A 115,343-nucleotide genomic window follows, 5' to 3' on the forward strand; every position below is an offset into this window, starting at 1 on the left:
AGGACAGCGAACAACCGAGCACAAAACCCACGAAGTCCTCCTGCCAGATCGCGGAGATATCTTCCAGCTCCTCCACGAGCACGCCATCGCGCCAGACCAGATAGCGTGGAATGTCGGTGCGCAGGTCGATGTCGTCGCCCAGCATCGGAACAAGACTGCTCCCCACCTCGGTCATGCCGATGAGCGGACAAGGCGTGGGATTGGCACGGCAATACTCGATGAATTCGCCAGCCCACGACTGCGGCAGAATCACGAGGTTGCCCTGTGCGAAGCCGGGCGCCATACCGCTCGTGTTGCCGTTGAAGCCGGCGCGAATGCGAGCTCTTGCGCCGCGAGGCGTAGATGCCCAGCCGGGCAAGGTTCTCCCGGGCGGCGATTCGCTGATTGCCTGGTTCATAACCGCGTCTTCAAGTCGGAGTGGGTTGATATTGGGTTGAAGTTCGCACAGTGCGATTGCCTTTACAGCAACGAGGCATCCGCCGTTTCGCGGGTCCTGGCAAGCGTCAACAAACCGACTGCCACGGCGCCGACGAGCAGGAACGCGGGACTCAGCAGATTGCCGGTCTTTCCGATCAGCGCGGTCGCAATGTAAGGCGTCACGCCGCCGCCGAGAATGGCGCCGAAATTGAAGCTGAAGGCCATCCCGGTGTAACGCACCCGTGTCGGGAATTGCTCGGCGTAGGTCGGATATCCCACCGATTGAACGACCGGCATCGGCAGCGCGACGATAAACATCGCGAGGAAGGCGAGAGCGAGATTCTGATGGTTCATGAGCATCATCATCGGGAACACCAGCACGATGTATCCGACAAAGCCGATCGCAAGCACGCGACGGCGTCCGATGCGGTCGGAAAGCCCTCCCCACACCGGCATCAGCACAGCCATCGAGATGCTGACGATCGACATGATCCAGTAGACGCTCGTCTTGTCGTACTTCAGGTACGTGGTCATGTAGATGTTCATGAAGACGAAACCCACCCAGTAGCCGGCGTTCTGTCCAAACGAAATCAGGAACACTTTCAGCATGGCGGCACGATGGTGCGCGAACACTTCCGTGAGCGGCGCTTTCAGCGGCTCGCTGTGTTCGAGGGTCTTCCTGAAGGCGACGGACTCCTCCACGCGTTTGCGCACATAGGCCGACACCAGCACAAGCGGAACAGCCGCAAGGAATGGAATCCGCCAGCCCCAGTCGTGCAACTGCGACGAACTGATGGCAGCCGTAGTCAGCCCGCACACTGCCGCGGCAAGCGCGCCACCCAGCGCCACACCGACCGGCGTGAACGCGCCATAAAATCCGCGGCGTCCGCGAGGCGCCGATTCAGCGACATAAGCGGCTGCCCCGGTCACTTCCGCGCCCGAGAAAAACCCCTGCGCGAGACGCACGACCAGAAGCGCAGCCGGAGCGAAGACACCTGCGCTCGCCGCCGTCGGCAGCAGGCCGACGACAGCGGTCGCAATACCCATGCCGATAACGGTCACCAGCAAGATGGCGCGGCGCCCGAGCTTGTCGCCAAGGCGTCCCAGCACGATTCCGCCGACGGGTCGCATGAGGAATGCGCTGCCGAAGATCGCGAGGATCGAGAGCAGCGCTGCGGTCGGATTGTCCGACGGGAAGAACAGCGGTCCGATTACCGCGGCCATGTAACCGTAGACGCCGAATTCGTAGTACTCGATCGCGGTTCCGACGGCCGCAGCGGTCGCGGCCTTGCGAGCGACGTGTTTGGTCGAAAGAGATGCGGGCGGAATGTCTGCGTCAAAAGTGGCGGTTGGGACGTGGGGCATTTTGCGTTCCGTTGTGAGGATGAAAGATGGACTACGTCCCGCCGAGGTTGCGGATGAAATCGCGATTGAAGCCGCGATTCAGATCGCGATCACGCGCGGCACAGTTGCTCCAGTTGCGCGAAGCTACGCTCCTGGGACAGAAGAAGGCGCTGCGCCTCTACGAGATCGACCAGCTCGAAGCGCACGGTGTCGCCGGGTATCTGTTGGGCGAGACGCGGCAGGTCGACGGTGCATACGTGCGCGATCTTCGGATAGCCGCCGGTCGTCTGGCGGTCCGCCATCAGGACGATCGGCTGACCGTCGGCAGGCACCTGTATCGCGCCGAAACCCACTGCCTCGGACGCCATTTCCCGAGGCTCGATGAGACTGAGTCCAGGGCCTTGCAGGCGATAACCCATGCGGTCGGACTGCGCGGTGATCCGGTACGGTTCCCGCTCGAGCGCCCGCCTTGCGTTCGCCGTGAAATACCGCCATTCGCGCCCCGGCGTGATCCTGATCGGCGCGTCATTCGATAACAGCACGTCTTCGGCGAAAACCGCTTCTGGAAAGAGCGAGACGCTATGGCACGCCGCGCTTTCCTGCGTGAACAGCATGTCGCCTTTCTTCAGCGGCCGGCCGGCGTGCCCGCCGTAACCGCCGCGTGCAAAGGTGCTCGTGCTGCCCATGACCGGCTCGATCGAGAAGCCGCCGCGCACGGCGAGGTAGGTACGCAGCCCTGCATGGCGATCGCCGAACGATATCTCGCAGCCTGCCGGCACATTCAACGAGCAATTGCTGAAGAGCGGCTGTCCGTCGAGCTGGCAGTCGAGATTGCCGCCACAGAACGCAATCGTTGCCTTCTCGTGAAACCTGAGCGTCGGCCCCATCAGCGTAATTTCGAGCGTCGGCGTAACGGGCGCGTTGCCGACCAGTGCGTTGGCCAGCCGATGCGCCCGTTCATCCATCACACCGTTCACCGGAATGCCAAGATGCTGATGGCCCACGCGGCCGAGATCCTGAAACGTGCTCAACGCCCCCGGCTTGATGACCTCGATGCTCATCGCGCCTCCTCTGCATGCCGACTCGCCGGCCCATACGCCTGAAACTGCGCCGGCGTGATCGGCATGAAGCGGATCCGGTCGCCTGCGTTCACAAGACACGGCGTATCGCGCGACGGATCGAACATCAGACAGGGCGTCCGGCCGATCAGATTCCAGCCGCCCGGCAGGGTCATCGGATAGATGACGGTTTGCCGGTTGGCGAGACCAATGGAACCGGGAGCAACCGCCATGCGAGGTGTCGCGCGCCGGGCCGGCGACAGGCGTTCGTCGAACATGCCGATGTACGGATGCCCAGGAGCAAAGCCGAGCAGCATCACATCCACCAGCGAACCGCTGTGCAGCGCGACGATTTCGTCGGTGGAGAGACCGCACGAGCGCGCCACCTCTTCAAGATCCGGCCCGTGTTCCCCGCCATAGCACACGGGGATTTCCACGACGCGCGCCGACTCGGGCAGCGCTGCGGATGCGCTTTCCAGCAGGCCGGCCACCACCTTCGCCAGCGCGTCGTAAGGCGCCTGCGTTTCATGCGAAAGCGGAACGCGCGACGGCGCGTAGTGAATGCCGACAGTCGTCATCGCAGGTGCGATGTCGATCACAAAGGCGAGCTGCGCGGCTGCGACGCGCGCCGCCAGGTCCCGAGCTCGCCGGTTCTGCTCGACGCGGTCGGCGCCTGCCACGTCGATGATCAGAAGGCTCTCGCCCGACGGAAAGAGCGACCATGAACACTCAGGAACAGCTTCCGGCAGGAAAGGCTCGCTTTTCATGGGGCAGATCCAGCTTCAGGGAAGAGTTCGGCGCAATAAGCGGCACAACGAGCAACGCTATGACAACGCCGCCATTCGGAAAGTGAACAGCCGGCTGAACGCTTACTTCGCGAACAGCGATTCGATATTGGCGAACGCCTTGATTTCGAGCGCGTTGCCCGACGGATCGAGGAAGAACATCGTGGCCTGTTCGCCCACTTCGCCCTTGAAACGAACGTGCGGCTCGATGATGAATTCGATGCCGGCCGCGGTCAGCTTGTTCGACGCGGCATGCCACTGCTCCATCGGCAGCACGACGCCAAAGTGCCTGACCGGCACGGCGTCGCCGTCTACCGCACTGGTCGCGCGGTGACCGGCTTCTTCCGGTGCCAGATGGGCCACAATCTGGTGACCGTAGAAATTGAAGTCCACCCAGTCGGCGGCGCTGCGGCCTTCTGGACAGCCCAGCAGATCGCCGTAGAATTCGCGGGCTGCGGAGATGCTGTGAACCGGAAAGGCAAGATGAAAAGGAGAGATGACGGCAGTCGTGTCGCTCATGGTCGGATCGATACAGGTTGGATGATTTAGCCGGCGACGGGACCGAAACCGCTTCATCCCGCCGTGCTGGAACGACCCGAAGGTCACGCCATGAAGGGCAGTCTAGGGATGACAAAAATAGTGCAAAAGCGATATATTTTTACCCTCAGCAACAATAATTTCGATCAATAAGCCCATGATGCGAGAGCTCAAAACCTTCCTGGCTGTCGTGCGCTACGGCACCTTTGCCAGTGCCGGCTCTCATATCGGACTGACGCAGTCAGCCGTCTCCGCGCAAATTCAGCGACTGGAAGAAGACCTCGGATTTGCGCTCTTCGACCGAACGGGGCGATCCGCGACACTCAACGAGGCCGGCAAGCAAACGGTCAAACTGGCTGAAGATGTGTTGTCCGCTTATGCGCGGCTGGCGGAGAAAAGCGGCGATGCGGAGCGCTCCGGCATCCTGCGCATCGGCGCCATTGCATCGGCGCAGGCGTCGTTTCTCATCGGCGCGATTCAGCAATTCCGGCGGCATTCACCCGGATGGAGGATTCGTGTCGTCCCCGGCGTGTCGCTCAACCTGCTGACACAGGTGGACTCGGGCGAGGTGGATGTCGCGGTGATCATCAAACCGCCCTTCGCATTACCCGCCGAGTTGCAGTGGCGCACCCTGATTACGGAGGCCTTTGCGCTGCTGGTTCCCCGCGAGCTTGCGGATCAGCCATGGCGCACGCTGCTGAAGACGGAACCCTTTGTCAGGTACGACCGGAATTCCTTCGGGGGCCGGCTTGTCGATCGCTTCCTGAGAAGGATCCGGGTCACGGTGCACGACGTGGTCGAACTGGATGAATTGCAGGGGATCGTGGGGCTCGTCTCTCACGGCGTCGGCATTTCGCTGGTTCCCGAGGCTGCGGCGCTCCACCTGCCTGACAACGTCGTCGCGCTGTCCTTGGGAGAAGACACGTTCAACCGTGAAATTGGACTTGTTCAGCGAGGCACACAACATCAGCAACCCGCGATCGCGCAGTTTTCGGCTTGCCTGTGTTCCGCGGTCGACGGAATCGCGCGCACCAGATAAAGATGCGTCGTTGTGGCTGAGGAATGATTCGGAATGCATTGTGACATGGCCCGTTTTCGTGCGGCGATACGTACTACGCCAGCGATCCAGTCACCATCGAGCTAATTGAGCTTGATCACGGAAGAGACGTTCCCTTGTCAACCAGGCTCCCGTAAACTGATCTCCCAGACTCCCCCCTTCCTTCGAGGATTCAGAATGCGCCTCACCCTACGGCGAGCTTTCGCTTCTGTCATATTGCTTGTTACTACTCAAGCTGTCCTCGCGCAGACACCTAAAACGGTGCAGCTGGAGGACCTCACCTGGACCGAGCTGCGCGATCAGATTCACGCGGGCAAGACCACCATCATCATTCCCATTGGCGGAACCGAGCAAAGCGGGCCCGACGTTGCGCTCGGCAAGCACAATGCGCGGGTGAAGGTGCTGTCCCAGCGTATTGCAGAGGGCCTGGGTAATGCGCTCGTCGCGCCAGTGATTGCCTATGTGCCTGAGGGAGGCTACGCACCGCCGACCTCGCACATGCGTTTTCCCGGCACGATCACGGTGCCCGACGACGTGTTCGAAAAGACGCTGGAATCCGCAGCCAACAGCTTCAAGGTCCACGGCTTCAGGAACATCGTTTTTCTCGGTGATCACGGCGGCTATCAGAACGACATCAAGCGGGCGGTAGCCCAGCTCAACAAGGCATGGGCCGGCTCCGGCGCGCGGGCATTCGTGCCGCCCGAGTATTACGGCGCCAGCTCCGACGGATACGCACAAATCCTGCGCCAGCACGGCTACCGCGACGACGAGATAGGTACTCACGCGGGACTCGCGGATACGTCGCTGTTGCTGGCGGTGGCGCCCCAGATGGTGCGGCTCGAGCACCTGCGAAGCGGCCCGAAACTCGGGGCCGCCGATGGTGTCTACGGGGGCGATCCGCGTCGCTCGAGCGTCGATCTCGGTCAGTTGGGCATCGATGCGATCGTGTCGCAGACAATTGACAGCGTCAGGAAAGAAATCGCCGGCCGCTGACGGGTTCGCCGGCGCCCAGGCTTAGTTTTCAATTCCCCCCCTCGATAACGGAAGTCGACATGCATTCGTGTTCCCGTCGTTTGTCACGCCTTGCCTCGTCAATCGGTGCCGCGTTGGCCGGCTTATGTATGGCCGGCGCTGTGTCCGCCGCACCGGCCGTTGCCACGGTAGCCGGCATGCCGCCCGTGGTGAATGCCGGCAACCTCTATAGCGAAGCAGGCACCGGCCACTTCAGTCCAGCGGTGTCGGGCGCCTTGCCACGGGTCTATGTGCCCAATCTGCGTTCGAACGATGTCTATGTGATCGATCCGGCGACGTTCAAGGTGGTCGACCGTTTTCATGTCGGACTCAGCCCGCAGCACGTCGTCCCGGCGTGGGATCTGCAGGCGCTGTGGGTGGCCAACAATGCGGAAGGCCGACCCGATGGCAGCCTGACGCCCATCGATCCGAAGACCGGAAAGCCCGGCAAGGCGATCATGGTCGACGATCCCTACAACATGTACTTCACTCCGGACGGCAAGGAAGCGATCGTGGTGGCAGAAGCGCACGCACGGCTGGACTTTCGCGATCCGCGTACGATGACGCTGAAGTCGAGCCTTTCCGTACCGGAGTGCAAGGGTATCAATCACGCTGATTTTTCGATTGACGGCAGGTACGCGCTGTTCACCTGCGAATTCGGCGGGAAGCTGGCGAAGATCGATCTCGTCGACCGGAAGGTCGTGGGCTACCTTCAACTCGACAAAAAGGGCATGCCGCAGGATATTCGCGTCTCGCCGGACGGCAAGGTGTTCTATGTCGCCGACATGATGGCCGACGGCGTTTTCATGGTCGACGGCGATAGCTTCACGAACATCGGCTTCATCAAGACCGGCGTCGGTACACACGGCCTGTACCCGAGCCGGGACGGCACCAGACTATACGTCGCCAATCGGGGCTCCAATCTGATCCACGGACCGCGCCACGGCAAGGGAAGCGTGTCGATCATCGACTTCGCCACACGCAAGGTCGTCGCGAACTGGCCGATTCCGGGCGGCGGCAGTCCCGACATGGGCAACGTGAGCGCGGATGGCAAGATGCTGTGGCTGTCCGGCCGGTTCGACGACGTGGTCTACGCGATCGACACGACCACCGGCGCGGTCAGGTCCATTCCGGTTGGCGCGGAACCGCACGGCCTCACCGTCTGGCCGCAGCCCGGGCGCTATTCGCTGGGCCACACCGGGAACATGCGTTGACAAGTGACGCGTGACGACCGGATGAGCCGCATACATTTTCATGGTCACCTTGGCAGTGCTTGATGAAGGATCGGTTAGCGCGACTTCGGTGCAAACCCGAATCGCAAATTGCGATGTTGCGTGAATTTTTTTTGGGTTAATGCCCAAGCCCGCGCAAACGTTAGCGAATCGAAAGAACCGGTTCATCTGCACGACTCAATTCCGTTGCACAGTTGCACATTCACCCTGCATTACAAAAAATTTCGTGACTACTTTCTTAGGACAGGACATGAAGACGATCAGGAGATGGACGCGTGTACAGAGTGCCGTCGGCGCCGGCATTGTCGTACTCGCGGGCCTGCATGCGCCAGGCGCAGCAGCGCGTGATGCGAACGAACATGAACATGATCACGACGCAGTGAAGCACGTGCTGCTGATCAGCTTCGACGGGTTGCACGAGCAGGATGTCGCACGCTGCATCAGTTCGAACGCGTGCCCCAACATCGCGTTGCTGGCGAAGGCCGGCACCACGTACACCAACGCGCACACGCCTGGACTATCGGATTCATTCCCGGGTCTCGCCGCATTAGTCACGGGCGGCTCGCCGAAGACAGCGGGCCTGTTCTATGACGTGTCTTATGACCGCACGCTCTACGCACCGACCGATACCCATTGCACCGGCAAGCAGGGGTGGAACGTCGTGTTCGACGAGACTGCTGGCATCGATGGAGAGAACGGCGGTGCGCTGACGCATCTCGACGGCGGCGGCGCATTCAATCCGCAGGCCATCCCGAACGCGTTGATCAACGGCGTCTGTACGCCCGTGTATCCGCACAACTACGTGAAGACGAACACGATTTTCGAGGTGGTCAAGCAAAACGTGAAAGGTGCTCGGACCGCCTGGGCGGACAAGCATGCGTGGGGCTACGACTGGCTCAATGGCCCGTCGGGCACAGGCGTTGACGATCTGTCCCGCACCGAGATCAACTCGATCGATCCTGCTACTCAATCGAGCTACACCGATCTCTATACGCACACGGAACAGTTCGACGAACTTCATGTGCAGTCGGTGATCAACGAAATTGACGGCAAGGATTCAACCGGCAAACCCGGCGCCGGCGTACCCACCGTTTTCGGCACCAACTTCCAGACCTTGAGCGTCGCACAAAAGGCGCTGGTGACAAAGGGTGGCGGCTATCTGGACGCGAGCTTTACACCGGGGCCGGCTGTGACGGGAGCGATTGCTTACATCGACAACGCCTTGGGCCGCATCGTCTCCGAGCTCAAGCAGCGTAACCTTTACTCGTCCACGGCGATCATCGTCACCGCGAAGCATGGCCAGTCCCCGACAGACCATTCGAAGCTGATCAAGAACGGCGACACGCTCACGAAGCTGCTTGAAGCAAACAACTATCTGGATCCGAACGGCAACTTTGGGCAGAACAACACAACGAGCAGCAATCTGAATGACGGGACGGGTCTCGTCAATACGGGCATGGTGCAGACCGACGACGTCGGCCTGATCTGGTTGCGCGATCAAACCCAGCTGTCAGCCGTGGTGAAAACGCTGAAAGACAACCTGAGCTGCAATGCGCCCGGCATTTGCGCGGATGGCCCGCAAGCGTACATTCTGTACGGCCCGCAGATCGCTGCCCGATTCGGCGATCCCGCGAGCGGACGCACGCCCGATATCATCGTGCAGCCGAACCCGGGCGTCATCTATACGTCGAGTAAGAGCAAGGACGAGGAACACGGCGGCAACGCACCCGACGACAACCATCTCGGTCTCGTGGTCTACATGCCCGGTGCCCATCACGCTGGACGGACCGTCGACGAACGGGTGCTGACGACGCAAGTCGCGCCGACCATCCTGCGCATGCTCGACCTCGAACCCGAACTGCTGCATTCGGTGGCAATCGAAGGAACGCGCACATTGCCCGGCTTCGATAGCGAACGCGACCACTTCTAAGTACGCAAAGCCGTCATCAGCAGCGGCGAGCGGCACACAACCGGCGCGGCGCGACTCCCGAGACGTCTAACGATCTCAAGTCGCGCCGTGGCCGGTTTTTGTCGACTGCCGGACGACGAGGACCGGGATCTGACTGTGCGTCAGGACCTTCTGGGTCTCGCTGCCGAGCAAAAATGCCCGCATGCCGCTTCGACCGTGGGACGCCATGACGACGAGATCACAGTTGCGCTGTTCTGCAACGCTGATAATCGCCTCGTAAGGATGGGCACGATTCATGGCAACCGTATCGCACGCGACACCTGCTTGCGCAGCAGCTCGGGTGATGACCGCGAGGTAGTCATCCGCACGCTGCCGCGCAGCTTGAATGACTCGCTCCTCATTGTCCGCGATCATCTCCGTGCCATACGCGAGGACATGAAATTCCGGAATGACATGGAGCCCCGTGACTCTGGCTCCGCTTTCCGCGGCGAGCGTCACCGTCATGTGAATGGCGGCTTCAGATAGCGCCGAGCCGTCGGTCGGCACCAGCAGATGTTTGAACATACGTTTCTCCCCGCAACCAGGCCTGGTCGCAGTGCCATCCCGTTCGGAGCTTACCGCCTGAAACCTGGCACACCTGAATCAAAGGCGACCTCTTTGAGTATAGTCACCCTGACGCGGTGCCGGGAGGCAACCAGTTTGCACGAGCGCTGGCGGCCGCTGCACTGCGTATCGTCAATACGAAACCTCCAACGCTGGTCATGACCGGCTCGCCAGTTATTTTAAGTATCGAAATACAGGTAAAACTCCCAGGGATGCGGACGCAGTTTGATCGTGTCGATCTCGCGTTTGCGCTTATATTCGATCCAGGTCCTGATCACGTCTTCGGTGAAAACATCGCCTTTGCGCAAAAACGCGTTATCGGCCTCCAGTGCCGCGAGCGCCGCGTCGAGCGAGCCCGGGACCTGCCGGATGTTGCTGGCTTCTTCAGGCGGAAGGTCGTAGATGTTCCGGTCGAGCGGATCGCCCGGATCGGTCCTGTTTTCAATACCGTCGAGACCGGCCATCAGCATCGCCGCGAAAGCGAGGTACGCGTTGGCCGACGGGTCCGGACAGCGGAACTCGACGCGCCTCGCATTCGGCGAATCCGAATACATCGGGATGCGCGCCGCGGCCGAACGGTTGCGCTGTGACATTGCGAGATTGACGGGCGCCTCGTACCCCGGGACCAGGCGCTTGTATGAATTGGTGGTGGGCGCACAAAAAGCCATTAGCGCAGGCGCGTGTTGCAGCAAGCCGCCGATGTACCAGCGGCACATGTCGGACGTCAGCGCCCAACCGCTTGCGTCGTAAAACAGATTCTGTTCGTCTTTCCACAGGCTCTGGTGACAATGCATGCCGCTCGCATTGTCGGCAAACAACGGCTTCGGCATGAAAGTCGCCACTTTTCCGTGCCGGCGCGCGACGTTCTTGCAGACATACTTGTAGATCATCACGTTGTCGGCCATGCGCGTAAGCGTTGCAAAGCGCATGTCGATCTCATTCTGGCCTGCTGTCGCTACCTCGTGGTGATGCACTTCAATCTGTACGCCGGCCTGCTGCAGCGTCAGCGCGATCTCCGAGCGGATCTCCTGCAGCGTGTCGTGAGGCGGCACCGGGAAATAACCCTCCTTGTAGCGCTGTTTGTAGCCGAGATTGCCGCCGCCATATGCGCCCTCGTCGCGACCTGCGTTCCAGTCGCCCTCGGCCGACTCGACATAGTAGAAACCGCAATGCTGGTCCTGACCGAAGCGAATGGAGTCGAAGATAAAGAACTCAAGTTCGGGTCCGAAATAGCATGTCGTCGCCATACCGGTCTGGCGCAGGTAGTTCTCCGCTTTTTTCGCCACATAGCGCGGATCGCGCGAATACGGCTGCTGCAACACCGGATCGACCACGTCGCAGATGAGCGACAGAGTCGGCGTGTCGCAAACCGGATCGACGAAGGCGGTCGCCGGATCGGGTCTGAGCAGCATGTCCGATTCGTGAATCTCCTGAAAGCCGCGAATCGACGAGCCGTCGAAGCCGATTCCGGCGCCAAAGAGGTCCGGGTGAACTTCCGGAAGTGTGATCGAGAAGTGCTGCCAGAGCCCGGGTAAGTCGGTGAATTTCAGATCGACGATCTGGATATTTGTTCTCTCCAGCAGTTCTATCACGTCGCTCGCGCTTGCTGGCCGAGTGACGCGGTAGCACCCTGCGTCGACAGACACCGCGAAAGGCGATCCAGAAGCATCTTGCGTAGTGGACATTGGCTTGCTCCTCTTCCGACCCTCTGCCTCTGATCCAACTTTAGTCTGTCCGCTTACGAAAACAAGGCGCCAGCCGGCCTGGCTACCGGTCTTCCTCCAGCGCTTTCAGATAAGCGTCGCCGGCGTCTTGAGCCGCAGCGCGCATGGCGTATGTTTCGTCCGAAACGAGCGAACGTTTGACCTTTTGTGCCCCAAAGTCGACCAGCGTGATGACCCAGACATAGGCGCCAGACTGCTCGGCCGTTTGCACGAAAGCGCGCACCTCATCGCTGTCGTTTACCTTCGCTTTCATAGTGACCTCCAGAGAAACTGTCGCGGAAAGAAAACGGTTCGTGTGCCGGATGCCGGCGTAATTTATGGGAGTCTGGTAAGACTCGCGCTGAATTCGTCCTTCGTGAACGCACGGAGCGTTTGCGTGCGGACATTGCCTGCGGAGCCGAGCGCGTAGCCGAATGACATGAAGCTTTGCTCATCCGGTGCTTCCACGATCGTGACAATGTCATATTGGCCCATCGTCCAGTAGATCTCTTTCATTTCACAGCCAAAACCCTTGGCCTGCTCCATCGCCAGACCGGCCCGCTGTGGGCTGTTTTTGATGTTGCGTATACCTTGATCAGTGAATTGTGCAAGAACCACATAAGTTGCCATGACGATTCCCCTTACGATTGGTACGAGTCGGGATTCACACGCGCAGACAGACCGCGACCGCTACAGCGATCGCGTTGCTCGAAAGCGTTCTGCGCGTAACCTGATTTTAGGCAATGGAATCACGAGCCACTGACTGTTTGGATGCCCTCATTGAGTGCGATCAGTCTGGACCGTATGTCGTCTCGAGTACGGCAAGGGTAGCTTTGCGAAGCTTCCGTGCCCGCTCAGTGGCCTTCGTCGTCTTCGCCCAGCCTTCCATCGGCACTTCGATGCTGATCGGCAGATCGTCCGGCAGCGCACGCAGGATTCCGGCCAGATCGAGGCCACCCTCGCCCGGAATCAGCCGCTCGCAACGCGCCTGATAGAGCAGCGTTTCGAGGTCCTTCGGACGCTCCGCGGGTGCGTCGCAGAACTGCAGGTAGCGGAAGTATTCGCGCGGCAACGCACGCAGTTCGTCGGTCGACGAACCTGCGCGATCGAAGTGGATCGGATCGACGAGCAGTCCAACATTCGCCCTCTCCGCTGCCTTCACGATACGCGCGGCTTGCGTGATGTTCCTGGCGTCGGTCCATGGCATCGGTTCGATCGACGGCGTGAGTCCGAGGGGCGCGGCAAGGTCACACAGCTTCGCCAGGTTATCGGCGGTACGCGCTTCGTCGGGATCGTTGCCCGCGACTAGCACGTAGCGCGCGCCAAGCTCAGCCGCCGTTTCGAGTATCGGCTCGTAGGCGGCCACATCGGTATCGGGTTTGAGGCGCAGGATCTCGGCATCGAGCGCGCCCACGCCGGTGTCCTTCAGGCGCGCGAGCGTCTCGCGTTTCAATGGCGTATCGCCAACGAAGTCGTAACGCATCTCTTGATCCGTAGCGGGCAGAAGCCGCAAGCCGACGAAATCGTAGCCGGCGTCAGCTGCGCACTGGACCATCTGCGGCGGCGTCAATTCGATGACCGTCAATGCGGCAAGCGACAACGGGCGATTTTGCTGTGACATGTCCTTCTCGTATATTCAGGATGGCGAAGGTTCAGAAGCTGCCGTGGAACATCTTGATCGCGTTAGTCAACAGTTGGTGCGTTGCACTGCGGGGAATCCGCAGATCTTCCGACATAGCACTCAGCGCGCGATCCGTCCACGCTTTCTGCCAGCAATTCGATGATTGCCACACCTCGATCCAGGGCGCCCGGGTCGCTGCGCTCCTGCGAAGGACTTGCCCTGCCTGTCCCGGTTCGCGTGTCGCCCGCCGGGTAAACACCGAGCGGAATTCCATCCCACACTATATGGAAGACTATTCCACACACAACGGACTTGGATCAATATGGGTCCCAGCACCTCACCGACCGCGCGCTACTGATCGGAACAAAGAAGCCGAGGAACGCCCGGCCTCAACAAGCCAATTTCGGAGACGACATGGAAGCCCAATCGCAAGGCGCATCCAGCCCAGACGACGTGCAACATCACCGCAAGCAGACCAGAAAGGCGACCGCGAGCGGCTGGATCGGCTCGGCGCTGGAGTACTACGATTTCTTCATCTATGCGCAGGCCGCGGCGCTGATCTTCCCGCAGTTGTTCTTTCCGTCAGGCAATCCGAAAGTGGCGATCATCGCGTCGCTGGCAACCTATGGCGTCGGTTACGTTGCACGGCCGATCGGCGCGTTCTTCCTCGGACACTGGGGCGACACCCACGGCCGCAAAACCGTACTCCTCGTATGCATGTTCCTGATGGGCGCAGCGACGATGGCCGTCGGTCTCCTGCCGACGTACCACCAGATCGGCATGCTGGCCCCGACGCTTCTCGTCATCGTGCGTCTGGTCCAGGGCTTCGCGGTGGCCGGTGAAATCTCCGGCGCGAGTTCGATGATTCTCGAGCACGCGCCATTCGGCCGCCGGGGGTATTACGCGAGCTTCACACTGCAGGGCGTGCAGGCCGGGCAGATTCTCGCCGCGGCCGTCTTCCTGCCGCTCGCGTATTTCATGCCGGAAGACGCGTTCAATTCGTGGGGCTGGCGCATTCCGTTCCTGCTCTCCGCTGGCGTACTGGTCGCGGGCTACATCATCCGCCGTGAAGTCGAGGAAACGCCCGCGTTTACCAAGGAAGCCGGCGAAGCGGAAGTGCCGAAGGCGCCGATCAGCGAAGCGTTCAAGTACGGTTGGAAGGACATGATTCGCGTCGTCTGCATGGCGCTGATGAACGTGATCCCCGTCGTCGCTACGATCTTCGGCGCGGCCTACGCGGTGCAGGCCGCCTACGGTATCGGCTTTCACAAGAGCGTGTATCTGTGGATTCCAGTTGTCGGCAATATCGTCGCGGTGCTGGTAATTCCGTTCGTCGGTAATCTGTCGGACCGCATCGGCCGCAAGCTGCCGATCGCAGTCGGCGCGATCGGCTCGGGGCTGCTTTCGTTCGGCTATCTCTACGCGATCAGCATTCACAACGTGCCGGTCGCGTTCATCATGTCGCTGCTGATGTGGGGCATCGTCTACCAGGGGTATAACGCGATCTTCCCGAGCTTCTACCCGGAACTCTTCCCGACGCGCTCCCGCGTTTCGGCGATGGCGATCGCGCAGAACATCGGCACGCTCATTACAGCGCTGCTGCCAGCGCTGTTCGCGACTGTCGCGCCTCCGGGATCAGCCAACATTCCGCTCACCGTCGGCTCGATCACGCTTGGCGTGACGATCGTCGCAGCGCTCGCGGCATGGAGCGCACGCGAGACGTATCGCATCCCGATGAGCCGGCTCGGCGAGCCCGACGCCGTTCCCATCGACAAAGCCGAATATGACCGGCTGCGCGGACAAACCGTAGCGGACGAGAAGCTGGCAAAGGCGTCCGCCTGACCAACCTTCACGGCGCGCTCGTCACGATGCCGCACACGGCCGCGACGACCGCGCGTGTCGACGAACTGACGCCGACAGCGCCGATTCGCTTCAACGCTGACGACGATAGGCTTCGGCCATGAGCGCGCTAACCTCGGCGCGGGTCCTCAATGCATCCCGGATTGCGTCGGGAAGCCGCGAGAACCATTCGAAAACGGCTGGAGCAAGAACGGTGGCGGCAATTGCCGCTGTAATGAGCGATTTCATGAGTGGGGACCCGAGTAGGTTCTTCCGGCTAGCAGCCTGCTGTAGCGGAGGCGATGAAGCGCTTTCTTAAAACGCTGCCCGAGAGCAAACCGGGCGGGGGTTTCAGAAAATTGTCCGTCAAAGCATAAGTATAAACCCTAATGCCTGACAGGCTTCACCAAGCTTCACCAGGCTGAACCGCCCCGCGTCTCGCACCAATCATGCATAGCGCGCAAGAAACATATCCGCGGCGGATTCCGCTACCTGCTTCTGTTCCTCTTTGCTGAGAGGCGGCTGCCCCATCGTCACTTGCGGCCAGAAAGCGAACGCTTTCACGAGGCCCTGCAACTGCTGCGAGGCGAACATCGGGTCCGATGTCTTGAGACGGCCATCGGCAGCGGCTGCACGTATCCACACGGTCAGGTCTTCTTCGCGCTCACCCATGCGGGCCACCATGTCGCGCGCGCGCTCCGGCGAATGAATGCCTGCCGCGATCGCAACGCGCGCGAGCGACAGGAATGCCTCGTCGTTTAAAAGACTTAGCTTTTTCAACAGCAACTGGAGCAATTGCGCGCGCAACGGCTGAGAGCCGGAATAAACGGGCGCCTCTCCCGTGTCACTCGAGTCCCACAACTGCCGCAGGATGGCTGCGAACAGCGCTTCCTTGCTTGGAAAATGGTTGTAGACCGTACGCTTTGAGACGCTCGCGCGGGCTGCGATGCGGTCCATGCTGGTGGCGTCGAAGCCGGCCCCGAGAAATTCTTCGATAGCCGCGCTGATCACGGCGGCGCGCTTGCGATCGGTCAGGCGTAGACGGGTATCACTGGTATCCATAGCTAAATTTTACACCGGGCAGTTTACTTTTCCTGACGATAAACTACACTGCATAGTCTACTTTCCGCATCGGGACGCCCCACATGACATTGTTCACCGCTTCTATCCGCCGCGCTTTGGGCCTGACGGCAGCGCGACGCGGGCGTGAATTCTTCGACTCGTCAGCACAGCATGACGGCGAGCGCTTTCGTAACGTCAAGCCGCGGCCCGTCGAAGGAATCGGCAAAATGTTGAGCATCGCGTGGAATATGTTGCTCAATAAACCGGACGGCACTGCGCCTGCCAGCACTCTGCCCGTCGATGCGCTGACACGCGAACAGCTTGACGCGGCACCTGAGCGCAGCCTGTATCGCCTCGGGCATTCGACCATGCTGCTCAAACTGCGCGGTCAGTTCTGGCTGACCGACCCGGTCTTCGCCGAACGTGCATCGCCGTTCAAGCGGTTCGGTCCAAAACGCTTTCATGCACCGCCCATTGCGCTCGCTGATTTGCCGCCACTGCGCGGCGTGATTCTGTCGCATGACCACTACGACCACCTGGACCGCGAGACGGTGCTTGCACTCGCCAGTAAAACGAGCGTGTTTCTGACGCCGCTGGGTGTCGGCGACCGGCTGATCGAGTGGGGTATCGACGCGTCGAAGGTGCGCCAGTTCGACTGGTGGCAGGGTGTAGAGATCGACGGTGTGGCGTTCACGGCGACACCTGCCCAGCATTTCTCCGGCCGCAGTCTTTTCGACGGCAACAGCACCTTGTGGGCCTCGTGGGTCATCGTCGACGGCGATCTGCGCGTGTTCTTCAGCGGCGACACGGGCTACTTCGACGGTTTCAGGACCATCGGCGAGCGGCTCGGTCCATTCAACGTGACGCTGCTCGAAACGGGCGCCTACGACGCCCAATGGCCGTACGTTCACATGCAGCCGGACGAAACCGTCCAGGCGCACCTCGATCTGCGCGGCCGCTGGCTGGCGCCGATTCACAACGGGACGTTCGATCTGGCGATGCATCGCTGGCAGGAACCGTTTGAGCGCGTAATGGGGCTCGCCGCCGCGCGTGGCATTCCGCTCGCGACGCCGCGCATGGGCGAGCGGCTGGATCTGGCCGCGCCGCACCGCGGTGAGCGGTGGTGGCGCGAGGTCGCCGAGATCGCCGAGATCGTGCAGGAGCCCAGGACGTTGCGGCGCTGGTTTGCCTGCCGCAATGCTGGGCAAGCAAATTCGCAGGGCTAACTATCTACGCTCGCCGATACGGCGAACCAAGGCGCCTTGCCGCTCCGCGATCGCTCTGGTTGGCCGGGCGGCGAGCTTACCCCCGCTTGCTCCTGGGCGTTTTCGGGGGCGGCAGCACGATCGTGTCTTCTAACTTGCACCCGTCCTGGGACCGAAGCTCCAGCGTTCGGACTGGAGGGCCCTTCTGGACAACCACTTCGCGACTAATGCCGGTTTTCCCACACACCGGAAATTGACGCTCTGTCATACTGACCGTCCAGGCGTATGTTGGGAGATCGCCATGCCGGTATATGTCGATGAAGGATTCAGACCCTGTGTCACGGAATGCGCGACCGTCGCCTTTCGTGTCTGCTTCGACGATCGCGCCCAGATCTTCGAGGTGAGCGCTGAGGCACTGATCAGATATTGCGGAGCCGCGAGCAGACGGCGGATGGACCTTCTGATCGCATTCGAAGACGCGCAGCTTGAAATATTGAAGGTGGCGGAGCTCAAACAATCTTTCAAGCCGGCGGAGCCCATCAAGCTGGGCCTCGACGAATTCAGAATGGTCATGCACTAGGGTCTGGCGGAAACGGCACGGCCCAAGGCAACGACGGCGCGTGCCACCGAGGCAGCTACCTTCCAGCAGACTCTGGCATCCCGACAAAACGCTTTCCGCGCGATACTCGATACGCAATACGCGGATGTCAGGGCTATCTCTCCCGATACGCCGATCCCAATGAGAAGACCGCGGGAATGGCGTGCGCGTGCACCCAATTTTTTTAAATCGGCGTCGATTTCAGGTAGCCCGATTCGTCGTAGTATCAGAGCCGCCCGCCGATCCTGAATCGACTTCGGGGCCGTGCGGCTCCCACAACTCACTCAAGGAAAAACGACGATGAAAGTCATGGTGATGGTGAAGGCTACGAGCGAGTCGGAGGCCGGGAAAATGCCCAGCACGGAGTTGCTTACCGCAATGGGCAATTTCAATGAAGAACTCGTCAAGGCAGGCGTGATGCTCTCGGGCGAGGGCTTGCACCCGAGCGCAAGAGGCAAACGGGTGCGCTTCTCGGGCAGCCAGCGGACCGTGATCGACGGACCGTTCGCAGAGACCAAGGAACTCGTCGCCGGGTTCTGGCTGTGGCAAGTCAAGTCGATGGAGGAAGCCGTCGAATGGGTCAGGCGCTGCCCCAATCCCATGGAAGGCGAATCGGAGATCGAAATTCGCCCGCTTTTCGAGGCCGCCGATTTCGGCGCTGAATTCACGCCCGAGCTGCAGGCCCAGGAAGAAGGCCTGCGCGCTGCGGTCGAAGACGCGGCGAACAAGCCGCGCTGACGTGGGCGCGCGGCCCCGGAATCCCGAGAAGCGCGCGTCGTGAGGCTTGGCGCATCAGATTTCCACGCGTGCGCCCAACTCGATGACGCGATTGGCAGGCAGCTTCAGATAGGCCGCGACGTTGCCGACGTTGTGCAGCATGACCGCGAACAGCCGCTCGCGCCACATCGCCATGCCGCTGTCGCGCGTGGGTACCACGGTCGCCCGGCTGAGGAAATAAGACGTCTCTGCTGACTCGAAGGCGAGACCCGACGCCTTCAGCGCGCGTGGCAGATCGACCTCATCCATGAACCCATATGTGATCGTGATCTGGTAGCAGTCTGAGTCGAGCGAGTGCACGGTCACGCGCTCGCTCGCCGGAACCCACGGTATCTCCTCATTATTCACCGTCACGAAAACCACGCGATCGTGCAGCACGCGGTTGTGCATCAGATTGTTTATCAGCGAGTGCGGCACGCCGTCAGGATCCGCCGACAGGAAGATCGCCGTACCGCCGACCCGTATCGGCGAGCGGGCCAGCAGCTTCGCCAGGAATGGCTTGAGAGGCGTCGCCCCGGCCCTCACGCGCGCTTCGGCACGCATCATCTCCCAGCCGCGTCCCCAGGTCGCCATGATCGTGTAGATGATCAGCCCGACCAGAAGCGGGAACCAGCCGCCTTGCATCAGCTTCAGCAGATTCGCGGAGAAGAACGTCGCGTCGATGATGAAGAAAAATACGGTGGCGAAAACACACAGCAGCCAGTTGTAATGCCACGCGTAGCGCACGACGAAGAACGTGAGAACTGTGGTGATCAGCATCGTGCCGGTTACGGCGATACCGTATGCGGAGCCGAGCGCCGTCGATGAGCCGAAGCCGAGCACCGCGGCCACGACGGCAGCCAGCAGCGTCCAGTTGATGCCGGGCACGTAAATCTGCCCCATCTCCCTTTCCGACGTATAGACGACGTTCATGCGCGGCAGGAAGCCGAGTTGCATCGCCTGCTTCGTCATCGAATACGTACCCGAGATGACGGCTTGAGACGCGATGACGGTCGCGATCGTCGACAACACGATCATCGGATACAGCGCCCATTGCGGGAACAGCCGGTAGAACGGATTCTGCAGCGCCCCCGGATCGGCAAGCAGCAACGCGCCCTGCCCCAGGTAGTTCAATGCGAGCGCCGGGAACACCAGGCCGAACCAGGTCAACCTGATCGGCTTCGCGCCGAAATGTCCCATATCGGCATACAGCGCCTCGGCGCCCGTCAGCGACAGCACGACCGCCCCCAACGCAACGAAGGCCAGCCACCGGTGACGCAGGCAGAATGCGAGCCCGGTGAACGGATCGAGCGCGACCAGTATCGCGGGCGCCCTCGTCATATTGACGACACCCACCACGGCAAGCACGATGAACCAGAGCACCATCACAGGTCCGAAGATATTGCCGATGCCGGCGGTACCGCGCTTCTGCATCACGAACAGCGTGACCAGCGCAACCAGTGTCACCGGTATCACGTACGTCTTCAGAAACGGCGCGGCGACCTCCAGACCTTCGACCGCGCTCAGCACCGAGATTGCCGGCGTGATCACGCTGTCGCCGTAGAAGAGCGCTGCGCCCATGATGCCGACGCCCAGCAGCGTACGACGCAGCCGTGGCCGTGTCGCTACTGACGAAGCAGCGAGCGCCAGCAGCGCCATGATGCCGCCCTCGCCGTGATTGTTCGCGCGGAGAATCAGCGCGACATACTTGAGCGAGACGACGACAATCAGCGACCAGACGATCAACGACACGATGCCGACCACGTTCAGCGCGTTCAGCGTGAGTCCATTGGCCGGATCGAACACCGTCTGCAGCGTATAGAGCGGGCTGGTCCCGATGTCGCCATACACGATACCCAGCGCCGCAAGTGCGAGCGCGGCCATCGCCGGCCGGTGAGGCGCGGGTTCGCCGGGATGGCCAGCCTTGGCCCTGGCGGATACGGACTGGCTCATGTCTCGCTCCAGATTGGCGCTCCGGCGATGCAACGCACGCGATGTGCCGCTGCGCCGTGAGGAACAGATCGTCGCGTGTTCGCTCCGGATCGATCTGAAAGCACGATCAATGATCAGTTGATTGGCTTGCTGCCTTAGTTGTTCAAAGTATAGGGAAGCAACAGCCGAAAAGCAGGTTCGATGTGACAGCGAAAAAAAGCGTACCGCGACGGCCCGTCAGCGTCGGAACGCCGCCGCATGCCGGTCGATTGCCGCTGTTCGGCCGATAAAGTCCGCCAAGCGATTCGGATGTCGGCGGCACGCCTAGAACTTCGCGAAGAAAGCCCGTGCGGCGACCATGCAGAACGGCGCGACGAGTTCGGCATGGTAGGCCTGAAGCACCGCGGAGGCGCCGCCGTCGGTGGCACCTGCGGCAACGGCCTGGCTGGCGAGCGTCGATTTGGCGAGCGCAAAACCTTGCTTGATCGGAGCGTAGGCGTCGTTGGGCCCGGAGATCGGCGCGTCGACATCCAGCACGGACGTGAGCCCTGCCGGCACTTTGGCGTTCTGCCAGTAGGCCTGTTCGATCAGTGCGTTGAAGAAGAACACCATGGGATCCGACTGGCCGCCGCAGAGCAGAACCGGCGAACGCGGAAGCCAGTTTCGCAAATCGTTTCGCTTGAATGCCTGACGCAAGGGGTGGGTCGGATTGGCAGCCGGCGCCAAGGCAACGGTTGCATTGGGGAAGGCGCCATCGGGATTGACGGATGCGTCTTCGAGAAGGCTCAGCCGATACTCGTTGCGCACGAGGTTTGCGCTGCCGAACCCTGAAGCAAACAGCGGCGTCAGTGCGGGCGGCACGAGGGGCGGAGAAGTCGGCGGCGTCATGGATGCGAACTGCGGTGCGGGAGAAACGCTGCTGAAGAGTTGTGTCGCAGGCAGTTTCCCCTTCGCAAACAGGGTGTCGAGCGGCGTCACGTTGGGCAGCAGATTCTCGATGCCGGGCGCATAGGCAGCTTCGTAAAAGTCGCCGGGCTTGCGATAGATGTTCTGATACGCATGCTGGTAGCCCGTCACGACCAGCGTCGTGAACAGCGTAGAGCCCAGGTTCACTTCGCCTTCGATGAGCGCGTCGGCCGTGGCAGCGAGCGCATAGGGCCCCGATCCCGGCGCGGCAGCTGTCACGGTGACGCCCGCCGCTTGCAGCGCACGTTGCGTCGCCATCGCAACGTAGCCGCCTTGCGAATAACCAGTGACAAAGAGTTTGCCGTTTTCCCGCGTTTTTCTTTCCGACCTTTCCGTCTTCGCTTCGCTCAAGGCGATGCGCGCCGCCCGAAGCGAGTCGATCACATCGGTCGATTGCTGGTCGGCGTTCAGGTAGGGGTGGTACGGCAGATCGGAGCCGGCATAACCCGCGTAGTTGCTCGCGACCACGATATAGCCTTGGGCTGCGTACATGGCAGCGACGCTGATGCCCTCCGACGCGCCGTCTCCGTTGGCAGAATCTCTTTGCGTCACGTCGGCGATGTTGTAGTTGCGATAGGCGGTGGTGCCGTGCGCGTAGAGCATGAGCGGGCGCCGGCCGCTACAAGCCTGACGTCCGCCAGGAATCATCAGGGCGGCGCTGGCCGTGGTGGGCTCGCCTGCGGCGCCGATCGTGCGGTAGCGGAGATACACGATCTCCACGTTGCAAGCGGGGGCGCCGGCGACCTGGGCGAGTTGCTTTCCGGAGGCGGTCGATGCCAGCAGCTTCGAGAATGCCGCTGCGCTCAGGCGTAGTGTGGTGCGTTGATCGAGGAGTTGGCCGCGGGGATGGCAACGTGCGGCATTGCATCTGGAATCATCTTGTCCGTAGGCGGTGGCGCTCAACATGGAGCAGGTCAGAAATGCCAAGGCCGCGTTTCGCAAAGCTACAGGCATGTGAGGCTCCGTGTTGTTCGTGTGACAGCAGTTGGGGGTGCCTTCCAAGGTGAGATGAGTATAGGTAAAGAGGTCATGCAGGGCTAGCGTCGTCTTTGGCGACTTTTGCAATGAAATGCTTCAGAAAGGTTGGCCGGTATGCGCGGTTTGAAGCGGCCGACACGCCGCGCTCGTCGGCGGCGGGCAATGCGACGACGCGACACGGACCCGAACAGACAACGCATCGCTGAATACAACGCATCGGCACTACATCCGGTCTCGCATGGACAAAGCTAGAATCCGCTGGAATGCTTCAGGCCGCATGGCACGCTCCAGCAAATCGCGAGACAACCGGAACCAGGCACTACATGAAATCCTACGACGACGACCTCGAACATTTCGAAGCGCATGGCGCCGCGCCTCTGCCTGCCTCAAGCGACCGGGGCTACGTAGAGCACGATGGGGCGCGCATCCTGTATATGACATACGGAACCGGCTCTCCGGTGATTCTGCTGCATGGCGGTCTCGGCCATAGCGGCAACTGGGGCTATCAGGTGCCCGCGCTGGTCAGTTCGGGGCATCGCGTGGTGCTCATCGATAGCCGCGGCCATGCCCGCAGTACGCGCGATTCGCGCGCCTACACGTATGAGTTGATGGCGTCCGACGTTCTGGCCGTGATGGACACATTGCAGCTTGAACGAGCGGCCATCGTGGGCTGGAGCGATGGCGCATGCGTCGCCATGATCCTCGGCATGAAATCCCCCGAGCGAGTGGCGGGCGTATTTTTCTTTGGCTGCAACATGGACCCCAGCGGCACCAGGGAATTCAAACCGAGCCCGGTCATCGACCGGTGTTTCAGCCGGCATGCCAAAGACTATGCGCAACTCTCGGCCACGCCGGACGACTTCAATGCGTTTGTCGGCGCGGTCAGCAAGATGATGAAAACCGAGCCCAATTATTCCGCGCGCGATCTGGCTGAGATCCGTGTGCCGGTTGCGATCGTGCAAAGCGAGCATGACGAATTCATCAAACACGAACATGCCGACTACCTCGCCCGCAGCATTCCCGGCGCGGAATTGATTCTGCTTCCTGGCGTGAGCCACTTCGCGCCGCTGCAAAGGCCGGATCAATTCAACAGCGTGATGCTGGCTTTTCTCAGCAGGGTTCTTGTCGAACGGAATGGCGCGCAGGATTGCGCTTCGTCTTGACTCCGCGATGGCTTAGGTCACACCAATCAAGCCAAATTTCACGATGTGGCATGGCGCCTTGCTCTGTAAAAAATCGTGGTGCAAGGCACAAATTCGCCATTTCGCAATGTCGCCCCACGTTGCACATTGCAAAATGAAACGCATATATCATTGTTTTTAAATGATATTTTTTGATCGAATGAACCGTCTAACAACGCCTTGCGACGCGAGCCGCTGTCGTAGACTCTTTTACATGAGTTAGCGCTTCATGCGGTCGGGTCGAAACGGATAGGACGAAAACGCTGCTGAGTTTGTCCCCGCCTCCCGCAAGAAGCCGCCACGACATCGCGGTTTTTAATGGCAATTGGGAGACTAAAAATGAAAGGCTTTCGTTTTGGTTCGACGCAGGGAGCGTTCTACATTTTGCCGGGACAGGATGGTTGGGAAGCAACCTTCGGCAACGAGACGCTCGGTGAATTTTCCAGCCCGCAACATGCGGCCGACGACCTCGCGCGCGGCTTGACCTGCCCGCATCTGTCCGAAGTCGACACATCCACGCTCGAAATTCCGGAAAAAATCGGCGATTGGGAAATCGTTCACGTGTGATGACGGCAGGCATGCCAGCCGTCTACGTGCAAGTGGCAGCGACGATGGCGCTCACGAGCGCCATCGTCGTGTTTGCCGCCTTCAGTGCTTTAGGCGACAGCGTCCACGATCTTGTTCAACGTCGAGCTCGGGCGCATTGCCTTGCTCGTCAGTTCAACGCTCGGGCGATAGTAGCCGCCGATATCCGCCGGCTTGCCTTGCGCTGCGCCCAACTCTTCGAGAATCTTCGCTTCGTTGTCGGCCATCGCCTTCGCAACGCCAGCGAACTGCGCCTGCAGCGCCGCGTCTTCGGTTTGTGCAGCCAGTGCCTCAGCCCAGTACATCGCCAGGTAAAAGTGGCTGCCGCGGTTGTCGATACCGCCAACCTTGCGCGCCGGCGACTTGTCGTTGTCGAGGAACTTGCCCGTTGCCTGATCCAGCGTCCTGGCCAAAACCTGCGCCTTCGGATTGTGATACGCGCCGCTCAGGTGTTCGAGCGACGCAGCCAGCGCGAGGAATTCGCCGAGCGAATCCCAGCGCAGGAAACCTTCTTCGACCAGTTGCTGAACGTGCTTCGGCGCCGAACCGCCGGCACCGGTTTCGAACATGCCACCACCTGCCATCAGCGGGACGATCGACAGCATCTTCGCGCTGGTGCCCAGTTCCATGATCGGGAACAGGTCGGTCAGGTAGTCGCGCAGCACGTTGCCGGTGACCGAAATCGTGTCCTTGCCGGCGCGAATGCGCTCGAGCGAGAAACGGGTCGCTTCGACCGGCGTCATGATGCGGATATCCAGACCGCTGGTGTCGTGATCCTTCAGGTATTGCTCGACCTTCCTGATGATCTGCGAGTCATGCGCGCGAGCCGCGTCCAGCCAGAAAATAGCGGGCGTGCCCGTAGCGCGCGCGCGGTTGACCGCCAGCTTGACCCAATCCTGGACCGGTGCGTCCTTGGTCTGGCACATGCGCCAGACGTCCCCTGCTTCGACCGGTTGCTCGAGCAGAACCTGACCCGCCGTATCGATCACGCGAACCACGCCGTTCGCCGGAATCTGGAACGTCTTGTCGTGTGAGCCGTATTCTTCCGCTGCTTGCGCCATCAGGCCGACGTTGGGCACGGTGCCCATCGTGACCGGGTCGAACGCGCCGTGTTTCTTGCAGTCTTCGATCACAGCCTGGTAGACGCCCGCGTAGCAACGGTCCGGAATGACCGCCTTGGCGTCGTGCAGCGCGCCGTCCGCGCCCCACATCTTGCCCGACTCGCGAATCATGGCCGGCATCGACGCGTCGACGATCACGTCGCTCGGCACGTGCAGGCTCGTGATGCCCTTGTCCGAATTGACCATCGCCAGCGGCGGGCGCTGTTCATACTGCGCCTTGATATCCGCTTCGATCGCTTCGCGCGTTTCGGCCGGCAGGTCTTTCAGGCGCGCGTACAGATCGCCGATGCCGTTGTTCGGATTGAAGCCCACTTGCGCCAATGCGTCCGCGTGCCTGGTCAGTACATCCTTGTAGAACACCGACACCACGTGACCGAAGATGATCGGATCCGACACCTTCATCATGGTGGCTTTCAGGTGCACGGAGAACAGCACACCCTTGCTCTTCGCATCGGCGATCTCTGCTTCGATGAAGCTGCGCAGCGCGTTCTTGCTGATCACCGAAGCGTCGATGATCTCGCCCGCTTGCACGGCCGTTTTTTCTTTCAGGACCGTCTTCGTGCCGTCAGCTGCCGTCAATTCGATCTTCACGCTGCCGGCCGCCGCGATCAGCGCGGATTTTTCGCTGCCGTAGAAATCGCCGCCGCTCATGTGCGCCACGTGCGACTTCGAGTCCGCGGTCCACGCGCCCATCTTGTGCGGGTGCTTGCGCGCGTAGTTCTTCACCGACAACGGCGCGCGGCGATCCGAATTGCCTTCGCGCAGCACCGGGTTCACCGCGCTGCCCTTGATCTTGTCGTAGCGCGCCTTGACGTCTTTTTCAGCGTCGGTCTTCGCCTCGTCCGGATAGGCCGGCAGCTTGTAGCCCTGGTCGCGCAGTTCGGTGATCGCGGCCTTCAGTTGCGGCACCGACGCGCTGATGTTCGGCAGCTTGATGATGTTCGCTTCCGGGCGCGTGGTGAGTCCACCCAGTTCCGCCAGATCGTCGGAACCCTTTTGTTCCGCGGTCAGGTAGTCCGGAAATGCAGCGATGATCCGGCCGGCAAGCGAGATATCACGCGTTTCAACGATCACGCCGGACGAGCGCGTGAAAGCCTTGACGATCGGGAGCAGCGAGTAAGTCGCCAGTGCAGGCGCTTCGTCGGTAAGGGTGTAGATGATCTTTGGCGTGGACATGTTTAATGCTTTGCTTGGTGAAATGAAAGACAGAGCGTTGTAGCGCTGAGCCAGCGAGGTTGCGACGAACGGCGCAAAGGCAGCGCGACCCACGGCACTACTTTTTACGGCCCGCACGTGAGTATATGCGTGTTTTCCAGTACGCGCTGCTAGATAAACATATGCCGCAGACGTCCCAAACCGGCCCGACGCCCGCCAGGCATGGGTTTGAGGACATTCCCCCAAGTCTTTTGTCAGATGTCTTATAGATGACTTGCCACGATCAAATTGTTAATGCGAATCATATGCATTAACATTCACACGAATTTGCCGTTTTTTTGCGCACGTTCAACCAACCACTCGCTCAACCGATGCCTTCCCGCACACCTTTGGCGCAGGAAGGCGTTACGCCGCCCAATTCAAAGAATATGCAGAATCAATTTCTTGCCGGCCGCCCTGCGTTTGCGCGCGGCCAACGCCGCACTCCGTCGCTTCTCAGTGCAGGGCTCCTTGTGAGCCTCGGTCTTTCGCTATCCACGCTGTCGTCGTCCGGATGGGCGCAGGCGGTGGTAACGGATGCCGCCACGCTTCCCTCGGTGAGCGTATCGGCGTCGCGCGACGACTCCGCGGCGCAGGCCGACACCGTCAGCGCCGGCGCGCTGGGTTCGCGCAAGCAGGTCGATACGCCGTTTTCGACCCACGTCGTGACGAGCGAAGAGGCGCAGGATCTGATGGCCACGACCGCCAACGATCTGTTCAAGTACGATCCGGCGGTGTCGGTCAGCAGCGAGAACTCGGTGAGCGAAAACTCGATGTTCAACGTGCGCGGCATGCCGATCGACACGCTGAACAGCATCAAGGTGGACGGCCAGAGCTTTCCGTCGTGGGACACCGACCTCCCGCTCGAGCCGTTCGAGCAGGTCGAATTGCTCAAGGGCTTGTCCGGCTTCATGTATGGCTTCGGCTCGCCGGGCGGCATCGTCAACTACGTGCTGAAACGGCCGACCGACGATCCGTACCGCAGCGTTTCGATCGACTATCAGTCTGCCGGCGTATTTAGCGAAAAGGTCGATCTGGGCGGCCGCTTCGGCAACGACAACCGCTTTGGCTACCGCCTCAACCTCGTCAACGAAGACGGCAACACCGCCGAGTCCAACGGTCACGTGCGCCGCAAGGTGGCGTCGCTCGCGGTCGACTTCCGCGTGACGCCTGACCTGACCTGGTCCGCCGACGCGTTCTACCAGAAGCGCAAGACCAACGGCACGCTGTTCGGCCTGATGTTCGCCAGCGGGCTCAGCATTCCTGACGCGAGCACGGTCAGCCATTCGCTGACGCAGCCGCAGAATTACTACCAGACCGAGATGGCCTCGTTCGGCACGGGGCTCGACTACCGCATCTCCGATAACTGGCATGCGAGCCTGAAGTACCGCTTCGCCAAGGAGAATCGCACCAATTCGGACAGCTTCCTGTATGTCAGCGACGACGCGGGCAATTACTCGAACACGCTCTACGCCGCGATGACGCGTTACTTCTATCAGAACGTCGACGCGATGGTGCAAGGCAAGTTCAGCACCGGCAGCATCAAGCACGACGTGGTCGTGGGCGCGGGCTTTCAGACGCAAACCAGCGAGTACAGCAATAGCGTCGGCTGGAACGACGGCTACTTCCTCGGCAACGGCAATCTTTACAGCAGCACGTTGTTGACCAACGACGAAGTCAGCATTGGCTCCGACCTGTACCGCCAGCAACGCACCACGCAGGCCGCGTTGTACGCGAGCGATACCGTGCAACTCACTTCGCGGCTGTCCGCGCTGGTCGGCGTGCGATATACGCAATACCGCCAGCATGTCTACGACACGACCGGCGCTGTCTCGTCGCAATACAGTGCGGATCCGGTCACGCCGACATTGGCGCTGATGTTCAAGACCGATCCCTATTCGACGTTGTACGCGAGCTATGTCGAATCGTTGGAACAAGGCGGTTCGGCGTCGAACACCAACGCCAATTACCCGGCCACGTTCGGCCCGCTCAAGAGCAAGCAGTATGAAATCGGCTTCAAGTCGGATCACAGCAAGTGGGGCGCCAATCTTGCGCTGTTCCGCGTCGATCAGGGGTACAACTACACGAATTCGGCCAACGTGTTCGTGCAGGACGGCACCAAGCGGTATACGGGCGTCGACGCGAGCGGCTGGCTCGCGCTGACCAGCGAATGGCGCGTGGTGGGCGGGGTGATGTGGCTCGATACCAAGGCAGTGGACGTCGACGATGTTTCCGTCGAAGGTAAGCGGGTGTATGGGGCACCGCGGTTTACTGTGACTGGACGTGTTGAATACAACCCCGCGTATTTGCGCCCCTTGACGCTCGCGTTTGGTGGGAAATATGTCGGCAGCGAGGCGGTCAATGCGGATAACTCGCAGTTCGTGCCGGCTTATGTCACCTACGATCTGAGCGGCCGGTATGAGACGAAAATCGCAGGGAAGGACGTGACGCTTCGTGCGGGAATCAATAACCTGTTCAACCGCCGGTATTGGACCACTGCGTGGGGGTACTATGTGTCGCCTTCGCCGACACGGACTTTTGTGGCTAGCGCTACGGTGCAGTTTTAATTCGGCACGAACCGAGGGGGCCCAAACCAGGAGCGGGCCCCAAACCGGCGGCGTTTTTTACGAAGCACCGTCACGGCGCACGCAGCGCCGCCAAAACTCAATCGGGTGCTTGCTTATGCGGAAAAAGTCGCGCGGACGCTGCCGAAACCGTCTATCTGCGCGCTGAAAACGCCCGGCTCGGTCACCGCGACCATCGGACCGAGTGCGCCGGTCATCAGCACGTCGCCCGCCCGCAGCGGCGTGCCGAGTTGCACCATCTGGTCCGCGAGCCACGCGGCCGCGTTCAGCGGATTGCCGAGACACGCGGCGCCGTTGCCGCGCGACAGCACGTTGGCGTCGTTCGACAGCGTCATCGCGCACCCGAAGAGATCCACGTCGCGCAGCAGCATCGGACGGCTGCCGAGCACGAAGCGCGCGCTCGACGCGTTGTCGGCGACGGTATCGACGAAGCGGATGTTCCAGCCGTCGATCCGGCTATCCACGACTTCGATCGCCGCAACCGCGTAGGCGGTGGCGCGAATCAGGTCCGCGTAGGTGTTCCTTTCGTGGATGAGGTCATGTTCGAGCACTAGCGCGATCTCCGCTTCGACCTTCGGTTGAATCAGTTCGCCAAGCGGAATCGGCTGGTTGTCGCCGTATGCCATCGACGCGAACAGCGCGCCGAAGTCCGGCTGATCGACGCCGATCTGGCGCTGCACGGCGGGCGAAGTCAGCCCGATCTTGCGCCCGACGATGCGCTCGCCGGCCGCCACGCGCGTCTCGGCATTGATCCGTTGCACCGCGTAGGCGAGTTCGGCTGCGTCGGCGGCGTTGGCTGCCTGAGCGAATCGTTCGTCATCGCGCAGCGGCGCGACGGTCCAGCGCGCGCGCTCGGCTTCGCGCAGCCGCAGGGCTAGCGCTTCAGCATGGTTTCGGTTGATCATGATGGGCTCCCAGGTTCGGTTGGGTAGACGGATTCGGCGACAGGCCGCGCGTGATCGCATTGTCGGTCAAACCGTCGAGCGCGGCCAGCTCGCCCTCTGCGAGCAGATTCAGAAACGCCCGGTCCCATCCGGGATTGCGCGGATGCAATGGCTTTCGCCGGCGGCGCATGAAGGCCGCAGCCCACCTTACGCCTCGGCCTGAACGACATGCCCCGCCAGCATCGCAAGCCCTTCATGCAATGCCGGAAACAGGCTGCGGTTGAAGTTGTTCCAGCGTAGCTCAAGAATCGTGTCGTCCTTGTCGATCTCGGTGTTCAGCGCGTCGTGGATCACTTCGCCGGAATCGATACCGTTGTCGACGTAATGAAACGACGCGCCCGTCAGATATAACGGCGTCACCGGCACGGTCTCCATCGTCTTCCAGTCGACCACTTTCTTGCCGCGCGCGCCGTAGAGCGCATCGAGCGTCGCATAGGCGCCGCGCCGCTCATACGGCGATTCGGCACGTGTCACGCCCGGATGAATATTGACGATCTTGCGATAGAACGGCGCGTCCGGCCGCACCAGTTCGTCGAGAATGATCAGCAGCCCATCGAGCACGACGAGATCGGCCTTCAACTCGACCAGCGTATCGAGCAGGTGCTTTTCGAAACGACTCTTGCCGGCCGCGCGTCCTGCGGCGCCGAGCGGCTCGCGGCGGTATGTCGAGGGAATCGCGAGCAGCAGATCGTTGACGGGCTTGCCTTGCACACGCAGATTCGGCGGATAGAACCAGTGTTTTCCCGGTTTTCCAGGTTCGCCAGGCTCGTACGAGAAGCCATATTCCTTCAGCTTCTCGCGATCCGGAGCGGAGCCCGCATCGTCGTCGTAGATGACCTTTTCCAGCGAGTACAGATCGCCGAGACCGGTTTCGTTGAGCGCCTCGACGAGCGATTCGAGCACCGACTTCATGTAGCGCGTGCCGCTCTTGTAAGCGATGTCCTGCCCCGCCTTGTCGGCGGCGGCGTTTCTCAGAGACCAGATATAAACGAGTTTTTTCTTCGGCATAGTCGGTTCGAGTATGGGTGAGTCGTTGCAATGTTGAACATGGCAATGGCTGTTCGGACGGCGCTCGAAACTCAGCTGCCCGCCCGAACGCCTGCCGCTTACCAGTCGTACTTCGCCGTCGCGATCACCGTGCGCGGATTACCGTAGAAGCATGTGTTCACCGACTGGCAACCGCTCACAAAGCGGCGATTGAAAATGTTCTGACCGTTGATCGCGAAGCGCCAGTTGCGCATCTCGTAGTGAATCGTCGCGTCGTACACGGTGTAGCTCGGCACGTACAGCGAGTTGTCGGCGGCCCCCGCCGAGCCGCTCTGATAGCGAATGCCGGCGCCCATACCGAAGCCCGCGAGCGGCCCGGCGTGCCACGTCCAGTCGCCCCACAGCGATGCCATCTGACGCGGCCGAGGAATATCGACCGGCCATTTGCCCAGCGTATCGTCGCCGGCCTTGATGTTCTTTACGTCCTGGTACACGTAAGCGGCCATCACCGACAAGTTGCGCGTGACATTACCCACCGCGCTCAACTCGATGCCGCGCGAGCGCACTTCACCGGTTTGCACCGGCGTGCTGCCGGTCGGATCGAGCGCGAGATCGGGTGTTATGACGTTGGTCTGATTGATCTGGTAGACCGCCGCGCTCAATAGCAGATTCTTGCCGGCCGGTTGCCAGCGCAAACCCGCTTCGATCTGCTTGCCCCTGGTCGGCTGGGCAATTCCGCCGCCCGCGATTTTCACGCCGACGAGCGGGTTGAACGACGTCGAATAGCTGATATACGGCGAGAGACCATAGTCGCCGAGATAGACGATCCCGACGCGCCCCGAGAACGCATGATCGTTCTGCTCCAGTTGCGTGCCGCCCGCGATGTCGTTCTGTTTCGTATTGCTCCAGTCCTGACGGCCGCCGAGTGTCAGCACCCAGCGCTGCCACTTGATCTGGTCCTGCGCGTACAGGCCGAACGTGTTGAGCGTCGACTTCGTATCGGTGCGCGGAAACGCGGTGGGGCCGGAGAAAATCGCGTTGGTGATCGGCGTATACACCGGGTTGTACATGTTCAGACTCGGCGCGGTCGCCATCCACTCGCTATCGGTCGTGGACTGCCGGTTGTATTCGAAACCGAGCAGCACCGTATGCTCGAGCGGACCCGTGCCGAATCTGGCCAGCGCCTGGTTGTCGACGTCGAAGCGGCTGTAGTTCAACTGGTAGAGACCGGCGTAGCGCAGCAGCGACGCCTCGGTCGGATCGGCCGGATCGAGACCGCCGCCGAACACCTGCCCCTGGTCGAGCGAAAGATGCATCAAGCGGGTGTTCTGCCGGAAAGTCCAGACCGAATCGGGCTTGTATTCGAACTGGTAACCGGCCGACCATTGCTTCTTGCGGTAATGAGAAAACGCCGGGTCCCCCGTGTACAGATCCGGCGAAATCTTGCCGTTCGGATTCGGCAGGATCGTGCCCTGTGCCGGCAAGAAGTTGTTCGACGCGTCGCCCCAATCCTGCAGATAGCTCGCCTCGACAGTGAGCGAAGTCCTGGCGTTCGGCTGCCATTTGATCGAAGGCGCGATGGCGACGCGCTGCTCCGGATTCGGCCCGGTCTGCGAATTGCCGTCACGTCCCACGCCGACGAAACGATAAGACAGCGTGCCGTCCTTATCGATCTTGTCGCCCACGTCGAACGCCAGTTGCTTGCGCGCGTAGTCGCCGAGTTGCATTTCGACTTCGCGGATGCGTTCGCCATTCGCGAGCTTGCTCTGCACGTCGATGATCGCGCCCGGATCGCCCTGCCCATAGAGCACCGAAGTTGGACCGCGCAGCACGGTGATGCTGTCGATCATGTATGGATCGACGCGCCAGCTCGAAAGATTCAGCGTGTTGGGCACCTGCAGGCCGTCGACGAACACGGTCGGCGTGAAGCCGCGCAGCACCGAATACCAGTCGGAGCGCACATCCGCGCCATACGACGAAAAACCCGGAATGTAGCGCAGCGCCTCGTTGATGCTGGTCGCGCCGGTTTCCTCGATCTGCGCGGCGGTCACGACGTTGATCGTCTGCGGAATCTCATTCAGCGCGGTGTCGGTCTTGGTGCCGGTGCTGCTGCGGCGTGCGACGAGGCCCACGGTCCCTTCGTTTTCAGCCGAGGCTTTAACGCTGATCGAAGGCAGCGTGCTGGCTGGCGTGGCGTCCTGTTGACTCTGATTGTTCTGCTGCTGTGCGTCGCCAGCCGGCTGTGCGGCCGGTTGTGTCACCTGCTGCGCCTGCGCGTGGCCGGCTGCCGCCGCGCAAAACGCCACGCTTGTCGCGGCTGCGATCGCACGCCGACGCGTGCCTATTGCCCACTCCATCTCTCGATGCTCCAGGTTTTTATGCGGCCTTCCCGCCGCGCTGTGTCAAAGAGCGAAGGCCATGCGGCCTGCACTCGTCCCGTTTTCTTGTTGCTGCTTCCGGCTGGTCAACCGGTCTTGTGTGGTGTGCTGCGCGAGCGACGCGACGATTTCGTCCGCGCGCAGCGCGAGAACCGACAGCAGCGTGTCGGAAAGCCCGTGGCTGTCTTCGCAGCAGCCTTGCAGGTAAATGCGCGGTTTGAAGCTCGCGGGCGTAGCGAGCCGGTAATCGCGTTCGACATTGCCTTGCGCGAGCGCCTCGCCCAGCTGCGGCGCGAGCCCTTCGAGCAGCGCGAAATGCGTGTCGCGGCGGTAGCCGGTCGCGAGCACGAGCGCATCGAATTGTTCGGCGCGAGCGTGGCCGCTCAGGCGGTCGCGCAGCGTAAGTTCGATCTGGCCGCTCGCCGTGCGCACCGCGGTCTCGATACCGGTATTCGCCAGCAGGCGATGACGCCGCTCAGCCGACACGCTTTGCAGATAGAGCATTTCGTAGATCTGCTCGATCAGCGGACGATCGACCACCGCGTAGTTGGTATCGCGAAAGCGCTCGATCAGCGAGCGGCGGCCGTCTTTCGGCTGCGCGTAGACGATGTCGGTAAAAGCCGGGCTGAAGATCTCGTTGACGAACGGGCTGTCGTCGGCGGGTTTGAGCGCGCTCGAACGGATCACGAGGCTCGCGTCGACGTGCGGAAAGCGGCGCGTCAGATCGATGAACACTTCGGCCGCGCTCTGCCCCGCGCCGATCACCGCTACGCGCTTACGCGCACCGCTTGCCGCGCCGACCACGCGGTCGATCGAACTCAGATACTTCGACGAATGCACGATGTTGTGCGAGCCGAGTGCGGCAAACGCCTCCGGCACCTGAGCGCCGCCGCCGATGCCGATCGACAGCGCACGCGTCACACGCTGCCATTCGCGGCCGTCGTCGTCGCGCGAGAACACGCGTAGCGCTTCGACTTCGGCTGGCTTGCCGGCAACTGTAACCGGCTCGATGCCGATGACGGTCTGGCCGTAGTGCACGCGTTCGTCGAATGCGGCGGCGACCCAGCTGAGGTAATCGTGAAACTCGACCCGCGTCGGATAAAAGCTCTTCAGATTGACGAAATCGGCCAGACGTCCGCGTTCGAACAGGTAGTTGATGAACGTGAAGCGGCTCTTCGGATCGCGCAGCGTGACGAGATCCTTGAGGAAAGAAATCTGCATCCGGCAGTCGTCGAGCAGCATGCCGCGATGCCAGCCGAATTCCGGCTGCCGCTCGATGAAGCAATGCACGAGATTCGACACGCCTGCCTCTTCGGCGAGGCGCACGGCAAGCGCAAGATTCGACGGCCCGAAGCCGACGCCGATCAGATCAAATACGGTATCTCTGTGCATGTCGCAGGTCCTTATCGGTGTGAGCCGGCGCGCCGGATGCGCTGACCGGGGAAAAATGTCTTGTGTGTGGCGCGGGTTTCAATCGGCATCCCGCATCTCGGCGACGGCCGATGCGTGCGCGGCAAGCCGCGCGCCCAGTTCGACGAAGTTCGGCGCGGCGAATACATCGGCAATCGATAGCAAGTGGCCAGCCGCTTGCGCCGCATCGACGAAGCGCACGACGTCGAACGACGTCGCGCCGGCTTCGAACAGATCGTCGTGATGGGCTGGTGTATTGCCTTCGAAGAGATCGCTCCACACGCGTTCGAGTGCCTGGGCGTGTCGGGTTGCTGCTTCGCATACCGTGCCCGTGCGCGTAGCCGCGGAACCTTGCGCGTTCAGCACATAACGCGCTTGCGCCGCGCCCAGCTCTTCATGCGGCGCATCGACAAAGCGCTGCACCACATCGAGGTAATCCGCCGTCAACGCCTCGACGAAGCCGCGGTCGACCAGTTCGTTCGCATACGAAAACGCACCCGTCACACGGCCGTCCGGATGCTCGACCACGTCGAGTTCCAACTCGAACACGACCCGATGCCGGACGTCGTTGAAATCGTCGAGCGTGAGACCGGCCCAGTCGCGCTCCGTCGTGCCCGCCGGGCGCAGGTAGTTGAACATCACCTGAAACAAGGGATTGCCGAGCCCCGTGCGCGGCGCGCGCAACGCCGCCACGACCTCGTCGAAAGGCGTATCGGCATGCGCATAGGCGGCGAGCGCCGCATCGCGGACGTGGGCGAGCAGCGTCGCGGGCGAATCCGTTTTCGCGAGTCGCGTGCGCACGACTACCGCGTTGATGAAAAGCCCAAGCGCGCGACGCGCCGCTTCGCCGGTCAGTTCGCGGGTCGATGCGAGCACGCCGACCGGCTGATCGGTTGCGCCGGTCGTCCGGTAGAACGCGACGTTCAGCGCCGCGTGCAGCAGCATCGGCAAGGTCGCATGGACCTCGAGCGCCATCGAGCGGGCGCGCCGCACCAATGCCGGGGCGAATTCGAATGCGAAGCGGCCGGCGGCCCACAGCGGTGCGGCGGCCCGGCCCGATGGCGGTGCCGGCAAGACATGAGCGGGCGCATCGGCAAGCACGTCACGCCAGAACGACAGCCGTGCGCGTGGCGCTGCAACGGGCAGAACCGGTGTGATGTGTGAAGACAACGACGCGTTGACAGCCGCGGATACGCCATGCACCGGCACTGCGCCGCGCACGATCGCCACATAAATCGTGCGGACCTCGTCCAGCCACAGATCGATCGACTGTCCATCCGACACGATGTGATGCACGACCAGCGACAGCACATGATCCTGCTCGCCAAGACGCAACAGCCGCGCGCGCCAGAGTGGTGCGTCGTCGAGCAAACCGAACGGCGCCAGTGCGTCTTCGTCGGTCAGCGCAACGGCGGCGGCCTCGCGGGCCGCATCGTCGCGCTCAACCGGGAGATCGATCACCGGAAGTTCGACCGGCCACATCGCCGCGATCCGTTGGCCCGGCAATTGACCCGCGCGAACGACCAGGCGCGTGCGCAATGCCGGATGCCGCGCAGCGGCCTCGGCAAATGCTTCGCGCAACGCATTGGCGTCGAGCGGCCCGCGCAGACGCAACGCGACCGGAATGTTGTAGGCCGCGCTGTCCGGCTGCGCGCGCCACAGGAACCACAGGCTCGATTGCGCGGACGACAGCGGCAACACGCCTCGCGCATCGGCAACCAGAAGCGGATTCGCCGCGCCGCTGTCCGCTTGCGACGTCATCTCGGCCACCGCGTCGCTACGTGGCGCGGCCATCACGCGCTGCGAATATTGAGCGAGCGTCGGCGCTTCGAAGAGCGTGCGCACCGGCACGTCCCGCGCGAGCCGTTCGGCCACGCGTGTCGCCACACGCACCGCGGCAAGTGAATGTCCACCGAGTTCGAAGAAGTGATCGGCCCGGCCGACGCGCTCCACGCCCAGCACTTCGCGGAAAATCGCTGCAAGCGCTGTTTCGAGCCCGGCCGCAGGCGCCTGATACGCACGCGCGACGCGCTGCGGCTCCGGCAACGCCGCTCGATCGACCTTGCTGTTCGCGTTGCGCGGCAACGCGTCGAGCACGACGATATGCGCGGGCACCATGTAATCGGGCAGCGTGTGACGCAGATGCGCGTCGAGTTCGGCGGCGTCCGCTCGCGTGTTGCGCTCGCGCGCTTCGGCGCTCAACTCGACATACGCGATGAGCGCCGCTTGCGTGCCCTTGCCGCGCACGATCGCCACGGCTTCGCGCACGTCGTCGTGCGCGGCGAGTTGCGCTTCGATCTCGCCCAGTTCGATGCGCAGCCCGCGCAGTTTCACCTGATGATCGACCCGGCCGATGAAATCGAACACGCCATCCGCGCGGCGCTTGACGAGATCGCCCGTGCGGTAGAGCCGCGCGCCCGGCGCGCCGAATGGATCGGGCACGAAACGCTCGGCGGTGAGCGCCGGGCGGTCGAGATAACCGCGCGCGAGCCCGACGCCCTCGCCGCCCAGATACAGCTCGCCGATTACACCGACGGGTAGCGGATTCAGCCGGGCATCGAGCACATGCGCTGTGCGCGCGCCGACCAATGTGCCGATCGGCAGGTATGCACTGTCGGCGAACCTGGCGGCATCGTCGGTGGGATTGAACATCCACAGCATCGGCGTGATCACGGTCTCGGTCGGACCATAACCGTTGACGATGCGCGCGTTCGGAAACGCGCGGCGCATCAGTGCGAAAGCTTCGCGCGAGGTGGCTTCGCCGCCTACCGTCAGCGATCGCAAGGTGGGCGGCGCACCGTGTGAGAGCGCCCATTCTGCGAGTTGCGTCGCGCAACCGGGCGGCACGTAGGTCATCGTCACGCCTTCGCGGACCATCATCCGGCAGGTTTGCGCGGGCGGCCACAGCGTGTCGGCGGTGACGGCCACCGCTGCGCCTGACATGTACTGCGAGAACCAGCCTTCATGCGCACCGTCGAAATTGACCGACTGGAACAACAGGAAGACGTCGCTTTCGCCCGCCCCGTAGCGCGCTGCAATCGCCGCGCAGTGCAACGCGAACGAGCCGTGATCGACCACCACGCCCTTCGGTTTGCCGGTCGAGCCGGATGTGTAGATCACGTAGGCCGCCTGGTGCGGCGAGACACCGGGAAGCTCGACCGGCGCCGTCTCTAGCTCGTCACGCGGCGTTTCTTCGTCGATCAACCAAAGGCGCAGGTGGTTCGACGCCGGCAGCGCGGCGCGGCTCGCCCGTTCGGTAACGACGTGGGTGATCTGCGCGTCGTCGAGAACCTGCGCGAGGCGCTCGCGCGGATGGCTCGGATCGAGCGGCACGAACGCGCCGCCGGATTTCAGCGCGGCGATCAGGCCCACCAGTAAATCGACGGAGCGGCTCAGCGCCACGCCCACGCGCATCTCGGCTTTCACGCCCGCTGCAACGAGCCGCTGAGCAAGCCGTGTGGCGCGCGCGTCCACTTCACCGCGCGTGAGCGATCGGTTGAGATCGGCCACACCGCGCGCATCGGGCCTGGCGTATGCGTGCTCAGCAACACGCTGATGAACGGGCCTGAACGCTTCGTCGTTGTTCAGCGTGGTGCTGTTCCATGCATCGAGCTGAACGCGCTCCGCTTCAGGCAACCATTGCAAATCGCCAACCGGGGTTTCAGGCGCAACAGCCGCATTCGACAGCAGTTCGATAAAGCGCCCTGCTAACCGCTCCACCGCATCTGTGTCGAACAGGTCGAGCGCGTAAATGAAGTACGCATCGATGGAACCGTCGTCGCGCTCTTCAAAGCTGAGCGTCAGATCGAATTTGGCAAAGGGCGCGCCCGATGGCAACTCCGTCACGCGCATCTCGGCAAGCGATGGCAGCGCGCGGCGTGCGCCATACGCCGCCATGACCTGAAACAGCGGATGGTGGCTCGCGCTGCGCACCACGCCGAGCGCTTCGACCACCTGCTCGAACGGTACGTCCTGGTGCGATTGGGCATCGATCAGAGTTCGCTGCGTCGCGCCGACCAATTCGGCGAACGGCTGCGTGGCTGGCACCGGCGTGGCGAGCGTCAGCGTGTTGACGAAGAAGCCCACCAGCCCCGCCACTTCGCTCCGCTCGCGATTCGCAGCGGGCACGCCGATCTGAATCCGCACGTCACCTGAAGAGCGCGCAAGCAATGCGTTCAGCGCTGCAAGCAGCACGGCGAACGGCGTCGCGCGCTGTGCGTTGGCAAGTGTCCTGACTTGTTGCGCGAGCGCTGCCTCCAAAGCGAAACGATGCCGCCCGCCGTGCGCACTACGCTGAGCAGGACGCGGTGCAGCGCCCGGCAGCATCAACACATCGCGGCTCGCGTCCAACCGCGCACGCCAGAATTCAAGCTGACGATCACGCTCGCCGGCATCGAGCCAACGACGCTGCCATAACGCGTAGTCGGCGTACTGGATGGGCAGCGGCGCCAGCGACACCGCTTCGCTCTTCGCATAGGCGCGATAAAACGACGCCAGTTCGGCGAGCATCACGTCCGCCGACCAGCCGTCGGACACAATGTGATGCGTCGTTAGCGCGAGCCAGTGCGTCGTCGCGTCGAGACGGATCAGGTGCGCGCGCATCAGCGGGCCGAGCGCCAGATCGAAGAGCAGTGCCTCGTCGGCCTGCGCGACGGCTGCGGCGCGTGCCTCGCGTTCATGCAAGGGCAGCGTGCTGATATCGGTAGCATGCCAGGGGCAGCGAGACGGCGCGTGCACGGTCTGCATCACGCCGTCCGCACTTTCCGCGAACGTGGTGCGCAAAGCCTCGTGCCGCGCGATCAGCGCATCGCACGAGAGGCGCAGCGCATTTGCATCGAGCGCGCCATCGAGCCGCAGACGTTCGGTGATGTGATACGCCGCCGGTTCGTCGATCATCCGTGCGTGCAGCCACAAACGCGTCTGCGCGAACGATGCCGGCACGCTCGCGGCCCGCTCAGCGCGCGGCGGAATCGGCAGCACGCGAAAATCGATACCGGCCGCGTCGAGCTTCGTGAGGAACGCCGTGCGCTGCGCGTCCGGCAAAAGCGCGAAGCGTGCCGCGAGGGAAAGCAGATCCGGTTTGGCTGTCGTCATGCTGGGTTGTCTCAGTACTGATTGCGTATCGGCTTGGTGGCTTATTGCAGTTCTAGCTCCCCGAGCAGCGCATCGATCGCGCTCGCGGTGTCTTGTCCTGCATGCGTGTCGCGCTCCGCCAACGCGCGGTCGATCGCTGCAGCGCAGCGTTGCAGCGTGCGTTCGTCGAACAGCGTGCGCAGCGGCAGGATCAGCGTCCAATGCAGATTGGCTTGCGCATTCGCCTGCGTCGCGAGCAGCGAGTGACCGCCGAGAGCGAAGAAGTCGTCATCGCGGCCAATCGAATCCAGACGCAGCACGCGTTGCCAGATCGCGGCGAGTTGGCGCTCCGTATCGGTTTCCGGCGACGCGACGTGCTTGCCTTCGGCGAGACTGCGAACAGGCGCCGGCAGCGCATGGCGATCGCACTTGCCGTTCGGCGTGACCGGCAGCACGTTCATCCCGATCAGATGCGCGGGCACCATGTACGACGGCAATTGCGCGCGCAATGCGTCGAGCAGCGCTTGTGTGTCGACCGTGTTGTCCGCGCCCCGTGCGACATAGCCGATCAGTTGCTCATCGCGCACGATCACCACCGCGTCGCGCACGCCTTGCGCGGCACGCAGCAAGGCTTCGATCTCACCGGGCTCGATGCGCTGGCCGCGCAGCTTCACCTGGGTATCGATGCGGCCGAGATAATCGAGCGCGCCGTCCGCTCGCCGGCGTGCAAGGTCGCCGGTCCGATAAACACGCGCGCCGCTCACGAACGGATCGGGCACGAAGCGCTCGGCAGTCAGCGCCGCACGGCCGAGATAGCCGCGCGCGAGTCCCACGCCGCCGAGGTACAGTTCGCCGATCGCGCCTGGTGGAAGCGGTTGCAACGCCCCGTCGAGCACGTGCATTTGCAGATTCGCAATCGGATGACCGATGGGTATGGACGCCGCGTCGGCGTCGCGCGCTTCGCAAGTCCAGTGCGACACGTCGATGGCGGCTTCGGTTGGACCGTAGAGGTTGTACAGCCGCGCATCAGGCAGATGCTGCGCGACGCGCGCCACCAGTTCCGGCGCGAGCGCTTCACCGCTTGCCACGATCCGCTTAATGCTCAAGCAACGGCCGGCGGCCTTGAAATCGTCGAGATACGCGACGAAGGCCGCGAGCATCGACGGCACGAAATGCAGCGTGGTGACGCGATGCGCTTCGATCGTGGCAACCAGCCGTGCCGGATCGCGATGATCGCCTGGCGCCGCGATCGCGAGCTTCGCGCCGACGGCGAGCGGCCAGACGAATTCCCATACCGACACGTCGAAGCCAAACGGCGTCTTGTGCAGCACCACATCGCCGGCGTTCAGGCGATACGCGTCCTGCATCCACGCGATCCGGTTGGCGAGCGCGCGATGTGTATTGCCCGCGCCCTTCGGCTTGCCGGTCGATCCGGAGGTGTAAAGCAGATAGGCGAGCTGATCGGGTGTGGCGTCGACTTTATGATCGAGTGTCGCATCGGCGTTCAATAGTTCGTCGACGGTCAGGATCTTTACGTCGGCGCGGTCGACCGCCGCTACGACACGTTCGCGCAGATGCGGCTGTGTCAGCACGACTGCCGGTTTCGCGTCGTTGAGCAGGTAGCCGATGCGCTCGGCCGGGTAATCAGGATCGATGGGCAGATAGGCCGCACCCGCCTTCAGCACGCCGATGAGCGCCACCACCATGTCGAACGAACGCTCGACGCACAGCGCAACCGCCGTATCCGGTTGCACGCCCGCTTCGATGAGCGCAGCGGCGACACGGTTGGCGTTCGCGTCGAGTGCGCGGTAGGACATCTGTTGCGTGCGGCCTTGCGGATCGACGAATTCGAGCGCGACCGCGTCAGGCGACGCTTGCGCGGCTTGTTCGAACTGACGCTGCAGTGGTTGTTGCTGCGCGCGCGGCCACGCCACCGTCGTCTCATTGACGCGCCTCAGAGCGGCGAGATCATTCGCCGTCGCGATCGAAATCGTGCCGAGCGGCGCATCAGGATTGGCGATCAATCCATCGAGGCACGCTGCAAACGCACGATGCAAAGCGGCAACGCGCGCTTCGTCGATCTGCGCGGCGTCATAACCGTAGTCGATCGTGAGCGTCGCACCCGCTTCGATGACCAGCGTCAGCGCGAAATCGGTTGCTTCGATATTGCGCAGATCGCGCAGCTTGAGCGCGCGTTCGTCGCGCCCTTCCCATGCCTCGTCGACCGGATAGTTTTCGAAAACGACCAGCGTGTCGAACAACGCACCGCCGCCTTGCCCCGCCCATTGCTGGATTTCATAGAGCGGCGTATGCGCGTGCTCCGCGGCGGCGGCGCTGTCGCGCTGCAATTCATGCAACCACGTCGACGCAGTACGTTGCGGCAACGGCGCGGTAATGACCGGCAGCGTGTTGATGAACAGGCCAAGTACGGTGTCGGCATCGGGCAGCGCATCGGGGCGGCCTGCCACTGTTGCGCCGAACACAACCGCCGTGTGATTCGTCATCCGTTGCAGCGCGAGCGCCCATGCGCCCTGCACCATCGTGTTGACCGTCACCTTCAGACGGCGTGCCGCATCGGTCAGCCGCGCGGTAGTGTCGGCGGTAAGGCGCTCGCGGCGCGTGAGATGTTCGGTCTCGCTGGTGGTTTCGGCTTCGCGATTGGCAATCAGCGTCGGTTCGTCGAGGCGCGCGAGACGTTGCAGCCAGAACGCGCGTTCCGCTTCGACATCACGCGCCGCGAGCCACGCGATGAAATCGCGGTAGCGGGCTTTCGCTGGCGCGGCGAACGGTTGTGGACGGGGCGGCTCGATATAGTCGCGCAGCACGTCGGCAAAGAAACGCGCGGTGCTCCAGCCGTCGAGCAGCAGATGGTGGCGAGTCCAGACGAGACGCCATTGTTCATCCGTGATCCGGATCAGCGCGATGCGCATCAGCGGTGCAGTAGTCAGATCGAAACCGCGCGCTCTGTCAGCACCGAGCCAGGTTTCAAAGGCATTGAGCGCGCCCTCGCTCTGGTCGCGCCAATCGAGAATCTCGACCGGCATACGCGCCTGGCGATGCACGATCTGCATCGGCGTGGCTTCTTCGGGCGTGAAGCTCGTGCGCAGAATGTCGTGTCGCGGCACGGCGGATTCAAACGCCTTGCGCAAACACTCCACGTCCGGGTCGATCAGCGTCGCGACCAGTTGATTCACATAAGTCGATTGCTCGGGCGCGAACAGCGAGTGAAACAAGATGCCCTGCTGCATCGGCGAGAGCGGATAGATGTCGTCGATGGTGCGCAGATCGAGCGGCAGGCGCTCCAACGCGGCCTGCGTGAGACCCGCGGCGCGAGCGAGCGGATAGTCGCCCGGTGTCGCACCGCCGCCGCGTTGCGCGAGACGCGCGGCGCAAGCGGCCGTCAGTTCGGCGAGCGCGGTTTCGAAATGCTGCGCGAGCGCTTCGACGGTCGTGCGGTCGAACTGCGTCGCGCCGTACACCCAGTGGACCTTTAGCGTGCGAGTGACCTCACCGTCGATGTATGCGTGAATCGCCAGCGCATTGCCGATCGGCCCGGCCGGATCGCGTTCGCGGCCCGCGCCGCCAAAGCGCGGCACGAGCGCTGCGTCGCGCGGCGCATCGAACTGGCCGAGGTAGTTGAAGGTGACATGCGGACGCGGCACGGCGGCGAGCGCCTCGCGCGTCGCGGCGTCGCCGTAATGACGCAACACGCCGAAACCGAGCCCTTTGTTCGGCACCGCGCGCAGCGTGTCCTTGACCGCGCCGAGCGTCGCTACCGGCGTGCTTTCGATGGCGAACTCCACCGGATAGTGGCTCGTCAGCCAACCAGGCGTGCGGCTCACGTCGACATCGTCGAACAACGCCTCGCGGCCATGGCCTTCGAGTTCGATGCGGCAAACGGACTGAATGGTCTGCTTGCCGAGCGACTGGGCCAGCGCGGCGATCAGCAGCTCGATCATCTGCGTGCGGTAAGCGGCATTGGCTTCCGTCAAAGCGGCACGCGTAAGATCGGCGCCGATCGTCTGTATGACCACCTGCGCATCGGCATTGGTCGCCGAGGCTTGCGGACGATCGAGCGGCAGATCGTCGTACGGTGTAGCAAGCGCGGACCAATACGGCACTTCCGCGGCAAACGGCGAGTGGGTCGCATCGCGCGCCGAACGGGCGAGCCGCGCGGCCCATTCCTGCACGCTCGCGCCCGTCGACGAAAGACGCACGCTACGGCGTTCGCCTGCGGCGCGATAGGCGGCATCGAGATCGTCGAGCAGTACGCGCCACGACACGCCGTCGACGATCACGTGATGGATCGCCACATAAAGCCTGGTCGAGCCGTCCGGCAGCATGGCGGCGCATGCGCAAGCGAGCGGACCCTGCGTCAGATCGAGCGTGCTTTGCAACGCGTCGAACTGCGCGAGCGCGTCGGCTTCGTCGCGTGCAGAAGCGGCTGCGAGTGGCAGCGTCTCGAACGCGCGCGGGGCGAGCGTGAGTTGCCATTCGCCTCGCGGACCACTCGGCGCGAAACGTTGCCGGAAAATCTCGTGATGCGTCAGCAGCGCCTCGAATGCGCGCGCGAACGCGTCGAAATCGAACGGTGCCGGCGTATCGAGTTCGATCGATTGATTCCAGTGGCCGCGCTGCGGAATATCCAGCGCGAAAAAGCGCAGTTGGGCTGGCGTGAGGGTGGCGATCGCGTCTTCACGCCTTGAAGACGCCGGCTGCGCTTTCGTTGCAGTCGGCGTGGCGGCATCCACCGCGGTCGCAACTCGCGCGAGCTGCGCGAGCGTCGGTGCGTCGAACAACTGTTTCGGCGTGAAGCGCACACCACGCTTGCGCGAACGCGCGATCACCTGCAACACGAGAATCGAATCGCCGCCCAGTTCGAAGAAGTTGTCGTCACGACCGACACGCTCCGCTTTGAGCACCTCTTTCCAGACGGTGGCAAGCGTTTCCTCAGTCGCCCCTTGCGGCGCATCGCCTTCAGCAACAGATGGCGCAGGCGCGGCGGCAAGCGCCCGCAATGCAGCGCGATCGATCTTGCCGTTTGCGGTCACGGGCAGTGCAGCCACGACCACCAGCACGGCAGGCACCATGTAATCCGGCAGACGAACGGCTAACGAAGCGCGCAACGTCGCCTCGTCGAGACGTGCCCCGCCTGCGGGTGACGCAAACGATGCCAGCCGCAAACGTCCTTCATGCTCTACCGCCAATGTTTCCGCTTGCGCGACGCCATCGAGCTCACGCAGTGCCGCGCTCACCTCGCCAGGTTCGACGCGATAGCCGCGAATCTTCACCTGATCGTCCAGACGTCCAAGGAAATCCAGCCGACGATCGGCGCGCAGTCGTACGCGATCACCCGTCCAATAGAGACGCTCGCCCCGTGCGAACGGGTGCGGCACAAAACGCTCAGCGGTCGCGGCTGCGCGGTTCAAGTAACCACGCGCGAGCCCCGGCCCGCCGAGATACAGTTCGCCGATCCCGCCAGGCGGCACGCTCGCACCGTGACGATCGAGCACGCACGCGTACGCGTTCGGCAACGGTCGGCCGAGCGGGACGGCCTGCGCTGCGTGTCCGCGCAAGACTGTCTGCGCCGCCGGGGCCGACGTGTCGCACGTGAGTGCGCCGACTGTCGCTTCCGTCGGACCGTAGTGATTGATGACGCGGCAAGCAGGCTTAAGCGCCGCGATCCGTTCGACCAGCGACCACGGCAGCGTTTCGCCACCAGTCACCAGCGCGTGTGCGGGCAGCACGTCGGCAGGCTGTTGCGCGTCGAGCAGCGCGTGCAAATGGCTCGGCACGATCTTCAGCACGCCGACCTTGCGCGTACGCATTTCGTGGGCGAAGCGATCGGGATCGAACGCGCATTGCGCGGGCAGCAAATGCAGCGTGCGGCCCGAGCACAACGCGCCGAACAGCGTCGTATGACCGAGATCGGCGGCGACCGTCGAGACCATCGCCATCGAGGCATCGGCGGCGAACGCGAGTTCGTCCAGCATCCCTTCGACATAGTCGGCCAGCGCGCGATGCGAGATCACGACGCCCTTGGGCGAGCCCGTCGAACCGGACGTGAAAATCAGATACGCGGCCTGGTCCGGCAGTGGCGCGATGCGCGGCACGGCGGCATTGGCGAGCGACGGGTCTTGCGTGAGGGTGTCGAGGTCGAGCGTCTGGGCCTTGCCGAAATTGGCCGTTGCATGCGCGCGGGCCGCCGTCAGCATCCATTGCGCGCCGCAGACATCGACAGCGGCCGCTATCCGCTCGCGCGGTGCTGCCGGGTCGAGTGGCACGGCATAGGCGCCCGACTTCATGACGCCAATGAGCGCCACGGCAAAGCGCGCCGAACGTTCGATGCATACAGCAACCGGCTTCTCCGTGCCCACGTTCCGTTGACGCAACGCGATCGCGATGCGGTCCGACGCATCGTCGAGTTCGGCGAAGGTGATCTGCGTGTCGGCGTCCGCAAGCGCCACGCGATGCGGCGTTTCACTCGCATGACGCGCGAACAGCGCGAGTACATTGTCGGCTGCCGAATGAAGCGTGCGACCGTGTTGCGCCGCGCGATACTCAGCGCTATCCGAGCAATCCAGCTCGGTGATTGCTCGCTGCGGATCGCGCACCGCGTCGGTCACGAGCGCCGCGAAACTATCGAGCCAGGCCTGAGCCGTTGCTTCGTCAATGCCGTCGAGCGCAAAGGCGGCGACCAGTTCGATGCCGCGTTGATCGTCGGTGAAATCGAGCGCGAAATCGAAGCGCGCGGCGAGATCCAGTCCCGGCGACATCCGCACCGATGCATCCGGCAAGTCAGCCGTCAGTTCGAGATCGAACTGCTGCGCGAACTTGACCCTCAGCCATTCTTCACCGCGTCGTACAGGCGGCTTCACGGCATCGAACACCTGATCGAACGGCACGTCCTGATGCGCGAAAGCATCGAAGGCCGAACGGCGCACGCCGTCGAGCAAGCCGGCGAACGATTGACTCGGCTCGACGCGCGTGCGCAACGCGAGCGTGTTGAGAAACAGGCCGACCAGCGGCGCGGTTTCCGCGCGCTGCCGATGGGCGATCGGCGCGGCCACCACGATATCGGTCGCGCCTGTCAGTCGATAGAGCCATGCGTCGAAAGCGGCCAGCAGCACGGTGAACGGCGACGTGTGTGTACGCCGCGCCAGTTCGCGCACGGCGTTGGACGTTGCCGCCGGAAGCCTCATCGCGAGGCGGCCGCCGCGATAGTCGCGTTGCGGCGAGCGTTGGCGGTCGAGCGGCAACGCGAGCGGTTCGGGTGCACCGCGCAGCGCGTCGCGCCAGTATGCGAGTTGCCGCTCGCCCTCGCCGGCTGCGAGTGAGTCGCGCTGCCATTGCGCATAGTCGGCGTATTGGATCGGCAACATGGGCAGTTGCGGATTGCGGCCAGCGGCGAAAGCTGTGTAGGCCTCGGTAAGTTCGTCGAACGCGCAGCGCGAGCTCCAGCCGTCGCTGATCGAATGATGAGTAGTCAGCAGGAAGCGCTGGGTGTCGCCGGTCAGCGTGACGAGCGTCGCTCGCACCAGCGGGCCCGCCGATAGATCGAAGGCGGTGCTGACGTGGCGCTCCGTGAGATCGGCCAACCGAGTGTCGCGTTCGGCGTCGCTGCCTGTGCTGCGCAGATCTACTTCAGCGACCGTCACCGGCAATGCCGCGTGAATCCGTTGCATCACGATGCCGTCGTCGGTTTCGACGAGCGTGGTGCGCCACGCCTGCTGGCGTTCGATCAGGTGATCGAGCGCGCGTTGCAACGTGCCGATGTCGAGCGCACCTTGCACATCCCATTGCACGGCGATGTGATACGCCGAGCCCGCCTCCTGAGTTTGTGCGAGCACCCAGAAACGCTGCTGGGCGAACGACGCAGCGCGATCGAGGAACGGCTCTTTCGTGGGCTGCACGACGGTGATCCGATGCTCAGCCACAGCCGCTTCGACATCGCTGCGATCGATCAACGCGGCGAGTCTGTCGAGCGGTTGATCGTCGAACAGCGCATCGAGCCGGAGATTCACACGCCACTCGATCCTGATCGCCGCCTGCAATTGCATCGCCGCGAGCGAATCGCCGCCGCGCGCGAAGAATCGATCATTGCTGCCGACCGGCGCCGGATCGTTCAGCAGTTGTTGCCAGATGCCGGAGAGACGCTGTTCGGTAGCCGTCTTCGGCGCGACATAATCGGCGCTCGCCAGGACCGGCATCGTCGCGACAGCATCGCGCAATGCAGCGCGATCGAGCTTGCCGTTCAGCGTATAAGGCAGACGTTCGAAGCGCGCGATGCGATGCGGCAGCCATGCTTGCGGTAAATGCGCGGCGAGATGCGCTTGCAATACTTCATCATTGAGGTCGTCTCTAAGTACGATGCAGGCGATCAATTGCGTCCGGCCGCTGGTGGTCTCGGCTAGTACGCCCGCGTCGGCGATAGCCGGATGCCCCAGCAGGCATGCCGCGATCTCACCCGGCTCCACGCGCACGCCGCGCACCTGCACCTGATCGTCGAGGCGACCGAGGTAATCGAACGAGCCGTCCGCGCGCTCGCGTGCGAGGTCGCCGGTTCGATAGATCCGCTCGCCCGCTTCACCGGTCGGGTCCGGCACGAAACGTTCGGCGGTGAGCGCCGCGCGGCCGTGATAGCCACGCGCCAGACAGACACCGCCAACCAGCAACTCACCCGCTTCGCCCTGCCGCGCAGCACCTTCGACGCGCGCCACACGGCGCCCGATGGGCCAGCCGATCGGCAACGACGCATAGCCGTTGCCGCCTTCGAGCGCCGGCGTCATGCCGCGATCGACCGGCCACAGCATCGGCGAGATGACTGTCTCGGTCGGCCCATAACCGTTGACGAGACGAATCGACGGGAACACGCGGCGAATCTCGTCGAAGCTGTCCTGCGACATTGCCTCACCGCCGAACAGCAGCGTACGCAGCGAAGGCGGCACGCCCAGGCGTTCGCAAACGTTCGCGAATTCGCGCAGATAAGCAGGCGGCAGCGTGGAATTCGTCACGCCTTCGCGCAACATGAACGCGTGCGTGGCTTCCTGCGGGAACGGCGGCGGGTCGCTGATCACCACGCTGCCGCCCACTGCGAGCGGCACCAGCCACGCTTCGATCGCGACATCGAAATTCACCGACGCGAAATGCAGCACGCGGTCGCTGCCGTCGATCGGCAAGGATTCGGCTAGCGCGTCGCCATGCGCGGCGAGCGGGCCGTGCTCGACCACCACCGCCTTCGGCGTACCGGTCGAGCCGGACGTATAGATCATGTAGGCGGCCGCGCGCGGATGCACCGGCTCGTCCGCGTCATCGAAACGCGGCGCTCTTTCGTTCGTCTCATCCGTCAGAACGGCGCTTTCCACGTCGAAGCATTGCGCAAAGCGCGCACGCATCGCCGCGTCAGCCGCGCCGTCGACGATGCCGTGCGCGAGTCCCGCATCCTGCGCGACCCAGTCGAGGCGCGCGGCCGGATGACGCGGATCGAGCGCCACGAACACACCGCCGGCCTTCAGTACTGCGAGCAATGCGACGAACAGATCGCACGAACGCGCGACACACACGCCGACCCGCACCTCCGTCGTGACGCCTCCAGCCTTCAACTGGGCCGCAAGACGCGCCGCGCGGCTATCCAGTTCACCACGCGTGAGCCGCACGGTGTGAAGCGTAAACGATGCAAGCGCGGGCGCATCGGGATCGATGCGCGCCTGAGCGCGGATTCGGTGATGCAACGCAATCGGGAAGCTCGTCATGGGCGTGAAATCCGTTAGATCTGGCCGCTGCGGCCAAGTCGCCGGCCGCAAAGGGCCGCTTCATTGGTGTGACGAACCGCGATCGCAAATCTTTACCGCTGCCGTTGCTTTTTGTTCGGACTGCCGCTTTTATGCGAAACACGGTAAATGTTTGCGGCGGCCATTCGTCTATCAGGCGAGGGGCGCGTCTTTGCTCCACTAATTTCTGCTCCGAGCGGCTGCACTCATTTGCCGCACTCCACCAATCCATTGCGACCCACTGTGACCCATTGCCGATGACCGCTGCCAACGAGCGCCACGACGCGCCACCTTCACCCTCGTCCACCGCTTCCGCCATGAACGGACCCGGCAAACCGGCCATGCGCCTCATCATGGCGTTGCTCAGGCGCTCGCGCGGGTCCTTCGCGATTGCGCTCACCGCGTGCGTGCTGAACGGCATCGCGAGTGTGCTGCTCGTCGCGACGCTAAGCCGCGCGCTCTCGCAACCGGGCGCCGCCGATCTTTCGCTAGCGACGCGTTTTGCGTTATGCGCGGTGATTGCGCTCGTCACGCGCGTCATCACCGGCGTGCTGTTCGCGCGCCTCTCGCAGGACACGATGGCGCAGTTGCGGGAGCACGTCGCGAAACGCGTCGCCGAGGCCGAACTGCGCGACGTCGAACGGATCGGCGCGGCGCCGGTGCAGTCCGTGCTGACCGACGACGCGACCAACGTGTCGATGCTGTTCTTCGCGCTGCCCAATCTCGTGATGCACGGTTCGATCGTGTTCGGCTGTCTCGGCTATCTGGCCTGGCTGTCATGGCCGGTCTGCCTGCTCGCGGTGGCGGCGATTCTGGTCGGCTCGATCGGCTATCACGCGGGCGACAAGCGCGCGATCGCGTCGCTCGAAGATGCGGGCCGCTCGCAGGACAAACTCTTCGGCTATCTCGGCGCGCTGTTCACGGGCGCGAAAGAATTGAAGCTGCATCAGGCGCGCTCGCGTCAATTTGTCGATGGTCAGCTTGGCTCGGCGATCGGCGAGGTGCGCGACCATCGACGCCGCGCGTTCAGCGCGTATGCGGTCGGGGTCGGCTGGATCGTGTTCCTGTTCTATGTGTTTCTCGGCGTCGCCGCGTTCTGGCCCGCGCTCGGCGTGCGCGCCGATGCGCCCGCGGCGTCCGGCTATGTGGTGGTGTTCCTGTTCATGCTGCTGCCGCTCGACGGCCTGCTCAACAACGTGCCGACGCTGAACGCCGCGCGCGTATCGCTCGATCGGATCGAAAAAGTGATGGGCGAATTCGGCGCGCTGCGCACCGCGCCGCCGCCCGACGAACACGCGTCGCATGAGCCGTACAGGACGCTCATACTGCGCAACGTCACGCACTCGTATTTCCACGAGCGCGACGAGCGGATGTTCCGCGTCGGGCCTGTGAACCTGACGTTCAGACCGGGCGAACTGGTGTTCATCGTCGGCGGCAACGGCAGCGGCAAGACGACGCTCGCGAAAGTGCTCACAGGTCTGTACGAACCGGAAGACGGCACTATCGAACTCGACGGCAAACCGATCGGCTTCGCCGAACGCGCCGCGTACCGGCAGCGCTTCACGGCTGTGTTCAACGATTTCCATCTGTTCGACGCATTGCTCGGTATCGTCGATCCGAACGACCCGTCGCGCGCGCAGGCCGACGCCCGCGCCAACGCGCTGGTTGCGAAACTCGCGCTCGATCACAAGGTGCAGGTGGTGAACGGTGCATTCTCGACGCGGGCGCTCTCCACCGGCCAGCGCAAACGTCTTGCGCTCGTCGTCGCCTATCTGGAGGACCGGCCGTTTTACCTGTTCGACGAATGGGCCGCGGATCAGGACCCGCAGTTCAAGGCGGTGTTCTATGAGCAACTGCTGCCGGAATTGCGCTCGCGCGGCAAGACGGTGCTGGTGATCAGCCACGACGATCGCTACTTCCATCTGGCGGACCGGGTGCTGAAGCTGGATAACGGCAGTATCGTCAGCCAGACGTACGGTTCGGCGCAGGCCGTGCAAACCGAAGCAGTGGCTAACGGCACTGAGGGTTGAGATCTGGCGAATCGCACGCGAGAGCTTGAACATGCTCCTGCGTGCGATGCTGTTGCTCTACTACTTCTTGATGACCGGCGCGGGCAGCGAAAGCAGCGTATCGGTCATCGTGTCGGCGAGACGCAGCGCGGACATCGGTCCGCCGAAACCCCAGATATTCCGTTCAACGAGGCCGACGCGCCCCGCGCTGCGCGCCGGCACGAAGCGCCAGATCGGCGAATCGAGTTTGGTGGCGAGCGGCACATCGCGCTCTGTCGCGCTGACGAACAACACCGTCAAGTCCGGTTTCTTCAACAGATCTTCCGAACTCACATAGGCCGTGCCTTCGCGCGTCGGCTCAGCTGGCCACAGATTGAGCCCAAGTGCGCGCGCGACGCCCGCTGCCGTACTGTTGCCGGTAAAAGCCCAGTAACGGTCGGGCAATCCCAGTTCCTGCAACCACGCAACCTGTTCGCCTCGACGGCCGGCTTGCGCGAGACGTTGCGCGTCGCGTGCAAAGCCCGCGTCGACTTTAGCTTCGACCGCGCGGGCCGCGTCCGCGCGCCCAGTCAGGCAGCCGATCGAGCGGAGAATCGTTCGCCCCCAATCGAGTTGCGTGACTTTGGCACCGTCTTCGGTAAAGTTGGGGCCGTACTTGAACAGCACCGTCGGCGCGATCCGCTCGAGCGCCGCGAAAATCGGCGCGTGCCGTAGCCCGACGCCCAGGATCAGATCGGGTTTGAGCGCCGCGATCGCTTCGAGACTCGGCTCCTGGCGCGTGCCGACGTCCGGCACCGACGCGAGCCGCGCGTTGTCATAACCGATCCACACCGGGTAGTACTCGGGGTCGGCCATGCCGACCGGCGTCATGCCGAGCGCGGCCAGGTCTTCGGCGAACATGAACTCGAGTACGACGATGCGCCTGGGCCGTGCGGGCAGCGAGGCGCTCGCTTGCGAGACGCTTTGATTGTCGGCAAGCGGCGTGCAGATCTGCCGCTCTTGTGTGATTGCGTTGGTCGCACTGGTTGCGTTTGCAGCGCTGCCTTGCGCGAACGCGCAGGAGCTTGAGAGCAGCGCGCCCGCCACCGCAGCGGCCATGCAACGCTTTACGTGTTGGGTTTTTCTGGCGCGGCTCGTCAATGCGAGGCGGCCTGCAGCGCCGTCACCGTTTGCCCAGCTTTTCACGTCGAGCCTCCATGATCAGCAGCGCGAGCAAATACGGCGCACCAATCAGCGCGGTCAGTACGCCGGCGGGAATCTCGCGCGGCGCGAGCAGCGTACGTGCCGCGATATCGGCCACCACCAGCACTAACGCGCCACATGCAGCGGCAAGCCACAAACGCGTGCGGTGCGCACGCGCGCCGAGCATCGACGCCAGATGCGGCGCCATCAAGCCGATAAACCCGACCGGCCCGACCGCGGCCACCGCCGCGCACGCGGCAAGCGTCGCCACCGTCAGCACCAAAGGACGCAACACACTGATTGGCAACCCGAGCGCGGCGGCCTGGTCGTCGCCTAGCGCAAGCAGATCGAGCGGCCGGGCAAGCAGCGCAAATACGGGCAACGCGAGCACGCACCACGGCACGAGCGTCATGACTTCACCCCAGCTGCGCCCATACGTGCCACCGACCAGCCACACCACGAACCGCGCGGGCTGCACGCTTTGCTGCGTAATGAGCCATTGGGAAAGGGTCGTCCACAACGTGCCGATGACGATCCCGGTCAGCGCGACCGCGAGCGGCGCATAGCGATGCCTTCGATTGAGCAACAGCGTGAGCGCGAGCGTCACGCCACCGCCGGCGAGCGATGCAAGCGCTAACGTTGAATGTCCTGCTAGCGGCCAGACAACAAGCGCGGCTAAAGTTGCCAGCCCCGCGCCCTGAGTAACGCCGAGCACTTCCGGCCCGGCAAGCGGATTGCGCACGATGCTCTGCATCAACACGCCGCTCGCGGCAAGCAACGCGCCCGCCAGCAATGCGCAGATGAGACGCGGCATACGCAAGTCGAGCAGCATCCGCGCGAGGTCGTCGCGCTGATCGAATACCGCCAGCCAGCGATGCAAACCGATCGTGGTCGGCCCAAACGATGCGCCCGCAAACACGATCACGATACCGGACATCAGCAGCACGGTTGCCGTCATTGGCCACGGCCACGCGTCGACTATCCGCACGAAGCGGGTCCCCGCTCGCACGGCAGGACGGTCCTGCCCGGCGTGCAATGCGCCCGACCACGCGGCGCCGCTGCGAATCATCGCGAGCATCAGCGGTGTGCCGACGAATGCGATCGCCACGCCGGTCGACAAGGTCGCATCGAGATCGAGCGCCTGCACGGCGCTATCGGTGACGAGCACCAACGCCGCGCCCACCAGGGCGGACAACGGCACAAGGGCCGCGAGGCGCGACGCCTTTGCGCCGCGCGCCTGGCGCAGCAGATTCGGCGCGATCAGTCCGACATACGACAGCGGCCCCGCCACGCTCACCGCGACGCTCGCGAAGCCAACCGCCACCACCATCGCTGCGAGCCGCGTCGCGTCGACACGCACGCCCGCTGCCGCGGCGGCATCGTCGCCGAGTGCCAGCGGATCGAGCGGCCGGATCACGAACGGCAACGCGGCGAGCGGCAACACGAGCCAACCGGCGGCGATTTTCAGACCCGTCGCGCCGGGTTGATAAAGACTGCCGCTCGCCCACAGCGACACGCCGACGATGCTTTGCTCGAAGAACGCGAGGATCAGCGTAGTCAGCGCGGAAAACAGCAGCATGCAGACGCTGCCGGCAAGCACGAGCCGCAATGGCGTCGCGCGCCAGCCGCCTGCCGCGGCGGCGACACATGCGGCAGCGGCGAGTCCGCACACGAACAGAAGCGGCACCGACGCAACGCCCGCGAGCGACGGCACCAGCATCGCGGCCAGCAAGCCGAGCTGCGCGCCGCCGGTGATACCGAGCAGGTCAGGCGAGGCTAGTGGATTGCAGGTCAACGATTGGAACAACGTCCCTGCGACTGCAAGACAGCCGCCTGCCACCAGCGCCGCGAGTATGCGCGGCGCGCTCAGGTCGAACAGCAGAATCCCGGCGAGCTGGACGGCGTCGCTGCCTGCGGGCGCGGCGAGCCATGTGTTGACTCCGGGCGCGAGCCGCATCGCGGCCACCACCGCAATCAACGCTACGAGCGCTGCGCCGATCGTCCCTGCGCGGCTTTTTACGGGCGCGCGCCAGTTATCGTTTGCCGGCGCATGGCGGCGCAGGCGTTTGCGCGCGGCAAGAGTCGTCATGCGGCAAGGTCCTTGCTCGTGGCTGTCGCGTCGCTCAACGCTTCGTCGTCGAATTCAACGCTGGCTATGTCGGAAACGTCACCTTCGTAGGCGGGCACGCACATCGGCGCGCCCGTCTGTGGATGCGCGATCTTGATCATCGGCACGCAGAAGGTCTCGTTCAGGTGGCGCGGATCGAGCATTGCGTCGGGCGAACCGTGCGCGACGATCCGGCCCGAGCGCATCAGCACGATTTCATCGCTGTACGCGGCGGCCTGGTTCAGGTCGTGCAGCACCCACACGATCGTCAGACCACGCTCGCAATTCAGGCGCCGCAATTCACGCAGGATGTCCAGTTGATGATGAATGTCGAGGTACGTGGTCGGCTCGTCGAGCAGCACGATCGGCGCCTGCTGCGCGAGTGCCATCGCGATCCACGCACGCTGGCGTTCGCCGCCTGACAACGCTGCGACGTCGCGCGCGGCGGCGTCGGCGAGACCGCTGGTGGCGAGTGCTTCTTCGATCGCCGCGTGATCGGCGCGCGACAATCCGCGCAGCCAGCCGCCATAGGCATAGCGGCCATACGCGACCAACTCGCGCACGGTGAGACCGGACGGAATCTGGTTGAATTGCGCGAGCATGGTCAGCGTGCGCGCCAATGTGCGACGCCGGTATGAAGCGAGCGGCTTCCCGCCGACCTCAACGCTGCCGGAGAGCGCCGGCTGCAAACCGGCGAGCGCACGCAACAACGTGCTCTTGCCACAACCGTTCGGCCCGCACAACGCGGTGACGCGGCCCGCCGCGATCGTCAGATCGAGACCGTGAAGCACCACGTGATCGCGATAGCCGACCGTCAGCGAGTGCGCCGCGAGCGCCGCTCCCAGCATCTTCGTCATTGGGCGCTCGTCCGCTCGGCGCCTTCGCTATAGCTCTGCGCCATCGCCACGACGACCTTGCGCGGCCCCTCGAAGGGATCGCGCGCGTGCGCGGTCAGCATGTTGTCGAGCATCAGCACGTCGCCCGTCAGCCACGGGAACACGACGCGCTGCTGATCCAGTACGTCGCGAATTTCCGCGAGCGCGTCCGCTTCGAGCGGCTCGCTGTCGCCGTAATAGACGTTGCGCGGCACGTTCTCGATCCCGACCGAGTCGATCAGCGCGTCCTGCATGTCTTCGTCGAGCGAGGACAGATGAAACAGATTCGCCTGGTTGAACCAGACCTGCTCGCCAGTGCGCGGATGGCGCGCGACAGCCTGGCAGCGCTCGCGCGTACGCAGCAGCAGTTCGCCGTCTTCGCTGTCGCGCCATTCGCACTCGATGCCGCGCGTCCGGCAAATGCGCTCGACCACGCGCGGGTCGTCCGAGCCGAACGCCTGTTCCCAGGGCAGATCGAGCCCTTGTCCGAAGTTGCGCACGTAAAGCAGCTCGCGCTTCGCAAAGCGCTCGACCAACGCTGGATCGAGCGCACGGTAGATCGCGCGGCTGTCGGCGATCGGCGTCGCGCCGCCCGAGCGAGCGGCGAGCGCGCAGTGGAACCAGATGCGCAACGGCCATTCGCGCGTGTAGGACTGTTCGTTATGCAAAGGAATGTACCGATGCGGCGGATACTCGGTTGACGTGTATACAGCGCCTTCGACCTGGCTGCGCGGCGTCGACGCGAATTCATAACCGATCAGCGGGTGGCCGAACGACCCGGCAAAAGTTTGAAAGGCATCGATCGAGGCCACACGAAAGCCGGTGAACAACACTCCGCCGGCGCGTTCAAGCGAGTCATCGACAATGGCATGCAGCAGCGGCGCCGCCTCTTCCAGTGAAATCTCCGCGCCCGCTCGCGGCGAGACGACAATCGGCAACCCCGGCTCGATCGATAGATCCTCGAGCGTGGGCAGCGGCATCGAAAGCATGGTCATGCGAAATCCTCTTGCAGAAGCGGCGTTGCCCGGTGCTCGTCCGGGCTTGCCGGGTTACGATGCGCGCGCCTTCGATGCCTCGTCCATGTGACGACGCAGGCTGGCCGGACGCATGTCGGTCCACACGGTTTCGATATGCGCGAGGCAAACGGCCTTCGGGCCGCTCACGCCCACTTCGCGCCAACCGGCCGGCACCGCGCGAAACGTCGGCCAGATCGAGTACTGCCCTTCGTCGTTGATGACAACCGTGTAGACGAGGTCGTCCGCCTCGCCTGCTGCGGCCGAGGAAGCATGCTGTGCTTGCGTCATGATGAATGGCTCTTTCGATAAAATGGTCTGGATGCCTAATTAGGATCTCAGGGCAACGTCCCCAAGCGAGGGCGGCAACATCCAGCTATCGCACCGCCTCTATCCAGTTGACGTTTGGCGCGCGCGTTTTTTTACCGGCGACGGGCACGGCCGCCGCAGAACACAGGGCCGGCAACGCCGCGATTGCAGGCGTCGAGGCAATCGGCGCAATGCTTCTCGGCATCGCGCACCATGAAATGCACCAATGTTTGCGAAACGTCGAGCGCGCGCGCCGTGCTTTGCAGCGTTTCCTCGCGCAGCCGCACCATTTCGAACGCGGCGCGGCTTCGTGGCGGCAGTTGGTCGAGCGCGTTGTAGACATGACGCAGCGTGTCGCGCACGAGCAGCGCCGCTTCGGGCGACGGCTCCGGCGACGGCACGTCGAGGCCATCGTCTTCGTCTGCGTGATAGGTGTTTTCCAGGCTCTGGCGGCGAAACGTATCGATCGATGCATTGCGCACCATGCGGGTCACATAGGCCACGGGCTGCCGCACGGCGTCCTGATCAGGGAAATCGACCAGCTTGATAAAGACGTCGTGGACCACGTCTTCCGCCAGACTCGGGCAGCCGACAAAACCACGCGCCAGATTGACGAGCATCGGCCGGTTGGCGATCAGCACTTCGAGCAGCGTGCCGTTCTCCCAGTCGACGGAGCGGGAACGGCTGCCCACACGTGGCGAAGGCGGCGGGCACGCAGCGCCAGGGCGGAAAACAGACATCGGTATCGCTGTTGAAGCCTCCCGCCGGATGAGCACCTCGGCCATAGATTCGCTCCGTTTATTTCAGGACAGGGCGCCAATCTATCGTAAACGCGAATCATTCTCAATCATGACTCAGAATAACCTTACAACTTCGAATGTTTTGTCTGATTAATCGGCGGGCGGGCCGGCTCATCACAGATGATCGTTGTCGAAATTCACTCAACGTTGAACCGTGTTCACTCAACTTGGGGCCGGAAGCGGACGGTCGGCTTCCACCCCATAAGGGTCTCTGCGCTCCAGTCTGCCGTGGTCAGCTTGGCGATGAAGAAGTCGGCCAGAGCGCTGACCTTTGCTGGTCGTGCGCGGGCAGAGGGCGTGACGAAATAAAGGCCACCTTCGGGCAAGCGCCAGTCAGTCAAAATCGGTTCAAGCTGCTTGCCCGGGAAGTACTGCGTCGCTACGAATTCAGGAAGCTCGGTGATCGCAAGCCCCGCGAGAACCGTGGGCAGCAACGCTTCCACACTCGTTCCTCGTAACGCCCCGGTAGGAGTGACCGCGCATTCTTCGCCGCTCTTGTGAGAAAAGCGCCAGACGTCGCGCTGGCTTCTGTTGGCGTAGGTCAGGCATTGGTGGGCGCCAAGCTCTTGCGGATGCTGCGGACGGCCATTGCGGGACAGATAGGCGGGCGATGCCACGACAAACCGGCGCACGGGCGCAATGAGACGTGCGACGAGCGACGAGTCCTCCAGGATGGCGATGCGCAGGGCAGCATCGAAGCCGTCGCCAATCAGGTCGGCCTGGACATCCGTGAGATGCAGATCGACGGAGATCTCCGGATAGGTCTGGAAGAACTCGGGCAGCAGCGGGGCAACCCAGCGAGCGCCGAATGAGAGCGGCGCGGCAAGCTTGACGAGGCCACGCGGCCGGCTTGAGGTCTCGCGCGCGAAGTCCTCGGCTTGTTCAGCATCGGCGTAGAGCTTCGCCGCGCGCTCGGCGAGCGTATGGCCGTAATCCGTGAGCGCAAGCCGTCGGGAGGTGCGGTTGAACAGACGCCCCCCGAGCCGCTCTTCAAGGCGGGTAACGGCCCGCGAAACCGTGGCGACCGAAACGCCCATCGCCGTCGCAGCAGCAGCGAATGAGCCCTCCTCGGCGACCTTCGCGAACATCGCGAGTCCTTCAAAATCCGGCAGTCTCGACATCGACAATCCTGCAATGATGGTTTGCATTCATTTCTATTTCGAAAAATAGCATGGCGTCATAGATTTGTCTCACCTCACAGGAGATTCATCATGGAACGCAAACTCGAAGGAAAGATTGCCGTCGTCACCGGCGGCACCACCGGCATTGGCCTCGCCACCGCCAAGCGCTTTGCAGCCGAGGGCGCGCGGGTCTTTGTGACCGGCCGCCGTCAGGCCGAGCTCGACGCCGCCGTTGCGGCAATCGGACCCAAGGCCACGGGCATCCAGGCGGATTCCGCCAACCTCAGCGATCTCAACCGCCTCTACGAGCGCGTGAAGACGGAGGCGGGCCGCATCGACGTGCTGTTCGTCAATGCCGGCGGCGGCTCGATGCTGCCCTTGGGGTCGATCACCGAAGCGCAGTATGACGACACGTTCGGTCGCAACGTGAAGGGCGTGCTCTTCACGGTGCAAAAGGCGTTGCCGCTGCTGGTCGACGGCGCCTCGGTGATCCTTACCGCTTCCAACGTCAGCATCAAGGGCACGCCGGCGTTCAGCGTCTATGGCGCCTCGAAGGCTGCGGTGCGCAACTTTGCCCGGAGCTGGACGCTCGACCTGAAGTCTCGCGGCATCCGCGTGAACGTCATCAGCCCGGGCCCGATCAAGACCCCTGGCCTGGTCGATCTGGCCGGCCCCGACGCCGCGCAGCAGCAAGGGCTACTCGACTACATGGCCTCGACCGTCCCGCTCGGGCGCGTCGGCGATCCCGATGACGTCGCGGGCGCCGCCGTGTTCCTCGCCTCCCCCGATGCGAGCTTCATCGCCGGCATCGAACTCTTCGTCGACGGCGGACAAGCCCAGATCTGAAAAGGACACGACCATGCTTGAAGTTTTCGCATTCGCCACGCCCAACAGCGTCAAGGTCCCCATCGCGCTGGAGGAGATGGGCCTCGACTATCGGCTCGTACCCGTCAACCTGCGCCAGGGCGAGCAGAAGACCGACTCCTTCAAGGCGATGAGCCCCAACGCAAAAGTCCCGGTGCTCGTCGACCGCTCCGTCCCCGCAGATGGCGACGTGGTGCTGAGCGAGTCCGCCGCAATCCTGATCCACCTTGCGGAGAAGACCGGACAACTTCTGCCGAAGGATGGTTCGCAGCGCGGCAAGGTCTTCGAGCAGCTCTTCTTCCACGCCTCCGGCCTTGGCCCGGCGTTCCTGCAGGCCTTCCTGGTTGCGATCCAGTCGTCGCCACAGCCCGAGGCGAAAGCGCGCGCGCTGGCGGAGGTGGATCGGACGCTGGGCGTGCTCAATCACGGTCTTGAGCGTTATCCATACGTTGCGGGCGATGCGTACAGCATTGCGGACATCGCGCACTTCGGATGGGTGTGGCGCCATCAGGCGATCGGCGCGGCCCTCGACAGGTTTCCGTTCGTCGCGCGTTGGTATGACGAAATTTCTGCACGCCCCGCGGTCGTCACCGCCATCGCAAAGACCCTGGCGCTCGCCCAGTGATGCGATGCGACCTCTCTCTTTAGATATCCACGCAACTCACCCAGGAGAAAGATGATGAATGACCGTATCCATGAACTGCTTGACCGCAACCTTCAGGAAGTCTTCGGCGAAGGCGATGCAACGCGTCGTCGCGCAGCCATCGAAGCGCTCTATACCGAAGACTGCGTGCTCTACGTGCCGCCGGGCACCTTCGTCGGGCACGACGCGCTCGACAAGTTCGCCGGAGATCTTCGCGCGACGCATCCGCGTTTCGTCTATACCCCGCATGGCGAACCGCAGGCGCTCCACAATGCCGGTCGCCTTGCCTGGAGCTCCGGCCCGCGGGGCGAGGCACCCGACTATACGGGCCTGGATGTGATCATCGTTCGCGATGGGAGGATTGCTGCGCTCTACGTCTTCCTCGATTCCATGCCCTCGTAGCCGCGTAGCAGGCTGGTGGGCTTTCCGTAAAGCCGTTGGTTGGGCTCATCAGCTGCCGGCCGCTATAGTTGTGGATGCGCGCCAGTATCTCGACAATCGGCACGTACCTTGGTCGACGCCGACCGCTACTCACGCTCCGGCATAAATCGATTTGACCGGCCAGTTCAATGAGTTGAACGCTACCGCGCTGTTATTGACCTTGGCGACTGTCGCGGGTGGCGCGACGGGCAACGCATGGGGACAGGCGTGAATTTCGTCCGCCTTGCGCGGTTGACTTAACACGAACAAAGCCGAGAGATCGGCCGCATCCGCGAAACGCTGCGTGTCGAGCAGCGGCGAATCGGCGTGCGGGACAATCTTCGCGAGCGTCTTCGCCATCGACAGATGGTCGTAGAACGTATGGTCGACCGTCGCCTGCTTCACGTACGGCGAGATGACGACAGCCGGAACGCGAAAGCCATAGCGATCGAAGCGGAAGCCGCGCTTCGTCAACCCGGTGGGCGCAACCGGCGCAAGCGCCGGCATGCCGGACACCACCGTCGGGTGCGGAACGACGTGATCGAAAAAGCCGCCGTGCTCGTCGAACAGAATGAGCAGCACGCTTTCTTCCCAGTAAGGCGAGGTCCTGATGGCGTTGTATACGCGCTCGACTAGCGCGTCGCCGCTGCGTACATCGCCGCACGGATGCATCGACTCGCCATTGCGAAAGTTGCCTGTCGGATCGTAGGCAGGTTCGATAAAGACGAAACTCGCGCCCACATTGCCGCTCGCCAGACTCGCGAACAAATCGGCATGAGTCAGGAAGTTCGACGGGTAGGCGTCGACACCCTTCAGCGCCCATGACTGGGGTATGTCGCCGTGCGCGACCAGCCATTGTGTGGGCGCCAGCCGGGTGAGCAACGAGTCGCCGCCGTTGCCGAACTTCGCACCGTCGAACAGGCTTGAAATGATCGAGCCGGAGTCGCTCGGGGAATGATCGAGGCCCCACGACGTTCCAGCCAACGCGAAGAAGCGGTTCGGCCATGTCGGGCCAGGCATCGACGAGAACCAGCGGTCGCAGACAGCAAACTGTTGCGCGAGGAAGTTGAGCACGGGGAGCTGATCCGGTGTTAACGCGCGCAGGCCGGTCGCGATGTCGTAGCCATGCGCACCGAGGTCGCAGGCAAATCCCAGATCGTTCGCGCTGGCCGCCGGTGGCGGGTAAAGGCCATCTTGCAGAACAGCGGAATCGGCTACGGCGTTTGCCATGAAGCGCCGGGCGTCGGTCCCGCCGCAAGATTGGACCAGCGTATCGGTGAACTCATGGCCCGGGTCGAACGCAAGCCGGAATGGCGCACCTTGCGCAATCGTGTAGGCATGGCCGCTCGCGTCGGTGCTCTGGAATGGCGGCTTGCCGAGCAGGCCATCCGCTTGCGTCGCGACGCCGTTCGGGGTCCAGCCGCGCAGGTCCGACCAGCCGAAGATGTTGTCGTATGAACGGTTCTCCAGCATCAGCACAAACATCTTCTTGATATTCTGGATTGCTGACATTGCATGCTCCTTGTAGCGTTCCAGTTCACCAGGGACGCGCGTTTTGGACCGTTACGCCGGAAACAGCGCGGCAATTATCTTGAGAACGAACGGCCGGGACACGGTTCGCAAACCGCGCATCAGCCGATTCCCGCGAATGTGCCGAGGATGATAGTGGGGATCGGAATACGTGTGTGACCCAATGCGCGTGCGCGCCCCTTCGAGGGTTCGGTGGCGTCGACCTGTACGCGAGCCGTTTTAATCGGCAACGGGCTCAAGCGAAGTCAATCCGTAGGCGCCAACTCTTGCCGACCGTTACGTTCGCCAGAGACGTTACGTAGCACCAGCGGGAACACGGAGTCATCAATCGAGGTTAAATCGCGGTTTTTTGGATTTAAATGCCTACAAATTAAAAAATGATAAATATAAATGCGCTGAATCGCTGCTATTTCGCCATATTCAGTATTTGGCCTGCAACTTGCTTCGATGGTCCGCCAACAGCACTTTTACGGGGACATCATGCAAAACTTCGCCGGTCGGACAGCTATCGCTGTTGCGACGTCTGCTTTACTCGCGCTCTACGGTTGCGGATCAACCCTCAATACGCCTAGCGGGCTGGGTGGTGGCGGACTGGGCGGCACGTCGGGGGCGGGGACTTCCGGGTCATCGCGCTCGGGCACTTCGTCGGGCACTTCGTCCGGTACGTCGTCGGGTACTTCGTCGGGTACTTCGTCGGGTACCTCGTCGGGTACCTCGTCGGGTACCTCGTCGGGTACCTCGTCGGGTACTTCGTCGGGTACCTCGTCGGGTACTTCGTCGGGTACCTCGTCGGGTACCTCGTCGGGTACGTCATCGGGTACGTCGTCGGGTACGTCGTCGGGTACGTCGTCGGGTACTTCCTCGGGCACTTCGTCGGGTACTTCCTCGGGCACTTCGTCGGGTACTTCCTCGGGCACTTCGTCGGGTACTTCCTCGGGCACTTCGTCGGGTACCTCGTCGGGTACCTCGTCAGGTACCTCGTCGGGTACCTCGTCAGGTACCTCGTCGGGTACTTCGGGCACGTCCTCCACCCCCATCGCCAACGTCCTCACGTTAGGCAGCAACCTCCTCACCGTTGTGGGCACGGGAGTCGCCGATACGGGCACCACGGTTACAGGCACTTCAGTGCCCGGCGTCAACAGCGCAACGACCACCAATCTCGGGGCCGCACTCACCGATCTCGGCAATGGCGTCCAAGTGTTAGGCAACGGCACGGCCGCAGGCCCGGGCACGCTTGGCAGCTCGGCCAATCCGCTCGGCCCGACCCTGACCTCCACATCCGGCGTCGTTTCGAATGTGGGCGCAGCCGTCACCGCGGTCGGCGGCGTCGTGTCGAGCCTCGGAACCGGACCGCTTTCGCCGCTCGCGCCGGTCACCTCGACGCTGGGCAGCGTCGTCGGCGGTGTGGGTAACGGTGTGGTAGCGGCCGGCTCCGGCTTGAACTCGGCGCTCACCAGTGCACCGGTTCAGCAGGTCGAGACTCAACTAAGCTCTGCCATCAACCCGATCGCCCTCGCGGTCTCGAACACGACGCAGACCATCGGCAACACCACCGGTCTGGGCACGCCGCTCAATAACCTGATTAGCACGATCGGCAATGGACTCGATACGACCGGAGTGAAAGTGTCGGGCGCCACCAACAATCAGGTCGGTCAAGACGCTGGCGGAGTCGTCAGCCAGCTGGGCAAGACCGTCACGAGCACCGGCGGATTGCTCAATGGCGCGACTACCAACCCGCTCGCGCCAATCGCGGGCCTGCTGGGACCGCTCGGCGGACTCGGCGGCACGGTAAGCGGCAGCGTAACGATCCCGCCGCTGACAGGGTTGATCGGCAATCTCGGATCGCCCGCCGGCAGTTCCGGCTCGGGCAACCCGCTGGCTCCTGTCACCGGGCTACTCGGCAACTTAGGTTCGCCCGGTGGCACTTCAGGCACGGGCGGCCCGCTCGCACCGGTCACCGGCCTCGTCACTACGCTGACCTCGACGCTGGGCGGCGCTTCGGGCCAAAGCTCGCCGCTCGCACCCGTCACCGGTCTGGTTAGCGGATTGACCTCGACGGTAAGCGGCACCTCCGGCAACAAGAGCTCACCGCTTGCACCCGTCACGGGCCTCGTTAGCGGACTGACCGGCAATGCCGGCGCGGGTACCGGCAGCGGTTCGACGAACACGGGTCTACTGGCGCCGGTGACGAACCTTGTCGGCGGACTGCTCGGCGGCACTCCCAGCAAATAAGCGGTACTTCGGCACAGCGGCCGGGCCTTAAAAAATCAAAAGCCCGGCCGCCTTCTATGTCATGAATACGAGGATGACATGAACTCCACCTTCGATACCGTAGCGCACGCTCATGATCAGCGGCCGCGTTCGGCGACGCCGTTTTCAGTCGGCCTACTGGGCATCGCCGCGGGCCTTCTCACGCTTTGGCTACTGCGCAACAGCACTGCGCTGGACGGCGCGGGCCGCAGCACCGCCGCCTGCCTCGCGATCATCGCGACGATCGCCACCTATGAGTTGTTCGTCGCCCGCGCGTATCTGCGCCCAAGCGCCGGCCTGGCCAGCGGTGCGGTTCGGCCGCTAAGCGTCGCGCGCGTCGGCTTGCGTCTTGCCGCGCTGGCTTCCGTGTATGCAGGTATCGGCCTGCTCTACTGGCTGCTGCCCGAGTATCAAGGTGCGTTCTACAAACCTTTCTGGACTCTGATAAGCACGCTCGCTCCGTATCTGATCGTGGCGGCACCGTTTTACTTTGCGTGGATGGACAGGCATCAGCGCGAGGTCGACGATGCCTATATGTTGTGGGGACGCCTGCTGTTTCGCGGACAGCGCCCCGCCAATTGGCGCCCCGTGCGCGAAATGCTGGCTGGATGGATGGTGAAGGCATTCTTCCTGCCGCTGATGATCGTCTACCTGTCCACCGATGCGGACCATCTCAACGCTTCATTGGCGTTGGCGCTGAACGCACCGTTCTCGCTGTCGGCGTTCAGGTTCATGTACGACTTGTCCTTCACGATGGATCTGATGTTCGGCACGGTGGGTTACCTGTGCACGCTGCGCATTCTCGATAGCCACGTGCGCAGCGCGGAGCCAACCGTGCTCGGCTGGCTGGTGGCGGTAATCTGCTATCAACCGTTCTGGTCGTTGATCTCGAACCAGTACATTCACTACGAAGGCTCGATGTTCTGGGACAACTGGCTGATATCGATGCCGGTTGTCAGAGTGCTCTGGGGCGCAGCGATCATTGCCCTGGTGATGTGCTATGCGCTCTCGACCATTTCGTTCGGACTGCGATTTTCGAACCTGACCAATCGAGGAATTATCACCTCAGGTCCTTACCGGTTCACCAGGCATCCCGCCTACATCGCGAAGAATCTCTCGTACTGGATGGTCTCGGTGCCTTTTATCGAGCCCTTGGGCTGGCGGCCGGCGGTCACCCATTGCGCGGCGCTTATCGCTGTCAATCTGCTGTATTTCCTGCGGGCCAAAACCGAGGAAAGACATCTGATGAACGATCCCGAGTATCGGGCCTACGCCGAATGGATCGCAAGGAATGGACTGTTTGCAAAGCTCGCGCGTGCGTTTGAATGAGGACTCTCGAATCAATCCGTAAAGACAACGCAACAGCCACGCGCATACACGACGACTGAGAAAGTTCGGAGACACTCCAAAATATACCGTCATGCACCGCGGCAAGAGTATTTGACCGAGCCGAGAAGATTTACTAGTATCCGCAGCAACGCAGCACTCAAAGACTGCGACCTTCCAATACAGATATTCAGGGTGGCCGATGATTCAGATTCCCCTCACTGACGCCGATTGGGATCGCGTCCAAAGCCTCTTTCCGGCGCTATCGTCAGCGCGCGGCCGACCACGCCGCAGTGATCGGGACATCCTCAACGCAATCCTGTGGGTCCAGCAGAACAAGGAAAAATGGCACAGGCTTCCCGCGACTTTTCCACCGCAGCAGACCTGCTATCTTCGTTATATCGCGTGGAGAAAGATAGGCGTGCTTGACCAGGTGAATGATCTTCTAGTCTGCGCCACGGCGCTTTCCACCTGAAAGCGCATAGCGCGCCTCGATGATCCCGCTCGCCGCAAATCGAACCGCATCGAATCAATCCCGACTGCTTGAAATACCTGTTTCGCGCGTCACGCGATTTCGGTTTCGCTTCGCATACTATATCGATTTATGATCGCCATCCGCAGTCTTGCGGATGGCGCCTGCATCGAGCGGCGCTACGGCGTCAGGCCTTTCCGCTCATCCGATCGATAACGGTCAGCAGATCTGCAAGAGACTGTTTGCATTCCGCCGCATTCGGCGTGCCGGCGCGCAATGCGCTCAACGCGCGGTCGATCGCCTTGTCGACGGTGTGCCAGTCGGCTGCGGCGCGTGGTTTCAGCGAAGGCTCAGCATCGTCCCATGCGAGTTCCAGATCTTTGATACGCGTTTTGCCAGCCGCGAGGTTGCCTTTGTCGACCAGGGCCGCGGTATCGGCGGCAATCTTGCGGAACGGCGACAAGTCGCCGAGCTTCGAGGCCTTAGCGGCCTCGGCAGCCTGCGCGGACGAAAAACCGATCCTGCCCGGCTCGATATGCCCGAAACTGACGGCGGAGATCGCGATGAACGAGGCAATGACGGTCTTGCTAAGGGTACGTTGATTCATGATTGTTCTCTTCGGTTGGATCCGATAGTCGGTTAAAAAGAAGGCAATGTGTGCGGCTTCTCAAGCGCCGCGGGTTCAAGGTTCACGCGCGGTGAACGTGCGCATGGACCGCTGTTCGAGCGCGCTGGCGAAGATAACCAGCACGACGATCGCGCTCAGGAACAGCGTGCTCGTATTGATCGTGCCCAGTCCGAGACCGCCGTATGTGCGCGACTGCGACAGCAGGTCGCCGAACGAGGCGCCCAACGGCCGCGTCAGAATGTAGGCAATCCAGAAGGTCAACACAGGATTTCCGCCGACGTAGTAGGCGATGCCTACCAACGCGATCAGCGCGCCGAACGCCGCCACACCGATCATGAAGCCGAGCCCCAGCGCTTCTGTCGCGAGGTCGCCTGCCGCGGTGCCCAAAGCGAACGTGAACAATATGGCGGCCCAGTAGAACAGCTCTCTGCGTCTCGTGACGATCGTGTGGATCGATAGCGTCCGCTCGTTGCGGTACCAAATGGCGAACACAACGGCGAGCGCAATGGAAAACGCGACGGTGCTGGCGTAAAGACTGATGCCGAGACGGTCGGTCAGCGCATCGGTAATCTGCGTGCCGACCACGCTGACCAGCACCACGGTCAGCCAGTAAATCCACGGCACGTATTTGCGCATACGAAGCTGCGCGACCAGGGCGACGATCAGCAAGGTGAGCATCATCCCGCCGGTAAGCGCCGTACCGAGACCGACGTGTACAGCCAGATAATCCGCGCCGGTTTCGCCGACCGTGGTCGCCATGATCTTGATCGCCCAAAAGACAAGTGTCGCTTCAGGCACTTTGTTGCTCATGTCGGCAACGCGATAGTTCGAACTCTCAGCCACGCTGGTTCTCCCATTGATAGGCAAATAGATCGACGCTGCGAGCGAGTTCGCTCGCGTTTCGTCCAGGCGCCAATATGCGACGAGAAACCTTATGAAAACCTTACGAAAGACCCCAAAAGAACCGCGAATGGCTGTCGTCCAACACCTCGCCAGGACAAGCTTCGACCGAGCCTTAAGAGATGCTTAAGCGCCGCGCAAAATACAAAAAATATACCGCTCAAGCACGCGGGTTCGGGGCCGATAGACAGAGTGCAGTACGAACGCTTTTTCCAATCGGGAGATTTAGATGTCCATTCAGGCAGTCGGTCAAAACACCGCGCAAGCACCTGCTCCATCTGTCACGGCAGGCTCGACTTCCACGTCCGCGGCATCGGCTTCGAACGCGACGGGAACCACGTCGTCGACGTCGACTACGGCATCCAGCAGCAGCGCGCCCACGGCGTCATATACAGTCAATATCAGCAGCGCGGCACGCGCACTCCTGACGGAAGCAACCGAAACATCGGTTCAAACCGCTCAGGAAGCACAAACCGGAGATCAGCAGGCACAGCGGTTGCTCGCAAAGGAGAACGCTGCAAAGGTGCACTAAGGTGCACTAGGCGCGCGGGACGGCTTCAAAGGAATGGACCGCCGCGCAGCATCGGCGGCGGTTTTGCAATGCGTGAAGCACGCTGATGAATTGCGAGCTTATTGATAATTACGCGTCAACGCTCAACCGACGGATTCCCGTTCGACCATACTGCCACTCGAACGCTGCTTCGCCAGCCAGTGCGAGAGACGGTCGAACCACAGGTGCACCACCGGCGTCGTAAAAAGCGTCAGCATCTGCGAGACGATCAGGCCGCCGACAATCGCAATGCCGAGCGGCACGCGCAATTCGGCGCCCGCGCCATGACCGAGCGCGAGCGGCAGCGCGCCGAACAGCGCCGCGAGCGTGGTCATCATGATCGGCCGGAAGCGCAGCACACAGGCCTGACGGATCGCTTCGCGCGGCGACAAGCCATGCTCGCGCTCGGCCACCAGAGCGAAGTCGATCATCATGATCGCGTTCTTCTTCACAATGCCGATCAGCAGGATGATGCCGATCATCCCCATGATCGAGAGATCCTGGCCGCACAGCATCAACGCAAGCAGTGCGCCCACGCCCGCCGAAGGCAGCGTCGAAATGATGGTGAGCGGATGAATCGCGCTCTCGTACAGGATGCCGAGTATCAGATAGACCACCACGAGCGCCGCGGCGATCAGATACGGCTCGCTCGCGAGCGACGCCTGAAACGCCTGCGCGGTGCCCTGAAACGAGCCCGTCAAACTATCGGGTTTGCCTGCCGCGACTTCGGCCTGATGAATCGCCGTCACCGCGTTACCGAGCGACTGCCCCGCCGCCAGATTGAACGAGATCGTCACGGCCGGGAACAGCCCCTGGTGATTCACCGAAATCGGCGACACGTTGTTTTCGACTTTTGCGAGCGTGTCGAGCGGCACCAGTTCGTTGGTGAGCGGCGAGCGCACGTAGAGGTGCGCGAGCGCGTCGGTGGTCAACTGGAAGCTCGGGTCGACTTCTTCGACGACATGGTATTGATTCAGCTGCGTGAACAGCGTCGCAATCTGCCGCTGGCCGAACGCGTCGTACAGCGTGTCGTCGATCGCTTGCGCGGTGATACCGAAGCGCGACGCCGTACTGCGGTCGATCACGAGCGTCGCGCTGGTGGCGGCGGCTTGCTGGTCGGACGTGACGTCGGCGAGTTGCGGAAGCTTCGACAGCTTGTCGGTCAGCACGCCGGCCCAATGGTTCAGTTCGTTGATATCGGGGTCCTGCAGCGTGTACTGATACTGCGCGGCGCTGATACGGCCGCCCACCTGAATGTCCTGGCGCACCTGCATCGACAGTGAAATGCCCATCACCTTCGCCAGTTGCGGCTTCAATCGATTGAGCACCTGCGCGGCACTGTCCTTGCGTTGACCGAACGCCTTCAGGTTAATCATCACGCGCCCCTGGCTCACGGTCGGATTCGGCCCCATCCAGTAGTAGACGTTATCGACGGCGGGATCGGCTTCGATGATATGGCCGAGCTGCTGCATCTTCTGCGACATCGAGCGAGGCGAAATATCCGGCGCGGCTTGCGCGACGCCCATGATCAAGCCGGAGTCTTCCTGCGGAAAGAATCCCTTCGGAATGACGACAAACAGCACGCCGGTCGCCACGATCGTCGCTATCGTCACACCAAGCATCATTTTCGGGCGATTCAACACCCAGTCGAGACCGCGCTCGTAACGCCGCTCCACTGCGACAAAGCCACGCTCGAGCCACGCTTCGAGCTTGCGCATCCGGCCGCCGTCATCCGGCTCCGGTGAACGGATCAACCAGCCGCACAGCATCGGCGTCACAGTCAGAGAAACCAGCGCCGACATCACGATCGCCGCGCTCACCGTCACCGCGAATTCGCGAAACAACCGGCCGACGATGCCGCCCATCAGCAGGATCGGAATGAACACGGCGATCAGCGAGATCGTCATGGAAATGATGGTGAAGCGCACTTCCATCGCGCCGAGCAGCGCGGCCTTCATACGCGGCACACCCTCTTCGACGTGACGCATCACGTTTTCGATCACGACGATCGCATCGTCCACCACGAAACCCACCGCGATCGTCAAGCCCATCAGCGACAGATTGTCGAGGCTATAGCCAAGCAGATACATCACGCCGAACGTGGCGACGAGCGACAGTGGAATCGTCAGGCTCGGGATCACCGTCGCCCACACGTTGCGCAGGAACGAGAAAATGACCATCACGACCAGCGCGATCGTCAGCATCAGCGTGAACTGCACGTCGTGCACCGACGCATTGATGGTCTGCGTGCGATCGCCCACCACATGCAGATGCGCGGCCGCGGGCAGGATCGCTTCGAGCGCGGGCAGCTTCGCCTTGATGTTGGCGATCGTCTGCACGACGTTGTAGCCCGGCTGCTTGTGAATGTCGAGAATGATCGCGCGTTCGTGCTGGAGCCACGCGGCCTGCTGGTTGTCTTCGGCGGCGTTCAGGACGGTGCCGAGATCGGACACGCGAATCGGCGCGCCGTTTTTGTATGCGACCACCAGATCGCGATATTGCGATGCGGTGGTGATCTGGTCGGTCGCGTTGAAAATCACCGAGCGGTCGGGGCCGTTCAGGCTGCCCTTCGGCGCATTCACCGTCTGCACGCCGACGATCGAGCGCACGTCTTCCAGCGTCAGGCCGCGCGCGGTGAGCTTGTCCGGATCGAGCTGGATGCGCACCGCGGGCCGCTGCTGGCCGTGGAAATCGACCAGACCGACGCCGGGCATCTGCGAGATCTGTTGCGCGAGATAGTCTTCGGCATAGCTATCGAGCTGCGTGAGCGTGAGCGAAGGCGATGTCAGCGCCAGTGACAGCAGCGTGAAGTCGGCTGGGTTGACCTTCTCATAGGTCGGCGGGTTCGGCAGATTCTTCGGCAGATTGCCGCCGGCCGCGTTAATGGCGGTCTGCACGTCCTGCGCGGCGCCGTTGATGTCGCGCGACAGGTCGAACTGGATGGCGATGTTGGTGTTACCGAGCGAGCTGGACGACGTCATCTGCGTCACGCCCGCAATCAGCGAGAGTTGCCGCTCCAGTGGCGTCGCCACCGAAGTCGCCATGGTCTCGGCGCTCGCGCCGGGCAACTTCGCGACGACCTGAATGGTCGGAAAATCCACTTGTGGCAGCGGCGCGACCGGCAGCAGAAAATACGCCACCGCGCCGACCAGCAGCACCGCGATTGCCAGAAAACTGGTCGCAATGCGCCGCTTGATGAACAATTCCAGGAGGCTCATGACGGATTGTCCTGATTAGCCTGATTGGCCTGGCCACCCGCCGGGTTCGCATTGGCCGGCGCTTCGGCAACCGTCGCCACCATGGTCGCCGCCACGTGCACACCCGGGTTCAGCCGGCTTTGTCCGTCGAACACCACCAGATCCGCCGGCGCGATGCCGCTGCGTATTTCCGTCATACCGTCGACCGTGACACCGGTTTGCACCGGCCGCATTTGCGCCGTGCCATTCGCGCCGATCACATACAGCTGCGTGCCGTTCTGCGTGTTCACCACCGCGCGGCTCGGCACCGCAAGACGTTGAAGATCGGTACGCACCAGTACGCGCGCATTCACCAGTTCGCCGGGCCAAAGCTTGCGGTCCTTGTTGGTGAACGAAGCCTTGAGTTTGATCTGGCCGGTTGTCGCATCCACCGTGCTGTCGATGAACACGAGTGTGCCGTCGGCAAGCGCCGTACTGCCGGAGCGCGTGGTGACGTTCACCGCCAGCGGTGCTTTCGCCTGATTGGCGAGCAGCTCGGGCAGCACGTCCTGAGGCACGGAGAACAGCACGGTAATCGGCTCCATCTGCGTGACGGTGACGATGCCGGTCGAGTCGGCCGGATGCACGATCGCGCCGATGTCGGCTTCGCGCGCGCCGACCCGGCCAGTGAACGGCGCAAAGAGCGTTGTGAAGCTGAGTTGCAGGCGGTCGCTCTGCGCCAGCGCGGCATCCGCGGCGACCGTCGCGGCGAGGGCTTCCACTTGCGACTTCGCCGTATCGACCGCCTGGGTGGTCGCCGCGCCGATGCCGACCAGCTTCGAATAGCGCGCGAGATCGAGCCGTGCATTATCGAGCGATGCCTGGTCCTTGCGCTGTGCCGCTTCCGCTTGATGCAGCTGGGCGGTCAACGGTCCCTGATCGAGTTGCGCGAGCAGTTGCCCGGCCTTCACGTCCTGCCCTTCGGTAAAGGCCACGCGCTGCAGTTGGCCATCGACGCGCACTTTGACGTCCACGGTATTGAGCGCCAGAACCGTGCCCACCGCCGCGACGCGGATCGGAAAGTCGCGGCTCGCCGGATGGCCGGCGTTGACCGGCACGGCCGGCGCCGGCTTGACGGCCGGATGCCTCGGCCAGAACCACGCCACGAGAATCACGACGAGAACGGCCAACGCCGCGATCATCGGCGCGCGGCTTCTACGCGCACGCGGCGTCTCGTGGTTCGGAAGGTCTGCAAGTTTCATGAGCGGGAAGGCGTAGAAGAGGAAGCGGGACTGCTGTCGCTATCGGCGGTGATGCCGAAGCCGCCACCGAACGCGCGAAACAGACTGACCGACGCCTGGAGGCGTGCGAGCCGTGCCTGCACCAGCGTGTCTTCGGACTGGTACAGCGTGCGTTGGGCATCGAGGACGGTCAGAAAATCGACGGTGCCGAGCGTGTACTGGGCCTGGGCGAGCGTGGCGGCTTTGCGGGCGGCGTCGGCGGCGTTCTGGTCGGCCGCTTCCGCGAGTTGCTGCTGCTGCGCCGCCGACAGCGAATCCTCGACGTCCTGCAGCGCGGTCAGTACGGCCTGCTGGTAATCCGCAACGCCCTTCGCCTCGGCCGCCCGGCTTGCGTGCAACTGGCCGCGCAGCGCGCCGCCGTCGAAGATCGGCGCCGCCAGCGAAGCAGCGATGCTGGCGAACGGGCTCGACAGGAAATGCGACAGCGATTTGCTGCTGAGGCCGCCGTCGGCGGTCAGCACGATGTTCGGCAGAAAAGCCGCGCGCGCCGCGCCGACGTTCTGATTCGCCGATTGCAACTGCGCTTCCTTCGAGCGGATGTCGGGACGCGTTTCGAGCAAGCTCGCGGGCAGATTCGCGCGAGGCTGCGGAATGACGATGCCGGCGAGCGGGGCTTCGCTGACCGTGAATTGTTCGGGCGCCGTGCCCACCAGGACGGCGAGCGCATGCACGCTGATGTCGAGTTGCTGTTGCAGCGCCGGCACGGCAGCCTGGAAGGTGGCGAGCGCATTGCGCTGTTGCTGCACCTGCAACTCGGTCGCGACGCCCGCCGCTTGTTGCGCGAGCAGCAATTGAAGAATGCGCGAGGCGTCGTCGGAAATAGTCCGCGCAATCGCTAGACGGCGGCGCAGGCTCTGCACCTGAAAATACGTGTCCGCCACCGATGCCGTCAGAGTCAACGCCACCGTATCGCGATCGAATTCGGAGGCGCGCGCAAGCAGGTCGGCTGCATTGGCATTGGCGGCATTGAAGCCCCAGAAATCGATCTCGTAGCTGGCTTCGGCGAACAGGCTCTGGCTTTTGGTGGTCGAGCCGCGGCCCTGGTGACTGCGATCGAACGTACCGCCGAGCGCGAGCGATGGATACTGTGGCGCGCCGGCTTTCTCGGCATTGCCGCGCGCCTGTTCGACGCTCGCGATGGCCGACGCCAGCGTGAAGTTATTGCGCAGGCTGCGCTCGATCAGCGCGTCGAGCGCGGGGTCGTGATACTCGCGCCACCAGCCGCTTCTGACCGGCACCGTATCGGCCAGCGACGCGCCCGCCGCGCCGTCGAAGGTTGGCGCCAGCGGCGCACTGGGCCGTTGATAGGCGGGCACGAGCGAGCATCCGGCCAGAAACGCGACGGCCAATGTGCACACCGCGGCGCGCACGGCGCCGGCATGCCGCGCATGAGGACTGACGACGGGAGAAAACGGCGCCGAACGGGGCAGCCCTGACATGGAAACGCCTCTGGCAACAAAGAATCTCGCCAGATTAGCCAGCGGGTCCTGTCGGCGCTTTCGCCCAATGATTAAAAAAATTTAATGCGGCGCAACATGCTCGTTTAAGGGTGCCTGTGCGAGGCGCTCGACAGCGTTCAAGGCACGGGATTGAGCACATAGCCCGCGCCCACCACGGTGTGAATCAGCGCCACCGGAAAGTCGCGATCGACCTTCGTGCGCAGACGATGCATATGCATGTCGATGATATTGCCGCGCGGTTCGAAATCGTAATTCCACGCCGCCTCGAGCAGCATGCTGCGCGTCACGACCTGCCCCTCGCGGCGCGCCAGGCATTCGAGCAACAGGAACTCGCGATGCTGCAGGCGCAGATCGCGGCCGGCGCGGCTCGCGCTCCGCGCACGCGTGTCGAGTACCAGATCCGCGCACTCGAGCCTCTCGCTCATCCTGCTGCGATCCGCGCGCCGGGCAAGCGCTTCGATTCTCGCCAGCACTTCGACAAACGCATACGGCTTCACAAGGTAATCGTCGCAACCCGCGCGAATCCCCTCCACGCGTTCGTTCAACCCGCCGAGCGCCGACAGCATCAGCACCGGTGTCGTGTCGCCGCCTGCGCGCAGTTGCTGCACGAGCGCCATGCCGTCGAGCGCGGGCAGGAGCCGATCGGTCACAATCACGTCGTAGATGCCCTCGCGCGCATAGGCGAGCCCAGTCGCACCGTCGGCCACCGTGTCGACAATGAGACCGCTCTCGCTCAAACCGCGCGCCAGGAACTGACTGGCGCGCGTATCGTCCTCGATCAGAAGGATTCGCATGCGCAAATGGGCTTACATTAAAATTTTTTCATGTTGGCGCGAAACGCCTGTGCGGCTTCGCACGGCATACTGCGGACATCGCACGTACGGGCGTAGTGTAGCAACGGCCCGGCGCGTGCTTATCTAGCCGGCCTATCGAGCCGGCTCATTGACCTGGATAGAGGCATGTCGAATGTATTGGTCGTCGAGGACGACGAGCAAACCCTCGGGGAAATCGTCGGAGCCCTCACCGATCACGGCTGCACGGTGCAAGCCGCGCGCACGGGCCGCGACGGCTTGATGCTCGCGGTCGCCAACACCTATGACGCGATCGTGCTCGATCGCATGTTGCCGGGCGGCCTCGAAGGGCTCGGCATGCTGGCGGCGTTACGCAGCGCCGGTGTGCTCACGCCGGTGTTGATTCTCAGCGCGCTGTCCGCGGTCGACGAACGTGTGCGCGGCCTGCGTGCCGGCGGCGACGATTATCTGACCAAGCCGTTCGAGTTCATCGAACTGACCGCGCGGCTCGACGCCCTGATGCGCCGGCGCGAAGCGGCGCCCGGTGTGCAGGAATATCAGGTCGGGCCGCTGCGGCTCGACCCGCTCAAGCGCGAAGTCACTTGTGGCGGCCGCCCAGTGCCGCTGCTGCCGCGCGAATACCGGTTGCTCGAATATCTGGTGCAGCACGAGGGCCAGGTCGTGAGCCGCACCATGCTATTCGAGGCGGTATGGGACTACCGGCTCGACGAGCGAACCAATGTGATCGACGTGCACATCAGCCGCCTCAGAAAGAAGCTCGATCCCGACGGGTCGGCGCCGATGATCGATACCGTGCGCGGTTCGGGGTACATGCTGCATGCGCCTGACTGAACTGCACCGCACCACCGGCTTTCGCCTCGCCACGCTGTTTCTGGTGCTGTTCGGCGTGATCGCCGTTCTGCTATTCGGCTACCTCTACCACGAGATCACCGGCTTCGAACAGGAACGCATCGACGACTGGCTGATGCGGGAACACGCCGAGTTGGTACGCGAAGACCCGAACGAACTGGTCGCGCGCTTCCAGCATCAAGGCCAGGTCGACCCACGCCGCCAGCGCCCGTTCGCGCTGTTCGACACCGGCGGCAAACATCTTGCCGGCGGCTATCCAGGCGAGCAGCCGGCGATCCCCCATTTCGACAAGCCGTTTTCGATGCGCCTCGCGAATCTGCCGGGCCACCCGCCCGGACGATGTATCGCCGCGCGCCTGTCCGACAGCCGCATCGCCTTGCAATGCCAGAACGTCCGCGAGCTCGACCACTTCGACGAAGAACTGCTGCACGCGCTGCTTTCCACGGCCATGCTCACGTTTGTGATCGGCTTGATCGGCGCGAGCCTGATCGGTATCTCGGCGATGCGGCGGCTCGATGCGGTGACCGCATCGATCGAAGAAATCGTCGCCGGCAATCTCAGCAGACGTCTACCGGTGCATTCGAAGCGAGACGACGTGGATCGCCTCGTCGGCGTCGTGAACGGCATGCTCGACGAAATCGAGCGGTTAATGCACGAGGTCAAGGGCGTGTGCGATGCGATTGCGCACGATCTGCGCACGCCGCTCACGCGGATGCTCGGCGGGCTCGAACGCGCGCAGCGGCGCGCCAAAACCGAAGCGGAGTATCGCGCCGCGATCGATGAAACCATCGTCGAGACCACGGGCCTCCTGCGCACCTTCAATGCGCTGCTGCGTATTTCGGAAATCGAAAGCGGCGTGCGCCGCAAAGGCTTCACGAATGTCGACCTGGCCGCTGTCGCCGATGACGTGTTCGAGTTCTACGAGCCGACCGCCGAGGACAAACAGATTAGCTTCGAAGTGCGGCGCACTGCCACCGGGCCGCTGGAGATCCAGGGCGAGCCGAGCCTGCTGTTCGAAGCGTTGGCCAATCTGGTGGAGAACGCCATCAAGTTCGCCCCGCACGGCGGCAAGGTACGGCTTACGGTGTTCCGCGACCGGACGGGCGCCGGCGTCAGCGTGTCCGACAACGGGCCGGGCATTGCGCCTGCTGAACAGCAAGCCGTGCTGCGACGGTTCTATCGCGGCGAGGCGAGCCGTCATACGCCGGGCAGCGGGCTTGGTCTGAGTCTCGCGCTCGCGGTGGCCGGCATGCACGGCATGTCGATCCGTTTCAACGACGCGGCGCCCGGATGCGAGGTCATGCTGTACAAACCGAATGAGTAGCGCCGTCCAGCAAACGCCGGTGAAGTCGCTAACGGGACGACATAACGGAATGCGGTTATAGCGCTTCGGCGAATGCTTCGCGAGGCGCTTCTTCGCGCAGGATGTACCCAAGTCCGCGCAAGGTCATGATCTTCACGCTCGAACTCGCGAGATGCTTGCGCAAGCGGTGAATGTAGATGTCGATCGCATCGGCGCTCGGTTCGTCGTCGAGATTGAAGACGCTGTCCATCAGCGTGGTCTTCGAGACCGTCTTGCCCTGCTTGAGAATCAGCGCTTCGAGGATCGCATGTTCGCGCCGACGCAGCGGCAACAGCTCGTTTTGCAGCAGGAATTCGCGTGTATCGAACAGGTAGCGCAGATCGCCGCAGTCGATCGACTGGCCCTTGTCGCCCGCCGCCTGACGGCGAATCAGCGCCTTGATACGCGCCACCAGTTCGCGCGCGTCGAAAGGCTTGACGACGTAGTCGTCAGCGCCGGCCGAGAAGCAGGCTACTTTGTCGTCGGTCGAACCGTTGGCGGTCAGCATCAGCACCGGCACGTTGTCGCGTTTGCGGCGCAAGCGCGCGAGCACTTCCTTGCCGCCGATGCCGGGCAGGCGCAGATCGAGCAGCACCGCGTCATAGCATTGCAGGCCGAGCAAGGTCTCCGCACTTTCGCCGTCCTGCGCCCAGTCCAGCGCGAAATGTTCGACCTGCATCAGGTTGATGACCCAGCGCGCCAGGTCAGCGTCGTCTTCGACAAGCAGCAGTTTCATATGTCTCCCCTCGTTGCCGCGCTTCGAGGCGCGGCTACCCACAATCGCATCTCGACGGTCGCGACCAGACCGACGCCGTCTTCTCCCGGCTTGAGCGTGACCGTGCCGCCCTGCCGATGGGCAATCTCGCGCACGATCGGCAAACCGAGGCCGGTTCCTTCCGCGTGGTTCGACGCGCGATAGAAGCGCTCGAACACGCGCGCCCTCGCCTCGGCTTTGATACCCGGCCCGTTGTCGATCACACGCACAATCGCCATGTCGTTCCTGCGCTGCGTCTGCACCGTCACGCGGCCGCCCGCTTGCGTATAGCGCAGCGCGTTGTCGACGAGATTGGTCACCAGCGCCGCGGTCAGCGCTTCGTCACCGGTGACGTAAAGACCGTCTTCCAGTTCCGCGCCGAGATCGATTTCGCGCGACTGCGCGAACGCGATCAATTCTTCGAGCACGCCCGCGATCAACGCGCTCAGATCGACGCGCTCGTGTTCTTTGGACGGCGCGGCGGACTCCGCCTGAGCGAGCAGCAGCAGTTTGTTGGTCAGCGTCGTCATCTTGCGGCTGCTTTTGTGCATGCCGGTCAGCGCTTCGGCGAGCCCCGCATCGCGGTTTTCGCGTTGGCGTGCGAACTGGATCTGCGCATCCAGCAGCGTGAGCGGCGTGCGCAACTGATGCGCCGCATCGGAGATGAATTGCCGCTGGGTCGCGGCCTGCTGGCCCATGCGCGCGATGCACTGATTGATCGCCTCGACGATCGGCCGCAGTTCCACATGAAGCCGCGCCACGCGAATCGGTTCGAGCTGCGAAGGATTGCGATCGGCGACGTCGTCTTTCACCTTCATCAGCGGCCGCAGTTCGAAGGTCAGTCCGAGATAGACGAAGAGCATCGCCAGCACCAGCGTGAGCACTTCGCCGGACAGTTGCGGACGCAGCAAACGCCACACCATCGCATCGCGCGAGCCTTCTGTCTTGGCGACCGCCACGACGACTTCCTCGGTACGCCCTGAGTCGTAGAGTTGCCGCACGTAAGTAGCGGCGCGCACGGCGCGGCCGTCCTGGAGATGGGTGGAATACAGCGTGGGGCCGCCGCCGGCGCCCGGCGGCAACGGCAGCTCGGGGGTGCCCGCCAGCAGACGATGTCCGCTCGCCTCGACGCGATAGAACACGCTGTCCTGCTCGGGCGACTCGAACAGTTCGAGTGCGGCCGGCGGAATCTGGATCATGACGTTGCCGTTGTCCCAGTCGACGTCCTCGCCGATGATCCGCATCGACGACAGCAACGCATTGTCCTGAACCAGGTCGGCCGTGGTCTGCGCGTTGCGGAACGAAATCATGCCGGAAATGGAAACGAACGCCGCCAGCGGCAACAATAGCCACCACAGCAAACGTCCACGCAAACTACCTGAGAACACGATTCGTAGACCTCTCTTTCACATGCCGGCGCCCCTCTAAAGGTCGCCGGCCACCATCTCCCGCCCGCAAAAATTCCAGGGCGCAAAACATACTCAAAGCTTTCGTATGCCCATTTCTCCCACCGATTGCGGGTTTGTTCCGACTACGGCAGAAAGCGTCTCAATGTCTTCGTCACACCGCTTGAAGCGAGTGTGCCACCGCTCCTGCCGCCGCTCGCGGGAACGACACTGTCACGTGCACGCCTTTGCCGCCATCGCCGGGCTTGAGCGTGATTTCGCCGTGATGCGCATCCGCGATTTCGCGCACGATCGCGAGGCCTAGCCCGGTCCCTTCTGTGTCCGTCGACGCCCGGAAGAACGGTTCAAACACGCGGCTGCGCGACTCGGGCGGAATGCCCGGCCCGTCGTCGAGCACAGCCAGCGTGACCGTTTCCGCGTCGGCACTGACGGCGACCGTGACGTGGCCGCCCCTGCCGGAGTAACGGATCGCGTTCTCCGCCAGATTGGAGATCAGCGCCTGCAGCAGCCCGCGATGCCCCGCCACCGGCGCGGGCCCGTTCAACTCGGCGCCCAGATCGATGTCGCGCGCCTGTGCGAGCAATGCCAGATCTTCCACCACCTCCATCGCCAGCGGTACCAGATCCACCGTTTCCACGGCTAACTGGGTGTTGTCGGCCGCCTCGGCCTGCGCGAGCAGCAGCAGTTTGTTGGTCAGCCCGACCATCGAGCCGCTGCTGCGATGCATGGCCGCGAGCACTTCGCCGAGCGCGGGCGTCAAGCCGTCCTGTTGGCGCGCGAACTGCAACTGCGTGCCCAGCAGCGTGAGCGGCGTGCGCAACTGATGGGCGGCGTCGGCGATAAAGCGCCGTTGCGCGGCCACCTGTATGCCGAGCCGCGCAATGCATTGATTGATCGCCTCGACGATCGGCCGCAACTCCGTATGCAGGCGCTCGACGCGAATCGGCTCGAGCTGCATCGGATCGCGGTCGGCCACCTCCTCCTTCACTTTCATCAACGGCCGCAATTCGAACGTCAGGCCGATGCAAACCAGCGCCACGGCCAGCACGATCATCTCGATCTGCCGCACGAGTTGCGGCTGCCAGAGCTGCTGCGCCATCGCGTCGCGCGAGCGCACGGTCTTGCCGACCGTCACGAGCACGTGCCGCGTCGCGCCGTTGTCGTACATTTGCCGCACTAGGCCGACCGCGCGCACCGGCTGGCCGCGCAGATCGGCGTCATAGTGATCGGGCGTGTCGGGCGCCTGCGCCGCGCGCGGCGGAAAATCCGGCGAACCCGCCAGCAGCCGGCCGTCGTCGACGCTCACGCTGTAGAACACCTGATCGTGGTACGGCGACACGAACACTTCGAGCGCGGCGGGCGGCACATCGACACGCAGGAAACCGTCCACCCATTCCACTTCGCCGGCGATCATCCGCGCCGACGAGATCAACTGATTGTCCTGCACCAGATCCGCGGTACGCCGCGCGTTGTCGTACTCGGCCTTGCCGGTGACGAACACGTACAGCGCGAGCGGCACCAGCAGCCACCACAGCAGACGCATGCGCAAGCTATTGGTCATCTTCTTTCTTGCGCAGCAGATAACCGAGCCCGCGCAGCGTGACGATCGCCGCCGAACTGCCGTCGAGCTTCTTGCGCAGCCGCGAGATATAGATTTCGACCGCGTCCTCGCTCGGCTCTTCCGCGAGCGTGAAGATCGCGTCCACCAGCGCCGGCTTCGTCACCGTCTTACCCAGGCGCAGGATCAGCGTTTCAAGCACCGTGCGCTCGCGCGGCGTGACGTTCAGCGGCGCGCCTTTCAGCGTGAACTGGCGCGTGTCGATATCGAACGCGAGATCGCCGCACACCACCTCGCTCGCCTTCGACGGCGTCTGCCGCCGGATCGCCACCTTGATCCGCGCGATCAGTTCGCGCACTTCGAACGGCTTGACCAGGTAGTCGTCCGCACCGGCGCCGAGCAGTTCCACCTTCTCGTCGATGGAGCCGCTCGCGGTCAGGATCAGCACCGGCGTGGCGTCGCCGCGCTGGCGCAGCCGGCGCAGCACGTTCTTGCCCGACAGCTTCGGCAGATTCAGGTCCAGCAGGATCACGTCGTAGCGATTGGTGCGCAGCAGCTGGTCGGCGGCGTCGCCGTCCTGCACGGCGTCGAGCGTGAACGCCTCCTGCTCCAGCATCTTCGCGAGCCAGTGCGCAAGCGTGGGGTTGTCTTCGATAAGCAGCAGCTTCATGGCGGGAACGGCGAAAGTCAGGCCGTCGATTGTGCCGTAAAACAAGGGCTTTGCGCGCGTCCTGCGTGAAATGTGGCACACGTCGGGGCGTTTGCGGCGGCGTTGCGGCTTTGCTGTTGGGCGGTTGAGGCTCAGTTCCGGCTCAGTTCCGGGTTAACACCCATGATTTGCCGGCAGTGCAGAAAGCTGGCAGAAGGTTTCCGGTTTCTATAATCCCTGACATTCATCCAGAAAGCGCCGCACCAGCACATCGCGGCGACCAAACCTAAGGAGACTGCTTCATGCGTACCTTGCGCCAGATCGCCGCTGTGTCAGGTGTTGCGTTCGCCCTCGCCGCCGCTTCGGCCGCCGCTCATGCCGAAAAACTCACGATCATGGTCGGCGGCGCCACCAAGATCATCTACCTGCCGGCCAAGTTGACCGAACAGCTCGGCTACTTCAAGGACGAAGGCCTCGACGTCGAAATCCTGTCGCAACCGGCGGGCGTCGATGCAGAAAACGAACTGCTCGCGGGCGCGGTGCAAGGCGTGGTGGGCTTCTACGATCACACCATCGACCTGCAAAGCAAGGGCAAGGAAGTCCAGGCGCTGGTGATTTTCGGCCAGGTGCCGGGCGAAGTCGAAATGGTCTCGACCAAGGCAGCCGAAACGCTCAAGAGCATGGCCGACGTGAAGGGTAAGACGCTCGGCGTGACTGGCCTCGGCTCCTCCACCAGCTTCCTCACGCAATACCTCGCGCAACGCGCCGGCGTGGCGTCGACGCAATACACGCTGCTGCCGGTCGGTGCGGACAACAGCTTTATCGCGGCCATCAAGCAGAACCGCATCGACGCCGGCATGACGACCGAACCGACCGTCTCGCAGTTGCTGAAGACCGGCGACGCGAAGGTGCTGGTCGACATGCGCACGCTCGAAGGCACACGCGCCGCGCTCGGCGGCACCTATCCGGCCTCGAGCTTCTACGTGCAGCGCGCGTGGGCCGAAGCACACAAGGACGACGCGGCAAAGCTGTCGCACGCGTTCGCGAAGACGCTGAACTTCATCGCAACGCATAGCGCCGACGAGATCGCCGCAAAAATGCCGAAGGACTACTACGGCAGCAACAAAGACCTTTACGTCGGCGCGCTGAAGGCGTCGCTGCCGATGTTCACGAAGGACGGCAAGATGCCCGCCGACGGTCCCGATACGGTGCTGAAGGTGCTGTCCGCATTCAATCCTTCGGTCAAGGGTAAGCATATCGACCTCGCCAAGACCTATACCAACGAGTTTGTGTCGTCGGCATCGGTCAAGACTGCGGCGAAGTAACCCCCTTTCAATATCACGAGAACAGCGAGGCCTCAGCCGATGAATCAACCTATGTCACGCGATACGCCAGCCATCGAGATGCGCAACGTATCGTGCCGTTTCATTTCTCCGGACGGCAAAGCGACGATCGCGTTGCGCGACTTCAGCATGTCGGTGGCGCGCGGCGAATTCGTCGCCGTTGTCGGCCCGACGGGTTGCGGCAAATCGACCACGCTCAGCATGATCACCGGCCTCTTGAAGCCGACCACCGGAGAAGTGCGCGTGATGGGCGCGCCGGTGGACGGCATCGATCCGCGCATCGGCTTTGTGTTCCAGGCCGACGCCGTATTTCCGTGGCGTTCGGTCATCGACAACGTCGCGGCCGGCCCACTGTATCGCGGCCGCTCGAAATCCGCCGCCTACGACGAAGCCAACGAATGGCTGCGCCGCGTCGGCCTCGACAAGTTCGGCAAGCACTATCCGCATCAACTGTCGGGTGGTATGCGCAAGCGCGTGGCGCTGGCGCAGACCTTCATCAACAAGCCGGAAATCCTGCTGATGGACGAGCCCTTCTCGGCGCTCGACATGCAGACCCGCACGTTGATGCAGGACGAACTGCTGCAATTGTGGGGCGGCGCCGGCTCGGTGGTGTTCGTCACGCACGATCTGGAAGAAGCGATTGCGCTCGCCGACCGTGTGTTCGTGCTGACCGCACGCCCGGCGACGCTGAAGAAAGTGTACGAAATCGATCTGCCGCGTCCGCGCGTCACGTCGGAGGTTCGCTACGACCCGCGTTTTATCGAAATCTCGCGCGACATCTGGCACGACCTGCGCGAAGAAGTGCAGATCGGTTAATCAAGGAACGGCAAACATGTCTACTACCCCTCAACAGGTGATGCCTTCGGGCATCGATCCCGCGTCGCTCGCGCAAGTCGAACGCGTCGCGCAAAAACGCATCCGTCAACGTCATGCGCTGGTGGTCTCGCTGCGTATTCTCGTGCTCGTGGTTGTGCTCGGCGGCTGGGAATTGTCAGCACGCCTGAAGTGGATCGATCCGTTCTTCTTCTCGATGCCGACCGCGATTTTCAATCAGATCATCGACTGGTTCGTGAACGGCACATCGCAGGGTCCGTTGCTGACGCAGGTTTGGGTCACGCTGGAAGAAACCGGTCTTGGCTTCATCATCGGTTCGGTGGCGGGCATCTTCTGCGGCATCCTGCTCGGCCGTAACAAGCTGCTGTCCGACGTGTTCAGTCTTTACATCAAGATCGCCAACTCGATTCCGCGTGTGGTGCTCGGCTCGGTGTTCGTGATTGCGCTCGGTCTTGGGATGGCGTCGAAGGTGGCGCTCGCGGTGGTGATGGTGTTCTTCGTCGTGTTCGCCAACGCGTTTCAGGGCGTGCGCGAAGCGGATCGCTACATGATCGCGAATGCACAGATTCTGGGTGCGTCGCGTCGCCAGGTGACGACTTCGGTTGTGATTCCGTCGGCGCTTAGCTGGATTCTGGCAAGCTTGCATGTGAGCTTCGGCTTTGCACTGGTGGGCGCGGTGGTCGGCGAATTCCTCGGCTCGAAGCAGGGTATCGGTTTGCTGATCTCGACGGCTCAAGGCGCATTCAACGCAAGCGGTGTGTTCGCGGCGATGATTGTGTTGGCTGTGGTCGCACTGGCCGCGGATTATCTGTTGACTGCCGTCGAACAGCGGCTGTTGAAGTGGCGGCCGGCGGTGGTTTAACTGGATCGTCAGGTTGTAGAGTGACAAGGGCGCCGCGGGCGCCCTTTTTCGTTCTGGTTACAGCGCACGCGAACTATTACCCTCCTCCTTCCTGGCGTTTTTTCTGCCTTGAGCACACCTCATCCCCACAGCAATCATCGTATAAAAACATCAAATCCGAATCTGCTTATTCTGCATTAAGGATGGCTGATTAATGCTTAAGTTTCATTGCGACTGGCTCGTCTCATTCTCGTAGTGGAAGCAAACCGGCTCTCTGAGGTCCGTCAAACAACAACGCCACGGCATGCACCTTTCCATTGCGAAAGGAAGCTCTTCCGGCAACGCACTTCTCTGGTGCGCTGCGCGGAATCGACAATGGAAGCCAGTGACTGTCTCCACTTCGTGTCTCGTCAGACCGCTCGCTCTTCATCGTGGGCAATCCGGCGAGGTTTTCGCAATGAGGTGTCGCGAGGGCGACGCCAGCAGTCTGAAGGAGATGGAAATGAAGAAGGCTTTGATTATCGCAGGCGGACTACTTTGCGCACTTTCATGGCAAGCGCGTGCCCAAGACGCCAGCACGGAGACAACCGCGCAAGCCCCGCAGGCAGTTGTCGACTCCGTCGGCGGGCAGCCTGCAACCACCACGATGTCGGGCGGTCCCGCACAGGGGCTGACGCGGGCGCAGGTTTACCAGCAACTTCAGGAATCGCAGCGAAGTGGTGAAGCTGCTCGAATGCAGGAGCTTTTCAAGGGAGGCAATTGAGCTGGCAGGCTGATTTCTCGACGCCACTGCTCGAGGTAAAACGCCGCTTCGCTTGCTACGGCATGAGACCAACGCGGCGTCTACTCGATAGGCGCCAACTTTTTTGCATGCGACTGCTTCTGCGTGGTCCCTTTCCCTCCAATGTCTCCCGCCACCGAACTTCTGAGCGGCAGCCGTTGCCCAGTGGCCAACACAATTCGAGCTTCGATATCGCCGCAAAGCCCCCGCATCCCCACCGGGCAACGATTGACGCGCGATGGCACGGACGATGCATAACAGCTGCCACTCAAGTCGTGCACTTACCCACTCCGGTTGAATCGAGGTGCGTCATGTCGAGTATTCAGGGGCAACGTCGGGCCATGAACTAGCAAGGTCGCCCGCTCTCCCGCGTCAGCGGCACGCGCCGCCATATCAACAGCCATTCGGGAGGACTCGTCCCGGTTGGACTGCGCACGGCCGGATGGATCGGCCGCTGCCCGAAGGAACTCTGGCCGTATATCCTGCCGTGGGTGTGCGCGCTGCTGGCCGTCGCGTTTTTCAGTCTCGTGGTGCGCGGCGTGCTCACGCGACAGTTGCTGGTGCCGCCGGTCGAAACGCCGCATTCGTTAGTGGAGCGCGGCTATACCTCCAACTTTCTCGCCGAGCGAATCATGTCCGCGATGCGGGAGATTGGCCAGGACGCCGAGTCGATTCCACACGACACGATGATAGACAACGACACGCAACCCGATATCCAGATCCCCGGTCAGGACGTGTCCTATGCGTCGACGGTCCGCTTCATCAAAGGTGTCGTCAAGCGCCCCGACGTTGTCGTTCATGTCGGCATCACCAAGGTGGGCGATAGCGCGGATTCCTACGTTGCGCACGTGCAGATCGAGGGCGGTCCATTCAATGCCCGCGAGAGTACAGTGCCGTTCGTCGGGCGCGACATGGAAAAATTCGTGAGCAACATCGCCATCCAGGCCATGCGGCTCGCCGAGCCGAATGTACTCGCCAGCCACCTTTACTCCGAAGTCCATAAGACCAAGTGTTCGCTGGCGCAATGCAATTATCGCGAGGTCGTCGATATATATGACGAGGTGCTTGCGCTGCCTGCCTCCGAGCAAGGCGAATGGGCGCTGGCCGGTAAGGCGTGGCTGCTCGCCAATCAAGGGCTGTCGAAACAGGCGGAACAACAAAGCCGTGAAGCGCTGACCGTGTACAAGGATTCGGCGGTTTTGCTGGCAACCCTCGGGATCGCGCTCGAACAGCAGCACCGAATCGACGACGCGCTCGACGCACTCCAGGCCGGCGCGCGCGAGGAATCGAAAACGGCTGAAAACCTGCGTCTTCTCGGCGATGTGCTTCTGCACGCGAAGCATTATCCGGAAGCACTCGATGCCTTCAGAAAAGCGGCAAATATGAGGCCTGACTCGGTAGACAATCTGCACGATTGGGGCGAGGCGCTCGTGGCTGTCGGGCGCTACGACGAAGCGATCGACAAGCTCTCTCGTGCGGTGGCGCTGCGTCCTGACCTCGCGCCTTCGTACGCCGAATGGGGCCGGGCGCTCGATCGTAAGGGCGATCTGTCTGGCGCCGGGCGCAAATTTGCGCGGGCGTCGGAACTCGACGCGGGTGGCTTGTCGGCGCGTGAAATCCAGATGGCTCGGCTCAGTAAGGCGTTTCAGGACGCCGACGGTCCCGGCACGCCCGTTCCCGACGTAAAGGCCAGACCCGTTTCGAATTCGCCCGCGGCACTTCAGGTTCAAGCCGCACAAAGCGATGCCGGATGGATCGCGACGAAGATCGGTTGATCTCAAAGGCATCTCATGTTGCTTTGTCACTAAGACTCTTCCGCAGCGGCGCGTTTTGCGCTACGTTTGCAACGCTGGCAGTCTCAAACGATCAAGCTCGAACGGTAGTGCGCACACTGAATCCATCCAATCCCCTGCTGGAGCGATGAATATGAGTGACGTCCACAACGGCGAAGCGGCGGCAAGCGAGGTCAATACAACGGGCGCTGCACAGAAGGATCACATCGAACATGTGGTTCTGCTGCTGATGGAAAACCACTCGTTCGATCAGATGCTCGGATGTCTGGACAAAGTGCACAAGGGGCTGGACGGTATCCAGAACGCATCGTCGAAATCGAACGACGACGGCAAGGGCCACACGTTTTACCCCCGTGCGACCAGCGAGCGGCAGATGAAGCTCGATCCCAATCACGGACACGCGGCCGTGTTAAAGCAACTCCAGGGCGACAATGGCGGCTTCGTTCAATCCTTTGCAACGGACTACCCAAAAAGCAGCCTCGCCGCGCGGCAAGACGTCATGGGCTACTATCCGCTCAACTTTCTACCGGCGTTGCACACATTAGGCGCGCAATTCACCGTTTGCGACAGATGGTTCTCGTCATTGCCCGGCCCGACCTGGCCGAACCGGTATTTCGCGCTGACGGGCACATCGATGGGTCAGGTCGAGATGCCCTCGGGACTCGACGCACTGGATCCGAAGTGGTACACCGAGCAAACCCAGGACACGATTTTTGACCGCCTGAACGACGCGAAGAAAACGTGGAAGGTTTACTTCTACGATTTCCCCGCATCGCTGCTGTTGAAAAATCAGAGGCGCCCCGAAAACCTTGCGAACTACCACTTCTTCAACGCGTTCTTCGAGGACGCAGCCGGCCCCGAGAATGAGTTTCCGGCGTTTGTTCTGATCGAGCCGAAATACTTCGGCGAAGCACAAAACGACGACCATCCGCCGCATAACATCATGAAAGCGGAAAAGCTGATCGCCGATACCTACAATGCACTGCGCTCCAATCAAGCCTTGTGGGAGCGCACACTGTTAGTCGTGCTGTACGACGAGCATGGCGGTTTCTTCGACCACGTGCCGCCACCGTCCAATGCGCTCGCGCCCGACGAGCACGTCGGCGCATTCGATTTCACCCTGCTCGGCGTGCGCGTGCCCGCCGTTCTGATTTCACCGTGGTGCGATCCCGGTGTGTGTCACGCGCAATTCGATCATTCAAGCCTGCTGAAGTATCTCACTGACAAGTGGGCGCTCGGACCGCTCGGCAAACGCGTGCAGGCCGCGGCGAGCGCTGGGCGGGCGATCCGGTCCAGAGGCGTTGCCCGGACAGATACGCCACCGTTTATCCGCGTCACCAATCAGTCGCTGATTCCTGAGCACGTGGACCTCGAACGGAAGTCTTCTAATGGCAATCAGCACGGGCTCAATCATTTCGCCGATCACCTGCACGCCGAACTCGATTTGCTGGCCGCGGGCCTGGTGGAGTCGGCCGCGCAACTCGCTCGTAAGGATACTGTCTGGGTACGGATGAAGAGCGCACTCGGCTCCGCGATGGTGGGTTTCGGGCAGTGGCTGAGCAAAGACTTTTATGAAGCTCAAAGTGACCGGGAAAAGCGCACCGGCCAGGCATTTACGCGTTTGAGGCAATCCGCAAGCAATGCCGCACATGTGCAGGCCGCCGTCGACACAGTGACGCCGCCAGGCCGTTAGCAGCGCTGCAGTGGTCCCCAGCAGAGCGCCAAGTTCCCCGCTTTTATCTCAAATCTCGCAACAAACCTTACCTGAAGTAGCGATTACTCCGGCCAGGTCGCAAATCTACAATGCAATCACTGACTACGAACAAGAACGCTCGTAGCGAAGATAAAGACCGAACTGGAGGTAGTTCATCATGAAATCGCTCATTCAAGCCGTTGTTATAGCCGCTGTGCTCGCCGCACCTGTTGCCTCGTTTGCGCAGTCCAACCAGCCGGAGACCCGCGCACAAGTGCGCGCCGAACTGGTTCAACTCGAGAAGGCCGGCTACCAGCCGGGCCGCTCGGATCCGTATTACCCGGCCGACATCCAGGCTGCGCAAGCCCGTGTCGCCGCACAAAACGACACCGCGCAGCCGGCAGGAAGCAGTTATGGCGGTGTTGCCGGAGGCTCGTCGCAGTCCGGACATCCGGTACCCGCTAACGGCTCGAAGTCGGTCTACTTCGGCAACTAAACAGTCAGCGGCACGAACCGCTGGCGCCACGCCGACCGGCTGTCGAGCGCGCAAAACAACTGCGCACCCTGCTTCAAAACGAACTGGCCCGCGATCGAGCATCCCCGATCGCGGGCCAGTTCCGTATTCGTTACCTCCGTCATCGGGCTCCCGATGACTTCGCCCGGACCTTCACGGTCTGGGCGCTTTTTCTTCGTCGTTATCTGTGCCCGGGGCAGCACGCTCCGCGATAATCAATCGCGCGCGATCAGATCGCCGACGCGCCCGCGGCCGGTAACAAGACAGCTCGACAGGAAATTTTCACCTTGGCTGCTGGATCCAACCTCGCCGAAACCTTTTTTCAACGCGTCCAATTTGACCAGCTCCGCGCCTTGCGAGCAGGTTATTGTCCCCATTTCTCCTGCTTGCGCGCGCATCAACGCTCTATCCGCCATCAGATAGCCAAGCAGCAATACCACGGCAATATTGAACACTTGTCTCATGGTTCGTCTCCTCTTTTGAAGAGCCTAACGCGAACCATCGATGCAGGATGTTAGGGGTTTCCCGATTGGCCGGTGTTAAATGATGCGGATTAAATACGCGCCTTCGCGGTTGAAAGCCTCGCTTGCCATGACAGCCTTGAAGTGGCGGTGCAGCGAGGCCCGCTCACACCGCCGCGTTCATCTGCCAAGATTCGCGAGGAATCGAGACACCTTGGCCAATCCCGCTTCGAGCACATTCCGGTTATTCGCGTAGCCGATGCGCACATAGCCTTCCATGTCGAGCGCGCTGCCAGGCGTGAACATCGCCCCGGTTTGCTCGATAAGCGCCGTGCAGAAATCGCGCGACGACATCGGCAAATCGTATTTCAACAAAGCCGTGGTGCCGGATTTCGGCTTGATGTACGAAATTGCCGGTTCCTTTGCGACCCAGGCGTCGACGATCGCCAGATTGGCTCGCACGATGTCGTGATTGCGCGCGAGGATTGCAGCGCGGTGTTCGAGCGCGATGGACGCGAAGTGATCGTCGATCATGCCCACGCTGATCGTGTTGTAGTCGCGATGAATCGCGACCGCGTGGATCAGTTCTTCTGGACCGGCGATCCAGCCGAGCCGCAGCCCCGCCAGCGAATAGGTCTTGGACATGCTTCCGGTGCTGACGCCGCGCTCGTAGACGTCCGCGATCGATGCGGTGTAGCCGTTACCGTGCTGATCGGTGCCGCGATAAACCTCGTCGCACAGCACGTATGCGCCGCACGATCGCGCGATCTCACCCACCTCGCGAAGGAAGTTCTCATCCATCAACGATCCGGTCGGATTGTTAGGATTGTTGATCGCTATCAGCCTGGTTTTGTCGTTGACGAGGCTTCGCAGTTCGGCGAGATCCGGCAGGAACGCATTTTCCTCGCGTAGCTTGAGAATGCGTACGTCCGCGCCATAGCTCTCGGGAATCGAATAGTGTTGCTGGTACGTAGGCAGCACGGAGATCACCGTGTCGCCGGGTTCGACTAGCGTCTCGTACACCAGCGCATTGCCTCCGATCGCGCCATGCGTGACGATCACGTTGGCCGGCGTCTGGCGTTCGTACATTGCCGAGATCGCCTCTCGCAAACGCGCGGAGCCCTCGATTGCGCCGTAGGTGAGCTTAAGCGTACGCAATTCGTCCAGAATGCAGTCCTGCTTGCCCGTAAGGGTCAGCAACTGATCGACCGTCAGCGATTCCACGCAGGTTTCCGCGAGGTTGTAAGTGCACTGGTTCTCATAGAGGTCCATCCAGCGCTCGACGCCGAATTCCTTGATCTTCATTTCACTCTCCTTATTTTTCGAATCGCGACGACGTGCCCGGCCAGCCTAACGGAAGCGCTCCGGACGAAACGGACGCACATCGGCGAACGGCGTAGCGCCCGTCATCATTTCCGCTAGCAGGCGCCCTGTGACGGGCCCGAGCGTCAAGCCATGATGGTTATGTCCAAACGAAAACCAGAGACCGCGATGACGAGGCGCAGGTCCGATCACGGGTCGCATATCGGGCGTGCACGGACGCAGCCCGAGCCATGGTTTGTCATCGAGACGATCCCCGAGACCGAATGCCGGCCTGGCAATACGTTCCGCGCGCTCGAGTTGAATAGCAGTGGGCGCCGCAGCGCGTGCGGCAATCTCGACGCCCGTGGTGAGACGCAAGCGGCCTTGCATCGGGGCGATCACGTAGCCTTCTTCTGTATCGACCACCGGCACCGACAGAATCGTTTGCATGGGCTGGTAGTGCATGTGATATCCGCGTTTCGCACGCAGCGGAATGCGATAGCCGAGCGGCGCGAACACCGTGTCCGACCACGGTCCGAGCGCGACTACCACTTCTTTTGCGCTGATTTTTCCGGCGCTAGTCTGAACGGTCCAGGCATCGCCTCCGGCGCTCAAAGTGGACGCATCGCCGGTCAGCAGCGTACCGCCGCCGTCTTCGAACAGACGCGCATAGCCCTTCGTCAGTGCGCCCGGATCGGAGATGCTCTTCGGGTCCTGCCAATGCAGCGCGCCACAAAAGCCTTGCCCAATGCCAGGTTCTTGCGCATGGAGCGCCGCCGCATCGAGCGAGGCGACGTGCAGGCCGTGCTGGCGCGCGGAGGTTTTGGCGGCCGCCGCCTGATGGTCGAATTCGGCCTGGGTGCGAAACGCTTCGATCCATCCGCCGTCGTGCACAATGCCACCAAGACCGGCGCGCTCGATCAGCGCATCGTGTTCGGCGACGCTTTGCCGGATCAGCGGCAGCATGTCGCGCGCGGCCATCGCGAGGCGCTCCGGTGACGACTCCCACCAGAAGCGCCCGAGCCATGACGCGAACGCGGGCAGTGCCCGGTAGTCCCAATAGAGGTCGGTCGACTGATTGCGCGCGTAGCGCAGCAGCGTGCCGAGACTGCGCGGAAAACCATAAGGCACGATCGACGAACACTCGATCAAGCCCGCGTTGCCGAAGCTGGTTTCCTCACCGGGGCCGCGCCGGTCGACCAGCGCGACGCGACGTCCGCGATCCTGCAAATGCAGCGCGGACGACACGCCGACAATGCCGGCGCCCAGTACGATTACATCGAAATCCATAGACTCGCTCTGTTATCCGCACCGGCTCGCGCGGTTCGGATCTGTGGGCTCCGGCCTGGGAGCCGGTTACTTCGCAATGATGTCGCGCTTGAAGTACTTCATCGACAGATTGCTCAGCGTGCCGTCCTTCTTCAGCGCGTCGAGCGCGGCGTTGATCTTGCCGCCCAGCGCCTTGTCGCCCTTGCGCATGCCGAAGCCGGTGCCTTCGCCGAGCGTGGCCGGATCTTTGAGCGGCTCGCCGACGATCACATAGTCGTGGCCGGCCGGCTTGTCCAGAAACCCGTCCTGCGCAGTCTGCGCTTCCTGAACCGCCGCATCCAGACGTCCTGCGACCAGGTCCGCATAGACCTGATCCTGGTCCTGATACGACACGATCTTTACGCCTGCATTCTCCCAGTGCTGCTTGAGGAAATCTTCCTGCGACGACGCCTGCAGGACCCCGACGCGCTTGCCCTGAAGACTCTTTGCATCGGGCAACAGCGTGGAGCCGCGCTTCGCGATCATCACGATCGGCACGACATAGATCGGCGGCGTGAAATCGATGCTCTGCTTACGCTTGGCGGTGATGTTCATCGCCGAATTGATGGCGTCGAATTTGCGCGCCTGCAACGCGGGAATCAGACCGTCGAACGAGTTTTCCACCCACACGCACTTCACGCCCATCTTCGCGCAGACGGCATTGCCGACGTCGATGTCGAATCCCTGCAACTGGCCGGTCGGAGACTTGCTTTCGAACGGCGGATAGGCGGCCTCGATGCCGAAACGCAAGCTGCCTGCGGTTTCGGCGTTGACCGGGCCGGCCACGCTGACTAACGCGGCAGCGAGGCAGAGTGAAAGCGAAATCTTGAGATTCATGATGGTTCCGGGCCTGATGAGTATCGCTAGAAATGGGGGTCAGGTGAAACAGCCATGAAACCGTGCCAACTCCAATGGCATGGACCGTGTTTCATCACTGTTCTGGAACACAAGTCTATTCTGGACTCAGACAATTGCAAGCATTTTTCAAAAATAATAGTCCAGACTGGACTTTGAATTTAGAATTGCGTCACCGCCGGAAACCGGCAACGACTTGGAGAGCAGGCAAATGAGCAATCGCGAAACGACAACCCCGTTGATCGTCCAGGAGGACGCCGTGCGCAACGCTCTGCCAGAACTGGATGTGCGCCGTGCGCTGACGCAGATGTTTCGCGCGCTCGGCAACGAAGATGCGGTCCAGCCGCCGCAAAGCCTGACGCTGTTTCCCGCCCATGCGGGCGACTTCATCACGTACCTCGGCGCCATCGCCGACGCCAAGGTATTCGGCGCGAAGTTGTCGCCGTACATCGTGACAGGTTCGAAGCCGATCATCACGGCATGGACGGCGTTGATGTCCATGGAGACCGGCCAGCCGCTCATGTGGTGCGATGCCGGCCTGCTCACCATCGAACGCACTGCCGGCGCGACGGCGCTCGCGGTCGAACACCTTGCGGCAGCCGGTGCGCGCCGGCTCGCGATCGTCGGCGCCGGGGCGCTCGGACAGGCGCACCTGCGCCATATCGCGCCGTTGCGGCCCTGGGATGCCATTCAGGTGTTCGCGCCCGGACTCCGCGGCAACGAGGCGAAACGCTCGGTGATCGCCGCGCTGGATGCGCGTGTGACGATCAGCACCACACTCGAGGACTGCGTGCGTGACGCCGATGTCGTGGCGTTGTGCACCTCATCGGGCACGCCCGTGTTGTCTGAAGGCATGCTGGGAAAACCAGCGTTGATCACGTCGATCAGCACGAACGCCGCGAATGCACATGAGATCCCGCCTGCCTGGCTGACGGAGATGGACGTATATTGCGACTACCGGCGCACCACGCCGGCCAGTGCGGGTGAAATGAAGCTGGCGGCTGAGCTGCACGGATGGTCGCCGCAAAGCGTAGTGGCTGACCTGCCCGACCTGGTCTGCGGCAAGGCCGATAGACCGTCTTACCGTAAGCATGTCTTTTTCCGCTCGATCGGCCTCGGACTGGAGGACGTGGCGATCGCCTACGAGTTGTTGCGGCATCTGACCTCGAGAATCGCCGCATAGACGCCGTGGCAAAATAGTACGGACCACAAGGATTGACGGCGGCGTGAACAACCCCATGTCAGACATCGCCGCTACCTGAAAACTGCACCTATCTCCATGCGAAAGACAAAAATCACACCGGCTCGCCGGCTTCTGCTCGAGCGATATAGCCGCGTTGCCGACGGTATCGCGTTGCTCTTTTTCCCGTACGTGGAGATCGTCATTCACGACCTTCACAGCCAGACTGTCGCGTACATCGCGAATAATCTGTCGAAGCGCGAGTTGGGTGATGAATCAGCACTGGAAGAAATCGATCACGTAGCGCCGCCGGGCACGATCGGTCCATACGAGAAGATCAATTGGGACGGCCGGCGCATGCGTTGCGTCAGCACGGTACTGTTCGACGATGCCGGCGTCGCCTGCGGCGTGATGTGCATCAACTACAACATCGCCGTCTTCGATGAAGTGAAACACGTCATCGACCTTGTCGTTTCGGGCGCGGGCGTCGTGAAGCAGCCCGAGGAACTGTTCAAGGACGACTGGCAGGAACGCATCAACACATTCCTTCACGCATGGCTTCAGGAACGCCAGTTGGCCCTGAATTCATTGACTCGCGACCATCGGCGCGAACTCGTCGCGGCGCTGTGGGCAGAGGGCGCCTTCAAAGGAAAGAGCGCGGCGAACTACGTTGCAAATGTTCTGGGGATGGGCCGCGCGACGGTGTATCAGCACATCAGGGATCTGCGGGACGCGGCGGAGTAGCATTCACGCCGCCTCAAGGCAATTCTCGTGGCATAGGTAAATGTAGCGTCAGTCTCCGAGCCGTACTTCGATTTTCTCGATCCGCCGCTCGACCGACCTGCGCACAAGTGCATTCGACGTGACCAGCAGCATTGAAGACGCGATGATCTTGTACACGTCGTTGCGCCGCACTTTGGAGACCTTGGCCGGATCGAGCCAGGCATCGTTATCCACCAGCAACAGCAGCGTGTCGAGGCCGATCAGCACCGGCCACAAACATGCAAGGCGCAAGCGCACGGAAAACGCGGGAATCGCGAGCGTGTATTCCAGGGCTTCGCGGAAGTGATCCAGCGTCTTGCGCACGAGCTCCACCATCAGAGGCCGCGCGCGAACCGAATTGCCCGGCAGCAAAAGGTCTTGCGCACTCAAGCCGAATCGATCCAGCATCGTGCTGGGAAGATAACAGCGGCCGATTCGCAAGTCTTTGCCGCAGTCGCGCAGAACGTTGGTCATCTGCAGCGCTTTGCCGAAGCGCACGCCCCGGCGCGTCATCGTCTCGGGCCGCTCCTTCAGTGTGCCGGGCATATGCGCGTAGGTCATCGTGGTCCAGAATTCGCCGACGCATCCCGCCACCAGATAGGTATACCGGTCGAGCGCTTCATATTCCCGAAGCGCGACGATCTGTCCGGAACGCTCATCGGGAAAAGTTCGAAGATCGAATTCCATGCCCTCGGTCAGCGTCGAAACGATCTCGCGCACGGCCTTCCGGTCGGACTCGCTCAGTTGCGACAACACCTCCAGCGCGGGTCCGAGCGATTCGAGCAACACCTTTTCATCCGACTGGATCTGCTGACCCGCCACTTCGGCCGCCATTCGCCGGATCGACGCGCCGTCGTCCGCGGTGCCGTTGACCTGGTCGCGCAGCGACAACAGCAACGCGAGGCGTTGCTCCGGCGAGACCAGCGACGTGTCCGCAATCGTGTCCGCTGCGCGCGCCAACAGGTACGCGAGGCCGATCGGATCGCGCATCCCGGCGGGCAGCACGCGCAGGGTGAGGTAAAAGGAGCGTGAAACGCCTTTCAGGAGCGGGCCGAGAAGAAAGGCCCGGGTCGGATTCGGCATGGATGGGATCAGGTCAGTATTGGGCAAAAATCAGGCGCTGCCGAATTGTATACGGCGTAACGCTTCTGCTGTGCAGCGCGGACTTCTCGAGCTCCGCGCTACCGACCTTCCGCACGCTGAGCGCTTAGACGCTCATGCGTTCAGCCCCAGCAAACCGATCGCGTTCTGCTTCAGAATCAGAGGCTGCACCTCTTCCCTGAAACCGGCCTGCCTGAAATCCTCGAGCCAGCGGTCCGGCTGGATCAGCGGGAAATCCGAGCCGAATAGCATCTTTCGTTTCAGCAAGGTGTTGGCGTGCCGGATCAACTCGGGCGAAAAATACTTCGGCGACCAGCCGGACAGATCGATATAGACATTCGGTTTATGCAATGCGATCGATAACGCCTGTTCCTGCCACGGCCACGACGGATGCGCGATCACGATGTGCATATCGGGGAAATCCGCCGCCACGTCGTCGAGATAAATCGGCTCCGAATACTTCAGGCGAAGACCTCCGCCGCCTCGCATGCCCGAGCCCATGCCGGAATGTCCGCTATGAAACACCGCCGTCAGCCGGTATTCGGCGATGAGCTCGTACAGTGGGTAAGCGAGCCGGTCATTGGCGAAGAACGCCTGCATCGTCGGATGAAACTTGAAGCCGCGCACGCCGTATTCCTCCACCAGCTTGCGCGCTTCCCGAACGCCCATCTTGCCTTTGTGCGGATCGATACTCGCGAACGCGATCATGACGTCGCTGTTCTTCTGGGCGAATTCGGCGATCTCCTCGTTGGGAATACGCCGGCGCCCAAGGTTCGCTTCGCAATCGACGGTGAACATCACGAAGCCGATATTGCGCTCGCGATAATGCTCGATAGTCTCCGGAATCGTCGGCCGTCGGCCGAGTTTCAGCACTGTGCCGAAGTACTTGTCGGCGGCATCGTCGAATTCCTTCCCGAACAGATCGGGCGGCTGGCAACACGAGACCTCCGCGTGCACATGCGTGTCGATCGCGACAAGTTTGTCGATCTCCATCTACTGCTCCCCCTGTTTTACCAATCAGCGCGCTTTACGTCGCACCGCAAGCGGTCGCGTAAATCACTACGGGGTCGCGCTGCGTCGTGTCGTACATCGCTTCGACTAGCGCGGCCCGTTGCGTCAACACCGCGCGCTGATTGATCGAGCCCTTGTCGGTGATTTCGCCGAGATCGAGCGAAGGCGCGACGTCCATCAGCCGCATGCGCGTTATCGTGGTCGCGCCGCCGGTCGCGCTGCGATTGAGCGTGTCGAGCAGCGCGGCAAAATGCGCTCGCACGGCCGGCGCGTCGACCACCTCGCGCGCGCTCGCCGAAGCGGGCAGGCCGGCGAGCCGGCGGCAATCGTCGAGTCGCGGGAAAACCAGCAGACCTATATCGTCGCGATTCATGCCGGTCACGACCACGTCCTGCACATACGGCGCGCCTTCCGAAATGACCCGAGCGCGCATGGGTCCGACGCTGACGAAGGTGCCCGAACTCAGCTTGAAATCCTCGGCGATCCGACCGTCGAACAGAAGTCCGAGTTCCGGCTGCCCGGCATCGACAAAACGCAACGCGTCACCGCTGCAAAAATAGCCCTCTTCGTCGAAAGCGTTGTCCAGTTCGGCAGCGCTTGCGCGCCAGTACCCGGCCATCACGTGTGGGCCGCGATAGCGCGCTTCGAGCTTGTCGCCGACCGGCGCGAGTTTGACCTCGCAGCCGTGCGCGGGCAGCCCGACATAGCCGGCGCGCATGATAGGCCCGGTGGTGAACAGACACGATGGCGACGTCTCGGTCATGCCGAGCCCGGCCATGATGCGAATGCGTTCGCCGCAATATTGTTCGGTGACCCGTTCGAGCCTGTCCCACGCCGCTTGCGACAGCCCCGCGCCCGAGAAGAAATAGACCTTTACACGTGAGAAAAAAGTCTCGCGCAATGGCGCGTCGTGCTCGAGCGCAATGGCCAGTTCCTCCCAACCCTTTGGCACGTTGAAGTAAATCGTCGGCGCGATTTCACGCAGGTTGCGCAGCGTTTCTTCGAACTTGCCGTTGACCGGCTTGCCGTCGTCGATATACAGCGTGCCGCCGTTGTAGAGCGCAATGCCCGCATTATGACTGCCGCCGAAGGTGTGATTCCACGGCAACCAGTCGACCAGCACCGGCGGTTCGCTGGCGAATTCGGGAAACGTTTCGAGCAGCATCTGCTGGTTGCTGCACAGCATCCGGTGCGTAGTCGGCACGGCCTTGGGCAGTTTGGTCGAGCCTGAGGTGAAAAGGAATTTGGCGATGGCGTCAGGACTGACTGCGGTGTGAACGGCATCGACATTCGCCGGTGTGGTGTTCAACAGGTCACTGAATAGCGTCACGTTGCGGGCCGACTGGGGCTCCCGCGGCGGAATCACCGCCGCTATTTCGACATCGTCCGGCACCACCGCCTCGATAGCCCTTGCAAACATGTCGTAATCGCTGGCGAACACGAGGCCCGGCGTCAGCAGTTCGAGCGTATGCCGCAGCTTGCCGAAGTCGCCGGAAGCCAGCGCGTAAGCGGGAGAAATCGCCGCATACGGGATACCGGCCCACATCGCGCCGAGCGCCAGTTGCAGATGCTCGAGATCGTTGCCCGATAGAATCGCCACCGGCCGCTCGACCGACAGATCACGCGCAAGCAACGCCTGCCCGATCGCGCGGGCGCTTCGCAGCGCCTTCGCGTAGCTGAGTCCCACCCACTGACCGTCGCTGCCGCGGCGCGCTGCCAGCCACCGGTCCGGATGCTCACGCGCGCCGCTCGCGAGCCGGTCGGTCATGCGCTGCGGATGCTCGCCGAGCGGCTCGGCAGCGCGCAAATACCACGTGTCGCCCTTCTGTTGCGCGTGCAACGATGAAGCACCGATCGTCGTCGCGCGGTAGTGCATCGGCCCGCTGGTATGCGCGCCGGGGGTGCTCGATTGTCTCGGCTCGGAATGCAAAGCCTGTCTCCTTGGAAAGCTGCCTGCGCGCCGCCTTGCGACGGCGTCGGGCGCTCCGCTCTACGCGGCGGAGCAACCTTCTTTAGTCCATCACTGACGCCCGTGAAGCGGACGATCAGATGGGATAGTGCCGCGGTCCGGTTTGGATCGTGATCCAGCGCAGGTCGGTGAATTCGGCAATCGACGCCTTGCTGCCGAAACGCCCATAGCCGCTCTTCTTCACGCCGCCGAACGGCATCTGCGCTTCGTCGTGCACGGTCGGTCCGTTGATGTGGCAAATGCCCGATTCGATGCGTTTCGCGACATTCAGCGCCCGCGCTACGTCGCGGCTGAACACGGCTGCGGAGAGACCATATTCGCTGTCGTTCGCGACACGAATCGCTTCTTCGTCGCCGTCCACGCGCTGCACCGTCACCACCGGGCCGAACGATTCCTCGGCATACAGTTTCATCTCACGCGTCACGCCGTCGACGATCGCCGGCTGCATCACGGCGCCTTCAACCGAGCAGCCGACCGGCAGCTTCGCGCCCTTCTCATGCGCATCTTCAACGAGCGCCTTGATGCGCCGCGCGGCCGCCGCACTCTCCAGCACGCCGAGCACCGAATCCGCCGCGGCCGGATCGCCCGCCTTCAAGGTTCGCGCCTTGGCCGCGAGCTTCTCGACCAGCGCATCGGCGATCTTGCGGTCGACGATCACGCGTTCCGTCGACATGCATATCTGCCCCTGGTTGAAGAATGCGCCGAACGCGATGCCGGCCACTGCCGCATCCAGATCGGCATCGTCGAGCACCACCACGGGCGCCTTGCCGCCGAGTTCGAGCAAGGCCGGCTTCAGATGCTGCGCGGCATGTTGCGCGACGATGCGGCCGACGCGCGTCGAACCGGTGAAGTTGACCCGCCGCACCGCCGGATGGGCGATCAGACGCTCGACGATCGCAGGGGCATCCGCCGCCGAATGCGTGATGACGTTCACCACGCCGTCGCCGAGACCGGCCTCCTGCAACACACTGCCGATCAACCGATGCACGCCCGGACAACCCTCCGAGGCCTTGAGCACGACCGTATTGCCACAGGCGAGCGGCATCGCGATCGCCCGCGTGCCGAGGATCACCGGTGCATTCCATGGCGCCATGCCGAGCACCACGCCGCACGGCTGGCGCACTGCCATCGCGAGACTGCCCGGCACGTCCGACGGAATCACGTCGCCGTCGATCTGGGTCGTCATGGCAGCGGCCTCGCGCAGCATGTTGGCGGCCAGCATGACGTTGAAGCCGTACCAGTTGGGCATCGCGCCCGTTTCAGCTACGCCGGTTTCGATGAACTGGCCCGTGCGGGCGTCCATCAGGTCGGCCGCCGCCAGCAGACGCTTGCGGCGTTCAGTCGGCGCCAAGGCCGACCAGACCGGGAATGCGCGCGCTGCGGCTTCGACCGCGGCGTCCGCGTCGGCCAACGTCGCGGCCGCCGCGCGCGAGGCGGCCGTGCCGCTCGCGGGATTGATCCGCTCGAAGGTCTTGCCGTCCGATGCGCCGCGGTTCTCGCCGCCGATCAACAGGGTCACTTCATGCATGTTTCTCGTCTCCTCGCTTGTCTTCTCTCGCGTGAATCTGCTTGAACGCGCTTCAGCGTGCGTAATAGATCAACGTTTGTAGGATTGCAGACCCGGCTTGATTGCCTTGTCATCGAGGAACTGCTTCAGGCCCTGCTCCCGGCCACCCTCGGGGTCGCGTAATTGCGCCTGATCGAGCTTGGCGTACAGGTAGTCTTCGTTCTGATCCCATGTGAGTTCACGGCAACGTTTGAAGCCGTGCTTGGCCGCGCGCAGCACCACCGGATTTTTATCGAGGAGTTTCGCCGCGAGAACGCGCGTGGCTTCGCGCAACTCGGCGCGCGGCACGCTCTTGTTGACGAGGCCCATTTGCGCCGCTTCCGGACCCGTGAACGTTTCGCCGGTCATGATGTAGTAAAGCGCCTGACGATGCCCCACGGTGTCGGCCATCGCCTTGCTCACCAGGTTGCCCGGCGGAATGCCCCAGTTGATCTCCGACAACCCGAACACGGCTTCGTCCGCGGCGATCGCGAGATCGCACGCCACCAAAGGCGAGAATCCGCCACCGAAGCACCAGCCGTTGACCATCGCGATGGTCGGCTTCGCGTACATGCGCAGCAGTTGCCATTGCCAGCGGCATGCATCGCGGCGAATCTTTTCTTGCAGGATTTCCGGGCCGGCGTCGACTTCGCGAAAATATTCCTTCAGATCCATGCCGGCGGTCCAGGCATCGCCTTCGCCTGTCAGCACGAGAACCTGCGCTTCGGCATCCAGTTCCACTGCTTCAAGGACCTCGATCATTTCCTTGTTCAACGTCGGGCTCATTGCATTGCGTTTCTCGGGACGATTGAACGCCACCCATGCAATGCCATCCGCGACATCGACCTTGACGGTTTTCCAGCGGCCTTCATAACTCATCTGCATTCTCCGTGAACGTTGGCCGCGACGGCGGCCTGATGAGCGCATTTAATATCAGGTTGCCTGATATGTAAAGCGGAATGTCGCGAGCTTGGTGCAAACCCCTATCGGCGAAACCGGCGGGCAAGCGCGCTAAGATGCGGGATAGACCAAACCTCTTGCGCCCAATGAGCAAAAATCAAAATCCGCTTGCCGAACCCGCTGCTGCGCGTACCCGCCGCGCCAACTTGCGGCTGACCTACGTGATCGGCAGTCTCGACCGCATTCTGCGGCGCCGCATGACCGAAGCGCTCGCGCCGCTTGGTTTGACGCTCGCACAATTCACCGCGCTTTCCGTCCTCGAAACGAGAGGGCAGGCGTCCAATGCACAGCTCGCCGAGCGCTCGTTCATCACGCCGCAATCCGCCAATGAAGTGATGAACGCAATGGCGAGCCGCGGCTGGGTGAGCCGCGAGCCGGATCCGACCCACGGCCGCATCGTGCTGCTGCAACTGACAGATCAGGGGCGCGCCGTGCTGCGCGAGTGCGAGCAGGCCGTGCGCGCGATCGAACGGCAGATGATGGAAGGCATCGAGCTCGAAACGGCCGGTGCGGTGCAAAACCACCTCGAAACTTTCGTGCGCAACCTGCGCGGCTGACATTCCTGCGTTTGCGAATTGCTAGGTGTTTTCACCGAAGCGATTGAGCTTGTGTTATCAGCCTACCTGATATTAAATCCAGTCCACGGTGCCGCGTGTGGAGACGCGCTGCATCGCTTCGAGGCAAACGGACAGCAACGTGGGCATCAAACCGATGCGCCGCGCGCTGCGGTGTTCGCTGGGCTGTCCACAAGCATCCCATCGTGAGCTCGATGGCGATCTGAATCCCGCTTCGCTGAGGCCGCCTGGCTACCAGGCGCCGGGCAAGCACGACCGCCTCTGCGGCGACACTGCATCCCCTGCTTTTCAGCAACACCGGAAAACCACGCATTTTAATAAGGATCACTAACGTGAAAAGAACCGGAACACTAAGCTCGCCAGACGGCCTGCCTGGATCGGCGACATCCGGCCGGACAAACGCCGCTGTCACCCTCGGATTGTGCTTTGCGATCGCGCTGCTCGAAGGACTCGACCTGCAATCAGTGGGCGTCGCCGCACCGCGCATGGCGCGCGAGTTCGGTTTATCGGTCGCGCAAATGGGCCTCGCGTTCAGCGCCGGCACCTTCGGTTTGCTGCCGGGCGCGGTGTTCGGCGGACGGCTCGCAGACCGGATCGGCCGCAAGCGCGTCCTGGTGATGTCCGCGTGCCTGTTCGGTTTGCTGTCGATCGCGACCGCGTTGGTGAACGACTTTCACACACTGGTGATCGTGCGTGTGCTGACCGGCGTTGGTCTCGGCGGTGCGTTGCCGAACCTGATCGCCTTGTCGTCGGAGGCGGTCGAGCCACGTTCGCGCAGCACCGCGGTGAGTGTGATGTATTGCGGCATTCCGTTCGGCGGCGTGATTGCTTCGGTGATCGGCGTGCTGAGCGCGGGCGATACCGAGTGGCGTCATATCTTCTACGTCGGCGGCGCGGGGCCGCTGGTGCTGGTGCCGTTGCTGCTCGTGTTCCTCGCGGATTCGAAAGCGTTCACGAAGGCCTCGCATGACGGCCACGCGAAGCCCGCTCCGGTCGGCGAAATCCTGTTCGGCGGCACGCGCGGCCTGTCGACCGTGCAAATCTGGGTCAGCTACTTCTGCACGCTGATCGTCCTCTACTTCCTGCTCAACTGGCTGCCGTCGCTGATGGCAGCAAGCGGCCTGACTCGCACGCAAGTCGGCTACGTGCAGATCTTCTTCAACATCGGCGGCGGGATCGGCGCGTTATGCATCGGCATGCTGATGGACCGGATGCGCTCGGGCGTCGTCGTCGCGGGCATGTATATCGGCATCATCGCGTCGCTCGCGGCGCTCTCGATGGCGCCCGGATTCGGCGCGCTCGCAGCCTCCGCGTTCTTCGCGGGAATGTTCGTGATCGGCGGGCAATCGGTGCTGTACGCACTTTCGGCGGCGTTCTATCCAACCGCGATGCGCGGCACCGGCGTCGGCGCGGCAGTCGCGGTGGGCCGCATCGGCTCGGTGGTCGGGCCGCTTGCGGCGGGTCAATTGCTGGCAATGGGCCGTAGTTCGTCGACGGTCATCAGCGCGAGCATTCCCGTCACGCTGATCGCAGCCGCCGCCGCATTGCTGCTGTTGCGCCGTCCGCGCGCCGAAGACTGATCGGCCACATCAAGAACCAACGACAACAACACATTCAATCAACGGTTTGGAGACACCTTTCATGCAAGCATCCGCACGTCTTCTATTTTGCGGCGCGCTGTGCGCCTTCAGCGGCGCCGCAGCGGCTCAATCGAGCGTGACGCTCTACGGGATCATCGATACCGGCATCGAATATGTATCGCACGCGAACGCCGCCGGCAAAGGCGTTTTCCGCATGCCGTCGGTCACCGGCGAACTGCCTTCGCGCTGGGGTTTGCGCGGCAATGAAGATCTCGGCGGCGGCTATAGCGCGATATTCACGCTGGAAAGCGGCTTCAACGTGCGCGCCGGCGACCTCGGCCAAGGCGGGCGATTGTTCGGGCGCCAGGCATTCGTCGGCGTCAAGAGTCCGTACGGCACGCTCTCGTTCGGACGCCAGTACACGATGACGTACCTCGCGCTGATGGGCGCGGACCTGATCGGCCCGGACATTTACGGCCTCGGTTCGCTCGACGCCTATGTGCCGAACGCCCGTGCCGACAACTCAATGACCTACATCGGCACCTATGCCGGCGTGACGCTCGGCGCGAACTATTCGTTCGGCCGCGACTCGGCGGGCACCGGCAACTCGCCAGGCCAGGGCACCTGCACCGGCTCGGTGGCCGGGCACGCCACCGAGTGCCGCGAGTGGTCCGTGATGCTCAAGTACGACGCACCGATGTTCGGCATTGCCGCGTCGTATGAAGAACAGCGCGGTGGCAGCACCGCGGCGGCGAATTTCTTCGACGGCGTCGCCCCCACTCCACTCACGAGCGCCGCCGACAAGGACATCCGCACGCACGTCAGCGCTTACGCGAATATCGGCCGCGCAAAGATCGGCGCGGGTTGGCTCAATCGCCGCGTCGAACCGCTCTCGGCTGCGATCGCCGATGTCCGCTCGAATCTCTTCTTCGTCGGCGCTTCGTACTTTGTGACACCCGCTTTCATCGTCGACGGCGAGGTCTATCACATCACCAATAGCGATCACGACACGCGCGCCACGATGGGCACGCTGCGCACCACCTACCTCCTCAGCAAGCGCACCGCGGTCTACGCGCAGGGCTCGTATCTCGCCAACAGCGCGAAGGCGCGCTACTCGGTCAGCGCCGGCGGAGGCGGCACGACACCCACAGCAGGCACCGGCCAGACCGGCGTGATGCTCGGCATTCGTCATTCGTTCTAGGAGACAGCGCATGAAGTGCACATCCATCGCTCTGGCAGCCGCGGCGGCGCTTACGCTCGCCGCGTGCGGCGGCAACGATGTCAGCGACGGCAATAACACCAGCAGCGTCAGCGCGCTGCCGCAACTGAATGCGGCCACGCCCGGCGCGCTCGCAGGCAGTTGTGCGGCGCTCGGCTCAAAGCTCACGTTCGCCAACACCGTCTTCACTTCGGTGACGGACGTCGCAGCAGGCACGCTCACCGTGGCAGGCAAACCGATCGCCAAACATTGCCTGATCCAGGGCAGCATGAATCAGCGGGTCAGCAGCGTCGACGGCAAGACTTACGCAATCGGCTTCGAGATGCGCCTGCCGGTTGCATGGAACGGCCGCTTCTTTTATCAGGCCAACGGCGGCCTCGACGGCAATATCGTGACGGCGACTGGCGTAATCGGCGGCGGCGGCCCGACCGACAACGCCCTCAACATGGGCTTTGCGGTGATCAGTTCGGATGCGGGACACAGCGCGGCGCAGAATCCGCTCTTCGGCCTCGACCCACAGGCGCGAATCGACTACGGCTACAACGCGGTCGCCACGCTCACGCCGATGGCCAAGCAAGTGATCAAACTCGCTTACGGCAAGGGACCGGACCGCAGCTACTTCGACGGCTGCTCCAACGGCGGCCGCCATGCGCTGGTGGCCGCGGCGCGTTCGTCGGCGCAATACGACGGCATCATTGCCGGCGATCCCGGCTTCCATCTGCCTAAGGCGGCGGTTGGAGAAATGTGGAGCGCGCAGCAATTGGCGAAGGTGGCGACCGCCACTACGGCAAACGGCCTGCCTGACATCAAGACCGGTTTTACGGCCGCCGAACGTCAGATGGTGGCGTCGAGGATATTGGCCAAATGCGACGCACTCGATGGCGTTAGCGACGGTCTGATCCAGGATATCAAGGCATGCCAGGCAAACTTCAGTCTCGCGGCCGACGTCCCCACCTGCACAGGCAACGTGCGCGACGGAACCTGTCTGACGAGCGCGCAGAAGGACGCGATCGGCAACGTCTTCTCAGGCGCACGCGATAGCACCGGCAACGCGCTATATGCGAGCTTCCCGTACGATGCCGGTCTCGGCCAGGGCTGGTCGGCGTGGAAACAGTCAAACTCGATCACACTCGATCCGGCGGCTGCCGCGTTCACGTTCACCACGCCGCCGCAAAGCGCTTCGGTGTTGAGCCAGTTGTCCGCGTACGCGCTGAACTTCAGCATGGACACGGACGCACCGAAAATCTTCGCCACCGGCGGCGTCTATAGCGAGTCCGCGTGGTCGTTCATGACACCGCCCGACGAGACCAATCTCAGCGCATTGAAGCAGCGCGGCGCGAAGCTGATCGTGTATCACGGCACGAGCGACCCGGTGTTTTCATCGAACGATACGACCGACTGGTATCAGCGGCTCATGGCGGCCAACGGCGGCGACGCGTCGAACTTCGCGCGGCTCTATACGATCGCGGGCATGAACCATTGCTCCGGTGGTCCGAGCACCGACCAGTTCGACCTGCTCACACCGATGATTGCGTGGGTCGAACAGGGCAAGGCCCCGGACGGCGTGATCGCCACCGCGCGCGATGCGAGCAATGCCGTCCCGAACGCGGATGTGCCGGCTGACTGGGGCGCGGGACGTACGCGGCCGTTGTGCGCGTATCCGAAAGTGGCTCGGTATAAAGGCGGCGACGTGAATGCGGCGAGCAGTTTCGTTTGTAGCTGAGCGTGCTGTAAGCACACCTTCCCCGCGCGCGACTTGCGCTCGAAACGCGCGGGGGGCGCTTCCGGACAGCGGACCGCACACGCGCCGATTGCGCCTCGGCCCGTCATGCCGGTGCTACACCTGTGCGTCGCGCTGGACGGCGATTCCGATCGTCCCGTTCAGAACCGTCCGTCCGGCCGGCGATTCCACCTTGAGACGATCGCGCGATTTGTTGAGCCTTGCCCGCATTCACCGTTTTGCCACTGCGCCCTACAGTGCGTCATCGAGCGCGCAAAGCCAATACATCGGCGCGCGACGCAACTCTCGGAGGGTCGGTGATGAACAGCAAGCGTGGTTCAATTCCAGTTGCTTTCTTCAGTATCGCAGTGGGCGCATTGGCGTTCGCCAATATGTGGCGCGTCGCAATCAGGGTTTGGCATCTGCCCGCCGGCGCAACGGAAGTGCTGACCGTCGCGGCGCTCGCCGTGTGGCTGGTCATTCTGCTGGCCTACGCGCATAAGTGGCTGACGCGCGCGGCGGACGCTCGTGCGGAAATGCAGCATCCTGTGCAATCGTCGTTTGCCGCGCTCGGACCGGTTTCCAGCATGCTCGCGGCGCAGCTCCTGCAACCGTACGCGCACACCGCCGCGCTTGCGCTGTTCGGCGTAGCAGCCGTCGTCCAGCTTGCGCTCGGCATCTTTCTGCAAGGACGGCTCTGGCAAGGCGGACGCAAACCGGAACTGATCACGCCGGCCATTTACCTGCCGACCGTGGCGCCGAGCTTCGTCGCGGGCACCGCGGCCGCCGCCTTTGGCTTTCATCAGCTCGGCGGGCTGTTCTTCGGCGCCGGCCTGTTGTTGTGGCTCGCAATCGAATCGTTGATCCTGCACCGCGCCGCCGTACATGAACCGCTGCCGGAAGCCTTGCGTCCGATCCTCGGCGTACAACTCGCGCCGCCGGTGGTGGGCGGTGTGACCTACCTGAGCCTGACCACCGGCGCACCCGACCTGTTCGCGCTGATCCTGCTCGGTTATGGACTGTACCAGGCGTTGCTGCTGTTGCGTCTGCTGCCGTGGATTCGCCGGCAAGCCTTCGTGCCGGGTTATTGGGCCTTCAGTTTCGGCGTGGGCGCGTTGCCGACGATGGCCATGCGGATGGTCGAACGCGGCGCAGCAGGGCCGCTTGAATGGGTCGCACCGGTTCTCTTCGTCGCCGCGAATCTGATAATCGGCGTGCTGGCGGTAAAGACGCTCGAATTGCTGCTGCGCGGCAAATTGTTTCCCACCGCCCCGGCGGCCCAAGCTGCTGAGCGGGTAACAGCGGACTCGCGCATCGCACGCGCTAGCTAAGCCTGCGAATTCTGCGAGAAGCTTAAGGCGTTTCGCAGAATTTCATCAATGCAGCGCCATCACGATAAACGAAACCGTCAAATCGACGCTGACACCAGTGCCCCCACGCTCGCAATCGCAGCGTTATTGCGCGCCGCCTCGCCACTCGTTCCGGTGAGATAGACCGACACGAGAACCGGCGCGCGTCCGGCGCGGCCAAAGAATCGCCACATCGTTCGCGGTGCCGTAATCGCCGGTGCCGGTTTTGTCGCCGACGCGCCAATCCTTCGGCAGCTTCAGGCGAATCCGTTCGCCGCCCGTCTGGTTGGCGACGAGCCATGCCACCAGTTGCTCACGCGATGACGCGGACAAACGCTCGCCCAGCAAAAGCTCGCGCAGATTGCCGAGCATCGCATTCGGTGTGGTGGTGTCGCGCGGATCGCCGGGAATCGCTTCGTTCAGCGTCGGCTCGATACGGTCAAGACGCGTGATGCCATCGCCGATGCTGCGGGCGAACGAGGTCAAACCCGTCGGACCGCCGATGCTCGCCAGCAGCAGATTGGCCGCCGTGTTGTCGCTGCGGGTTATCGCCGCCATGCACAAGTCAGCGACGCTCATGCCCGCGCTGCCGGTCCGCTCACGGGTGTGTTCGCTCGTCACCGGCGAGTACGGCACAAGGTCGCCCTCGGAGAATACGATGCGCCGCTGCAGATCCTCCTGCCCACGGTCTTTGCGCGTCAGCACGGCTGCCGCCGCCAGCAGCTTGAACGTACTGCACATCGGAAAGCGCTCGTCCATCCGCGCGCCGGCATGTAATCCGGAAGCTGTGTCGAGTATTGCAACGCCTAAGCGCCCGCCGGTTTCGGCTTCGATTTGCGCGAGCCGCTGGCGGATGTCGTCGGCCCTCGCTGAAATGCCTCCTTGCGCGCTCGCTTTCACCACCTTCCCGAATGCCCCAACCGATCCAAGCGCAACCCCAGCTATCGAAACACCCAGCACTGCGCACGTAAACTTTCGCCTTGCGATCATCGCCGCTCCTTGTGTAAAGCCGCAACTATCGGGTTTTCGGCGCGCGCTGACAAACGATGATAAGTTAGTCGACTCACAAGAAAATCTTATGCCTCCGCTATGCGTCCGTATCTACCGTTGAACGCGCTGCGCGCCTTCGAATCGTCCGCGCGCCATCTGAGCTTCACTCGCGCGGCGCTTGAACTGAACGTGACTCAGGCAGCCGTGAGCCAGCAGGTCAGAGCGCTCGAGGAGCGGCTGGGCAGCGCACTCTTCAAGCGCCTGCCGCGCGGACTGGCGATGACCGACGAAGGCCTCGCGCTGCGTCCGGTACTGACCGATGCGTTCGATCGCATCGAGGCCGTGCTCAAGCAATTCGAAGGCGGCCACTTTCACGAGGTGTTGACGGTCGGCGTGGTGGGCACGTTCGCGGTCGGCTGGTTGATGCCGCGGCTCAAGTCGTTTCGCGACGCGCATCCGTTTGTCGAACTGCGGCTTCTCACGAACAACAACCTGGTGGATCTCGCCACCGAAGGCCTCGACTTCGCGATTCGTTTCGGCGACGGCACGTGGCCCGGTTCGCTCGCCACCCGGCTGCTCGACGCGCCGCTCGCGATCCTGTGCACGGCGGAGATCGCCGCGCGTTTGCGTGCGCCGGCCGATCTCGCGAATGAAACCTTGCTGCGTTCGTATCGCGCGGACGACTGGATCAACTGGTTCGCCGCCGGCGGCATTCCGCCGCGGCCGATCCGCGGGCCGGTGTTCGATTCGTCGAGATTAATGGTGGAAGCGGCGATGCAGGGCGCGGGCATCGCGCTGGCGCCTGCGCTGATGTTCGATCACGAGTTGAACACGGGCCGTCTGGTGCGCCCGTTCGACGTGGAGGTGCATGCCGGCAGCTATTGGCTGACGTGGTTGAAGGCCAGGCCAATGACGCCGGCGATGCTGCTGTTCAGTCAGTGGATCGTCAAGGAAGCGGCCACGCAAACGTGAGACTAGCAAGCCGCCGTACGGCGATGGCCGTTCATTGCGGGCCGCTCCGCTTGCGGCGGGAACACGTTCCACGAACCGTCGTCGTGACGAAAGAAGAAGATCGACAGCAGTCCGCCTGGGCGTAGTGCCTCCACGCAAACATAGCGCTGATGCTGCATCTTGCTGTGGCAAAACTGCACGACACGCGCGGGCATCGACGGTGTCGGTGCGAGCCATTTATCGACGGCCCAGTGCAAGGTCTTTTCAGCGGCAACCATGATGTTCTCCTTGAATCTCGTTCCACTCACTCAGGCAGCGTGCGCAGCGATCTGACGACCCTTCGCACCACTTTCGACAAAAGCCTTCACCAGACACAGCAGCGCATGCATGCCGGTGCGCGGATGGGTCAGGCAGCAATGCACCTGTTCGCTGCGGCTTTCGCCGAGCAGGCACCACGCGCAGAAGTGCTCGCAGTTATTGGTCAGGAGCCGATAGTGGTTCTCGCCGAGCCTGGAGCGGGCGCGGCGCACGGCTTCGTCGCCCTGGTAGCGCGCGCAGGGTGTCGTGCGAACCGACAGCGGATGGCCGGCGGCGAAGCGCGCCAGTTCGACTTCTTCCACAGGACCGCGATGCGCCGAGTTCGCAAAACCGGCGTAATGCACCACCCGGCCGTTGCCGACATAAATGCCGTGGTGTTCGTAACCGTTGCGTTGCGTCACGAGATGCGCGCCGATCGGCAGGTCGATGGTCGACGTATCGTTGCGGCCTTCGCTGCGCCGTTCGACGTTCGTCTGAAGAAGGTTGGTGTTCATGGCTGGCCTCGGTTCAATATCCAACACTGTTGCGAGGTCTTTCGCATCATCCGGGCCATGGGCCGCAAAGCCTTTGTTTACGGGGGAATCGGCATTTTCGAGGGTTCGGAAATCAAGCAGGTGTGCGCCGTCAGCCGACAGATTTCGCGTCGAAGTGTTGGCGCCCGGCGATCATTTTCGGTCGTCGATAAACGAGCGGCAGGCCTTGCCAATGTGTTGGGTACAGCACCGGTCTGAGGCCGCCGCTGTTGGCTGCAACCCGACCTCTGCGCGTCGATCTGAACGTACGGCGCGGGTCCGATCGAACGGAATCGCCGCCCAATCAACGCGTTACGACAAACCGCGCGCGCCAGCCGCAAATTGGCATGCCACTTGCACCATCTCGTTCAGCTTCTTTTTTAACCGCGCGCCGCCCCCCGGGAGGCCAACCGGAGATCGACATGGCTTCAATCACAGTGAATGACCTGACGCTGAACCTCGCGCTCGACCGTAAAGCGATGGCGGCGATTCGCGGCGGCGGCGGTGCGCCGTGGGTGTACGGCTGGATTCAGCCCTATGTGCGGGAAACACCTAGCATCGGACCGGTCGTCAACCTGTACGAGGTCTCGAACAACTTCTATGCTAACCAGATGATCAACCAGTTCCAGTCGGTCGATGTCCGCAACACCGGCGCGAACTCGAACATCAGTGTCTCTCCCGACGCACGCAGCAGAAACGATACGGTGTAGACGTTGTGACCTGTGCGAGCCAATTTCGATGGACGTCGTCCGCGCGTTCCGACGTCGGACGCGTCCGCGAAATCAACGAAGATGCCTGCCTCGACCAGCCCGAACTCGGGCGTTGGGCCGTCGCCGACGGCATGGGCGGGCACGCGGTCGGCGATCTGGCGAGCCGGCTGGTGATCGATACGTTGAGCAGGCTCCCGCCGCCGGTGGGCATGAAAGCCTTGATCGCCGACGCGCGCGTCCGGCTGCAAAAGGCCAACCGCCAACTCAGGAACGAAGCGGCGCGCCGCCAAGTGCAGCGAATCGGCAGCACCGTGATCGTGCTGCTCGCGTGCGACCGCTTCTGCGGTTATCTGTGGGCGGGCGATAGCCGTCTCTATCTGCATCGTGATGGGCAATTGCGGCAACTGACGCGCGACCATAGCCAGATAGAAGAACTCAAATCGCTAGGCGTCATCACCGACGAACAGGCGCGGCACCATCCGGCTCAGCACATGATTACGCGCGCCGTCGGCGCCACGGACCGGCTCGAACTCGACGACGATGTCATCGAAGTCGCGGACGGCGACGTCTTCCTGCTATGCAGCGACGGCCTGAGCAACGAAGTCACCGATGAGGAAATGCTCGCCGTGCTGACCACGGTGGAGTGCAAGCGCGCCCCCGAAGAACTGGTCGAACTGGCGCTCGCGCGCGGCGGGCGCGACAACATCACCGCCGTGGTGGTGCAGGCCGAGGATCTCAACGCGTCTGACAAAACGCTGCTCAACCCGGCGCCTTGATGGCGTGGGTGCGGCGTCAACTATCGCTACCCTCTTCTTCACCGTCGTCGTCGGCACCGTTGTTGCCGGGCGGCGGCGAGTTCCGGTTGCGAAAGTCTTTCGAATGCAAGCCATGCTTCTTCAGCAGCATTTGCAGATGCGAGCGGTTCATGTCGATGCGCCGGGCCAGTTCGGCGACCGTGCCGCTCACTTCGCGAAGGCCGCGCTCCAGGAACGCTTTTTCCGCATCGTCGCTGGCGGCCCGCTTGGCGTCGCTCAGCGACATCAGATTCGCCACGCTGATTTGTTCGTGGCCGCCAGCCGTAGTTCCTGCATTGGCAGCCGCCCCGGCCGAACCGGGCGCAGCCGGCCGCATATCCACCGGCAGATGATCGATATCCGCCATGTCGCCGGCGAGGCACGACACGCGATACATCACGTTGCGCAGCTCGCGGATATTGCCCGGATAGGCATAGTTGAGCAGAAAGTCGCGCAGCCGCGGCGTCAATCGCACGGGCCGGCGCTTCAGCGTGCCGGCGGCCTCGTCGCCGAACCATGCAATCAGCAGCGGAATCTCGTCGCGTCTCTCGCGCAGCGGCGGCAGTGTGACGTGAATCACGCTGAGCCGGTAGAACAGGTCCTCGCGAAACTTGCCCTCCTCGCTCAGTTGCCGCAGATTGCGATTGGTCGCCGCGACGATGCGCGTATCGACGGCAATCGTTTCGTCGGAGCCCACGCGCTGAATCTCATGCGCCTCCAGCACGCGCAACAGCTTCACCTGGCCGGCCAGCGGCAACTCGCCGATTTCGTCGAGAAAGATCGTGCCGGTATGCGCGCTTTCGAACTTGCCTTTGCGGTCGCCCGATGCACCGGTGAACGCGCCCTTGCGATGTCCGAATAATTCCGACTCGAGCAGATTGTCGGGAATCGCGCCGCAGTTGACGGAGATAAACGGCTTGTCCGGCCGCCCGCCGTTCGCGTGAATCACCTTCGCCATCAGCTCCTTGCCGGTGCCGCTTTCGCCGTCGATCAGCACCGGCAGGTCGGTGGGCGCCGCTTTTTCGGCGATTTCGAGCGATTCGAGCAGACGCGGATTGTCGCCGAACGTACCCTCGAAAATGAAGCTGCGCTCGAGCAAGGCTCTTCTGCGCGCGCCGCGCGATTGATCGACATGCGCGGGCTCGGCGGCCGTCGCGGCTTGCACGAAGCGCTCCTTGTGCGAAAGCTGCATCACCTCGTCACGCAGCGAAGTGGCCTGCCTGAGCAGCTTGTCGATGTCGGCGCGCTCAAGCCGCGACGACCAGCGCAGCGTCGAGCGCAAAATCTCGATCCGCTCGATCAGGCCCGCGTACGAAATCGCCGGGCTGGCCTCTTCAATCTGGTCGAGTATCTTCATCACGCGCTCAACTGTTTCTGGACCAGCTGGTAGTACATGCCGCCACGCTGGATCAGTTCATCGTGCCGGCCCTGCTCGACAATCGCACCTTCATACAGCACGAGAATCTTGTCCGCGCGCATGATCGTGCTGAGCCGATGCGCGATGATCACCGCGGTTCGGCCCTTCAGAATGTCGTGCATATTGCCGAGGATATTGCTTTCCGATTGCGAGTCCAGCGCGGAGGTGGCTTCGTCGAATACCAGCAGACGCGGATCGTGATACAAGGCCCGCGCGATGCACAGGCGCTGAATCTGCCCGCCGGATAAACCAATGCCGCGTTCGCCGACAATCTGCTCGTAACCGAGCGGCATCTTGCTGATGAACGCGTGCGCGTCGGCCATCTTCGCGACTTCTTCGATGCGGCGCCGTTCGGGCGCGTCGTCGCCGCTCGCGATGTTCTCGGCAATCGTGCCGGAAAACAGCAGATTGCTCTGCATCACGTAGCCGATCTGTGCCCGGTAATACGCCTTATCGACCACGCCGAGATCGTAGCCGTCGATGGTCATCTTGCCTTCGGTCGGCGCATAGAAGCCGACCAGCAGTTTGGCGAGCGTGGTCTTGCCCGAGCCGCTGCGGCCCACAATGGCCACCAGCTCGCCGGGCTTGATGTCAAAGCTGATATTTTCGAGTACATAGGCGGAGTCGTTGTCGCCGTAGCGGAAATAGACCCCGTTAAGGCTGATTTCACCTTGCAGTTCGGGCAGCATCACGCGCGAGGGCAAATCCTCCGGCTTCTGCTCCGGTTCGATATCGAGCACGTCGCCGAGCCGCTCCATTGCGACGCCCGCGTCGTTCAACATGCTCCACAAGCCGACCAGCCCCATC

Annotated in this window: 89 protein-coding genes and 3 pseudogenes (2 of these 92 running past the window's edge); 38 read left to right on the plus strand and 54 right to left on the minus strand. The window is 62.8% G+C overall.

All coding sequences use genetic code 11. The features are described 5' to 3' along the window. The 5 genes from WN982_RS36130 to WN982_RS36150 all read right to left on the minus strand — a co-directional run. Positions 1 to 397: the start of a putative hydro-lyase gene (locus WN982_RS36130; RefSeq protein ID WP_341316775.1), read on the minus strand. 431 nt of this gene lie to the left of the window's left edge; the window shows 397 of its 828 coding nt (coding positions 1–397); it begins with the start codon at positions 395 to 397; its stop codon lies beyond the left edge, outside the window. 62 nt (positions 398 to 459) lie between these two features. Further along, a complete protein-coding gene (locus tag WN982_RS36135) occupies positions 460 to 1,782 on the minus strand; it encodes an MFS transporter (protein ID WP_341316776.1) in 1,323 nt (440 codons plus the stop codon). A gap of 89 nt (positions 1,783 to 1,871) precedes the next feature. Beyond that, a complete protein-coding gene (locus WN982_RS36140) occupies positions 1,872 to 2,822 on the minus strand; it encodes a biotin-dependent carboxyltransferase family protein (RefSeq protein ID WP_341316777.1) in 951 nt (316 codons plus the stop codon). Continuing rightward, a complete protein-coding gene (pxpB, locus tag WN982_RS36145) occupies positions 2,819 to 3,586 on the minus strand; it encodes a 5-oxoprolinase subunit PxpB (protein WP_341316778.1) in 768 nt (255 codons plus the stop codon). The genes WN982_RS36140 and pxpB overlap by 4 nt, the downstream gene beginning before the upstream one ends. A gap of 102 nt (positions 3,587 to 3,688) precedes the next feature. Then, positions 3,689 to 4,123, minus strand: a complete 435-nt coding sequence (locus WN982_RS36150; RefSeq protein ID WP_341316779.1) for a VOC family protein — start codon at positions 4,121 to 4,123, stop codon at positions 3,689 to 3,691. 175 nt (positions 4,124 to 4,298) lie between these two features. Here WN982_RS36150 and WN982_RS36155 point away from each other — a divergent pair, with 175 nt between their 5' ends. From WN982_RS36155 to WN982_RS36170, 4 genes are all read left to right on the plus strand, one after another. Further along, on the plus strand, positions 4,299 to 5,180 hold the full coding sequence (locus WN982_RS36155; protein WP_341316780.1) for a LysR family transcriptional regulator: 882 nt from the start codon (positions 4,299 to 4,301) through the stop codon (positions 5,178 to 5,180). A gap of 195 nt (positions 5,181 to 5,375) precedes the next feature. Beyond that, positions 5,376 to 6,191: a creatininase family protein gene (locus WN982_RS36160; RefSeq protein ID WP_341316781.1), complete on the plus strand. Its 816-nt coding sequence runs from the start codon at positions 5,376 to 5,378 to the stop codon at positions 6,189 to 6,191. 128 nt (positions 6,192 to 6,319) lie between these two features. Further along, positions 6,320 to 7,423, plus strand: coding sequence for a YncE family protein (locus tag WN982_RS36165; protein ID WP_341316782.1), 1,104 nt, complete (start codon positions 6,320 to 6,322; stop codon positions 7,421 to 7,423). Between the two features lie 268 nt (positions 7,424 to 7,691). Further along, entirely contained in the window at positions 7,692 to 9,371 is a 1,680-nt protein-coding gene (locus WN982_RS36170; protein WP_341316783.1) for an alkaline phosphatase family protein, read from the plus strand. A 75-nt stretch (positions 9,372 to 9,446) separates the two neighbouring features. Here WN982_RS36170 and WN982_RS36175 read toward each other — a convergent pair whose 3' ends face one another. From WN982_RS36175 to WN982_RS36195, 5 genes are all read right to left on the minus strand, one after another. Beyond that, complete coding sequence (locus WN982_RS36175; protein ID WP_341316784.1) at positions 9,447 to 9,914, minus strand: universal stress protein; 468 nt, start codon at positions 9,912 to 9,914, stop codon at positions 9,447 to 9,449. 218 nt (positions 9,915 to 10,132) lie between these two features. Next, positions 10,133 to 11,638 carry a type I glutamate--ammonia ligase gene (glnA, locus tag WN982_RS36180; protein WP_341316785.1) on the minus strand — a complete coding sequence of 502 codons (1,506 nt, stop codon included), beginning with the start codon at positions 11,636 to 11,638 and terminating at the stop codon, positions 10,133 to 10,135. An 82-nt stretch (positions 11,639 to 11,720) separates the two neighbouring features. Further along, positions 11,721 to 11,930 (minus strand): hypothetical protein, encoded by a 210-nt coding sequence (locus WN982_RS36185; RefSeq protein WP_341316786.1) that lies wholly within the window; start codon positions 11,928 to 11,930, stop codon positions 11,721 to 11,723. 62 nt (positions 11,931 to 11,992) lie between these two features. After that, entirely contained in the window at positions 11,993 to 12,286 is a 294-nt protein-coding gene (locus WN982_RS36190) for a GYD domain-containing protein (protein ID WP_341316787.1), read from the minus strand. A 160-nt stretch (positions 12,287 to 12,446) separates the two neighbouring features. Continuing rightward, positions 12,447 to 13,277: a sugar phosphate isomerase/epimerase gene (locus tag WN982_RS36195; protein ID WP_341316788.1), complete on the minus strand. Its 831-nt coding sequence runs from the start codon at positions 13,275 to 13,277 to the stop codon at positions 12,447 to 12,449. A gap of 414 nt (positions 13,278 to 13,691) precedes the next feature. On the opposite strand from WN982_RS36195, the gene WN982_RS36200 reads away from it, so the two are divergent. Both WN982_RS36200 and WN982_RS36205 read left to right on the plus strand, forming a co-directional pair. Continuing rightward, positions 13,692 to 15,119 (plus strand): MFS transporter, encoded by a 1,428-nt coding sequence (locus tag WN982_RS36200; RefSeq protein WP_341316789.1) that lies wholly within the window; start codon positions 13,692 to 13,694, stop codon positions 15,117 to 15,119. After that, positions 15,113 to 15,205 (plus strand): annotated as a pseudogene (locus WN982_RS36205) (shikimate dehydrogenase); the annotation flags it as partial. The gene WN982_RS36200 and the pseudogene WN982_RS36205, both read left to right, overlap by 7 nt. A gap of 358 nt (positions 15,206 to 15,563) precedes the next feature. Here WN982_RS36205 and WN982_RS36210 read toward each other — a convergent pair. Further along, the gene (locus WN982_RS36210; RefSeq protein WP_341316790.1) at positions 15,564 to 16,178 is read right to left on the minus strand and encodes a TetR/AcrR family transcriptional regulator; all 615 of its coding nucleotides are present in this window, start codon (positions 16,176 to 16,178) and stop codon (positions 15,564 to 15,566) included. An 83-nt stretch (positions 16,179 to 16,261) separates the two neighbouring features. Here WN982_RS36210 and WN982_RS36215 point away from each other — a divergent pair, with 83 nt between their 5' ends. The 3 genes from WN982_RS36215 (at position 16,262) to WN982_RS36225 (ending at position 18,719) form a co-directional block, all read left to right on the plus strand. Beyond that, positions 16,262 to 17,404, plus strand: coding sequence for an MBL fold metallo-hydrolase (locus WN982_RS36215; protein WP_341316791.1), 1,143 nt, complete (start codon positions 16,262 to 16,264; stop codon positions 17,402 to 17,404). Positions 17,405 to 17,684: 280 nt separating this feature from the next. Next, complete coding sequence (locus WN982_RS36220; RefSeq protein WP_341316792.1) at positions 17,685 to 17,963, plus strand: hypothetical protein; 279 nt, start codon at positions 17,685 to 17,687, stop codon at positions 17,961 to 17,963. 318 nt (positions 17,964 to 18,281) lie between these two features. Further along, complete coding sequence (locus WN982_RS36225; protein ID WP_341316793.1) at positions 18,282 to 18,719, plus strand: YciI family protein; 438 nt, start codon at positions 18,282 to 18,284, stop codon at positions 18,717 to 18,719. Between the two features lie 54 nt (positions 18,720 to 18,773). On the opposite strand, the gene WN982_RS36230 is transcribed toward WN982_RS36225, so the two are convergent. Both WN982_RS36230 and WN982_RS36235 read right to left on the minus strand, forming a co-directional pair. Continuing rightward, positions 18,774 to 20,690 (minus strand): potassium transporter Kup, encoded by a 1,917-nt coding sequence (locus WN982_RS36230; RefSeq protein WP_341316794.1) that lies wholly within the window; start codon positions 20,688 to 20,690, stop codon positions 18,774 to 18,776. A gap of 303 nt (positions 20,691 to 20,993) precedes the next feature. Next, positions 20,994 to 22,541 carry an alpha/beta hydrolase gene (locus WN982_RS36235; RefSeq protein WP_341316795.1) on the minus strand — a complete coding sequence of 516 codons (1,548 nt, stop codon included), beginning with the start codon at positions 22,539 to 22,541 and terminating at the stop codon, positions 20,994 to 20,996. Positions 22,542 to 22,936: 395 nt separating this feature from the next. On the opposite strand from WN982_RS36235, the gene WN982_RS36240 reads away from it, so the two are divergent. Continuing rightward, positions 22,937 to 23,776, plus strand: coding sequence for an alpha/beta hydrolase (locus WN982_RS36240; protein ID WP_341316796.1), 840 nt, complete (start codon positions 22,937 to 22,939; stop codon positions 23,774 to 23,776). Between the two features lie 357 nt (positions 23,777 to 24,133). After that, positions 24,134 to 24,361, plus strand: a complete 228-nt coding sequence (locus WN982_RS36245) for a hypothetical protein (protein WP_341316797.1) — start codon at positions 24,134 to 24,136, stop codon at positions 24,359 to 24,361. An 89-nt stretch (positions 24,362 to 24,450) separates the two neighbouring features. Here the strand turns inward: WN982_RS36245 and WN982_RS36250 are convergent, their stop codons facing one another. Continuing rightward, positions 24,451 to 26,676 (minus strand): NADP-dependent isocitrate dehydrogenase, encoded by a 2,226-nt coding sequence (locus WN982_RS36250; RefSeq protein ID WP_341316798.1) that lies wholly within the window; start codon positions 26,674 to 26,676, stop codon positions 24,451 to 24,453. Between the two features lie 407 nt (positions 26,677 to 27,083). Here WN982_RS36250 and WN982_RS36255 point away from each other — a divergent pair, with 407 nt between their 5' ends. Then, positions 27,084 to 29,261, plus strand: coding sequence for a TonB-dependent siderophore receptor (locus tag WN982_RS36255; protein WP_341316799.1), 2,178 nt, complete (start codon positions 27,084 to 27,086; stop codon positions 29,259 to 29,261). Positions 29,262 to 29,374: 113 nt separating this feature from the next. Here WN982_RS36255 and WN982_RS36260 read toward each other — a convergent pair whose 3' ends face one another. The 7 genes and pseudogenes from WN982_RS36260 to WN982_RS36290 form a co-directional block, all read right to left on the minus strand. Then, positions 29,375 to 30,184: a fumarylacetoacetate hydrolase family protein gene (locus tag WN982_RS36260; protein WP_341316800.1), complete on the minus strand. Its 810-nt coding sequence runs from the start codon at positions 30,182 to 30,184 to the stop codon at positions 29,375 to 29,377. Between the two features lie 46 nt (positions 30,185 to 30,230). After that, positions 30,231 to 30,338, minus strand: a pseudogene (mhpB, locus tag WN982_RS36265) (3-carboxyethylcatechol 2,3-dioxygenase); the annotation flags it as partial. Positions 30,339 to 30,370: 32 nt separating this feature from the next. Then, a complete protein-coding gene (locus WN982_RS36270) occupies positions 30,371 to 31,231 on the minus strand; it encodes a formyltransferase family protein (RefSeq protein ID WP_341316801.1) in 861 nt (286 codons plus the stop codon). Positions 31,232 to 31,329: 98 nt separating this feature from the next. Continuing rightward, entirely contained in the window at positions 31,330 to 33,567 is a 2,238-nt protein-coding gene (locus tag WN982_RS36275) for a TonB-dependent siderophore receptor (protein WP_341316802.1), read from the minus strand. A 45-nt stretch (positions 33,568 to 33,612) separates the two neighbouring features. Beyond that, positions 33,613 to 34,980 (minus strand): lysine N(6)-hydroxylase/L-ornithine N(5)-oxygenase family protein, encoded by a 1,368-nt coding sequence (locus tag WN982_RS36280; protein ID WP_341316803.1) that lies wholly within the window; start codon positions 34,978 to 34,980, stop codon positions 33,613 to 33,615. A 78-nt stretch (positions 34,981 to 35,058) separates the two neighbouring features. After that, positions 35,059 to 40,092: an amino acid adenylation domain-containing protein gene (locus WN982_RS36285; RefSeq protein ID WP_341316804.1), complete on the minus strand. Its 5,034-nt coding sequence runs from the start codon at positions 40,090 to 40,092 to the stop codon at positions 35,059 to 35,061. Positions 40,093 to 40,133: 41 nt separating this feature from the next. After that, a complete protein-coding gene (locus tag WN982_RS36290; protein WP_341316805.1) occupies positions 40,134 to 49,823 on the minus strand; it encodes an amino acid adenylation domain-containing protein in 9,690 nt (3,229 codons plus the stop codon). Positions 49,824 to 50,098: 275 nt separating this feature from the next. On the opposite strand from WN982_RS36290, the gene WN982_RS36295 reads away from it, so the two are divergent. Next, a complete protein-coding gene (locus WN982_RS36295) occupies positions 50,099 to 51,871 on the plus strand; it encodes a cyclic peptide export ABC transporter (RefSeq protein ID WP_341316806.1) in 1,773 nt (590 codons plus the stop codon). 60 nt (positions 51,872 to 51,931) lie between these two features. Here the strand turns inward: WN982_RS36295 and WN982_RS36300 are convergent, their stop codons facing one another. From WN982_RS36300 to WN982_RS36330, 7 genes are all read right to left on the minus strand, one after another. Then, positions 51,932 to 52,948 (minus strand): iron-siderophore ABC transporter substrate-binding protein, encoded by a 1,017-nt coding sequence (locus tag WN982_RS36300; RefSeq protein WP_341319539.1) that lies wholly within the window; start codon positions 52,946 to 52,948, stop codon positions 51,932 to 51,934. Positions 52,949 to 53,012: 64 nt separating this feature from the next. After that, positions 53,013 to 55,121 carry a Fe(3+)-hydroxamate ABC transporter permease FhuB gene (fhuB, locus tag WN982_RS36305; protein ID WP_341316807.1) on the minus strand — a complete coding sequence of 703 codons (2,109 nt, stop codon included), beginning with the start codon at positions 55,119 to 55,121 and terminating at the stop codon, positions 53,013 to 53,015. Next, entirely contained in the window at positions 55,118 to 55,996 is an 879-nt protein-coding gene (locus WN982_RS36310; protein WP_341316808.1) for an ABC transporter ATP-binding protein, read from the minus strand. The genes fhuB and WN982_RS36310 overlap by 4 nt, the downstream gene beginning before the upstream one ends. Then, positions 55,993 to 57,009: a TauD/TfdA family dioxygenase gene (locus tag WN982_RS36315; RefSeq protein WP_341316809.1), complete on the minus strand. Its 1,017-nt coding sequence runs from the start codon at positions 57,007 to 57,009 to the stop codon at positions 55,993 to 55,995. The genes WN982_RS36310 and WN982_RS36315 overlap by 4 nt, the downstream gene beginning before the upstream one ends. 54 nt (positions 57,010 to 57,063) lie before the next feature. Continuing rightward, complete coding sequence (locus WN982_RS36320) at positions 57,064 to 57,318, minus strand: MbtH family protein (protein WP_341316810.1); 255 nt, start codon at positions 57,316 to 57,318, stop codon at positions 57,064 to 57,066. Positions 57,319 to 57,449: 131 nt separating this feature from the next. Next, complete coding sequence (locus WN982_RS36325; protein ID WP_341316811.1) at positions 57,450 to 58,121, minus strand: RNA polymerase factor sigma-70; 672 nt, start codon at positions 58,119 to 58,121, stop codon at positions 57,450 to 57,452. Positions 58,122 to 58,294: 173 nt separating this feature from the next. Next, positions 58,295 to 59,257, minus strand: a complete 963-nt coding sequence (locus WN982_RS36330) for a LysR family transcriptional regulator (RefSeq protein ID WP_341319540.1) — start codon at positions 59,255 to 59,257, stop codon at positions 58,295 to 58,297. A gap of 90 nt (positions 59,258 to 59,347) precedes the next feature. Here WN982_RS36330 and WN982_RS36335 point away from each other — a divergent pair, with 90 nt between their 5' ends. Genes WN982_RS36335 through WN982_RS36345 form a run of 3 tightly spaced genes read left to right on the plus strand, consistent with a single transcriptional unit; the run spans position 59,348 to position 61,166 of the window. After that, positions 59,348 to 60,103: an SDR family oxidoreductase gene (locus tag WN982_RS36335; RefSeq protein ID WP_341316812.1), complete on the plus strand. Its 756-nt coding sequence runs from the start codon at positions 59,348 to 59,350 to the stop codon at positions 60,101 to 60,103. A gap of 13 nt (positions 60,104 to 60,116) precedes the next feature. Beyond that, the gene (locus WN982_RS36340) at positions 60,117 to 60,746 is read left to right on the plus strand and encodes a glutathione S-transferase family protein (RefSeq protein ID WP_341316813.1); all 630 of its coding nucleotides are present in this window, start codon (positions 60,117 to 60,119) and stop codon (positions 60,744 to 60,746) included. Between the two features lie 54 nt (positions 60,747 to 60,800). Beyond that, positions 60,801 to 61,166 (plus strand): nuclear transport factor 2 family protein, encoded by a 366-nt coding sequence (locus tag WN982_RS36345; protein WP_341316814.1) that lies wholly within the window; start codon positions 60,801 to 60,803, stop codon positions 61,164 to 61,166. 129 nt (positions 61,167 to 61,295) lie between these two features. Here WN982_RS36345 and WN982_RS36350 read toward each other — a convergent pair whose 3' ends face one another. Beyond that, on the minus strand, positions 61,296 to 62,696 hold the full coding sequence (locus WN982_RS36350; RefSeq protein ID WP_341316815.1) for an alkaline phosphatase family protein: 1,401 nt from the start codon (positions 62,694 to 62,696) through the stop codon (positions 61,296 to 61,298). 498 nt (positions 62,697 to 63,194) lie between these two features. Here WN982_RS36350 and WN982_RS36355 point away from each other — a divergent pair, with 498 nt between their 5' ends. The 3 genes from WN982_RS36355 to WN982_RS36365 all read left to right on the plus strand — a co-directional run bounded on the left by WN982_RS36355 (position 63,195) and on the right by WN982_RS36365 (position 66,765). Continuing rightward, positions 63,195 to 64,946 carry a collagen-like triple helix repeat-containing protein gene (locus WN982_RS36355; RefSeq protein ID WP_341316816.1) on the plus strand — a complete coding sequence of 584 codons (1,752 nt, stop codon included), beginning with the start codon at positions 63,195 to 63,197 and terminating at the stop codon, positions 64,944 to 64,946. Between the two features lie 78 nt (positions 64,947 to 65,024). After that, positions 65,025 to 66,293: an isoprenylcysteine carboxylmethyltransferase family protein gene (locus WN982_RS36360; protein ID WP_341316817.1), complete on the plus strand. Its 1,269-nt coding sequence runs from the start codon at positions 65,025 to 65,027 to the stop codon at positions 66,291 to 66,293. 199 nt (positions 66,294 to 66,492) lie between these two features. After that, the gene (locus WN982_RS36365; protein WP_341316818.1) at positions 66,493 to 66,765 is read left to right on the plus strand and encodes a transposase; all 273 of its coding nucleotides are present in this window, start codon (positions 66,493 to 66,495) and stop codon (positions 66,763 to 66,765) included. Between the two features lie 184 nt (positions 66,766 to 66,949). On the opposite strand, the gene WN982_RS36370 is transcribed toward WN982_RS36365, so the two are convergent. The 7 genes from WN982_RS36370 to WN982_RS36400 form a co-directional block, all read right to left on the minus strand. Beyond that, positions 66,950 to 67,369, minus strand: a complete 420-nt coding sequence (locus tag WN982_RS36370) for a histidine kinase (protein WP_341316819.1) — start codon at positions 67,367 to 67,369, stop codon at positions 66,950 to 66,952. Between the two features lie 75 nt (positions 67,370 to 67,444). After that, positions 67,445 to 68,200, minus strand: a complete 756-nt coding sequence (locus WN982_RS36375; RefSeq protein WP_341319541.1) for a hypothetical protein — start codon at positions 68,198 to 68,200, stop codon at positions 67,445 to 67,447. Positions 68,201 to 68,539: 339 nt separating this feature from the next. Then, positions 68,540 to 68,689: a hypothetical protein gene (locus WN982_RS36380; protein ID WP_341316820.1), complete on the minus strand. Its 150-nt coding sequence runs from the start codon at positions 68,687 to 68,689 to the stop codon at positions 68,540 to 68,542. Between the two features lie 255 nt (positions 68,690 to 68,944). Then, a complete protein-coding gene (locus tag WN982_RS36385) occupies positions 68,945 to 72,058 on the minus strand; it encodes an efflux RND transporter permease subunit (protein WP_341316821.1) in 3,114 nt (1,037 codons plus the stop codon). Next, the gene (locus WN982_RS36390; RefSeq protein ID WP_341316822.1) at positions 72,055 to 73,278 is read right to left on the minus strand and encodes an efflux RND transporter periplasmic adaptor subunit; all 1,224 of its coding nucleotides are present in this window, start codon (positions 73,276 to 73,278) and stop codon (positions 72,055 to 72,057) included. Before WN982_RS36390 ends, WN982_RS36385 begins: the two co-directional genes overlap by 4 nt. Then, a complete protein-coding gene (locus WN982_RS36395; RefSeq protein WP_341316823.1) occupies positions 73,275 to 74,756 on the minus strand; it encodes an efflux transporter outer membrane subunit in 1,482 nt (493 codons plus the stop codon). The genes WN982_RS36390 and WN982_RS36395 overlap by 4 nt, the downstream gene beginning before the upstream one ends. A gap of 137 nt (positions 74,757 to 74,893) precedes the next feature. Further along, a complete protein-coding gene (locus WN982_RS36400) occupies positions 74,894 to 75,571 on the minus strand; it encodes a response regulator transcription factor (protein WP_341316824.1) in 678 nt (225 codons plus the stop codon). A 165-nt stretch (positions 75,572 to 75,736) separates the two neighbouring features. Here WN982_RS36400 and WN982_RS36405 point away from each other — a divergent pair, with 165 nt between their 5' ends. Both WN982_RS36405 and WN982_RS36410 read left to right on the plus strand, forming a co-directional pair. Beyond that, positions 75,737 to 76,420 (plus strand): response regulator transcription factor, encoded by a 684-nt coding sequence (locus WN982_RS36405; protein ID WP_341316825.1) that lies wholly within the window; start codon positions 75,737 to 75,739, stop codon positions 76,418 to 76,420. After that, complete coding sequence (locus WN982_RS36410; protein ID WP_341316826.1) at positions 76,407 to 77,762, plus strand: ATP-binding protein; 1,356 nt, start codon at positions 76,407 to 76,409, stop codon at positions 77,760 to 77,762. Before WN982_RS36405 ends, WN982_RS36410 begins: the two co-directional genes overlap by 14 nt. Before the next feature lie 55 nt (positions 77,763 to 77,817). Here WN982_RS36410 and WN982_RS36415 read toward each other — a convergent pair whose 3' ends face one another. The 4 genes from WN982_RS36415 to WN982_RS36430 all read right to left on the minus strand — a co-directional run bounded on the left by WN982_RS36415 (position 77,818) and on the right by WN982_RS36430 (position 82,168). Next, positions 77,818 to 78,516 carry a response regulator transcription factor gene (locus WN982_RS36415; protein WP_341316827.1) on the minus strand — a complete coding sequence of 233 codons (699 nt, stop codon included), beginning with the start codon at positions 78,514 to 78,516 and terminating at the stop codon, positions 77,818 to 77,820. After that, positions 78,513 to 79,922, minus strand: coding sequence for a sensor histidine kinase (locus tag WN982_RS36420; protein ID WP_341316828.1), 1,410 nt, complete (start codon positions 79,920 to 79,922; stop codon positions 78,513 to 78,515). Before WN982_RS36420 ends, WN982_RS36415 begins: the two co-directional genes overlap by 4 nt. A 172-nt stretch (positions 79,923 to 80,094) precedes the next feature. Further along, positions 80,095 to 81,501, minus strand: a complete 1,407-nt coding sequence (locus WN982_RS36425) for a sensor histidine kinase (protein WP_341316829.1) — start codon at positions 81,499 to 81,501, stop codon at positions 80,095 to 80,097. Beyond that, positions 81,491 to 82,168, minus strand: a complete 678-nt coding sequence (locus WN982_RS36430; protein WP_341319542.1) for a response regulator — start codon at positions 82,166 to 82,168, stop codon at positions 81,491 to 81,493. The genes WN982_RS36425 and WN982_RS36430 overlap by 11 nt, the downstream gene beginning before the upstream one ends. A 281-nt stretch (positions 82,169 to 82,449) precedes the next feature. Here WN982_RS36430 and WN982_RS36435 point away from each other — a divergent pair, with 281 nt between their 5' ends. From WN982_RS36435 to WN982_RS36465, 7 genes are all read left to right on the plus strand, one after another. Beyond that, the gene (locus WN982_RS36435) at positions 82,450 to 83,472 is read left to right on the plus strand and encodes an ABC transporter substrate-binding protein (protein WP_341316830.1); all 1,023 of its coding nucleotides are present in this window, start codon (positions 82,450 to 82,452) and stop codon (positions 83,470 to 83,472) included. 39 nt (positions 83,473 to 83,511) lie between these two features. Then, positions 83,512 to 84,306 (plus strand): ABC transporter ATP-binding protein, encoded by a 795-nt coding sequence (locus WN982_RS36440; protein ID WP_097395642.1) that lies wholly within the window; start codon positions 83,512 to 83,514, stop codon positions 84,304 to 84,306. Positions 84,307 to 84,322: 16 nt separating this feature from the next. Beyond that, entirely contained in the window at positions 84,323 to 85,186 is an 864-nt protein-coding gene (locus WN982_RS36445; protein WP_341316831.1) for an ABC transporter permease, read from the plus strand. Positions 85,187 to 85,667: 481 nt separating this feature from the next. Next, positions 85,668 to 85,928, plus strand: a complete 261-nt coding sequence (locus tag WN982_RS36450) for a hypothetical protein (protein ID WP_341316832.1) — start codon at positions 85,668 to 85,670, stop codon at positions 85,926 to 85,928. A 446-nt stretch (positions 85,929 to 86,374) separates the two neighbouring features. Next, positions 86,375 to 87,721: a tetratricopeptide repeat protein gene (locus tag WN982_RS36455; protein ID WP_341319543.1), complete on the plus strand. Its 1,347-nt coding sequence runs from the start codon at positions 86,375 to 86,377 to the stop codon at positions 87,719 to 87,721. A gap of 151 nt (positions 87,722 to 87,872) precedes the next feature. Further along, positions 87,873 to 89,432 carry an alkaline phosphatase family protein gene (locus WN982_RS36460; RefSeq protein WP_341316833.1) on the plus strand — a complete coding sequence of 520 codons (1,560 nt, stop codon included), beginning with the start codon at positions 87,873 to 87,875 and terminating at the stop codon, positions 89,430 to 89,432. A gap of 178 nt (positions 89,433 to 89,610) precedes the next feature. After that, positions 89,611 to 89,928, plus strand: coding sequence for a DUF4148 domain-containing protein (locus WN982_RS36465; RefSeq protein ID WP_341316834.1), 318 nt, complete (start codon positions 89,611 to 89,613; stop codon positions 89,926 to 89,928). Between the two features lie 233 nt (positions 89,929 to 90,161). On the opposite strand, the gene WN982_RS36470 is transcribed toward WN982_RS36465, so the two are convergent. The 4 genes from WN982_RS36470 to WN982_RS36485 all read right to left on the minus strand — a co-directional run bounded on the left by WN982_RS36470 (position 90,162) and on the right by WN982_RS36485 (position 93,854). Beyond that, the gene (locus tag WN982_RS36470) at positions 90,162 to 90,410 is read right to left on the minus strand and encodes a hypothetical protein (RefSeq protein WP_341316835.1); all 249 of its coding nucleotides are present in this window, start codon (positions 90,408 to 90,410) and stop codon (positions 90,162 to 90,164) included. Between the two features lie 177 nt (positions 90,411 to 90,587). Then, positions 90,588 to 91,712, minus strand: coding sequence for an aminotransferase (locus WN982_RS36475; protein WP_341316836.1), 1,125 nt, complete (start codon positions 91,710 to 91,712; stop codon positions 90,588 to 90,590). A gap of 45 nt (positions 91,713 to 91,757) precedes the next feature. Next, entirely contained in the window at positions 91,758 to 92,999 is a 1,242-nt protein-coding gene (locus WN982_RS36480; RefSeq protein WP_341316837.1) for an FAD-binding oxidoreductase, read from the minus strand. Positions 93,000 to 93,065: 66 nt separating this feature from the next. After that, positions 93,066 to 93,854 carry an ABC transporter substrate-binding protein gene (locus WN982_RS36485; protein WP_341316838.1) on the minus strand — a complete coding sequence of 263 codons (789 nt, stop codon included), beginning with the start codon at positions 93,852 to 93,854 and terminating at the stop codon, positions 93,066 to 93,068. 229 nt (positions 93,855 to 94,083) lie between these two features. On the opposite strand from WN982_RS36485, the gene WN982_RS36490 reads away from it, so the two are divergent. Next, complete coding sequence (locus tag WN982_RS36490) at positions 94,084 to 95,055, plus strand: ornithine cyclodeaminase family protein (RefSeq protein ID WP_341316839.1); 972 nt, start codon at positions 94,084 to 94,086, stop codon at positions 95,053 to 95,055. Between the two features lie 96 nt (positions 95,056 to 95,151). After that, positions 95,152 to 95,796: a PAS domain-containing protein gene (locus WN982_RS36495; RefSeq protein ID WP_341316840.1), complete on the plus strand. Its 645-nt coding sequence runs from the start codon at positions 95,152 to 95,154 to the stop codon at positions 95,794 to 95,796. Between the two features lie 48 nt (positions 95,797 to 95,844). On the opposite strand, the gene WN982_RS36500 is transcribed toward WN982_RS36495, so the two are convergent. From WN982_RS36500 to WN982_RS36520, 5 genes are all read right to left on the minus strand, one after another. After that, complete coding sequence (locus WN982_RS36500; RefSeq protein WP_341316841.1) at positions 95,845 to 96,897, minus strand: phytoene/squalene synthase family protein; 1,053 nt, start codon at positions 96,895 to 96,897, stop codon at positions 95,845 to 95,847. Positions 96,898 to 97,029: 132 nt separating this feature from the next. Beyond that, on the minus strand, positions 97,030 to 97,908 hold the full coding sequence (locus tag WN982_RS36505) for an amidohydrolase family protein (RefSeq protein ID WP_341316842.1): 879 nt from the start codon (positions 97,906 to 97,908) through the stop codon (positions 97,030 to 97,032). Positions 97,909 to 97,942: 34 nt separating this feature from the next. Continuing rightward, positions 97,943 to 99,802, minus strand: a complete 1,860-nt coding sequence (locus WN982_RS36510) for a feruloyl-CoA synthase (RefSeq protein ID WP_341319544.1) — start codon at positions 99,800 to 99,802, stop codon at positions 97,943 to 97,945. A gap of 169 nt (positions 99,803 to 99,971) precedes the next feature. After that, positions 99,972 to 101,423, minus strand: coding sequence for an aldehyde dehydrogenase (locus WN982_RS36515; protein ID WP_341316843.1), 1,452 nt, complete (start codon positions 101,421 to 101,423; stop codon positions 99,972 to 99,974). A 69-nt stretch (positions 101,424 to 101,492) separates the two neighbouring features. Beyond that, positions 101,493 to 102,320 (minus strand): p-hydroxycinnamoyl CoA hydratase/lyase, encoded by an 828-nt coding sequence (locus WN982_RS36520; protein ID WP_341316844.1) that lies wholly within the window; start codon positions 102,318 to 102,320, stop codon positions 101,493 to 101,495. A 167-nt stretch (positions 102,321 to 102,487) separates the two neighbouring features. Between WN982_RS36520 and WN982_RS36525 the strand changes: the two genes are divergently transcribed. The 5 genes from WN982_RS36525 to tehA all read left to right on the plus strand — a co-directional run bounded on the left by WN982_RS36525 (position 102,488) and on the right by tehA (position 108,826). Further along, entirely contained in the window at positions 102,488 to 102,958 is a 471-nt protein-coding gene (locus WN982_RS36525) for a MarR family transcriptional regulator (RefSeq protein WP_341316845.1), read from the plus strand. 386 nt (positions 102,959 to 103,344) lie between these two features. After that, positions 103,345 to 104,556, plus strand: a complete 1,212-nt coding sequence (gene mhpT, locus WN982_RS36530) for a 3-(3-hydroxy-phenyl)propionate transporter MhpT (protein WP_341319545.1) — start codon at positions 103,345 to 103,347, stop codon at positions 104,554 to 104,556. Between the two features lie 61 nt (positions 104,557 to 104,617). Further along, positions 104,618 to 105,757, plus strand: coding sequence for a porin (locus WN982_RS36535; RefSeq protein ID WP_341316846.1), 1,140 nt, complete (start codon positions 104,618 to 104,620; stop codon positions 105,755 to 105,757). Positions 105,758 to 105,767: 10 nt separating this feature from the next. After that, positions 105,768 to 107,498: a tannase/feruloyl esterase family alpha/beta hydrolase gene (locus WN982_RS36540; RefSeq protein ID WP_341316847.1), complete on the plus strand. Its 1,731-nt coding sequence runs from the start codon at positions 105,768 to 105,770 to the stop codon at positions 107,496 to 107,498. A gap of 317 nt (positions 107,499 to 107,815) precedes the next feature. Next, complete coding sequence (gene tehA / locus WN982_RS36545; RefSeq protein ID WP_341316848.1) at positions 107,816 to 108,826, plus strand: dicarboxylate transporter/tellurite-resistance protein TehA; 1,011 nt, start codon at positions 107,816 to 107,818, stop codon at positions 108,824 to 108,826. A gap of 77 nt (positions 108,827 to 108,903) precedes the next feature. Here the strand turns inward: tehA and bla are convergent. Beyond that, a pseudogene (gene bla / locus WN982_RS36550) lies at positions 108,904 to 109,834 on the minus strand (class A beta-lactamase). A gap of 99 nt (positions 109,835 to 109,933) precedes the next feature. On the opposite strand from bla, the gene WN982_RS36555 reads away from it, so the two are divergent. Continuing rightward, positions 109,934 to 110,806, plus strand: coding sequence for a LysR family transcriptional regulator (locus WN982_RS36555; protein WP_341316849.1), 873 nt, complete (start codon positions 109,934 to 109,936; stop codon positions 110,804 to 110,806). A gap of 2 nt (positions 110,807 to 110,808) precedes the next feature. Here the strand turns inward: WN982_RS36555 and WN982_RS36560 are convergent, their stop codons facing one another. Together WN982_RS36560 and WN982_RS36565 are read right to left on the minus strand one after the other, a co-directional pair. Further along, on the minus strand, positions 110,809 to 111,063 hold the full coding sequence (locus tag WN982_RS36560; protein WP_341316850.1) for a hypothetical protein: 255 nt from the start codon (positions 111,061 to 111,063) through the stop codon (positions 110,809 to 110,811). A 30-nt stretch (positions 111,064 to 111,093) separates the two neighbouring features. Continuing rightward, positions 111,094 to 111,597 carry a lecithin retinol acyltransferase family protein gene (locus WN982_RS36565; RefSeq protein ID WP_341316851.1) on the minus strand — a complete coding sequence of 168 codons (504 nt, stop codon included), beginning with the start codon at positions 111,595 to 111,597 and terminating at the stop codon, positions 111,094 to 111,096. A gap of 440 nt (positions 111,598 to 112,037) precedes the next feature. Here WN982_RS36565 and WN982_RS36570 point away from each other — a divergent pair, with 440 nt between their 5' ends. After that, a complete protein-coding gene (locus tag WN982_RS36570) occupies positions 112,038 to 112,325 on the plus strand; it encodes a hypothetical protein (RefSeq protein ID WP_341316852.1) in 288 nt (95 codons plus the stop codon). A gap of 5 nt (positions 112,326 to 112,330) precedes the next feature. Next, the gene (locus tag WN982_RS36575) at positions 112,331 to 113,101 is read left to right on the plus strand and encodes a protein phosphatase 2C domain-containing protein (protein ID WP_341316853.1); all 771 of its coding nucleotides are present in this window, start codon (positions 112,331 to 112,333) and stop codon (positions 113,099 to 113,101) included. A 16-nt stretch (positions 113,102 to 113,117) separates the two neighbouring features. Here WN982_RS36575 and WN982_RS36580 read toward each other — a convergent pair whose 3' ends face one another. Together WN982_RS36580 and WN982_RS36585 are read right to left on the minus strand one after the other, a co-directional pair. Next, positions 113,118 to 114,479, minus strand: coding sequence for a sigma 54-interacting transcriptional regulator (locus WN982_RS36580; protein WP_341316854.1), 1,362 nt, complete (start codon positions 114,477 to 114,479; stop codon positions 113,118 to 113,120). After that, positions 114,476 to 115,343, minus strand: partial view of a peptidase domain-containing ABC transporter gene (locus tag WN982_RS36585; protein ID WP_341316855.1) — the 3' end only. It continues 2,189 nt past the right edge of the window; the window shows 868 of its 3,057 coding nt (coding positions 2,190–3,057); its start codon lies off the right edge, out of view; it ends in the stop codon at positions 114,476 to 114,478. Before WN982_RS36585 ends, WN982_RS36580 begins: the two co-directional genes overlap by 4 nt.

Source organism: Paraburkholderia sp. IMGN_8, from assembly GCF_038050405.1.
In the GTDB taxonomy this organism is placed as follows: Bacteria; Pseudomonadota; Gammaproteobacteria; order Burkholderiales; family Burkholderiaceae; genus Paraburkholderia.

Coding starts and splice junctions, on each gene's coding strand:
- WN982_RS36135 (WP_341316776.1), bottom strand. CDS start 1,782: ATGCCCCACGTCCCAACCGCCACTTTTGACGCAGACATTCCGCCCGCA.
- WN982_RS36140 (WP_341316777.1), bottom strand. CDS start 2,822: ATGAGCATCGAGGTCATCAAGCCGGGGGCGTTGAGCACGTTTCAGGAT.
- pxpB (WP_341316778.1), bottom strand. CDS start 3,586: ATGAAAAGCGAGCCTTTCCTGCCGGAAGCTGTTCCTGAGTGTTCATGG.
- WN982_RS36150 (WP_341316779.1), bottom strand. CDS start 4,123: ATGAGCGACACGACTGCCGTCATCTCTCCTTTTCATCTTGCCTTTCCG.
- WN982_RS36155 (WP_341316780.1), top strand. CDS start 4,299: ATGATGCGAGAGCTCAAAACCTTCCTGGCTGTCGTGCGCTACGGCACC.
- WN982_RS36160 (WP_341316781.1), top strand. CDS start 5,376: ATGCGCCTCACCCTACGGCGAGCTTTCGCTTCTGTCATATTGCTTGTT.
- WN982_RS36165 (WP_341316782.1), top strand. CDS start 6,320: ATGGCCGGCGCTGTGTCCGCCGCACCGGCCGTTGCCACGGTAGCCGGC.
- WN982_RS36170 (WP_341316783.1), top strand. CDS start 7,692: ATGAAGACGATCAGGAGATGGACGCGTGTACAGAGTGCCGTCGGCGCC.
- WN982_RS36175 (WP_341316784.1), bottom strand. CDS start 9,914: ATGTTCAAACATCTGCTGGTGCCGACCGACGGCTCGGCGCTATCTGAA.
- glnA (WP_341316785.1), bottom strand. CDS start 11,638: ATGTCCACTACGCAAGATGCTTCTGGATCGCCTTTCGCGGTGTCTGTC.
- WN982_RS36185 (WP_341316786.1), bottom strand. CDS start 11,930: ATGAAAGCGAAGGTAAACGACAGCGATGAGGTGCGCGCTTTCGTGCAA.
- WN982_RS36190 (WP_341316787.1), bottom strand. CDS start 12,286: ATGGCAACTTATGTGGTTCTTGCACAATTCACTGATCAAGGTATACGC.
- WN982_RS36195 (WP_341316788.1), bottom strand. CDS start 13,277: ATGTCACAGCAAAATCGCCCGTTGTCGCTTGCCGCATTGACGGTCATC.
- WN982_RS36200 (WP_341316789.1), top strand. CDS start 13,692: ATGGAAGCCCAATCGCAAGGCGCATCCAGCCCAGACGACGTGCAACAT.
- WN982_RS36210 (WP_341316790.1), bottom strand. CDS start 16,178: ATGGATACCAGTGATACCCGTCTACGCCTGACCGATCGCAAGCGCGCC.
- WN982_RS36215 (WP_341316791.1), top strand. CDS start 16,262: ATGACATTGTTCACCGCTTCTATCCGCCGCGCTTTGGGCCTGACGGCA.
- WN982_RS36220 (WP_341316792.1), top strand. CDS start 17,685: ATGCCGGTATATGTCGATGAAGGATTCAGACCCTGTGTCACGGAATGC.
- WN982_RS36225 (WP_341316793.1), top strand. CDS start 18,282: ATGAAAGTCATGGTGATGGTGAAGGCTACGAGCGAGTCGGAGGCCGGG.
- WN982_RS36230 (WP_341316794.1), bottom strand. CDS start 20,690: ATGAGCCAGTCCGTATCCGCCAGGGCCAAGGCTGGCCATCCCGGCGAA.
- WN982_RS36235 (WP_341316795.1), bottom strand. CDS start 22,541: ATGTTGAGCGCCACCGCCTACGGACAAGATGATTCCAGATGCAATGCC.
- WN982_RS36240 (WP_341316796.1), top strand. CDS start 22,937: ATGAAATCCTACGACGACGACCTCGAACATTTCGAAGCGCATGGCGCC.
- WN982_RS36245 (WP_341316797.1), top strand. CDS start 24,134: ATGAAAGGCTTTCGTTTTGGTTCGACGCAGGGAGCGTTCTACATTTTG.
- WN982_RS36250 (WP_341316798.1), bottom strand. CDS start 26,676: ATGTCCACGCCAAAGATCATCTACACCCTTACCGACGAAGCGCCTGCA.
- WN982_RS36255 (WP_341316799.1), top strand. CDS start 27,084: ATGCAGAATCAATTTCTTGCCGGCCGCCCTGCGTTTGCGCGCGGCCAA.
- WN982_RS36260 (WP_341316800.1), bottom strand. CDS start 30,184: ATGATCAACCGAAACCATGCTGAAGCGCTAGCCCTGCGGCTGCGCGAA.
- WN982_RS36270 (WP_341316801.1), bottom strand. CDS start 31,231: ATGCCGAAGAAAAAACTCGTTTATATCTGGTCTCTGAGAAACGCCGCC.
- WN982_RS36275 (WP_341316802.1), bottom strand. CDS start 33,567: ATGGAGTGGGCAATAGGCACGCGTCGGCGTGCGATCGCAGCCGCGACA.
- WN982_RS36280 (WP_341316803.1), bottom strand. CDS start 34,980: ATGCACAGAGATACCGTATTTGATCTGATCGGCGTCGGCTTCGGGCCG.
- WN982_RS36285 (WP_341316804.1), bottom strand. CDS start 40,092: ATGACGACAGCCAAACCGGATCTGCTTTCCCTCGCGGCACGCTTCGCG.
- WN982_RS36290 (WP_341316805.1), bottom strand. CDS start 49,823: ATGACGAGCTTCCCGATTGCGTTGCATCACCGAATCCGCGCTCAGGCG.
- WN982_RS36295 (WP_341316806.1), top strand. CDS start 50,099: ATGACCGCTGCCAACGAGCGCCACGACGCGCCACCTTCACCCTCGTCC.
- WN982_RS36300 (WP_341319539.1), bottom strand. CDS start 52,948: ATGGCCGCTGCGGTGGCGGGCGCGCTGCTCTCAAGCTCCTGCGCGTTC.
- fhuB (WP_341316807.1), bottom strand. CDS start 55,121: ATGACGACTCTTGCCGCGCGCAAACGCCTGCGCCGCCATGCGCCGGCA.
- WN982_RS36310 (WP_341316808.1), bottom strand. CDS start 55,996: ATGACGAAGATGCTGGGAGCGGCGCTCGCGGCGCACTCGCTGACGGTC.
- WN982_RS36315 (WP_341316809.1), bottom strand. CDS start 57,009: ATGACCATGCTTTCGATGCCGCTGCCCACGCTCGAGGATCTATCGATC.
- WN982_RS36320 (WP_341316810.1), bottom strand. CDS start 57,318: ATGACGCAAGCACAGCATGCTTCCTCGGCCGCAGCAGGCGAGGCGGAC.
- WN982_RS36325 (WP_341316811.1), bottom strand. CDS start 58,121: ATGGCCGAGGTGCTCATCCGGCGGGAGGCTTCAACAGCGATACCGATG.
- WN982_RS36330 (WP_341319540.1), bottom strand. CDS start 59,257: ATGTCGAGACTGCCGGATTTTGAAGGACTCGCGATGTTCGCGAAGGTC.
- WN982_RS36335 (WP_341316812.1), top strand. CDS start 59,348: ATGGAACGCAAACTCGAAGGAAAGATTGCCGTCGTCACCGGCGGCACC.
- WN982_RS36340 (WP_341316813.1), top strand. CDS start 60,117: ATGCTTGAAGTTTTCGCATTCGCCACGCCCAACAGCGTCAAGGTCCCC.
- WN982_RS36345 (WP_341316814.1), top strand. CDS start 60,801: ATGAATGACCGTATCCATGAACTGCTTGACCGCAACCTTCAGGAAGTC.
- WN982_RS36350 (WP_341316815.1), bottom strand. CDS start 62,696: ATGTCAGCAATCCAGAATATCAAGAAGATGTTTGTGCTGATGCTGGAG.
- WN982_RS36355 (WP_341316816.1), top strand. CDS start 63,195: ATGCAAAACTTCGCCGGTCGGACAGCTATCGCTGTTGCGACGTCTGCT.
- WN982_RS36360 (WP_341316817.1), top strand. CDS start 65,025: ATGAACTCCACCTTCGATACCGTAGCGCACGCTCATGATCAGCGGCCG.
- WN982_RS36365 (WP_341316818.1), top strand. CDS start 66,493: ATGATTCAGATTCCCCTCACTGACGCCGATTGGGATCGCGTCCAAAGC.
- WN982_RS36370 (WP_341316819.1), bottom strand. CDS start 67,369: ATGAATCAACGTACCCTTAGCAAGACCGTCATTGCCTCGTTCATCGCG.
- WN982_RS36375 (WP_341319541.1), bottom strand. CDS start 68,200: ATGAGCAACAAAGTGCCTGAAGCGACACTTGTCTTTTGGGCGATCAAG.
- WN982_RS36385 (WP_341316821.1), bottom strand. CDS start 72,058: ATGAGCCTCCTGGAATTGTTCATCAAGCGGCGCATTGCGACCAGTTTT.
- WN982_RS36390 (WP_341316822.1), bottom strand. CDS start 73,278: ATGAAACTTGCAGACCTTCCGAACCACGAGACGCCGCGTGCGCGTAGA.
- WN982_RS36395 (WP_341316823.1), bottom strand. CDS start 74,756: ATGTCAGGGCTGCCCCGTTCGGCGCCGTTTTCTCCCGTCGTCAGTCCT.
- WN982_RS36400 (WP_341316824.1), bottom strand. CDS start 75,571: ATGCGAATCCTTCTGATCGAGGACGATACGCGCGCCAGTCAGTTCCTG.
- WN982_RS36405 (WP_341316825.1), top strand. CDS start 75,737: ATGTCGAATGTATTGGTCGTCGAGGACGACGAGCAAACCCTCGGGGAA.
- WN982_RS36410 (WP_341316826.1), top strand. CDS start 76,407: ATGCGCCTGACTGAACTGCACCGCACCACCGGCTTTCGCCTCGCCACG.
- WN982_RS36415 (WP_341316827.1), bottom strand. CDS start 78,516: ATGAAACTGCTGCTTGTCGAAGACGACGCTGACCTGGCGCGCTGGGTC.
- WN982_RS36425 (WP_341316829.1), bottom strand. CDS start 81,501: ATGACCAATAGCTTGCGCATGCGTCTGCTGTGGTGGCTGCTGGTGCCG.
- WN982_RS36430 (WP_341319542.1), bottom strand. CDS start 82,168: ATGAAGCTGCTGCTTATCGAAGACAACCCCACGCTTGCGCACTGGCTC.
- WN982_RS36435 (WP_341316830.1), top strand. CDS start 82,450: ATGCGTACCTTGCGCCAGATCGCCGCTGTGTCAGGTGTTGCGTTCGCC.
- WN982_RS36440 (WP_097395642.1), top strand. CDS start 83,512: ATGAATCAACCTATGTCACGCGATACGCCAGCCATCGAGATGCGCAAC.
- WN982_RS36445 (WP_341316831.1), top strand. CDS start 84,323: ATGTCTACTACCCCTCAACAGGTGATGCCTTCGGGCATCGATCCCGCG.
- WN982_RS36450 (WP_341316832.1), top strand. CDS start 85,668: ATGAAGAAGGCTTTGATTATCGCAGGCGGACTACTTTGCGCACTTTCA.
- WN982_RS36460 (WP_341316833.1), top strand. CDS start 87,873: ATGAGTGACGTCCACAACGGCGAAGCGGCGGCAAGCGAGGTCAATACA.
- WN982_RS36465 (WP_341316834.1), top strand. CDS start 89,611: ATGAAATCGCTCATTCAAGCCGTTGTTATAGCCGCTGTGCTCGCCGCA.
- WN982_RS36470 (WP_341316835.1), bottom strand. CDS start 90,410: ATGAGACAAGTGTTCAATATTGCCGTGGTATTGCTGCTTGGCTATCTG.
- WN982_RS36475 (WP_341316836.1), bottom strand. CDS start 91,712: ATGAAGATCAAGGAATTCGGCGTCGAGCGCTGGATGGACCTCTATGAG.
- WN982_RS36480 (WP_341316837.1), bottom strand. CDS start 92,999: ATGGATTTCGATGTAATCGTACTGGGCGCCGGCATTGTCGGCGTGTCG.
- WN982_RS36485 (WP_341316838.1), bottom strand. CDS start 93,854: ATGAATCTCAAGATTTCGCTTTCACTCTGCCTCGCTGCCGCGTTAGTC.
- WN982_RS36490 (WP_341316839.1), top strand. CDS start 94,084: ATGAGCAATCGCGAAACGACAACCCCGTTGATCGTCCAGGAGGACGCC.
- WN982_RS36495 (WP_341316840.1), top strand. CDS start 95,152: ATGCGAAAGACAAAAATCACACCGGCTCGCCGGCTTCTGCTCGAGCGA.
- WN982_RS36500 (WP_341316841.1), bottom strand. CDS start 96,897: ATGCCGAATCCGACCCGGGCCTTTCTTCTCGGCCCGCTCCTGAAAGGC.
- WN982_RS36505 (WP_341316842.1), bottom strand. CDS start 97,908: ATGGAGATCGACAAACTTGTCGCGATCGACACGCATGTGCACGCGGAG.
- WN982_RS36510 (WP_341319544.1), bottom strand. CDS start 99,802: ATGCACTACCGCGCGACGACGATCGGTGCTTCATCGTTGCACGCGCAA.
- WN982_RS36515 (WP_341316843.1), bottom strand. CDS start 101,423: ATGCATGAAGTGACCCTGTTGATCGGCGGCGAGAACCGCGGCGCATCG.
- WN982_RS36520 (WP_341316844.1), bottom strand. CDS start 102,320: ATGAGTTATGAAGGCCGCTGGAAAACCGTCAAGGTCGATGTCGCGGAT.
- WN982_RS36525 (WP_341316845.1), top strand. CDS start 102,488: ATGAGCAAAAATCAAAATCCGCTTGCCGAACCCGCTGCTGCGCGTACC.
- WN982_RS36535 (WP_341316846.1), top strand. CDS start 104,618: ATGCAAGCATCCGCACGTCTTCTATTTTGCGGCGCGCTGTGCGCCTTC.
- WN982_RS36540 (WP_341316847.1), top strand. CDS start 105,768: ATGAAGTGCACATCCATCGCTCTGGCAGCCGCGGCGGCGCTTACGCTC.
- tehA (WP_341316848.1), top strand. CDS start 107,816: ATGAACAGCAAGCGTGGTTCAATTCCAGTTGCTTTCTTCAGTATCGCA.
- WN982_RS36555 (WP_341316849.1), top strand. CDS start 109,934: ATGCGTCCGTATCTACCGTTGAACGCGCTGCGCGCCTTCGAATCGTCC.
- WN982_RS36560 (WP_341316850.1), bottom strand. CDS start 111,063: ATGGTTGCCGCTGAAAAGACCTTGCACTGGGCCGTCGATAAATGGCTC.
- WN982_RS36565 (WP_341316851.1), bottom strand. CDS start 111,597: ATGAACACCAACCTTCTTCAGACGAACGTCGAACGGCGCAGCGAAGGC.
- WN982_RS36570 (WP_341316852.1), top strand. CDS start 112,038: ATGGCTTCAATCACAGTGAATGACCTGACGCTGAACCTCGCGCTCGAC.